The 93,133-nt window shown below is 71.1% G+C and carries 74 protein-coding genes and 2 pseudogenes; 42 read left to right on the top strand and 34 right to left on the bottom strand.

Features of this window, described 5'->3' with window-relative positions:
• Nucleotides 1–129 precede the first annotated feature (129 nt).
• The 6 genes and pseudogenes from ACZ6QQ_RS26970 to ACZ6QQ_RS26995 all read right to left on the bottom strand — a co-directional run.
• Nucleotides 130–336 (bottom strand): annotated as a pseudogene (locus ACZ6QQ_RS26970) (MarR family transcriptional regulator); the annotation flags it as partial.
• A 31-nt stretch (nucleotides 337–367) separates the two neighbouring features.
• Nucleotides 368–1,630 carry a sugar ABC transporter permease gene (locus tag ACZ6QQ_RS26975; protein ID WP_465880061.1) on the bottom strand — a complete coding sequence of 421 codons (1,263 nt, stop codon included), beginning with the start codon at nucleotides 1,628–1,630 and terminating at the stop codon, nucleotides 368–370.
• Nucleotides 1,627–2,445, bottom strand: a complete 819-nt coding sequence (locus ACZ6QQ_RS26980) for an ATP-binding cassette domain-containing protein (RefSeq protein WP_465880062.1) — start codon at nucleotides 2,443–2,445, stop codon at nucleotides 1,627–1,629. The genes ACZ6QQ_RS26975 and ACZ6QQ_RS26980 overlap by 4 nt, the downstream gene beginning before the upstream one ends.
• 181 nt (nucleotides 2,446–2,626) lie before the next feature.
• On the bottom strand, nucleotides 2,627–3,724 hold the full coding sequence (locus ACZ6QQ_RS26985) for a sugar ABC transporter substrate-binding protein (protein ID WP_465880063.1): 1,098 nt from the start codon (nucleotides 3,722–3,724) through the stop codon (nucleotides 2,627–2,629).
• A gap of 451 nt (nucleotides 3,725–4,175) precedes the next feature.
• On the bottom strand, nucleotides 4,176–4,655 hold the full coding sequence (ybaK, locus tag ACZ6QQ_RS26990) for a Cys-tRNA(Pro) deacylase (protein ID WP_465880065.1): 480 nt from the start codon (nucleotides 4,653–4,655) through the stop codon (nucleotides 4,176–4,178).
• A gap of 10 nt (nucleotides 4,656–4,665) precedes the next feature.
• A complete protein-coding gene (locus ACZ6QQ_RS26995; RefSeq protein ID WP_465880066.1) occupies nucleotides 4,666–5,916 on the bottom strand; it encodes a THUMP-like domain-containing protein in 1,251 nt (416 codons plus the stop codon).
• A 352-nt stretch (nucleotides 5,917–6,268) separates the two neighbouring features.
• Here ACZ6QQ_RS26995 and groES point away from each other — a divergent pair, with 352 nt between their 5' ends.
• The 3 genes from groES (at nucleotide 6,269) to ACZ6QQ_RS27010 (ending at nucleotide 10,078) form a co-directional block, all read left to right on the top strand.
• Nucleotides 6,269–6,583 (top strand): co-chaperone GroES, encoded by a 315-nt coding sequence (gene groES / locus ACZ6QQ_RS27000; protein WP_121158486.1) that lies wholly within the window; start codon nucleotides 6,269–6,271, stop codon nucleotides 6,581–6,583.
• Nucleotides 6,584–6,664: 81 nt separating this feature from the next.
• Nucleotides 6,665–8,299 carry a chaperonin GroEL gene (gene groL / locus ACZ6QQ_RS27005; RefSeq protein ID WP_465880068.1) on the top strand — a complete coding sequence of 545 codons (1,635 nt, stop codon included), beginning with the start codon at nucleotides 6,665–6,667 and terminating at the stop codon, nucleotides 8,297–8,299.
• Nucleotides 8,300–8,476: 177 nt separating this feature from the next.
• Nucleotides 8,477–10,078 (top strand): molybdopterin-dependent oxidoreductase, encoded by a 1,602-nt coding sequence (locus tag ACZ6QQ_RS27010; protein ID WP_465880070.1) that lies wholly within the window; start codon nucleotides 8,477–8,479, stop codon nucleotides 10,076–10,078.
• 14 nt (nucleotides 10,079–10,092) lie between these two features.
• On the opposite strand, the gene ACZ6QQ_RS27015 is transcribed toward ACZ6QQ_RS27010, so the two are convergent.
• Nucleotides 10,093–10,488 (bottom strand): WhiB family transcriptional regulator, encoded by a 396-nt coding sequence (locus ACZ6QQ_RS27015; protein WP_465880072.1) that lies wholly within the window; start codon nucleotides 10,486–10,488, stop codon nucleotides 10,093–10,095.
• Between the two features lie 352 nt (nucleotides 10,489–10,840).
• Here ACZ6QQ_RS27015 and ACZ6QQ_RS27020 point away from each other — a divergent pair, with 352 nt between their 5' ends.
• Entirely contained in the window at nucleotides 10,841–11,863 is a 1,023-nt protein-coding gene (locus tag ACZ6QQ_RS27020) for a response regulator transcription factor (RefSeq protein ID WP_465880074.1), read from the top strand.
• 42 nt (nucleotides 11,864–11,905) lie between these two features.
• Here the strand turns inward: ACZ6QQ_RS27020 and ACZ6QQ_RS27025 are convergent, their stop codons facing one another.
• Nucleotides 11,906–12,319: a DUF5319 domain-containing protein gene (locus ACZ6QQ_RS27025; RefSeq protein ID WP_465880076.1), complete on the bottom strand. Its 414-nt coding sequence runs from the start codon at nucleotides 12,317–12,319 to the stop codon at nucleotides 11,906–11,908.
• A gap of 259 nt (nucleotides 12,320–12,578) precedes the next feature.
• Between ACZ6QQ_RS27025 and guaB the strand changes: the two genes are divergently transcribed.
• From guaB to ACZ6QQ_RS27040, 3 genes are all read left to right on the top strand, one after another.
• The gene (gene guaB, locus ACZ6QQ_RS27030; RefSeq protein WP_465880077.1) at nucleotides 12,579–14,144 is read left to right on the top strand and encodes an IMP dehydrogenase; all 1,566 of its coding nucleotides are present in this window, start codon (nucleotides 12,579–12,581) and stop codon (nucleotides 14,142–14,144) included.
• A 48-nt stretch (nucleotides 14,145–14,192) separates the two neighbouring features.
• Nucleotides 14,193–15,317 carry a GuaB3 family IMP dehydrogenase-related protein gene (locus ACZ6QQ_RS27035; protein ID WP_465880079.1) on the top strand — a complete coding sequence of 375 codons (1,125 nt, stop codon included), beginning with the start codon at nucleotides 14,193–14,195 and terminating at the stop codon, nucleotides 15,315–15,317.
• Nucleotides 15,318–15,388: 71 nt separating this feature from the next.
• Nucleotides 15,389–16,864, top strand: coding sequence for a M1 family metallopeptidase (locus ACZ6QQ_RS27040; protein ID WP_465880080.1), 1,476 nt, complete (start codon nucleotides 15,389–15,391; stop codon nucleotides 16,862–16,864).
• A gap of 18 nt (nucleotides 16,865–16,882) precedes the next feature.
• Here ACZ6QQ_RS27040 and ACZ6QQ_RS27045 read toward each other — a convergent pair whose 3' ends face one another.
• Nucleotides 16,883–18,067, bottom strand: a complete 1,185-nt coding sequence (locus ACZ6QQ_RS27045; protein ID WP_465880082.1) for an LCP family protein — start codon at nucleotides 18,065–18,067, stop codon at nucleotides 16,883–16,885.
• Between the two features lie 198 nt (nucleotides 18,068–18,265).
• Between ACZ6QQ_RS27045 and guaA the strand changes: the two genes are divergently transcribed.
• Nucleotides 18,266–19,819 (top strand): glutamine-hydrolyzing GMP synthase, encoded by a 1,554-nt coding sequence (guaA, locus tag ACZ6QQ_RS27050; RefSeq protein ID WP_465880083.1) that lies wholly within the window; start codon nucleotides 18,266–18,268, stop codon nucleotides 19,817–19,819.
• A 15-nt stretch (nucleotides 19,820–19,834) separates the two neighbouring features.
• On the opposite strand, the gene ACZ6QQ_RS27055 is transcribed toward guaA, so the two are convergent.
• Nucleotides 19,835–20,107, bottom strand: a complete 273-nt coding sequence (locus tag ACZ6QQ_RS27055; protein ID WP_465880258.1) for a PspC domain-containing protein — start codon at nucleotides 20,105–20,107, stop codon at nucleotides 19,835–19,837.
• A gap of 409 nt (nucleotides 20,108–20,516) precedes the next feature.
• Here ACZ6QQ_RS27055 and ACZ6QQ_RS27060 point away from each other — a divergent pair, with 409 nt between their 5' ends.
• The 3 genes from ACZ6QQ_RS27060 to ACZ6QQ_RS27070 all read left to right on the top strand — a co-directional run bounded on the left by ACZ6QQ_RS27060 (nucleotide 20,517) and on the right by ACZ6QQ_RS27070 (nucleotide 23,759).
• Entirely contained in the window at nucleotides 20,517–21,464 is a 948-nt protein-coding gene (locus tag ACZ6QQ_RS27060; RefSeq protein WP_465880084.1) for an NUDIX hydrolase, read from the top strand.
• A gap of 102 nt (nucleotides 21,465–21,566) precedes the next feature.
• The gene (locus ACZ6QQ_RS27065; protein WP_465880086.1) at nucleotides 21,567–22,475 is read left to right on the top strand and encodes an NUDIX hydrolase; all 909 of its coding nucleotides are present in this window, start codon (nucleotides 21,567–21,569) and stop codon (nucleotides 22,473–22,475) included.
• A 345-nt stretch (nucleotides 22,476–22,820) separates the two neighbouring features.
• Nucleotides 22,821–23,759 carry a CDP-alcohol phosphatidyltransferase family protein gene (locus ACZ6QQ_RS27070; RefSeq protein WP_465880259.1) on the top strand — a complete coding sequence of 313 codons (939 nt, stop codon included), beginning with the start codon at nucleotides 22,821–22,823 and terminating at the stop codon, nucleotides 23,757–23,759.
• 81 nt (nucleotides 23,760–23,840) lie between these two features.
• Here ACZ6QQ_RS27070 and ACZ6QQ_RS27075 read toward each other — a convergent pair whose 3' ends face one another.
• The 3 genes from ACZ6QQ_RS27075 to ACZ6QQ_RS27085 form a co-directional block, all read right to left on the bottom strand.
• A complete protein-coding gene (locus ACZ6QQ_RS27075; RefSeq protein WP_465880087.1) occupies nucleotides 23,841–25,094 on the bottom strand; it encodes a phosphatidylserine decarboxylase in 1,254 nt (417 codons plus the stop codon).
• Nucleotides 25,095–25,244: 150 nt separating this feature from the next.
• On the bottom strand, nucleotides 25,245–25,685 hold the full coding sequence (locus ACZ6QQ_RS27080; RefSeq protein ID WP_465880088.1) for a hypothetical protein: 441 nt from the start codon (nucleotides 25,683–25,685) through the stop codon (nucleotides 25,245–25,247).
• Complete coding sequence (locus ACZ6QQ_RS27085) at nucleotides 25,682–27,334, bottom strand: PspC domain-containing protein (RefSeq protein WP_465880090.1); 1,653 nt, start codon at nucleotides 27,332–27,334, stop codon at nucleotides 25,682–25,684. The genes ACZ6QQ_RS27080 and ACZ6QQ_RS27085 overlap by 4 nt, the downstream gene beginning before the upstream one ends.
• Before the next feature lie 248 nt (nucleotides 27,335–27,582).
• Here ACZ6QQ_RS27085 and ACZ6QQ_RS27090 point away from each other — a divergent pair, with 248 nt between their 5' ends.
• From ACZ6QQ_RS27090 to ACZ6QQ_RS27120, 7 genes are all read left to right on the top strand, one after another.
• Nucleotides 27,583–28,779: an ATP-binding protein gene (locus tag ACZ6QQ_RS27090; protein WP_465880091.1), complete on the top strand. Its 1,197-nt coding sequence runs from the start codon at nucleotides 27,583–27,585 to the stop codon at nucleotides 28,777–28,779.
• Between the two features lie 50 nt (nucleotides 28,780–28,829).
• A complete protein-coding gene (locus tag ACZ6QQ_RS27095; protein ID WP_465880092.1) occupies nucleotides 28,830–29,507 on the top strand; it encodes a response regulator in 678 nt (225 codons plus the stop codon).
• Nucleotides 29,508–29,807: 300 nt separating this feature from the next.
• Nucleotides 29,808–31,445 (top strand): peptide ABC transporter substrate-binding protein, encoded by a 1,638-nt coding sequence (locus tag ACZ6QQ_RS27100; protein ID WP_465880094.1) that lies wholly within the window; start codon nucleotides 29,808–29,810, stop codon nucleotides 31,443–31,445.
• 210 nt (nucleotides 31,446–31,655) lie between these two features.
• Nucleotides 31,656–32,591, top strand: a complete 936-nt coding sequence (locus tag ACZ6QQ_RS27105) for an ABC transporter permease (RefSeq protein WP_465880096.1) — start codon at nucleotides 31,656–31,658, stop codon at nucleotides 32,589–32,591.
• Complete coding sequence (locus ACZ6QQ_RS27110) at nucleotides 32,584–33,528, top strand: ABC transporter permease (RefSeq protein WP_465880098.1); 945 nt, start codon at nucleotides 32,584–32,586, stop codon at nucleotides 33,526–33,528. The genes ACZ6QQ_RS27105 and ACZ6QQ_RS27110 overlap by 8 nt, the downstream gene beginning before the upstream one ends.
• Nucleotides 33,529–33,537: 9 nt before the next feature.
• Nucleotides 33,538–34,572, top strand: coding sequence for an ABC transporter ATP-binding protein (locus ACZ6QQ_RS27115; protein ID WP_465880100.1), 1,035 nt, complete (start codon nucleotides 33,538–33,540; stop codon nucleotides 34,570–34,572).
• Nucleotides 34,565–35,575, top strand: a complete 1,011-nt coding sequence (locus tag ACZ6QQ_RS27120; protein ID WP_465880102.1) for an ABC transporter ATP-binding protein — start codon at nucleotides 34,565–34,567, stop codon at nucleotides 35,573–35,575. The genes ACZ6QQ_RS27115 and ACZ6QQ_RS27120 overlap by 8 nt, the downstream gene beginning before the upstream one ends.
• Nucleotides 35,576–35,758: 183 nt before the next feature.
• Here the strand turns inward: ACZ6QQ_RS27120 and ACZ6QQ_RS27125 are convergent, their stop codons facing one another.
• Together ACZ6QQ_RS27125 and ACZ6QQ_RS27130 are read right to left on the bottom strand one after the other, a co-directional pair.
• Entirely contained in the window at nucleotides 35,759–36,073 is a 315-nt protein-coding gene (locus tag ACZ6QQ_RS27125; protein WP_465880104.1) for a chorismate mutase, read from the bottom strand.
• Nucleotides 36,074–36,344: 271 nt separating this feature from the next.
• Entirely contained in the window at nucleotides 36,345–38,189 is a 1,845-nt protein-coding gene (locus tag ACZ6QQ_RS27130) for a bifunctional metallophosphatase/5'-nucleotidase (RefSeq protein ID WP_465880106.1), read from the bottom strand.
• Between the two features lie 161 nt (nucleotides 38,190–38,350).
• On the opposite strand from ACZ6QQ_RS27130, the gene pcrA reads away from it, so the two are divergent.
• Nucleotides 38,351–40,789, top strand: a complete 2,439-nt coding sequence (pcrA, locus tag ACZ6QQ_RS27135; protein WP_465880108.1) for a DNA helicase PcrA — start codon at nucleotides 38,351–38,353, stop codon at nucleotides 40,787–40,789.
• Nucleotides 40,790–40,802: 13 nt separating this feature from the next.
• On the opposite strand, the gene ACZ6QQ_RS27140 is transcribed toward pcrA, so the two are convergent.
• Complete coding sequence (locus tag ACZ6QQ_RS27140; protein WP_465880260.1) at nucleotides 40,803–41,588, bottom strand: M23 family metallopeptidase; 786 nt, start codon at nucleotides 41,586–41,588, stop codon at nucleotides 40,803–40,805.
• A gap of 338 nt (nucleotides 41,589–41,926) precedes the next feature.
• Nucleotides 41,927–42,649 carry a M23 family metallopeptidase gene (locus tag ACZ6QQ_RS27145; RefSeq protein WP_465880110.1) on the bottom strand — a complete coding sequence of 241 codons (723 nt, stop codon included), beginning with the start codon at nucleotides 42,647–42,649 and terminating at the stop codon, nucleotides 41,927–41,929.
• 460 nt (nucleotides 42,650–43,109) lie between these two features.
• Here ACZ6QQ_RS27145 and ACZ6QQ_RS27150 point away from each other — a divergent pair, with 460 nt between their 5' ends.
• The 3 genes from ACZ6QQ_RS27150 to sucD all read left to right on the top strand — a co-directional run bounded on the left by ACZ6QQ_RS27150 (nucleotide 43,110) and on the right by sucD (nucleotide 46,113).
• A complete protein-coding gene (locus ACZ6QQ_RS27150; RefSeq protein WP_465880112.1) occupies nucleotides 43,110–43,514 on the top strand; it encodes a cobalamin B12-binding domain-containing protein in 405 nt (134 codons plus the stop codon).
• 530 nt (nucleotides 43,515–44,044) lie between these two features.
• Complete coding sequence (gene sucC / locus ACZ6QQ_RS27155; protein ID WP_465880114.1) at nucleotides 44,045–45,223, top strand: ADP-forming succinate--CoA ligase subunit beta; 1,179 nt, start codon at nucleotides 44,045–44,047, stop codon at nucleotides 45,221–45,223.
• A gap of 2 nt (nucleotides 45,224–45,225) precedes the next feature.
• The gene (gene sucD / locus ACZ6QQ_RS27160; protein ID WP_465880116.1) at nucleotides 45,226–46,113 is read left to right on the top strand and encodes a succinate--CoA ligase subunit alpha; all 888 of its coding nucleotides are present in this window, start codon (nucleotides 45,226–45,228) and stop codon (nucleotides 46,111–46,113) included.
• Between the two features lie 88 nt (nucleotides 46,114–46,201).
• On the opposite strand, the gene ACZ6QQ_RS27165 is transcribed toward sucD, so the two are convergent.
• Complete coding sequence (locus ACZ6QQ_RS27165; RefSeq protein ID WP_465880118.1) at nucleotides 46,202–46,465, bottom strand: DUF4190 domain-containing protein; 264 nt, start codon at nucleotides 46,463–46,465, stop codon at nucleotides 46,202–46,204.
• A 154-nt stretch (nucleotides 46,466–46,619) separates the two neighbouring features.
• Here ACZ6QQ_RS27165 and ACZ6QQ_RS27170 point away from each other — a divergent pair, with 154 nt between their 5' ends.
• The 3 genes from ACZ6QQ_RS27170 to purH all read left to right on the top strand — a co-directional run bounded on the left by ACZ6QQ_RS27170 (nucleotide 46,620) and on the right by purH (nucleotide 50,500).
• Nucleotides 46,620–48,137, top strand: coding sequence for a cell division protein PerM (locus tag ACZ6QQ_RS27170; protein ID WP_465880120.1), 1,518 nt, complete (start codon nucleotides 46,620–46,622; stop codon nucleotides 48,135–48,137).
• Nucleotides 48,138–48,311: 174 nt separating this feature from the next.
• On the top strand, nucleotides 48,312–48,932 hold the full coding sequence (purN, locus tag ACZ6QQ_RS27175; protein ID WP_465880122.1) for a phosphoribosylglycinamide formyltransferase: 621 nt from the start codon (nucleotides 48,312–48,314) through the stop codon (nucleotides 48,930–48,932).
• Nucleotides 48,929–50,500 carry a bifunctional phosphoribosylaminoimidazolecarboxamide formyltransferase/IMP cyclohydrolase gene (purH, locus tag ACZ6QQ_RS27180; protein ID WP_465880123.1) on the top strand — a complete coding sequence of 524 codons (1,572 nt, stop codon included), beginning with the start codon at nucleotides 48,929–48,931 and terminating at the stop codon, nucleotides 50,498–50,500. Before purN ends, purH begins: the two co-directional genes overlap by 4 nt.
• A gap of 118 nt (nucleotides 50,501–50,618) precedes the next feature.
• Here purH and ACZ6QQ_RS27185 read toward each other — a convergent pair whose 3' ends face one another.
• The 6 genes from ACZ6QQ_RS27185 to ACZ6QQ_RS27210 form a co-directional block, all read right to left on the bottom strand.
• Nucleotides 50,619–51,197 carry a hypothetical protein gene (locus tag ACZ6QQ_RS27185; protein ID WP_465880124.1) on the bottom strand — a complete coding sequence of 193 codons (579 nt, stop codon included), beginning with the start codon at nucleotides 51,195–51,197 and terminating at the stop codon, nucleotides 50,619–50,621.
• 134 nt (nucleotides 51,198–51,331) lie between these two features.
• Nucleotides 51,332–52,360, bottom strand: coding sequence for an ABC transporter ATP-binding protein (locus tag ACZ6QQ_RS27190; protein WP_465880126.1), 1,029 nt, complete (start codon nucleotides 52,358–52,360; stop codon nucleotides 51,332–51,334).
• Nucleotides 52,347–53,384, bottom strand: a complete 1,038-nt coding sequence (locus ACZ6QQ_RS27195) for an ABC transporter ATP-binding protein (RefSeq protein ID WP_465880128.1) — start codon at nucleotides 53,382–53,384, stop codon at nucleotides 52,347–52,349. Before ACZ6QQ_RS27195 ends, ACZ6QQ_RS27190 begins: the two co-directional genes overlap by 14 nt.
• A gap of 7 nt (nucleotides 53,385–53,391) precedes the next feature.
• Nucleotides 53,392–54,345, bottom strand: a complete 954-nt coding sequence (locus tag ACZ6QQ_RS27200; protein WP_465880130.1) for an ABC transporter permease — start codon at nucleotides 54,343–54,345, stop codon at nucleotides 53,392–53,394.
• Nucleotides 54,346–54,420: 75 nt separating this feature from the next.
• Nucleotides 54,421–55,359 carry an ABC transporter permease gene (locus ACZ6QQ_RS27205; RefSeq protein ID WP_465880132.1) on the bottom strand — a complete coding sequence of 313 codons (939 nt, stop codon included), beginning with the start codon at nucleotides 55,357–55,359 and terminating at the stop codon, nucleotides 54,421–54,423.
• A gap of 227 nt (nucleotides 55,360–55,586) precedes the next feature.
• Nucleotides 55,587–57,227 (bottom strand): peptide ABC transporter substrate-binding protein, encoded by a 1,641-nt coding sequence (locus ACZ6QQ_RS27210; RefSeq protein WP_465880134.1) that lies wholly within the window; start codon nucleotides 57,225–57,227, stop codon nucleotides 55,587–55,589.
• Nucleotides 57,228–57,691: 464 nt separating this feature from the next.
• Between ACZ6QQ_RS27210 and ACZ6QQ_RS27215 the strand changes: the two genes are divergently transcribed.
• The 3 genes from ACZ6QQ_RS27215 (at nucleotide 57,692) to ACZ6QQ_RS27225 (ending at nucleotide 61,059) form a co-directional block, all read left to right on the top strand.
• Nucleotides 57,692–58,552 carry a bifunctional methylenetetrahydrofolate dehydrogenase/methenyltetrahydrofolate cyclohydrolase gene (locus ACZ6QQ_RS27215; RefSeq protein ID WP_465880136.1) on the top strand — a complete coding sequence of 287 codons (861 nt, stop codon included), beginning with the start codon at nucleotides 57,692–57,694 and terminating at the stop codon, nucleotides 58,550–58,552.
• Nucleotides 58,553–58,702: 150 nt separating this feature from the next.
• Entirely contained in the window at nucleotides 58,703–59,653 is a 951-nt protein-coding gene (gene mdh / locus ACZ6QQ_RS27220; RefSeq protein ID WP_465880138.1) for a malate dehydrogenase, read from the top strand.
• A gap of 188 nt (nucleotides 59,654–59,841) precedes the next feature.
• The gene (locus ACZ6QQ_RS27225; RefSeq protein ID WP_465880139.1) at nucleotides 59,842–61,059 is read left to right on the top strand and encodes an NADP-dependent isocitrate dehydrogenase; all 1,218 of its coding nucleotides are present in this window, start codon (nucleotides 59,842–59,844) and stop codon (nucleotides 61,057–61,059) included.
• A 395-nt stretch (nucleotides 61,060–61,454) separates the two neighbouring features.
• Here ACZ6QQ_RS27225 and galT read toward each other — a convergent pair whose 3' ends face one another.
• Nucleotides 61,455–62,543, bottom strand: a complete 1,089-nt coding sequence (gene galT, locus ACZ6QQ_RS27230; protein WP_465880140.1) for a galactose-1-phosphate uridylyltransferase — start codon at nucleotides 62,541–62,543, stop codon at nucleotides 61,455–61,457.
• A 143-nt stretch (nucleotides 62,544–62,686) separates the two neighbouring features.
• Nucleotides 62,687–63,460 (bottom strand): DeoR/GlpR family DNA-binding transcription regulator, encoded by a 774-nt coding sequence (locus tag ACZ6QQ_RS27235; RefSeq protein ID WP_465880141.1) that lies wholly within the window; start codon nucleotides 63,458–63,460, stop codon nucleotides 62,687–62,689.
• A 154-nt stretch (nucleotides 63,461–63,614) separates the two neighbouring features.
• Between ACZ6QQ_RS27235 and ACZ6QQ_RS27240 the strand changes: the two are divergent.
• Nucleotides 63,615–63,770 (top strand): annotated as a pseudogene (locus ACZ6QQ_RS27240) (DUF397 domain-containing protein); the annotation flags it as partial.
• 56 nt (nucleotides 63,771–63,826) lie between these two features.
• On the opposite strand, the gene cysC reads toward ACZ6QQ_RS27240, so the two are convergent.
• Complete coding sequence (cysC, locus tag ACZ6QQ_RS27245) at nucleotides 63,827–65,356, bottom strand: adenylyl-sulfate kinase (protein WP_465880143.1); 1,530 nt, start codon at nucleotides 65,354–65,356, stop codon at nucleotides 63,827–63,829.
• A gap of 183 nt (nucleotides 65,357–65,539) precedes the next feature.
• On the opposite strand from cysC, the gene ACZ6QQ_RS27250 reads away from it, so the two are divergent.
• Genes ACZ6QQ_RS27250 through ACZ6QQ_RS27265 form a run of 4 tightly spaced genes read left to right on the top strand, consistent with a single transcriptional unit; the run spans nucleotide 65,540 to nucleotide 68,945 of the window.
• The gene (locus tag ACZ6QQ_RS27250) at nucleotides 65,540–66,460 is read left to right on the top strand and encodes an ABC transporter ATP-binding protein (protein ID WP_465880145.1); all 921 of its coding nucleotides are present in this window, start codon (nucleotides 65,540–65,542) and stop codon (nucleotides 66,458–66,460) included.
• A complete protein-coding gene (locus ACZ6QQ_RS27255) occupies nucleotides 66,447–67,325 on the top strand; it encodes an ABC transporter permease (protein ID WP_465880147.1) in 879 nt (292 codons plus the stop codon). Before ACZ6QQ_RS27250 ends, ACZ6QQ_RS27255 begins: the two co-directional genes overlap by 14 nt.
• Entirely contained in the window at nucleotides 67,322–68,233 is a 912-nt protein-coding gene (locus ACZ6QQ_RS27260) for an ABC transporter ATP-binding protein (protein ID WP_465880149.1), read from the top strand. The genes ACZ6QQ_RS27255 and ACZ6QQ_RS27260 overlap by 4 nt, the downstream gene beginning before the upstream one ends.
• Before the next feature lies 1 nt (nucleotide 68,234).
• Nucleotides 68,235–68,945: an ABC transporter permease subunit gene (locus tag ACZ6QQ_RS27265; RefSeq protein ID WP_465880151.1), complete on the top strand. Its 711-nt coding sequence runs from the start codon at nucleotides 68,235–68,237 to the stop codon at nucleotides 68,943–68,945.
• A gap of 95 nt (nucleotides 68,946–69,040) precedes the next feature.
• Here the strand turns inward: ACZ6QQ_RS27265 and ACZ6QQ_RS27270 are convergent, their stop codons facing one another.
• The 4 genes from ACZ6QQ_RS27270 to ACZ6QQ_RS27285 form a co-directional block, all read right to left on the bottom strand.
• Nucleotides 69,041–70,147, bottom strand: coding sequence for a YhgE/Pip domain-containing protein (locus ACZ6QQ_RS27270; protein ID WP_465880152.1), 1,107 nt, complete (start codon nucleotides 70,145–70,147; stop codon nucleotides 69,041–69,043).
• 122 nt (nucleotides 70,148–70,269) lie between these two features.
• Nucleotides 70,270–73,056, bottom strand: coding sequence for a phosphoenolpyruvate carboxylase (gene ppc, locus ACZ6QQ_RS27275; RefSeq protein WP_465880153.1), 2,787 nt, complete (start codon nucleotides 73,054–73,056; stop codon nucleotides 70,270–70,272).
• A 130-nt stretch (nucleotides 73,057–73,186) separates the two neighbouring features.
• Nucleotides 73,187–74,170 carry an asparaginase gene (locus ACZ6QQ_RS27280; RefSeq protein ID WP_465880155.1) on the bottom strand — a complete coding sequence of 328 codons (984 nt, stop codon included), beginning with the start codon at nucleotides 74,168–74,170 and terminating at the stop codon, nucleotides 73,187–73,189.
• Nucleotides 74,167–75,063, bottom strand: a complete 897-nt coding sequence (locus tag ACZ6QQ_RS27285; protein WP_465880156.1) for a Clp protease N-terminal domain-containing protein — start codon at nucleotides 75,061–75,063, stop codon at nucleotides 74,167–74,169. The genes ACZ6QQ_RS27280 and ACZ6QQ_RS27285 overlap by 4 nt, the downstream gene beginning before the upstream one ends.
• Before the next feature lie 113 nt (nucleotides 75,064–75,176).
• Here ACZ6QQ_RS27285 and ACZ6QQ_RS27290 point away from each other — a divergent pair, with 113 nt between their 5' ends.
• The 4 genes from ACZ6QQ_RS27290 to ACZ6QQ_RS27305 all read left to right on the top strand — a co-directional run bounded on the left by ACZ6QQ_RS27290 (nucleotide 75,177) and on the right by ACZ6QQ_RS27305 (nucleotide 81,856).
• Nucleotides 75,177–76,238 (top strand): S66 family peptidase, encoded by a 1,062-nt coding sequence (locus ACZ6QQ_RS27290; RefSeq protein ID WP_465880158.1) that lies wholly within the window; start codon nucleotides 75,177–75,179, stop codon nucleotides 76,236–76,238.
• Nucleotides 76,239–76,434: 196 nt separating this feature from the next.
• A complete protein-coding gene (mfd, locus tag ACZ6QQ_RS27295) occupies nucleotides 76,435–80,061 on the top strand; it encodes a transcription-repair coupling factor (RefSeq protein ID WP_465880261.1) in 3,627 nt (1,208 codons plus the stop codon).
• Between the two features lie 110 nt (nucleotides 80,062–80,171).
• The gene (locus ACZ6QQ_RS27300; protein WP_465880159.1) at nucleotides 80,172–80,870 is read left to right on the top strand and encodes a hypothetical protein; all 699 of its coding nucleotides are present in this window, start codon (nucleotides 80,172–80,174) and stop codon (nucleotides 80,868–80,870) included.
• Between the two features lie 14 nt (nucleotides 80,871–80,884).
• Nucleotides 80,885–81,856: a nucleoside triphosphate pyrophosphohydrolase gene (locus ACZ6QQ_RS27305; protein ID WP_465880160.1), complete on the top strand. Its 972-nt coding sequence runs from the start codon at nucleotides 80,885–80,887 to the stop codon at nucleotides 81,854–81,856.
• Nucleotides 81,857–81,858: 2 nt separating this feature from the next.
• Here the strand turns inward: ACZ6QQ_RS27305 and ACZ6QQ_RS27310 are convergent, their stop codons facing one another.
• Entirely contained in the window at nucleotides 81,859–83,061 is a 1,203-nt protein-coding gene (locus tag ACZ6QQ_RS27310; RefSeq protein WP_465880162.1) for an acyl-CoA dehydrogenase family protein, read from the bottom strand.
• A 257-nt stretch (nucleotides 83,062–83,318) separates the two neighbouring features.
• Here ACZ6QQ_RS27310 and ACZ6QQ_RS27315 point away from each other — a divergent pair, with 257 nt between their 5' ends.
• Nucleotides 83,319–84,935 (top strand): GMC family oxidoreductase, encoded by a 1,617-nt coding sequence (locus tag ACZ6QQ_RS27315; RefSeq protein ID WP_465880163.1) that lies wholly within the window; start codon nucleotides 83,319–83,321, stop codon nucleotides 84,933–84,935.
• A 98-nt stretch (nucleotides 84,936–85,033) separates the two neighbouring features.
• Here ACZ6QQ_RS27315 and ACZ6QQ_RS27320 read toward each other — a convergent pair whose 3' ends face one another.
• The gene (locus ACZ6QQ_RS27320; RefSeq protein ID WP_465880164.1) at nucleotides 85,034–85,984 is read right to left on the bottom strand and encodes a DMT family transporter; all 951 of its coding nucleotides are present in this window, start codon (nucleotides 85,982–85,984) and stop codon (nucleotides 85,034–85,036) included.
• Nucleotides 85,985–86,039: 55 nt separating this feature from the next.
• Between ACZ6QQ_RS27320 and pdxR the strand changes: the two genes are divergently transcribed.
• The 3 genes from pdxR to ACZ6QQ_RS27335 all read left to right on the top strand — a co-directional run bounded on the left by pdxR (nucleotide 86,040) and on the right by ACZ6QQ_RS27335 (nucleotide 90,376).
• Entirely contained in the window at nucleotides 86,040–87,584 is a 1,545-nt protein-coding gene (gene pdxR / locus ACZ6QQ_RS27325; RefSeq protein ID WP_465880166.1) for a MocR-like pyridoxine biosynthesis transcription factor PdxR, read from the top strand.
• Between the two features lie 9 nt (nucleotides 87,585–87,593).
• Nucleotides 87,594–89,225, top strand: coding sequence for a DUF885 domain-containing protein (locus tag ACZ6QQ_RS27330; RefSeq protein WP_465880167.1), 1,632 nt, complete (start codon nucleotides 87,594–87,596; stop codon nucleotides 89,223–89,225).
• Between the two features lie 152 nt (nucleotides 89,226–89,377).
• Nucleotides 89,378–90,376: a hypothetical protein gene (locus ACZ6QQ_RS27335; RefSeq protein ID WP_465880168.1), complete on the top strand. Its 999-nt coding sequence runs from the start codon at nucleotides 89,378–89,380 to the stop codon at nucleotides 90,374–90,376.
• 46 nt (nucleotides 90,377–90,422) lie between these two features.
• Here the strand turns inward: ACZ6QQ_RS27335 and nudC are convergent, their stop codons facing one another.
• A complete protein-coding gene (nudC, locus tag ACZ6QQ_RS27340) occupies nucleotides 90,423–91,277 on the bottom strand; it encodes an NAD(+) diphosphatase (protein ID WP_465880169.1) in 855 nt (284 codons plus the stop codon).
• 239 nt (nucleotides 91,278–91,516) lie between these two features.
• On the opposite strand from nudC, the gene eno reads away from it, so the two are divergent.
• Nucleotides 91,517–92,800: a phosphopyruvate hydratase gene (gene eno, locus ACZ6QQ_RS27345; protein ID WP_465880171.1), complete on the top strand. Its 1,284-nt coding sequence runs from the start codon at nucleotides 91,517–91,519 to the stop codon at nucleotides 92,798–92,800.
• Nucleotides 92,801–93,133 lie beyond the last annotated feature (333 nt).

Here is a 93,133-nt window from a genome sequence, read left to right on the forward strand (position 1 = left end):
AGGACCCACGCCACCCCGTCCCCGTACAGCCCCCACGACCACACAACCCCCCCCCCCCCCCCCCCCCCCCCCCTCCTCCCCCCCCCCACCCCCCCCCCAACCCCCCCCCCCCCCCCCCCCCCCCCCCCCCCCCCCCCGGCCGGTTTCCCGGGGTGCCCGTTCGCTGACCAGGCCCGCGGCGGTCAGCTCGGCGGTCAGCGCGCCGATCGTGCTGCGGTTGAGCCCCAGCGCCGTGGTGAGTTCCGCCCGTGACGTCGCGCCGTGCACGTGCACGTAGCGGAGCAGCGCGCCCAGATTCTGGCGGCGGACTTCCTCCTGGCTCGGCCCGGCGCGCATCGGTTGTTCACATCACTTTCGGGAGACAGCGTCATCTATGTCCGGTGGCGGCGGCACGTCTTCTGGAGAGTGCGTCGACCCCGGCCGCGGCCAGCAGTACCAGGCCGGTGACCACGAACTTGACGCCGGAGCTGTAGCCCAGCAGGCCCATTCCGTTGTCGATCACCGCGACCACAGCACCACCGAGGACCGCGTCGAACACCCGGCCCTTGCCGCCGAAGAGGCTGGTACCGCCGATGACCGCCGCGCCGACCGCGTAGAGCAGCACGTTACTGCCGCCGGTGTTCGGGTCGACCGACCGGCCACGGCTGGCCGCCACGATGCCGCCGATCGCGGCCAGCAGCGAGCAGATCACGAAGACCGAGATCCGGATCCGGTCCACGTTGATACCGGCCCGCCGGGCGGCCTCGGCGTTGCCGCCGACCGCGTAGACGTGCCGGCCGTAGACCGTGCGCTGGAGCACGAAGGTGAGCACGACCAGCAGGATCGCGATCACCGGTACGACGATCGGCATGCCCTTGTTCGACGTGATCAGCGTGTTGATGCTGCGTTCCTGGTTCAGGATGTACGTCGCGACGCCGACGAGCAGGGCGACGGCGGCGATCCGGGCCAGCACCACCAGGAACGGGTCGACGATCAGGCCCCGCGCGACCCGCCCGCGATAACGGATGAGCTGTACGGCGGCGTAGCCGGCCACCGCGATCGCGGCGAGCAGCCAGCCGATCAACGGCTTCACGTTGCTGTTCTCGATCGAGACGATGACCTTGTCCTGGACCGAGATGTTGGTGCCGCCCTTGATCAGCAGCAGCACCACGCCCTGGAAGGCGAGGAACGCGGCCAGGGTGACCACGAAGGACGGGATCCCGACCTTCGCCACCAGCACGCCGAGCACCAGCCCGATCACCACACCGGTGACCAGGGACGCGGCGAGCGCGCCGTACCAGGGCCAGCCGTGCAGGGTGAGCAGCACCGCGAGTACGGAGGCACAGACACCGCTGGCGAACCCGGCGGAGAGGTCGATCTCGCCCAGCAGCAGGACGAAGACGAGTCCCATCGCGATCAGGATGACCGCGGCGCCCTGGGTGAAGAGGTTGGCGAAGTTGATGGCGGAGAAGAACTCCGGGCGGGCGATCGAGAAGCCGATGCAGAGCACCACCAGGCCCAGTACGGCCGGCAGCGCGCCGATGTCGCCGCCACGTACGCGGCCGATGTAGTCGCGCACGTGGTCGTTGACCGTGCGCGTCGGTACGGGCACCGGCTCCTCGCGTACCGCGGTAGGGGTGGAGGTGCTCATTGCTCGGCTCCAGGGGTGATGAGTTCCGCGTGACCGGCGCCGTTGGTGTCGCCGTTCTCGGACCGCAGACCGAGATCACCGCTGCGTCCCGCGGTGATCAGCTCGACGATCTGGGAGTGGGTGATGTCGGTGGTCTTGACCTGGGCCACCGACCGCCCGAGGTAGAGCGCGGCGATCCGGTCCGACACGGCGAAGACGTCGTTCATGTTGTGCGAGATGAGGACGACCGAGAGGCCGTTGTCGGCCAGCCGGCGGACCAGTTCCAGCACCTGGGCGGTCTGCGCGACGCCGAGCGCGGCGGTCGGCTCGTCGAGGATGACCAGCTTGCTGTTCCAGAGCACGGCCTTGGCGATCGCGACCGTCTGCCGCTGCCCGCCGGAGAGGCTGGCGACGAGCTGACGCAGCGACTTGACCGTACGGACGGAGAGGCCGGCGAGGGTTTCGGCGGCCATCCGCTCCATCGTGACCTCGTCCAGGACCAGCCCGCTGGTCTTCTCCCGGCCGAGGAACATGTTCTGCACGATGTCGAGGTTGTCGCAGAGGGCGAGGTCCTGGTAGACGACCTCGATGCCGAGCGCGGCGGCGTCGCGCGGGTTGTTCACGGTCACCGGCTTGCCATCGAAGATGAACTCGCCACCGTCGATGGGGTAGATGCCGCTGATGCACTTGACCAGCGTCGATTTGCCGGCGCCGTTGTCGCCGACGAGCGCGGTCACCTCGCCCGGGTAGGCGGCGAAGGCGACGTCGCGCAGGACCTGTACGGGACCGAAGTTCTTGTCGATCCCGCGCAGCTCCAGCAAGGGTGTCGCGGACACGGTGGGTCTCCTTTACACGGGTGTCCGATCGCGGGGGGTGTTCCGGTCGCGGGGTGTCCGTTCGCGGGGCTCCGGTCGCGAAGGTCCGAACAGGCATCCGGTCGGGTCAACCCGGTGTGCCCGTCCGCCGACCTACGGTCGACGGACGGGCACGGTGACTCCGAACGGGGTCAGAGCAGGGTCAGCTGATGCCGGCAGCGGCGCAGGCCGCGGCGTACGCCGGGGTGCACAGCTCTTCCTTGGTCACGAAGCCGTCGTCGACGACGTCCTTGACGTTGGTCTTGTCGATCGCCTTCGGGGTGAGCAGGACCGACGGGACCTCGCGCCCGCCCTCCGGGTCCTTGACCGTCTGGCCGACGTCCTTCTTCTCGCCCTTGGCCAGGGCGATGGCCAGCTCGGCACCCGCCTGGGCCTCCTGCTTGATCGCCTTGTAGACGGTCATGCACTGGTCACCGGCGAGGATGTTCTGCAGGCCCTGGACGGTCGCGTCCTGGCCGGTCACCGGGACCTTGCCGTTGAGGCTGTTCTTCTTCAGCACGGAGATGACCGCGTTGCCGAGGCCGTCGTTCGCGGCCAGCACGCCGTCGATCTTGCCGCCCTGCGAGGTCAGGTTCTGCTCGAAGATGGTGCCCGCCTGGGCGTTGTCCCAACCCGGAACGGAGGTGTCGGGGCCCTTGACGTACTCCTTGGAGTCGTACTTGGGCTGGAGCACCGAGTCGTAGCCGTTCTTGAACAGGGTGGCGTTGTTGTCGGTCGGCGAGCCGTTCAGCTCGGCCACGACCGGGTTCTTGACGCCCTTCTCGGTCAGGCACTTGACCAGGCCCTCGCCCTGGAGCTTGCCAACCGCGACGTTGTCGAAGCTGACGTAGTACTGGGCCGAGCCGCCGAGGGTGAGGCGGTCGTAGTCGATGGTGGCGACGCCCTGGGACTTCGCCTTGTCGAGCACGGCCTTACCGGTGCCGGAGTCCAGGTTCACGATCATCAGGGCGGTCGCGCCACCGGTGATCATCTGGTCGGCGATGGTCTGGAACTGCGACTTGTCACCCTGGGCGTTCTGGATGACGTACTCGACGCCCGCGGTCTTGAAGGCCTCTTCGAGGTACTTCCGGTCCGCGGTCTCCCAGCGGTCGGAAGAGGCGCTGTCCGGCAGGATCACGCCGATCTTCGGGGTCTTGGCGCCGCTGCCACCGGCGGCGTCGTCGGAGTTGTCGCCGCAGGCCGTCAGGGCACCGGTGGCCAGCAGGCCCACGGCGGCGAGGGTGAGGATCCCTTTGCGCATTGCTCGGGTCCTTTCGAGGGGGTGGGGTTCGGTCCGCTGAGTCGTTGCGTGGGGCGGCCTGGTCGGTGCGGTAGCCGCCACTGCAGGGGTGGTCAGAGTGGGCCGTACTTACTTTTGTTGTGTCCGGCAACGTATTGCGCTCACGGGGTGGGACACAAGAGTGCCGAGGCCACGAGTTTTGTTGCCTGCGATAACAATTCAGCAACGCGGGTGACACCCGCCCGTCATCGGGCCGGGCAGGCTGGGCGGATCATGCCCATTTGCCGCCTGGTTCAACCCTCGCCGAGCCAAATGACCGAACCGTCGCCCCGACGGGCGCTCTGTCGGCTCACGCCGCCCGCCCGAGTGCCATCAATTCTGTGTGGGAAAAAGCACAGAGCGCAACGACGGTGATCGGCCGACCGGGCGGCGGCGAGCGGTCGCGATTGGTCGACAGTGGGCGGTTCGCCGCTCAGCCGGTGGCGATCTCCGCGGTGACCGCGCTGGTCAGCCGGATCAGGTCGGCCGGTGCGAGCTGGAGTTGGAGGCCCCGCCGGCCGGCGGAGACGTACACAGTAGAGAAACTCTCCGCTGAAGAATCAACTACGGTGGGTAACCGTTTTCGTTGGCCGAGCGGGCTGATCCCGCCCCGGACGTACCCGGTGGTCCGCTCGGCCACGACCCGATCGGCCAACGCCGCCCGTTTGCCGCCCACCGCCGCCGCCAACGCCTTCAGGTCCAGCTCACCGGTGACCGGCACGACCGCCACCGTCAACACCCCGTCGACCTCGGTGACCAGCGACTTGAACACCCGCGCCGGATCCACCCCGAGGGCGGCGGCCACCTCGGCGCCGTACCGGGGCGAGTCCGCCGGCACGTCGTACGGGTGGGTGGTGTGCGCGACCTTCTGCCTCACCAGCAGCGCCGTTGCCGGGGTCCCCTGACCTGCCACGGCCGGGACCCTACCGGGTCGGGGTCACCGGCCGGCAGACCAGCACCGTGGGAGCGCCGGCCACCCGGGTCAGCACCAGACTCGCCGGCTCGTCACCGGCAAGCCGCAGGTCGCGCCGGAACCGCTCCGGCTCCACCGCCGAACCCCGCTTCAGGATCTCCACCCGGCCGACCCGACGCTCGCGCAGCAGGCCGCGCAGCCGCTTCAGCGAGAACGGCAGCACGTCGGTGACCTCCAGACAGCGGGCGAACGGGGTCGGCGCCGCCGTGTCCGCGTACACGTAGGCGATGTCCGGGTCGGCCAGCGTGCCGGCCACCCCGGCGGCGAACTCGGCGACCAGGTGGGCCCGGACCACCGCGCCGTCCGGGTCGTAGACGTAGCGCCGGACCGGGCCGACCGGCGCCTGCACGGCACCGGTCCCGGTGAGCTGGGCCACGGCGACCCCGGCGGTGTCCGTACCGCCGGCCGGCTGGACCGGGATCGGGCCCGCGCCCTCCCGCGCGGTCCGCAGCACGGTGGCGCGGCGGGCCGACCCGGCGAACGGGCCGCACCAGAGGGTGGCCTCGACCAGCTCCCGGTCGACGCTGACCCACTCCGCCTCCGCACCGGGCGGGATCAGCGCGTGGTCCAGGCCGGGCGCGACCTTCACCACCGTGTACGGCACCCGCCGGGCCAGACCGAGCACGAAGTCCCACGGCGGGGAGTAGGCGGCCGGGTCGAAGATCCGCCGGCCGCCGGTCGCCCGCCGGGCCGGATCGCAGAAGACCGCGTCCAGGCCGGTCGGATCGAATCCGGTCGCGTCGGCGCACTCGACGGTGAAGCGGGCGGCCAGCCCGGTGGCCTGCGCGTTCGCGGCGGCCAGCGCGGCGGTGGTCGGATCCGCCTCCACCCCGTACACCCGGATGCCGGCACGGGCGGCGGCGAGCGCGTCCGCGCCGAGGCCGCAACCGAGGTCGGCCAGGGTGCGCACCCCGGCGTCGTGCAACCGGCGGGCCCGCCGGTCGGCCACCACCGACCTGGTGGCCTGCTCCAGCCCGGACCGGGTGAAGAACATCCCGGCGGCGGCTGGGCCGAACTTGCCGACCGCGCGGCGGCGCAGCTCGGCCTGGGTGAGTGCGGCGGCGGCGAGCGGCCCCGGTAGGCCCGCCGAGCGCAGCGCGGTGGCCGCGGCCAGCGAGTCGCCGCCGGCCACCTCGGCCGCCGCGGCGAGCGCGGTCACCCCGGAGGGAGTACGCAACGCGGCGAGCTGGTCGAGATCCATCGAGACATTGTGAGGCAGCACACCCCTGATCCGGGGCTGTACGCGTCGATCGCTGGTGGGGTGGGCGAGGCGCCGGTGAGAGCGCGGCGCGGCCGGTCCGCCGGTGGCCTGGTAAGGGGTTTCACCGAACACGTCGGCCGACATGTTGGCACTCTCCTTGACGGAGTGCTAGCCACCGGCATAACCTGCCGTTAGCACTCTCAGTCCGAGGGTGCCAGCTTCCGGGCTCCGGTCCGGTGGCTGAAACGCCAGGCGGACCGGCACCCGCGACGACGGACCCGCCCGGTGGCATGTGGCAGATTGACGCTGGCCGGCTCGCTGGTCAGCACAGAAACCAGTACCCCAGGAGGGTATGCCCGTGACTACCGCGACCAAGGTTGCGATCAAGCCGCTCGAGGACCGGATCCTGGTCCAGGCGAATGAGGCTGAGACGACCACGGCGTCGGGCATCGTGATCCCCGACACCGCCAAGGAAAAGCCGCAGGAGGGCACCGTCCTCTCTGTCGGCCCGGGCCGCATCGACGACAAGGGCAACCGGATCCCGGTTGACGTCAAGGTCGGCGACACGGTCCTCTACTCGAAGTACGGCGGCACCGAGGTTAAGTACGCCGGCGAGGAGTACCTCGTACTCTCCGCCCGCGACGTCCTCGCGGTCATCGAGAAGTAGTGATCTGACCGATCAGTGATCACTGCCCCGGACCGGCATGCCGGGCCGGGGCAGTGCTGTGTGAAGGGACCCGAGTAAAACATGGCGAAGATTCTGAGCTTCTCGGATGACGCCCGGCACCTGCTGGAGCACGGTGTCAACACGCTCGCCGACACGGTCAAGGTCACCCTCGGCCCGCGCGGGCGCAACGTCGTCCTGGACAAGAAGTTCGGTGCACCGACGATCACCAACGATGGCGTGACCATCGCCAAGGAGATCGAGCTCACCAACCCCTACGAGAACCTCGGCGCGCAGCTGGTCAAGGAGGTGGCGACCAAGACCAACGACGTCGCCGGCGACGGGACCACCACCGCGACCGTGCTGGCCCAGGCGCTGGTCCGCGAGGGCCTGCGCAACGTGACCGCCGGGGCGAACCCGACCGGTCTCAAGCGGGGCATCGACGCGGCCGCCACCAAGGTGTCCGAGGCGCTGCTCGCCAAGGCCGTCGAGGTCGGCAGCCGGGAGTCGGTCGCGCACGTGGCGACCATCTCCGCGCAGGACGCGACCATCGGCGACCTGATCGCCGAGGCGATGGAGCGGGTCGGCCGCGACGGTGTCATCACCGTCGAGGAAGGCTCCACCCTCGCCACCGAGCTTGAGGTCACCGAGGGCCTCCAGTTCGACAAGGGCTTCATCTCGCCCAACTTCGTCACCGACGCCGAGTCGCAGGAAGCGGTCCTCGACGACCCGTACATCCTGATCACGACTCAGAAGATCTCGGCGATCGAAGAGCTGCTGCCGCTGCTGGAGAAGGTTCTCCAGACCAGCAAGCCGCTGCTGATCGTGGCCGAGGACGTCGAGGGCCAGGCCCTGTCCACGCTCGTGGTCAACTCGATCCGCAAGACCGTCAAGGTCTGCGCGGTCAAGGCCCCCGGCTTCGGCGACCGCCGCAAGGCGCTGTTGCAGGACATGGCGGTCATCACCGGCGCCGAGCTGGTCGCGCCCGAGCTGGGCTACAAGCTCGACGCGGTCGGCCTGGAGGTGCTCGGCAGCGCCCGTCGGGTCGTGGTCGACAAGGACAACACCACGGTGATCGACGGCAAGGGCCGCGACACCGAGGTGGCCGACCGGGTCTCCCAGATCCGCAAGGAGATCGAGGCCTCGGACTCCGAGTGGGACCGGGAGAAGCTGGCCGAGCGGCTGGCGAAGCTCTCCGGTGGCATCGCGGTGATCAAGGCCGGCGCGGCGACCGAGGTCGAGATGAAGGAGCGCAAGCACCGCATCGAAGACGCGATCGCCGCCACCAAGGCCGCCGTCGAGGAGGGCACCGTCCCGGGTGGCGGCGCCGCCCTGGTGCAGATCGCCTCGGTGCTCGACGACGACCTGGGCTTCACCGGTGACGAGAAGGTCGGTGTCTCGATCGTCCGCAAGGCGCTGGTCGAGCCGCTGCGCTGGATCGCCCAGAACGCCGGTCACGACGGCTACGTCGTCGTGCAGAAGGTCGCCGCCAGCGACTGGGGCTTCGGCCTCAACGCCGCCACCGACGAGTACGTCGACCTGGCCAAGGCCGGCATCGTCGACCCGGTGAAGGTGACCCGCAACGCGGTCATCAACGCCGCGTCGATCGCCGGTCTGCTGCTCACCACGGAGAGCCTGATCGTGGAAAAGCCGGCCAAGTCGGAAGCCCCCGCCGGCGGGGGCCACGGCCACGGCCACCAGCACGGACCGGGCTTCTGATCCACCGGTGACACCGCACCAACCGTAATACCGCACCACCTGCGATAACCGTCGAACCAGGGTAGATCCGCGTCAATGGCGTACCAAGCGCCGAACCGCGCGAATCTACCCTGGTTTGCGTCCGCCGGGAGGCACGCGTCACTACCGGTCGGACCCGTGATCGTCAACACTGGCCGAGTGAGCACGCAACGCAGGTACGGCGCACTCGCCGGGATCGCCGCCGCCACGGTCGCGATCGGCTCGGCCGAACTGGTGGCCGTACTGACCGGGGCCCGGTCCGCTCCGCTGGTCGCCGTCGGTGGGGTGGTGGTCGACCTCGTACCGGAACCGTTGAAGCAGTTCGCGATCGACGTGTTCGGCATACACGACAAGACCGCCCTGCTGATCGGCACCGGTGTGCTGCTGGCCGGCTTCGCCGCACTGATCGGCATCGGCTCGCTGCGCACCCCGGTCCTCGGGTACGCCGGCATCGCCGGGTTCGGCCTCGTCGGCGCGGTCGCGGCCCTGACCCGACCCGGTGCCGGCGCCGCCGCCGTGCTGCCCTCACTGGTCGGCGCCGCCCTGGCCGCCGGAGTGCTGCGCCGACTGCGCGCCGTCCTGGTCCCCGCCCCGTGGCCGGACGCACCCCTGATCACCCCGCCCACGGGCAGCCGCGAAACGATCGCCCCGGCGACCGGCAGCCGCGAGACGGTCGAGGAGGAACACGACGCGGTGCAGGGGAGGCGGCGGTTCCTGACCGCGGCCGCGGTCACCGTCGGCGCCGCCGCCGTGAGCGGCTTCGGCGGGCGCTGGATCGCCACCCGACGCGGGGTCTCCGACGCCCGCGCGGCGCTGACCCTGCCCGCCCCGGCCAGCCCGGCACCACCGATCCCGGCCGGTGCCGACCTGTCACTGCCGCAACTCGCCCCGTACACGACACCGAACTCGCGGTTCTACCGGATCGACACCGCACTGGTCGTGCCGCAGGTCGACCCGGACAACTGGCAACTGCGCATCCACGGCCGGGTCCGCAACCCGATCACCCTCAACTACGCCGACCTGCTGGCCCGGCCGCTGATCGAGCGGGACATCACCCTCGCCTGCGTCTCCAACGAGGTCGGTGGGGACCTGATCGGCAACGCGCGCTGGCTCGGCGTACCGCTGAAGGAACTGCTCGACCAGGCCGGGCCGCTCGACGACGCCGACCAGGTGGTGGGCCGGTCCGCCGACGGCTGGACCTGCGGCACCCCGACCGCGCTGCTGCGCGACGGCCGCGACGCCATGCTGGCGATCGGAATGAACGGCGAACCGCTCCCGATCCAGCACGGCTTCCCGGTCCGGGTCGTCGTGCCCGGCCTGTACGGCTACGTCTCGGCCTGCAAGTGGGTGGTGGAACTGGAACTGACCCGGTTCTCCGACTTCGACGCCTACTGGGTGCCGCGCGGCTGGTCACCGGAGGGGCCGATCAAGACCCAGTCCCGGATCGACACGCCCCGGCCACGCAACCGGCTCACCCCCGGCCCGGTCACCATCGCCGGGGTGGCCTGGGCGCAGCACCGGGGAATCGAAAAGGTCGAGGTGCAGGTCGACGACGGCCCGTGGGAGCCGGCCACCCTGGCCCCGTCCGCCTCCGTCGACACCTGGGTCCAGTGGTCCCGGCAGTGGCAGGCGACCGCCGGTGACCACACCCTGCGGGTACGGGCCACCGACGCCACCGGCGCCACCCAGACCGGCGAACCACGACCGGTGGCACCCGACGGCGCCACCGGTTGGCACAGCGTGCAGGTGACGGTGAACTGAGCCGGGCGGGCCGGTCAGCTCGCGGCGCGTTGCGCCGGGATCGTGCCGGACCCCGTCGAATGGAACGGCCGGCCGAGCCGGGCCTCCAGTCGGGAGATGTCGACCCTGGTCCGGCGCCGGTCGGCGAGGTCCTCCCAGCCGACGGCGAGCAGCCGCAACCGTTCCGACTCGCTGAAGCCGCCCCAGACGCCGTACGGCTCGCGCACGGTCAGCGCGTGGGCGGCGCACTCGGGGCGTACCGGGCAGGTCCCGCAGACCTTCTTGGCCCCCGCCTCCCGGCGGTTGCGGGACGCTCCGCGTTCCCCGTCGGGATGGAAGAACTGTGCGGTGTCGCGCCCCCGGCAGGCCCCGAACCGTTGCCATTCCCACAGGTCGACGATGGGTCCGGGCAGTCTGCGTACGTTCGACATCTGCAACCCTCCTCCCGCGGCACCGCGACGGACACCCGATCAAGGCCGGTGTCCGGGCGGCGGGCCGCGTTGACACACCCGATTCCGGCCTCCGTTCCGCCATACCCAGCCCGTGAACGCGTCACACGTCCCCGACCACCTGAACCTGATCATTTCCGTCACCGGCTCCGGGTCGGTTCGACCGGGCCCGACCGTGGCGGGACCCCCGACAGAACCCCCAGCCGGCACCAGCAGGGCGGTAAGTCGGCGCAACCAGCCGGAAGAGGCAAAAACTTTCCCCTCCATCAGCCGGAAACTCGTCATGATCAGGGGCGGTCGTGGTCTGCTCTCGTCAGGGGGAAAGGAGACCACCGTGCGTACTGTCCTCGTCTGTGTCCGGACACCGCTCGCGGCGCAGGGCGTCGCGTCCGCCGCGGCCCGGCTAGGGCTGGCGGCCGTGGTGCGTACGGCGATCTCCGACCCCGAGGTGATGCTGCGCCTGGCCGAACGCCCGGCCGACGTGTTGCTGGTCGACACCGCGCTCACCCGCCCGGACAGTGTCGGGTTCACCCGGCGGGTGCTGGCCCGCGCCCCCGGGGCGGCGATCCTGCTGCTCGGCGCGGAGGAGCCCGGCGTGGCGGCGGCGGTCATCGCGGCCGGCGGCCGGGGGCTGCTGCCCGGCGGCGACCAGGACCTGGTCAGCGTGGTGGCGAAGGCGATGCTCCTGCTCAGTACGCCCGGCCGGGGTGGCCGGGGCACCGGGCTGACCGGTGGTGCCGGCGGGTCGACCGGTGCCCCACTGCCGGCCGAGGTCTCCGGCCGGGCCGCCGCCGAACGGCTCTCCACCGCCGCCTCCCGGCTGCCGGCGCGTCCCGGCGCCGTTCCCGGCGGGACCGGGCCGGTGGTGACCGGCCCGGCGCTCGGCTCGGACCTCGGCGGACGGGCCGACGCGGCCGACGACAACGGTGGGGCGAACCCGCCGACGATGGTGCCGGTGCAGCGCGGCGACGACGTACCCGGCGACCACCGGGCGCCCGGCGAGGGTGACGGGTCGGCGGCCGACGGCTCCGACCCCCGGACCAACACACCAGCGGAGAACCGGTTCAGCGGACCCCGACGCGGCGACCCGGCGAACACCGGCGGCTACGGCCGACCGGCCCCGGCCGCCGCCGGTCCCGGCGCGGTCGGACCGCTGCGGCGGGCGGCGCTGACCGAACGGGAGTTGCAGGTGCTGCTCGGCATGGCCGACGGGAAGAGCAACGCGGAGATCGGCCGGGAGCTGTTCGTCTCCGAGGACACCGTCAAGACCCACGCCCGTCGGCTGTTCCGCAAGCTCGGCGCCCGGGACCGGGCACACGCCGTCGCGGCCGGCTTCCGGGCCGGCCTGGTGGCCTGAGTCGTCCGCCCACCGGTCCGGCGCGGGCCCGACCCGAGCGGATCAGCTCGCCGGCTCCGGCTCGTCGTCGTCGGTCCCCTCGGCCAGGGTGTCGTGCACCCCGTCGGCGTAACCCCGGGCGTACTCCCAGGTCACATAGTGATCGGGATCGGGGTCGAAGGCCGGCTCGTGCACCCGGGGCCGGCCGGAACTGAGCAGGTGCCGGAGGTTGCCCCGAAGCAGGTCCCAGTCGAAGTAGTGCGGCTCGTGACAGTCCTCGCACTCGATGACCAGACCCCGGACGCCGGTCGGACCCAGCAACGCCTGGTAGATCTCCAGGTCGGCGAGGTCCTCCAGGACATCCTGCCGCTCGACCTCGGAGAGCGGGTCGTGCTGGGCGTCCTCGGCGGGGTCGTCGAGCCCTGCCGACGGATCGGCGGGGTCGCCGTTGAACGGGTCGATCGGCTCGTCGTGCACCCCCCCACCGTAGTCGTATCCGCACCCGTCGCGCCCACCCTCGTCGCCCGGCCCGCCGGGCGTGCCCGCGTACGGCCGCCGCACGCGCCGGGCGCCGTCACCCGGCGTACGGCCGGCCACTGCCGGCGTACGGGCTGCTCCTGCCGGGCCGGCGCAGCTCACTGGGTACGATGAACCATCGCGCCGCACGTACGGGCACGCCGATGAGTGCGCCCTCGTCACCCGGCCAAGCCCGACCAACCAGCTCAGGGGAGAACTCGTGGACAATTCACCCACCAACGATCTTCCGTCGGGCAGCGGCGACGCCGACCAGTTCGGCGGGCTCATGCCCGAGCTGCCCTCCGGTTCCGCCCGTGCGGTGCCGCTCGGTCTGACCTTCGACGACGTGCTGTTGCAGCCCGCCGAGTCGGACATCGTGCCCAGCAAGGTGAACACGCTCACCCGGATGACGCGCAACGTCTCCATCGCCATCCCGCTGCTCTCCAGCCCGATGGACACCGTCACCGAGGGCCGGATGGCGATCGCCATGGCCCGGCAGGGCGGCATCGGCGTACTGCACCGCAACCTCTCGATCGAGGACCAGGCGCTCCAGGTCGACCTGGTCAAGCGCTCCGAGGCCGGCATGGTGACCAACCCGATCACCTGTAGCCCGGAACACACCCTGCGGGACGTCGACGCGCTCTGCGGCCGGTACCGGATCTCCGGCGTCCCGGTCACCGACGCCGACGGCCTGCTGGTCGGCATCGTCACCAACCGGGACATGCGCTTCGTCACCGACGGCGACACCCCGGTCCGCGACATCATGACCCGGATGCCGCTGGTCACCGCGACCGTCGGGGTATCCAAGGACGAGGCGCTGGAGCTGCTGCGCCAGCACAAGGTGGAGAAGCTGCCGATCGTCGACGGCAACGGCCGGCTGCGCGGGCTGATCACCGTCAAGGACTTCGCCAAGAGCGAGCAGTTCCCGAACGCCAGCAAGGACGACGCCGGCCGGCTGCGGGTCGCGGCGGCGGTCGGGGTCGGCGAGGACTCGTACAAGCGGGCCCGGACCCTGGTCGACGCGGGCGTCGACGTACTGATCGTGGACACCGCGCACGGCCACCAGCGGGCCGTGCTGGACATGGTGACCCGGCTGAAGAAGGACACCACGGTCGACGTGATCGGCGGCAACGTGGCCACCTTCTCCGGGGCGAAGGCCCTGGTCGAGGCGGGCGCCGACGCGGTCAAGGTCGGCGTCGGGCCGGGCGCCATCTGCACCACCCGGGTGGTGGCCGGGGTCGGCGTGCCGCAGATCACCGCGATCATGGAAGCCGTCCGGGCCTGCCGCCCGGCCGGGGTCCCGGTCATCGCCGACGGCGGCATCCAGTACTCGGGCGACATCGCCAAGGCGATGGTGGCCGGCGCCGACACGGTGATGCTCGGCAGCCTGCTCGCCGGCTGCGAGGAGAGCCCCGGCGACCTGCTCATCATCAACGGCAAGCAGTACAAGGCCTACCGGGGGATGGGGTCGCTGGGTGCGATGCAGTCCCGTGGCCAGGCCCGGTCGTACTCCAAGGACCGCTACTTCCAGCAGGACGTGACCAGCGAGGAGAAGCTGGTGCCGGAGGGCGTCGAGGGGCAGGTGCCGTACCGGGGCCCGCTGGTCTCGGTCGCCCACCAGCTCATCGGTGGGCTGCGGCTCGCGATGGGGTACGTCGGCGCGGAGAGCATCCCCGAGCTGCACCGCCGTGGCCAGCTCATCCGGATCACCGCGGCCGGGCTCAAGGAGAGCCACCCGCACGACATCCAGATGACCGTCGAGGCACCGAACTACCACACCCGCTGACCCGCGCCACCGACTCGCCGCCAACCTTCTCATCCGCTGGAGTGCCCCATGCGTGACGTGGTCGAAATCGGGCTGGGTAAAACCGCTCAACGCGGCTACCACCTGGACGACATCGCGATCGTGCCGAGCCGTCGTACCCGGGACGTGGACGACGTGTCCACGGCCTGGCAGCTCGACGCCTACCCGTTCCGGATTCCCTGCGTGGGGCACCCCTCGGACGCCACCATGAGCCCGAGTTCGGCCGCCGCGCTCGGCCGGCTCGGCGGTCTCGGCGTGCTCAACGTCGAGGGTCTCTGGACCCGGTACGAGGACCCCACCAAGATCCTGGAGGAGCTGAGCGGGCTCGGTGAGGACTCGAACGCCACCCGCCGCCTCCAGGAGGTCTACGCCGAGCCGATCCGGCCGGAGCTGATCACCGAGCGGGTACGCCAGATGCGCGAGGGCGGCGGCACGGTGGCCGTCCGGGTCTCCCCGCAGCACACCCTGGCCCTCGCCCCGGTGATCCTCGACGCGGGCGTCGACATCCTGGTCATCCAGGGCACGCTCGTCTCGGCGGAGCACGTCTCCACCACCGACGAGCCGCTCAACCTCAAGGAGTTCATCGCCGACCTCGACCTGCCGGTGGTCGTCGGCGGCTGCACCGACTACAAGACCGCGCTGCACCTGATGCGCACCGGCGCGGCCGGCGTCATCGTCGGGCTCGGCGGCGACGAGTGGTCGACCACCGAATCGGTGCTCGGCATCCGGGTGCCGATGGCGACCGCGATCGCCGACGCCGCCGCCGCCCGCCGGGACTACCTCGACGAGACCGGTGGCCGGTACGTCCACCTGATCGCCGACGGTGACCTGCGTACCTCCGGCGACATCGCGAAGGCACTCGGCTGCGGGGCCGACGCGGTGATGCTCGGCGAACCGCTGTCGCTCTGTGACGAGGCCCCGGCCGGCGGTTCGTGGTGGCACCCGGCGGCCAGCCACCCGGAGCTGCCCCGGGGTGCGTTCGGGGTGGCCGAGGAGTCGCTCGGTTCGATGGAGCGGCTGCTCTACGGCCCGGCCGACGAGCCGGACGGGCAGCAGAACCTCTTCGGTGGGCTGCGCCGGGCGATGGCCAAGTGCGGTTACCGCGACCTGAAGGAGTTCCAGAAGGTCGGCCTCGTGCTCGACCTGGAGCGGTAGTCGCGCCCCTGTTCGGGCGACCCGCGGCGGTTGCCGGCCGGGCCGGCACCGCCGCACCCTAAGCTCGTCCGGTGACTCACGGTCGGTGGTTCCGGGGCGGTTCTGGACGTACGGCGGTCGGCGCGCGCCCGACCGCCGCCCTCGCCACGGTGGTGGCGGTCGGGCTGGTGCTGACCGCCGGCTGCACCGGGTCGGACGACTCGGGGTCGTCGCGGGCCGGGCGGGACTTCCAGCCGGGCGCCGACGGTATCGGTGACCCGTACTTCCCGAACTACGGCAACGGCGGCTACGACGTGGCCAACTACGCGCTGAAGGTCCGGTACGAGCCGGCCGACGACCGGTTGTCCGGCACCGCCACCATCACCGCGACCGCCACCGCCGACCTGTCCCGGTTCAACCTGGACCTGGTCGGGCTGACGGTCAACCGGGTGGTGGTCGACGGTGCCCGCTCCGACTACCGCCACGACGACGGCGAACTCGTCGTCACCCCCAAGCGGGGGCTGGCCCGCGACGACCGGTTCACCGTCGAGGTGGACTACGACGGCCGGCCGGCACCGATCAACAGCCCCGACCTCGGCGAGGGCGGGTTCATGTCCACCGAGGACGGTGCGATCGCGCTCGGTCAGCCCGAGTCGGCGAGCACCTGGTTCCCGGTCAACGACCACCCGGCGGACAAGGCCAGCTACGACATCGCGGTCACCGTCCCGGCCGGGCTGAGCGCGCTGAGCAACGGCGTACCGGGGGAGCGGTCCACCGCCGACGGCTGGACCACCTGGCGCTGGTCGGAGCGGACGCCGATGGCGAGTTACCTGGCCACGCTCGTGATCGGGGACTACCGGGTGAGCACCGGCACGCACGACGGCAAGCCGCTGGTGACGGCGGTGGCGGCGAGCCTGCCCGAGGGTGGACCGGCGCAGCGGTCGCTGGAGCGTACGGGTGAGATCGCCGACTTCCTCGCCACCCGGTTCGGCCCCTACCCGTTCGAGTCGTACGGCGGCATCGCGGTCAGCGACCGTCGGATCGGGTACGCGCTGGAGACCCAGTCCCGGCCGGTCTACGGTCCGGCGTTCTTCACCTCCGGCCCGAACGACACCGTGGTCGCGCACGAGTTGGCGCACCAGTGGTTCGGTGACAGTGTCTCGGTGCGCCGGTGGAGCGACCTGTGGCTGAACGAGGGCTTCGCCACGTACGCGGAGTGGCTCTGGACCGAGCACGACGGTGGCATCACCGCGCAGGAGTCGTTCGACCGGGCGTACGCGGGCACGGACTGGGCGAAGCCGGCCCTTGATCCGGGCCGGTCGGCGCTGTTCGGGCGGCCGGTCTACCAGCGGGGGGCGCTGGTGGTGCACGCGCTGCGGTTGACCGTCGGCGACGAGGCGTTCTTCCGGCTGCTGAAGACCTGGACGGCGGAGAAGCGCAACGGCAACGTGGTCACCGCCGACCTGGTGACCGTCGCCGAGCGGGTCGCCGGCCGGACGTTGCGCCCGCTCTTCGACGCCTGGCTCTCCGGCACCACCGCCCCGCCGCCACCGCCGCCGGTCTCCTGAGCGGGGGTGGCCCGGTCGCTACTGGGTGACCACGAGTTTCGGATTGGCCGCCAGGTACGCGTCCGCCCGCCCGGCCCGCAGTTCGGTGAGGAACCGGGTACCGGCCTCGGTGAGCTGCTCACCCCGGTACGACCCGCCCTTGCCGACCGACGCGCCGGGGAGCCCGACCAGGGTGATCGCCTCCGGTCGCAGCCCGCTGAGCGCGAAGGCGAAGTCGACCACCCGTTGGTCGCGCCCGCTGAAGACGAGCGTCTCGCCGAGCGCCCGGATCACCTGCCCGAGCCGGTCCGGGTCGCGGGCGAGTTCTTCGCTGACCACCCGTCCGACGATTGCCTTGATCAGCTGCTGCTGGTGGCGCTGGCGGGCGTAGTCGCCGCCGGTGATGTACCGCTGCCGGGAGTAGTCGAGCGCCTGCCAGCCGGTGAGGTGCCGTCGACCCTGCTCGTAGATCATCTGTGGGCCGGCGTACCCGTCGCCGTTGCCGCTGCCGGGCCGGTGCGTGCCGTCGGGCTGGCGGTGCTGGGAGGCGACCCGCTGGTCGACGTAGAGGTCGACCCCGCCGAGCGCGTCGACCAGGTTGTCGAACCCGTCGAAGGTGAGTACGGCGCTCGCCGCCCACGCGCCGATCCCGGTGTAGCGGCTGACGGTCGCCTCGACCAGTTCGAGTCCCTGTTTCGCGCTCGGTTTCGTCCTGCCGTCGGCGGACCGGCTGCCGTAGCTCATCGCGTGGGTCAGCTTGGTCCGCTGGCCGCCGAACTTCGCCTTGGCGAACGGCGGGATGTCGACCACCAGGTCGCGGGGGAGCGAGAAGAGGTACGCCCGGTCCAGGTCCTTCGTCACGTGCATGATCAGTACGGCGTCCGCGTGCGGCTCCCAGTCCGGGTCGCTGATCCGGGTGTCGACGCCGACGAGCAGCAGGTTGAGCGGTCCGGTCAGCCCGGCTCCCGGTTCGGGGGTGGGGCTGGGCGTGGCCACCGGGGCCGGAGCCGACGCGTTCGGCTGGGCCCGTTCGGCGGCCGGGTCGGCCGTACCGGAGCCGCGCAGCGCGTCGGTCATCACGGCGGCGCCGGCCACCAGGAGTACGGCGACCACGATCCCGGCCGCCCAACTGATCCGGCGACGGCTGCGCCAGCCGCTCGGCGTACTTTCTGGGCCGGTGTCGGGTTCGTCCTCGACCGCCCGGTGCTGTCCGCCGTCCGCCATGGTGTCGGCTCCTTCCGGCCGGGCTGACCAGCCGATTGTTGACCTTGTGGATGGCCGGCCACATTCATGCCGGACACCCTATTGACAAAACGTTGAAATGCCAGTTCAGGTTGCGTGCCCCGATGGTTGAACATGATCGCGTGCCGGCGGGCGCCGCGATTCGCTCCCGCGCCGGGTCAGTAGGTAGGCTTCCTGCACATGAGCACGCCGCGCCCCGTCCTTGTGGTTGACTTCGGAGCCCAGTACGCCCAGCTCATCGCCCGTCGGGTGCGGGAGGCGAGGGTCTACTCCGAGATCGTTCCGCACTCCATGCCGGTGGCCGAGATGCTGGCCCGGGATCCTGCGGCGATCATCCTCTCCGGTGGGCCTTCGAGTGTCTACGCGCCCGGTGCGCCGCAGGTCGATCCGAAGCTGTTCGACGCCGGGGTGCCGATCTTCGGCATCTGCTACGGCTTCCAGGCGATGGCCCAGGCGCTCGGTGGCACGGTGGCGCAGACCGGTGGCCGGGAGTTCGGTGGCACCGCGTTGAGCCCGTCGGCCGAGTCCTCGGTCCTGCTCCGCGAGCTGCCGACCGAGCTGTCGGTCTGGATGAGCCACGGTGACTGTGTGACCGAGGCGCCGGCCGGCTTCGTGGTGACCGCCGCGTCGAGCGGTGCGCCGGTGGCCGCGTTCGAGGACCTGGCGGGCCGCCGGGCCGGGGTGCAGTTCCACCCGGAGGTCGGGCACACCGCGCACGGTCAGACCATGCTGACCCGGTTCCTCTACGACGTCGCCGGGATCGAGCCGACCTGGACGCCGGCCAACATCATCGACGAGCAGGTGGCCGACATCCGGGCCCGGGTGGGTGACCGGGAGGTCATCTGCGGGCTCTCCGGCGGGGTCGACTCGGCGGTTGCCGCGGCGCTCGTCCACCGGGCCGTCGGTGACCAGCTCACCTGCGTCTTCGTCGACCACGGTCTGCTGCGGGCCGGCGAGGCCGAGCAGGTGGAGAAGGACTACGTGGCGGCGACCGGGATCAAGCTGAAGGTGGTGGACGCCGCCGACCGGTTCCTCGACGCGCTGGCCGGCGTCACCGACCCGGAGCAGAAGCGCAAGATCATTGGCCGGGAGTTCATCCGGGTCTTCGAGGCCGCCGCCCGCGAGGTGGCCGCCAGCGGCGACGTGGAGTTCCTGGTCCAGGGGACGCTCTACCCGGACGTGGTGGAGTCCGGCGGCGGCACCGGGACGGCCAACATCAAGTCCCACCACAACGTCGGCGGGCTGCCCGACGACCTGAAGTTCGCGCTGGTGGAGCCGCTGCGCACGCTGTTCAAGGACGAGGTACGCGCGCTCGGGGTGGCGCTCGGGCTGCCCGAGGAGATGGTCTGGCGGCACCCGTTCCCCGGACCGGGGCTGGCCATCCGGATCATCGGCGCGGTCGACCGGGAACGGCTCGACCTGCTGCGCGCCGCAGACCTGATCGCCCGCGAGGAGCTGACCGCGTCCGGCCTCGACCGCGACGTCTGGCAGTTCCCGGTGGTGCTGCTCGCCGACGTACGCAGCGTCGGGGTGCAGGGCGACGGGCGCAGCTACGGTCACCCGGTGGTGCTGCGCCCGGTATCCAGCGAGGACGCGATGACCGCCGACTGGTCCCGCCTGCCCTACGACCTGATCGGCCGGATCTCCACCCGGATCACGAACGAGGTGCCCGAGGTGAACCGGGTGGTGCTCGACGTCACCAGCAAGCCGCCGGGCACCATCGAGTGGGAGTAGCCCCGACCGGCCAGGTCACGCCGACGGCGTGACCGGACCGGTGCCCGGAGTCGGCGGCTGCCAACCGGGCGCGGGGTGCGGCCAGGCGGGCGCGCCCGCCGGCTCGGCCGGCATCAGGAACCACATGATCGGGTACGCCAGCAGCGCGACGCCGCCGGTCAGCAGCACGACCACGGCGAAGATGACCCGGACCAGGGTCGGGTCGACGGCGAAGTAACGCCCGAGCCCGCTGGCGACACCGGCGAGCATCCGGTCGGTCACCGGCCGCCGCAACTGCCGGTACGGCACCTGGAACTGCGGTCCGTCGAACTGCCCGCCCTGCGGCGGGCCGTAGAACGGCGCCCCCTGCGGCGCGCCCTGGAACGGTGCTTCCTGGTACGGCGCCCCCTGCGGCGCGCCCTGGAACTGCGCCCCCTGGAACTGCGCCCCCTGGAACGGCGCCCCCTGGAACTGCGCCCCCTGGAACGGCGCCCCCTGCGGCGGGCCCTGCAACGGCGGGGCCTGCGGGGACTGGTCGGGGGTCGGTGGGGTCTGCTGCGGCATCTCGGTCATGTCTCCACGGTCCGCGTCCGCCGACCCGCTGACCTCGGTGACCGCCCCGATCCTTACCCTGACTGTCCCCCGAAAGCGTGGCCGACTGTCAGGAATCCGACTCTGTTCATCGACCCGGAACATGATCCGGGGAGAATTTCGCCCTGTGACCCCTGCGCTAGAGCCGATTCGTAGGATCGCGGCTTACGCCGTTTGTACAGATTCCGAGGACCGGGTGCTGCTCGTACGCGCCTCGTCCGGGTCCGGCACGCCCGGAGTGTGGTCGTTGCCGGGCGGTGCGGTCGACCATGGCGAAGACCCCAACCACACGGTGGTCCGGGAAACCGCCGCCGAGACCGGGTTGTCGGTCTCGGTCTCCGGGCTGATCGACGTGCTGGCCGACATGCGTTCCCTGCCGCAGCGCGGCGTCACCATCCACACCGACCGGCTGCTCTACCGGGTCTCGGTCCGGGGCGGCACCCTCTGCGACCGGATCGGCCAGCCGACCGACCTGGCCCGCTGGCACAGCCTGGACGAGGCGAAGTCGCTGCCGCTGCGCCCGTTCACCGCGCAGGCGTTGGAACTGCCGCCGGGACCGATCGACCTCTGTCCGGAGGAGGCACCCGACTTCCCGTCCTTCAACGCCGTACCGGGGCCGGACGGGCTGCACCGCGCGCAGCGCTTCGCCGCGTACGCGGTGGCCACCGACCCCGCCGGCCGGGTGCTGCTGACCCGGGTGGCGGACGGGTATCCGGGGGCTGGTTGCTGGCACCTGCCCGGCGGCGGCACCGACTACGGCGAGCAGCCGGGTGCGGCGCTCATCCGCGAGCTGGTCGAGGAGACCGGCCAGCGTGGGCGCCTGATCGAGCTGCTGGGGGTGGCGAGCCACCGAGACGCCGCCTCGCTGGGCCCGGAGGGCTACCCGATCGACTGGCACGGCGTACGCGCCTTCTACCGGGTCGCGGTCGACGCGCCGGCGCCGCCGACCGTCGGCGACGTCGGCGGATCCACCTCCGAGGCCCGCTGGTTCGGCCCGGACGAGTTGGATGCCCTGCCCGCCGAGCGGCTCACCGAGGTGACCGCCGAGGCCGTCCAGGCCGCCCGCCGGGGCTGACACCCGCCCGACGGGCCCCGCGCACTGTTCGGGCGGGTCGGTCGGGCGGCCGACGGAGCTAACCTCGTGATCAACGGATGGTCGACACGGGGGACGGGTGCGATGCGGCGGCGACGGATCGGGGCGTACGGGCTGTGCCGGGACGATGACGGCCGGGTGCTGCTGACCCGGTCGTCGAAGACCGCCGACATCGCCGGGATCTGGCAGGTGCCCGGCGGCGGGGTGGAACACGGCGAGCACCCGGCGGACGCGCTGGTACGGGAGTTCGCCGAGGAGACCGGACTGCGGATCGAGGTCGTCGGGGTGCAGGCGGTGCTGGCCGACGTGAGCCGGCTGGGCGGCCCGGACGAGGACGTGCACACCGACCGGGTCGTCTACCGGGTGAAACCGACCGGCGGCACGCTGCGGGCCGAGTCGGACGGCGGCACCGACCTGGCGGCCTGGGTGTCGCCCGGGGAGTTGCCCGAGTTGCCGCTGATGCCGTTCACCGCCGAGTTGCTCGGCCGGCCGGTCACCGCGCTGCCGGAGCCGCCACCCGGTGCCGTACGCCGGCCGCTGCCGCCGCTGCCACCCGACTCCGGCCAACGGTTCGCCGCGTACGGGTTGGTGACCGATCCGGCCGGCCGGGTGCTGCTGTCGCTGATCGCGGACGGCTATCCGGGGGCCGGACGGTGGCACCTGCCCGGCGGCGGGACCGACCACGGCGAGCAGCCGGCCACCGGGCTGCTCCGGGAGTTGGTGGAGGAGGCGGGGCAGCTCGGCCGGGTGACGGATCTGATCGATGTCACACACCTGCACAATCCCGCCGCCCTCGGCCCGGAGGGTCGGCCGATGAACTGGCACAGCGTACGGGCGATCTATCGGGTGGAGGTGGACGTACCGACCGAGGCACGGGTGACCGAGGCACCGGGCGGATCGACGGCCGCAGCTGCCTGGTTCCCGGTGACCGAGGCGGCGGCGCTTCCGCTGACCGACGTCGCGGTGCTCGCACTGGGGTGGCTGGGCAGGTGAAACGTCGCCGAAATGACCGTTGTGGATGATTCCGATACACTGGCGGCGTGAGTTCCGGTGGGCATCCGCCGGAAAAATGCCCCGGATAGGGTTTCCGCACGGATCGAGCGGTTTGCGGGAAATGCTCCGCCGGCAACTATCGCCAAGGCGCCCCGTCTGTGCGATGGTGTAGGCCGCAAAAGCTTGCCGGCCAACGAACCCAGGAACCCCGGCATCAGTCAGCCGGGTCGCCACCGGGGGTGGCGAACAGGTCAATCGGGTAATGGAGGAAACGTGCCGAGAGCCCCTTGGCGCCGGCGTACGACGGACAACCCGCGCCCCGCCGGGCGCCGCTGGGCCGGGCAGTTGCGCCGGGGTGGTGCGTTTGCCAGGCAGGTGCTGCTCGTCCGGGTCGCACGTCGGGACGACGAGCGGGGTGGCACGACCGCCACCGTGATCCGGCCCGAACCCCACTATCCCGGTGACCGCCGTACCCCGTTCCACCGGCGCTACGGCATCTCCCGGCTGACCGAGGCGGAGATCGAGTCGGTCGTACCGGTCAGTCCGGCGATCGGGCCGATGACCCCGGTCGACGACGTGGCCCCCTCGATGGCCATCCCGCTGCTGCCCGGCGAGCGCACGCTCGCCCGGCGGGCCAAGTTCGCGCTGGTCAACGGCTGCACCCTGGCCAGCCTGACGCTCGGGATGCTGGCGATCTTCCTGGCCATGCGCGGGGACGAGCGCACCGCCGCGTTCTGCCTGATCGCCTGCGTGGTCTTCGACGGGCTCGACGGGGCACTGGCCCGCCGGCTCGGGGTGGCCAGCCCGTTCGGCGCCCAGATGGACTCGCTCGCCGACATGTGCTCGTTCGGCCTGGCCGCGCCCGTGGTGGTCTACGCCTCGCTGTCCGGGTCGGTCTCGACCCCGGCCGCCGCGGTCGCCTGCGCCCTGGTCGCCGCCTGCGCGGCGGTCCGGCTGGCCCGGTTCAACGTCTCGCCCAAGGACGGGCGGTTCTTCTGCGGGGTGCCGACCACGATGGCGGCGGCGGTGCTCGCCCTGGTGGTCCTGATCGGGTTGCCGGTTCCCGGCACGGTCCAGGTCGCCGGGGTCGGGCTGCTGGCCTTCGCGATGGTCTCCAGCTTCCCGTACGCCAAGCTCGCCCGGCTGGTCAAGCTGCCGCCGTGGGTGTGGCTGGCCCCGGTGATCGGCGCGCTCGTCGACGTCCGGCTCACCTTCGCGCTGCTGGTCGTCGCCTACCTGGCCAGCGGACCGCTGCTCTGGTGGCGCCAGCGCGGCACCGCCTGAACCACGCTCGACCGTTCCCGCCCCGGTGATCGAAGGGCGCCCCGGGAGATCCCGGAGCGCCCTCGACCCGTTACCGCGCGCTCAGCGCCAGCGGGCGATCACCGACGCCCCGCCGATCACCTTGTCGCCCGGCCCCACCAGTGGGTCGGCCGCCTCGGCGGGCAGGTAGACGTCGGTACGCGAGCCGAACCGGATCAGGCCGATCCGCTCACCCCGCGCCAGCAGTGCCCCCACCGGGGCCCGCTGGACGATCCGGCGTGCGATCAACCCGGTCCGTTGCGCCACCACGACCGTGCCCCGCTCGGTGTCCAGCACGGTGTACGCGGCCACGTTGTGCTCGGCGGCCGGCTTCATGGCGGCGGCGAAGCCACCGTCGGCGACGAAGTAGTCGACCACCTTGCCGGCCACCGGTGACCGGTTGACGTGCACGTCGAGTACGGAGAGGAAGACCGCGATCCGGAGGAACTCGCCGTCGCCGAAGCGTTCGTCGGTGAGCCGCTCCACCGACAGCACCCGGCCGTCGGCGGCGGCGACCACGGCCGACTCGTCGTCGGGCAGATCCCGCTCCGGGTCCCGGAAGAACGCGGCCACCGGGGCGGCGGCCAGCGCGGGCACCAGCCAGAGCCGGGACCTCGGTCGAGTGATCTTGGCCAGTGCCGCCAGGCCGAGGGCGATTCCGGCGGCGGCGACACCGTTCGAGTCGATGTGCATGGTGCGGGTGATCGGCACACTCGACGGCCGGTACACCGGTGCCAGCCGGCCAGCGGTCGCGACGTCCGCCGGAGTGAACCGGAGCCGGTGGATCCGCAGCGGTGGCTGGTTCAGCACGACCAGGTCGGTGCCGACACCGAAGAGCGCGGCCTGCCGGTCCAGTTCGGCGCCGGCACCCTCGGTCTTGCCGGGCATCGCCGGCGCCGCCACGGTCAGCACCCCGCCCTTGGCGAGTTGTGCGCCCAGGTCGGCCAGGAGGGCCCGGGTCTCGTCGACGGTGCCGGTCAGCGGGACGGCGACCAGCACGATCTCCGCCGGCTGGGCCTCGGCGAGTTCGTCGACGATCTGGATCCGGTCGGCCACCCAGGGGCCGTAGGCGGCGACGTGCGCGCGTAGCTGCGCCGCGTCGCCGGGCTGCGCCGGTACGAGGGTGAGCAGGTCGCCGGGGAGCAGGGCGCTGAGCGCGGCGTCGAGCACCGCGGTGTCCGCCTGCGCCCCGACCAGCAGTGCGGTCTTCGACCCGTGGTGTCGGGCCAGTTCGGCGGTGAGCGTACGGGCGGCCCGCTCGCCGAGGCGGACCTCACCCTGTGTAGCGGGGGTGGGCACGGCGGGGGACTGGGTCATCTGGGGCGGGCTCCTCGGTGGGTGAGGGCGGGCGAGTGGGACTCGTCCCGGCGGGGCCGTAACCGGTCTCCTGAGACGAACCGGCCGGCGGAGTGGAAAGCTCCGCCGGCCAGTTTATGCGCGACCCGCGCCGGACCACAGCGATCGGTATCAGTCCCGGTGATCGTCCGGCCGGGGCCGGTCGACGACGCCGGCCGGTGGGGCGGGCGGCGGATCCGTAACGTCCGGGTCGATCCGGGCGAATTCGGCCGTGCCGTAGCCGTACTCGGCGGTGCCGGACCCGGTGGTGGTGAATCCGAGCGTGGCCGGGTCCGCCGGGTCGGCACCGGCTGCCGTCGCCGGCATCGGGCCGGCGTCGGTCACCGGGGCGGCGTCCGACACGTCGGCGGCGGGCGGGGTCGTCACCGACCGGCCCGAGCGCAGCGCGCCGAGCAGACCCAGGACGCCGACCAGGATCAGCCCACCGGCCAGGAGCCAGCCGGCCTCGGGTACGGCCACGTCGACGAACTGGGCGACCAGCCACCAGCCGGCGACCCCCAGGAAGATCAGCGCGAACACGAGCGAGACGCCGTCGGTCCGGTGCGCCTTCATCGGTAGACCTCCGCATCACCGGCGTTGACGTGCAGGAACAGTCGCAGTTTTCCGCCGCCGGGGCCGTCCGCGCCCAGGTCGGTGACCTGCCGGGAGGGGCTGTTCACACCGCTCCACCGGTCACCGAAGATGCGCGCGTCACCGGCGTTCACGTCCGCGTTCGCGGTGACGTCCACGTCGGCCGGCACCACCACCCGGAGTTTGCCGAAGTTGACCTGCACCGTCACCTGGACGTCGCGGTCGGTGAAGTCGACGTGCGACAGGTCGAGCGTGCCGTCACCGAATGTCGTCTCGTACCGGCTGGCGAGCTCGTCGACGCTGGCCGGCACCCAGACCGCGGTGCCGTCGGTGTGTTCCGACGGGTCGATCGACTGGGCGACGCTGGAGATGCCGAGGGCGGCGGTCGCCACCAGGCCGAGGGCGATCAGCCAGCGGGCCCGGCCGAACCAGGCACCGACCAGGAGCCCGAGCGCGATGGTGATCAGCGCGGCGGCGAAGTAGGTGGCCGGCGTGACCTCGATCCGGTTGCCGATGTCCAGGATGACCACCACGCCCAGCGCCACGAAGATCAGCGAGAAGGTGGCGGCGCCGAGCGGGGAACGCTCACGCGGTGGCTTCGGCGGCTTGCCGCGCCGGACCGTGGGAGCCGCACCGGGCCGGTAGCCCGGCGGTTGGCCGACGCCGCCGGCGTACGGGCCGTGCGGTGCGAAGGGCGGTCGGTAGCCGCCCGGAACCGGGCTGCCGAGCGGACCGCCGGCTGCCGGGTACGGGGCACCCGGCCAACCGGGCGCCGGTGCGGTCGGCGGCACCAGCGGCGGCGTGATCGTCGGTCCGGCAGCACCGGGGTACGCCGGAGCGGCGCCGCCGTACGCGGGTGCCTGCTGGGCCGGTGCGGCCGGGCGGTACCAGTCCGGGTACGGCCCCGCCGGTGCGCCCGCCGGTGCCCCGCTGGACGGGCCGTAGGGTGCCGGTCCGGCCGCCGCCCCGTACGCCGGGCCGGGTGGTGCCGACGGCGGTGCGCCGACCGGGCCGCCCGTGCCGCGGGCGTTCCGGTTGAGCAGCAGCGCACCACCGATCAGGATCGCCGCGCCGAGCATGATGGCCCGGAACGAGTCGGTCACGATCAGGCCGAACATGATCGCCACCAGTACCCCGAGGACGATCACGGTCACCGGTGACATGCTCGACCGGCCCCGGCCCAGCATCGACTCCACCGGCGAGGCGCTGTCCCCCTCGGCCGGGATGATCAGCCAGGCGGCGATGTAGACCAGCACCCCGATCCCGCCGAAGAAACCCAGCACGGCGAGGAGCACCCGCCACAGGATCGGGTCGGTGTTGGTGGCCCGGCCGATGGCCGCGCAGACCCCGGCCAGGTAGCGCCCCTCGCGCGGGCGGACCAGCCCGTACCGGGAGGTGAAGCCGGCCGGGCCGGAGGGGGGCGGGCCGGGCGGTGGTCCGTACCCCCAGGGGGGTGGTGGGTCGGCGCCCGGCGGTGGCCCACCGGGTCCGGTCGGCTCGTGTGGGCCGGGCGGGTCGTCGGACCCGGCGGCCGTGGCCGGCGAAGGTGCCGGACCGGGCAGCGGAGGCTGCGGCGGGTCGGCGCCCTCCGTCGGGGCCGGTCGTCGTGACGCGGCAGCTTCTTCGGTCATGGTGACGAGTTTCGTCTTCGTTCGGTCCGAGTGGCCTCCGGCGCGAACCCTGAAGCCACCCTGAGATCTCCGACCGCAATGTTCCGGGGCCTCCCCGTGGTCAGGGTGCCCGCCCACGTGTGACGATCGAATCCGCAGGCCGACGACCGGGCCGCCCGAACCACCGGGGTGCTCCGACCGGCACGACCAGGGAGTCACCGATCAGTACCGTCACCGAGCCCCGCCTCTACCGTGCCCGTGACCACCGCATGGTGGCCGGCGTGGCGGCCGGCATCGCCGAGCACCTGGGCATCTCGGTGATCCGGGTACGGGTGGCCTTCGTCGTGCTGCTCGGGCTCAGCGGCCTGGGGCTCCTGCTCTACGCGGCGTTCTGGGCGGTGGTGCCGGTACGCCCCGGCGCACTGGACGCCCCGCCCCGCCGCAACGTCCTGGAACTGCTGCCGTTCGTGGCCATCGGGCTCGGCGTACTGGTGATACAGATCATGGTGTTCGGCTCGACCGGCGTCGCCGGCACCGCCGGCTGGCTGGTCGCCATCATCGCGGTGGGTGCCGGCGTGATCTGGCACCAGTCGACCCCCGAGCGGCGCCGGCAGTGGAGCGAGACCATGCCGGTGCCCTGGCTCGGCGCGGTGCTGGAGGAGAGCGACCGGCGGGCCTTCGTACTGCGGTTCATCGGTGGTGGGCTGCTGGTCGCGGTCGGGGTGGTCGGGGTGGCGGCGGTCTACTCGCCGCAGGCGAACTTCGACGCGGTCGCGAACGGCGTGATCTTCGCCTGCGTCGGGCTGGCCGGTGTCGGGGTGGTCGCCGCGCCGGTGCTCTGGCGGATGTTCAACCAGTTGCGCACCGAGCGGGAGGGGCGGATCCGGGAGCGGGAGCGGGCCGAACTGGCGGCGATGGTGCACGACCAAGTCCTGCACACCCTCGCCCTGATCCAGCGCAACGCCGCCGACGTCAAGACCGTCCAGCGGCTGGCCCGGGGTCAGGAGCGGTCGTTGCGCAACTGGCTGTACAAGCCCACCGGTTCACCGACGGAGCGGTTCGCCGCCGCCCTGGAACACGCCGCCGCGGAGGTCGAGGACACCTTCGCGATCAGCGTGGAGACCGTGGTGGTCGGCGACCGGGAGACCGACGAGCGGATCGCGGCGCTGGTCGCCGCGGCCCGGGAGGCGCTGGTCAACGCGGCCCGGCACGCGAAGGTCGAGACCGTCTCGCTCTACGCGGAGGTCGAGCCGGAGCAGGTGAGCGTCTTCGTCCGTGATCGTGGGGCCGGCTTCGACCCGGCTACCGTTGGGGACCACCGGCACGGCGTACGGGGTTCGATCATCGGGCGGATGGACCGGCACGGTGGCCGGGCGGAGATCCGCAGTGAGCCGGGCGACGGCACCGAGGTACGGCTGACCATGCCGACCACCCCGGCCGGCGCCGGCTCGGCAGGCACCTGGTGACACCGTGGCCGGGCTGGTGACGCCGTGTACGGCCGGAGCGAGGAGAGGTCATGACTGAGGAGAGCGGGACGACGCAGGACGCTGCGGAGCGGCGGTTGCGGGTCTTCCTGGTCGATGACCACGCGATGTTCCGGGCCGGGGTGCGGGCCGAGTTGGGTGTGCACGTCGAGGTGGTCGGTGAGGCGAGCACGGTGGCCGAGGCGGTCACCCGGATCGCGCTGACCGTACCGGACGTGGTGCTGCTCGACGTACACATGCCCGACGGCGGGGGCCGCGCGGTGCTCGACGCGATGCGTCGCACCCATCCCGGGATCCGGTTCCTCGCCCTGAGCGTGTCCGACGCGGCCGAGGACGTGATCGGTCTGATCCGGGCCGGTGCCCGGGGGTACGTCACCAAGACGATCTCGCCGGACGAGTTGACCTCGGCGATCCGCCGGGTGGCCGACGGCGACGCGGTGTTCAGCCCCCGGCTGGCCGGTTTCGTGCTGGACGCCTTCGCCGCCCGGCCGGACGCGCCGGTGGCCGATCCGGAGCTGGACCAGCTCACCAACCGGGAGCGCGAGGTGCTCCGGCTGCTCGCCCGTGGCTACGCGTACAAGGAGATCGCCAAGGAGCTGTTCATCTCGATCAAGACGGTCGAGACCCACGTTTCCAACGTGTTGCGCAAGCTCCAGATGTCCAATCGCTACGAGCTCTCCCGTTGGGCGGCGGACCGCCGGCTGGTCTGAGCCGCCTCCGTTCACATTGGACCCACACGTACGGTGTGCGTCCGACATCCGACAGTGTCCAAGTCGGTGGTCGTGTGATCATCGACTTCTCCGGATGCGCGCCAACCCGTCCCCTGGTGTTTGCGCTCCCGTGGGGGCCAGTTCAGGTCGATCTAGCAGGGCAAATGGTGATCTTGGTCAGTATTCACCGAAGGCTCTCGGTCTAACGGCTTGATAACGGCACCTTCACGGAACGGGCGTTCGGTGTCACAGTGTCAGTCACCTCACACCCCCTCGTGAGCGCCCTGAGGAGGCACTCCCATGCGCGGGAAAACCCTGAAGATGGCGGTCGCTACGACCGCCATCACGCTGATTGCTACAGGTTGCAGCAGCGGCGACCCGGAAGAGTCCGGATCGTCGAACAGCAACGCGGTCGTCTCGATCGAGATCGCCGAGCCGCAGCACCTGATCCCATCCAACACCACCGAGACGAGTGGGGCGCAGGTCCTGTCCGCGCTCTTCGCGCCGCTGGTGGACTTCGACAAGGACAACAAGCCGTTCGAGGTCGCCGCAGAGTCGATCTCGTCGACGGACAACACCCTGTGGACGATCAAGCTGAAGGACGGCTACACCTTCCACAACGGTGAGAAGGTCAACGCCGACAGCTACATCAACGCCTGGAACCACGGCGCGTACGGCCCGAACGGCAACGGCGGCTCCTACTTCTGGGAGAAGGTGGAAGGCTACGCCGACCTCCAGTCGACCGACCCGGACGGCGCGGACGGCCCGCAGAAGGCCCCCGAGCCCAAGGCCAAGAAGCTGACCGGTCTGGCGAAGGTCGACGACCTCACCTTCACGGTGAAGCTGTCCGCCCCGTTCAGCGAGTTCAAGGCCGTCCTGGGCTACACCTCGTTCTACCCGCTGCCGGCGGCGGCGTGGCAGTCCGAGGGCGTGCTCAAGGAGGGCTTCGAGGAAGCGATCATCGGTAACGGCGCGTTCAAGATCAAGGGCACCTGGCAGCACGACCAGGGCATCGAGGTCGAGCGGTACGACGCCTTCCCCGGCGACAAGCCGAAGGTCGGCGGCGTCAACTTCAAGATCTACCAGCAGCTCACCTCGGCCTACGCCGACCTGCAGGCGGACAACCTCGACGTGCTCAAGCAGATCCCGACCGAGAACCTGTCCACCGCGCAGACCGAGCTGGGCGACCGGTTCAAGCAGTCGCCGGCGTCGACCTTCCAGTTCGTCGCCTTCCCGACGTTCCAGCCCGAGTTCGCCAAGCCCGAGGTCCGGCGGGCGATCTCGCAGGCGATCGACCGGGACGAGATCATCAAGGCGGTCTTCAAGAACTCGCAGAAGTCGGCCCGCTCGTTCGTCTCGCCGGTGGTCGCCGGATACCGGGACAACACCTGCGGCGAGGCGTGCGTGTTCGACGCGGCCAAGGCGAAGGCGGCGTACACCGCGGCCGGTGGCCCGGCCAAGCTGCAGATCTCGTACAACGGTGACGGTGGGCACAAGGAGTGGGTGGACGCCACCTGCAACCAGCTCAAGACCAACCTGGGTGTGGAGTGCGTCGGCACCGCCGAGCCGAAGTTCGCCGACCTGCTGACCAAGGTCGAGTCGAAGACTCCGGTCGGCATGTTCCGCCTGGGCTGGGTCATGGACTACCCGTCCATGGAGAACTACCTCGGCCCGCTGTTCGGCACCAACGGTTCGTCGAACTACTACGGGTACAGCAACCCGGCCTTCGACGCCCTCGTCAAGGAGGGTGCCGCCGCGCCGAGCCCGGAAGAGGCGATCAAGAAGTACCAGCAGGCCGAGGACATCCTCGTCCAGGACATGCCGGTGATCCCGCTGCGCTTCGGGCAGAACACGTTCGGCCACTCAAGCAAGGTCAAGAACGTGGAGATCGACCTGTTCAACCGGGTCGACCTGTCGAAGATCGAAGCCGTCAGCTGATCTGACCGCTGAGCGGCGGATGGTCCGAGTCACCAGTACGGGTCAGGTGGCTCGGACCATCCGGCGTGGTCCGGCGGTCGGGCGGTGCCCGCCGCGGACCACCTCCGTGGCGTCACCGGTGACCGTGCGGTGGCGCCATCGCCGCGTACCCCTCTGCGGTCCGCTGTCCACAAGGCAGCCATCGACGCCTGTCCCACTAAGGACGAAGACATGTTCCGTTTCATTGTCCGGCGCCTGCTGCAGATGGTCCTCACGTTCGTCGGGGCCACCCTGCTCGTCTACGCGCTCATGTTCAGCAACCAGGGCAGCCCGGCGCAGGTCATCCAGTCGCTGGTCGGCGAACGCCCGGTCACCCCGGCCCAGGTTCAGGCACTCACCGAGCGCTACCACCTGGACGAGAGTTTCTGGGCCCAGTACGGCTACTACATGAAGGGCCTGCTGCAACTCGACTTCGGCACCTCACTCACCGGTCGGCCGATCGGTGACATGATCGCCCAGGCCTGGCCGGTGACCATCCGGCTCGCCGTGATCGCCGTCCTGTTCGCCGTCCTGTTCGGCGTGACCGCCGGCGTCATCGCCGGCATCCGCCGCGGCGGTGTGTTCGACAATGCCACGCTGATCCTCACCCTGCTACTCATTTCCATCCCGACGATCGTGCTCGCCCCCACGGCGCAGTTCCTCTTCGGCATCGAGCTCAGCTGGTTCCCGCCCACCGCCGGCGGTGATCCGACCTGGTGGGCGTTGGTCCTACCCGGACTGGTGCTGGGATCACTCTCGCTGGCGACCTACTCCCGGTTGACCCGTACCTCGGTGGCGGAGAACCTGCGCGCCGACTACGTCCGTACGGCGAAGGCCAAGGGCCTGTCTCCGCGTCGGGTGATCGGGGTGCACGTGCTGCGCAACTCCCTGATCCCGGTTGTCACCTACATCGGCATCGATATCGGTGGCCTGATGGCCGGCGCGATCATCACCGAAGGCGTGTTCAACATTCCCGGCGTCGGCTTCAACCTCTTCCGCGGTATCCGTACCGAGGATGGACCTCTCGTGGTCGGCTTCGTCAGCTTGCTGGTCATCGTCTTCCTGGTCGCGAACCTGATCGTCGACATCATGTACGCCGTGCTCGACCCGAGGATCCGCTATGAGTAATCTCGAATCGATCGCCGCGGCGGAGACCCCCGCCGCGAACCCCGCGCCGACCGCCCCCACCGGCGGCGCCAAGGCGGACAAGCCCCGCAGCCTCGCCGGTGACGCCTGGCGGGACCTGCGCCGTAATCCGATCTTCTGGGTTGCTGCCACACTCGTCCTGCTGTTCGTCGTCATGGCGATCGTGCCGCAGCTGTTCACCCCGGCCGACCCGGCCAGTTGTGCGCTGTCCCGCCAGTACGCCCCGGCGAGCGGACGGGCCTGGTTCGGTTACGACTTCCAGGGCTGCGACCTGTTCGCGCGGACCATCTACGGCGCCCGGGCGTCGATCCAGGTCGGCGTCTTCGCGATGCTGATGGCCGGGACGATCGCGCTGGTCATCGGCTTGTCGTCGGGTTACTTCGGCGGCTGGGTGGACACCCTGCTGTCGCGGTTCACCGACATCGTCCTCGGCATTCCGCTGCTGCTGGCCGCGATCGTGCTCGGCAAGCGCCTGGCCGGTGACCGGCAGGGCACCGGCATCTGGACCGTGGTGATCGTGCTCGGCGTGCTCGGCTGGACCACCGCGTCGCGGGTGATGCGGTCCTCGGTGATCAGTGCGAAGAACCAGGACTACGTCGCCGCCGCCCGGATGCTCGGCGCCGGGCACGGCCGGATCATGTTCCGGCACATCCTGCCCAACGCGCTCGCGCCGTTCGTGGTGGTCATGACCATCGCGCTCGGCGGGTTCATCGCGGTCGAGGCGACCCTGTCGTTCCTCGGCATCGGGTTGAAGGCACCAGCGATCTCCTGGGGGATCGACATCTCCAGTTCCACCGTGCGGGTACGGGAGAACGCGATTCCGTTGGTCGCGCCGTCCGCGTTCCTGGCGTTGACCGTGCTGGCCTTCATCATGCTCGGCGACGCGATCCGCGACGCTTTCGACCCGAAGCTGCGGTAGGAGATTCCGGTGACCGATATCAAGGCACAGATCGACGTCCTGCCCGGATTGGACCCGACCGCCCCACTGCTGAGGGTCGAGGACCTGCACGTGGAGTTCCGGACCCTGAACGGGGTGGCGCACGCGGTCAACGGCGCCAACTTCACCCTGCAACCGGGGGAGACCCTGGCCATTCTCGGTGAGTCCGGCTGCGGCAAGTCGGTGACCGCTCAGGCGATCATGGGCATCCTGGACACCCCGCCCGGTTACGTGACCAGGGGGGAGGTCCGCTACCGGGGCCTCGACCTGCTCAAGCTCCCCGAGGAGCAGCGGCGCAAGGTACGCGCCAACCGGATCGCGATGATCTTCCAGGATGCGCTCTCCGCGCTCAACCCGGTCTTCTCGGTCGGCTTCCAGCTCGACGAGTTGACTCGGGTGCACCGGGGCATGTCCAAGAAGGACGCGCGCAAGCGGTCGATCGAACTGCTCGACCTGGTCAAGATCCCGGCTGCGAAGCAGCGGGTGAACGACTACCCGCACCAGTTCTCCGGCGGCATGCGCCAGCGCGTGATGATCGCGATGGCGCTCGCGCTCGACCCCGAGGTGCTGATCGCGGACGAGCCGACCACCGCCCTGGACGTCACGGTCCAGGCCCAGATCATGACCCTGCTCGCCGAGCTGCGGCGGGAACGCAACATGGGCCTGATCCTGATCACCCACGACATGGGGGTGGTCGCCGACGTCGCCGACCGGATCTCGGTCATGTACGCCGGCAAGGTGGTCGAGGAGGCGGGGGTGTTCGACGTCTACGCGCGCCCGGCACACCCGTACACCAAGGCCCTGCTCGAATCGATCCCCCGGCTGGACCTGCGGGGCCAGCAGCTCAACGTGATCAAGGGCCTGCCGCCGAACCTGACCAACATCCCGCCGGGCTGCGCCTTCAACCCCAGGTGCGGGTACGCCCAGGACGTCTGCCGGGCCGATCCGCCGCCGCCCGCGTACCAGGTGGCCGAGGACCGGACCGCGCGTTGCCACTTCTGGAAGGACGTGTTGGGCGATGAGTGAGGTCGTGCTGCGTACCCAGCAGCTGGTCAAGCACTTCCCGATCACCCGCGGCATCGTGTTCCAGAGCCAGGTCGGCGCGGTCCGCGCGGTGGACGGGGTCGACCTGGAACTGCGCCGAGGGGAAACCCTCGGTGTGGTCGGCGAGTCCGGCTGCGGCAAGTCGACCCTGGCGCGGCTGCTGGTCGGGCTGGAGAAGCCCACCTCGGGCGCGATCGAGGTCCGGGGCGAGGAGATGAGCCGGCTGAAAGGGTCGGCGATGCGGCGGGCCCGACGCAACATCCAGATGGTGCTGCAGGACCCGTACACGTCGCTGAACCCCCGGATGACGGTCGGCGACATCATCGGCGAGCCGTTCGACATCCACACCGACGTCCTGCCCCGGGGCAACCGGCAGGAGCGGGTGCGGCAGCTGATCGATCTGGTCGGGCTCAACCCGGACCACATCAACCGGTACCCGCACCAGTTCTCGGGTGGGCAGCGGCAGCGGATCGGGATCGCCCGGGCGCTGGCCCTGAACCCCGAGATCATCATCTGTGACGAGCCGGTGTCGGCACTGGACGTGTCGATCCAGGCTCAGGTGATCAACCTGCTGGAGAAGCTCCAGGACGAGCTGGGCCTGTCGTACGTCTTCATCGCCCACGACCTGTCGGTGGTACGGCACATCGCCGACCGGGTCGCGGTGATGTACCTCGGCAAGATCGTCGAAATCGGCGACAACGTGGAGATCTACGAGCGGCCGACCCACCCGTACACCCAGGCGCTGCTGTCGGCGGTGCCGGTGCCGGACCCGACGCTGCGCGGGCACCGGGACCAGATCGTGCTGGAGGGCGACGTGCCGTCGCCGGCCAACCCGCCGTCCGGTTGCCGGTTCCGCACCCGGTGCTGGAAGGCACAGGAGATCTGCGCGCAGGAGGACCCACCGTTGGTGGAACGGGAGCGTTCCGGCCACCCGAGCGCCTGCCACTTCGCCGAGGAGCGGGACGTGGTGCACGCGGTCGAGTAGGCCGGGTCAGACGCCGGCGGCCGGGCCCCACCCGGCTCGTTCCGCCGGTGAAGGTAGTGCCTCCTCAGTCCGGGGCGTCGGTCGTCATCCATGCGACCGGCGCCCCGGGCCTCGTCCGGCACTCGGCGTACGACGACGGGGTGCGCCCGGAAGGTGGGCGGGCTCCGGGCAGCCGGGCCGGTGTCAGAGCGGTCCCCGGCCGGCGCGCAGCACCAGCAGGGCCAGCTGCGTCCCGTCCGCACCCAGGGCGGTGCGGAACTTGTCCAGGATCTCCCGTTCGCGGGAGAGAACCAGACGGGTGCCGCCGGAGGCGACCCGGGTCGCCCCGACCTGTTGGGACAGGCTCGCCCGTTCCTCCCAGAGGGCGATCAGGGCGCTGTCGATCTCGTTGATCCGGTCGCGCATGGCGAGGATGCGGGCGGCGGCCTCCGGCGAGTCGGTGCCGGTCTGCGTGCCCGTGGACGAGTTGGCTGGCTGCTCAAGCATGTGTGCGGTCATTTCTGGGCTCCCGAGCGGGTTGGCCCCTGGCAATCCAGACCCCGAAGCAAAACGCCCCGGGCTCCAGGAGCCCGGGGCGTTCGTAGGTTTTTGATCAGGCGCTACCTACGGCTGCCGGACTCCCGGAGCCATAGTAAAAGTAGAAGCGCACCTGCTGGATCACGAACCGAGTATGCCCACGTGTTGGCTTCTGGCGCAAGCGCCTCCGAGAGGAAGGGCCTCTTCCTATCATTTTTTCGTCCGGGAAGGGGCCCCTCCCTTCAGCTCCGGTTCACCCGAGGCGGGTGATCCGGTTGGCCGGGCCGGGGGCGACGGGGGCGCCCGCACCCAGGTGGCCGACCAGGGCGTCGACGTCGAAACCGGGCGCGGTGGTCCGGTTCGTGCCCCCGGTGAGCAGGGTGAAGCCGTCGCCGCCGTTGGCCAGGAAGTCGTTGGTGGTGACCCGGTAGCTGGCGGCCGGGTCGATCGGCACGCCGTGCAGGGCCAGGCCGCTGACCCGCCCGCCGGCCGGCAGGCTGGTGTCGTAGCCGTACGTGAGTCCGGCGGAGATCTGCAGCACCCGCTGGGAGGTCTGCCCGGCGAAGCCGACGAACTGCTGTTCCAGCACGTCCTTGAGCTGTGCCCCGGTGAAGGTCTGGGTGACCACCAGGTTGTTGAACGGTTGGACGGTGAACGCCTCGCCGTAGGTGATCTCGCCGGGCGCCTCGCCGCCGGTCGAGGTGCCGTACGGCAGTGAGGCGCGGATGCCGCCCGGGTTCATCAGCGCGAGCTGGGCCCCGTCGGCGGCGGTCCAGGCAAGCTGCGCGTCGGCGATCACGTCGCCGAGCGGGCTCTCCTGGTTGGTTCCGTTGTCCCGGGTGATGTCCGAGGTGATCCGGCCGACGACCCGGTTCGCGATCGGGGCGACCGCGGTGCGGTACTTGTCGGCCAGCGTCTTGGCCCGGGGCTCCACCAGCGCCGGGTTGCGGACGAAGTTGCCGGGGCTGGTCTGCTGCCAGGTGCCGTCGGCGTTGCGTACGCCGTTCTCGACGATCACGTTGCGCGCGGTGATCTCGGTGAACCGGCCGGTCCGCCGGTCCAGCGAGTAGTCGATGTCGCTGATCAGCTGGCCGTTGGTGCCGGCGCTGGTGACCACGCTGTTCGCGCCCGAGGAGTTCGGCAGCGAGCAGGAGTAGGCGCGGTGGGTGTGTCCGCTGACCACCAGCCCGAACTCGGGGCGCAGCCCGGCCACGATCGTCTTGAGCGGGCCGCCGAAGTTGGTGCAGTCGGACGGTCCGCCGGACTGGGAGCCGCCCTCGTGCAGGAGCAGCACCTGGGCCTTGACCCCGGCGAGCTTCAGCAGGCTGCTCCACAGGTTGGCGGTCTCGACCTCGTCGGTGAACCGGACCGAGCCGATCCCGGCCGGGTTGACGATGCCCGGGGTGCCCTCCAGGGTCAGCCCGACGAAACCGACCGGTACGCCGTCGACGAGCCGGATGTCCACCGGCGGCAGGATCGGCAGCCCGGTACGCCGGCTCACCGTGTTCGCGGCGAGGTACGTGAACCGGGCACCGGCGAAGCCGTCGCCGTCCTGGCACCCGTCGACCGGGTGACAACCACCCCGGTTGAGTCGGATCAGCTCGTCGACGCCCTCGTCGAACTCGTGGTTGCCGACCGAGCTGATGTCCAGCCCGATCAGGTCCATCAGCTCGATCGTCGGCTCGTCGTGGAAGGCGGCGCTGACCAGCGGGGTGGCGCCGATCAGGTCGCCGGCACCGACGGTGGTGCTCTTGCGACCCTCGGCGGCGGCCTCGGCGCGGAGCTTCTTCAGCCAGGTGGCCAGGTATTCGACGCCACCGGCCGGGGTGCCGTTGACCGCCGCGCCACTGCCGGTCGGCGGGTCGATGGCGCCGTGGAAGTCGTTGTAGCTGAGGAAGTTGCCCTTGGCCGGGCGGCCGGTGGGCTTGGCGTACGAGACCGTGACCGGGTCGAGCGCGGTCCACTGCTCGGTGCCGGGGGTCGTCGCCGACGGATTCGTCGCGGGGGCGAAGGGCAGGGTGGTGATGACGGCGAGGGCGAGGGCGGGCACCGCGAGGTGCCGGAACATCGCCCAGCCGCGCGGGCGTGGGTGGCTCATCAGAATTTTCCCATCGAGTGCGGTAACACGGTCCCGGGTTGGTACCCGGTCATCGTTCTCGATCGGGCCGGAACCCACCAGTCGAGTCAGATGACGAGTTGGTTGCCGGACGGCAGGGGAAAGGGCGTGTTGTCGGACCGGCGGCCTAGACTTGCGCTGCGATGCATGCCCTCTTCGAAACCCCGCCGGTCCAGTCCCCGCCGCCGCGTCCGCCATCCGGCGCGGCCCTCGATCCACAGGCCCTGCTCACCGGGCTGAACGGCCCGCAGCGCGACGCCGTGACGCACGCCGGCTCGCCGTTGCTGATCGTGGCCGGCGCGGGATCGGGCAAGACCCGGGTGCTGACCCACCGGATCGCCTACCTGCTCGGGGCCAGGCAGGTGCATCCCGGTGAGATCATCGCGATCACCTTCACCAACAAGGCCGCCGGTGAGATGAAGGAGCGGGTGGCCGCCCTGGTCGGGCCCCGGGCCCGGATGATGTGGGTCTCCACGTTCCACTCCGCCTGCGTGCGCATCCTGCGGGCCGAGCACGAGCACGCCGGGATGAAGTCGACCTTCTCGATCTACGATGCCGACGACTCCCGTCGGTTGATGCAGATGGTCGCCCGTGAGCTGGACCTCGACCCGAAGCGCTATCCGGCGCGCGGGCTGGCGGCCCAGGTCTCCAACCTGAAGAACGAACTGGTCGACCCGGAGGAGTTCGCGGGTCGGGCGAAGGGGCCGAACGAGCGCGCGCTGGCCGAGGCGTACACCCGCTACCAGCAGCGGCTCAGGGAGGCGCACGCGCTCGACTTCGACGACCTGATCATGACCACGGTGCACCTGTTGCAGTCCCACCCGCACGTGGCCGAGCGCTACCGGCGCCGGTTCCGGCACGTGCTGGTCGACGAGTACCAGGACACCAACCACGCGCAGTACACCCTGATCAAGGAACTGGTCGGCAGCGAGCCGATCGGCGAGGGCCCGGACGCGCTGCCCCCCGGTGAGCTCTGCGTGGTCGGCGACGCGGACCAGTCGATCTACGCGTTCCGGGGTGCCACGATCCGGAACATCCTGGAGTTCGAGCGGGACTTCACCGACGCCCGGACGATCCTGCTGGAGCAGAACTACCGCTCCACCCAGACCATCCTGAACGCGGCCAACGCGGTGATCGACCGGAACACCTCCCGCAAGCCGAAGCGGCTGTGGAGCGAGGCCGGGGCCGGCGAGCAGATCGTCGGCTACGTCGCCGACACCGAGCACGCCGAGGCCGACTGGGTGGCCCGCGAGATCGACCGGCTCACCGACGAGGGACTGACCCGGCCGGGTGAGGTGGCGGTCTTCTACCGCACCAACGCCCAGTCGCGGGTGTTCGAGGAGGTGTTCATCCGGGTCGGCCTGCCGTACAAGGTGGTCGGCGGGGTGCGCTTCTACGAGCGCAAGGAGGTGCGCGACGCGCTCGCGTACCTGCGGGCGGTGGTCAACGACGACGACACGGTGAGCCTGCGCCGGGTGCTCAACACTCCCCGCCGGGGGATCGGTGACCGGGCCGAGGCGTGCGTCGAGGCGCTCGCCGCGCGGGACCGGATCTCGTTCGGGGCCGCGCTGCGCCGGGCCGGTGACGCACCGGGGATCTCCACCCGTGCCGCGAACTCGATCGCCGACTTCGTCGCCCTGCTCGACGGCGCCCGCGAACTGGCCGAGACCGCCGCGCCGGAGGAGGTGCTGGAGTCGCTGCTGACCCGCTCCGGCTACCTGAGCGAGTTGGAGGAGAGCCTCGATCCGCAGGACGCCGGGCGGGTGGAGAACCTCCAGGAGTTGGTCAGCGTCGCACGGGAGTACACCGAGCGGGTCGAGGCGCAGTCCGAGGACGGGACCGGGGCCACCCTCGCCGGCTTCCTGGAGCAGGTCGCGCTGGTCGCCGACGCGGACCAGATCCCCGACCAGGTCGCTCCGGCGGCCGACGGCGAGGAGCCCGAGGTGCCCCAGGGCGTGGTCACCCTGATGACCCTGCACACGGCGAAGGGGCTGGAGTTCCCGGTCGTCTTCCTCACCGGCCTCGAAGACGGCGTCTTCCCGCACCTGCGGGCGCTCGGCGACACCCGCGAGCTGGAGGAGGAGCGCCGGCTGGCATACGTCGGCATCACCCGGGCCCGGCAGCGGCTCTACCTGTCCCGGGCGGTCACCCGCTCGGCGTGGGGGCAGCCGTCGTACAACCCGGCGTCACGGTTCATGGCCGAGCTGCCGACCGATCTGGTGCGCTGGGAGCGCACCGAGGGGTCGTACACCTCGTGGTCCGGCACCGGCGGCGGTGTGGGTGGGCGGTCCGGCGCCGGTGGGCCCGGCTCGGCCGGTCGCGGCGGCGGCTTCACCGGGGGTACGCCGAAGGCAGCACAGCTCGCCAGCCGGCTCGGTGTCGACGCCAGTCGACTCACCACCGCCAGCGAACTGCGCCAGACCCCGAAGGTCGAGGCCGGGGACCGGGTCAACCACCAGCGGTACGGCCTCGGCCGGGTGCTCGCGGTGGAGGGACACGGGCCGGGTGCGCGGGCTCAGATCGACTTCGGTGACCAGACCATGTGGCTGGTGCTGCGGCACGCGCCGGTCGAGAAGCTCTGACTTTTCGGGGCGCTCAGCAGCCGAGGTCGACGCCGTGCGACCGCATGAACGGGGCCGGGTCGATCTGGTTCCAGAGCCCGCCCTGGTGCACCTCGAAGTGCAGGTGGGGGCCGGTGGCATCGCCGGTGGCGCCCTCGTACCCGATGGTCTGACCGGCGGTGACCTTGTCGCCGACCTGCACCGCGGTCCGGTTCTGGTGGGCGTAGTGGGTCAGGATGCCGTTGCCGTGGTCGATGACCACGGAGATGCCGTACCCGTCGTAGGCCGCCCCGGCGGTGATGACGGTGCCGGCGGCGACGGCGTGGATCGGGGTGTTGTCCGCCCCGGCCAGGTCGATGCCGGCGTGCAGGACGCCGTTGCGCATGCCGTAGCAGGAGCTGACCGGGGCACCGGGCATCGGGCTGACCCAGGACGGGGCGGCCTTTGTCGGCTTCGCGGTGGTCCGGGCGGGGGTCGGCTTGGGGTTGGCCTTCCGAACCGTCGGCGCGGTGCTGGTCGGCGCGACCGGGGTGGTCGGGACGGCGGTCGGGGTGGCGGACGCGGTCGGGGTCGGCAGGCCGGTGGGGATCGCGGTCGGTGAACCGGCCGGCTCCTCGCGCAACGAGCGGTCGGCCCGGTTGGCGGCGTTCGCGCGGGCGAGGGCATCCTGGGCGACCAGTGCCGTGTCGTCCGGCCGGTCGTGGTCGCCCTCGCCGCCGACGGTGACCGCGGCGACCCCGAAACCGATCAGTACGGCCAGCCCGGTTGCGACGTACGCGCCGCGGCTGACCCGGCTCCGCGTGGCCCGGTGTCGGGCCACCTCGGTGCCCGGCCGGCGGTCGTGCCCGTCTTCCTCACGGTCGCGGTCGTCGAGCGGCTGGATTTCGGGCACGGGTGCAACCTCCGGGTACGGGGACGGACCCGGAAATCGTGGTCGGTCGGGCTTCTGACCAGCGGCATCGGGTCGGCGGTGGCCGATCCGGAGGGTGCGTACGGCGCTGGATTTTGTCGGAATTGCGGCCGGGTTACCGGATGCCCGCCGGACGTCGACGTGTCCCCGGTCACACCGGCTGCTGTGGTGCAGGAAACTTTGGCGACCGGGAACACGAAAAACCGCCCGGACTCGGGTCCGGGCGGTGATCGATGAGTTACGTCGGGCTACGAGGCGCCCACGCCGCCGTAGATCGCCTCGACCTCGGTCTGGATGTCCACGCCCTTGTCCCGCAGGTAGGGGATCGGGTCACGCGGCACCCCGTCCACGTGCACCTCCAGGTGCAGGTGGGAGCCGTAGGAGTGGCCGGTCATGCCGACCAGGCCGAGTTCGTCGCCGGCCTTGACCTCCTGGCCCACCTTCACCAGCACCTTGGAGGCGTGGCCGTAGATGGCCTCGGTGCCGTCCGGGTGCTGCACGATCACGCAGAGGCCGTAGCCGCCGTACCAGCCGGCACGGGTGACCTTGCCGGAGTGGATCGCCTGGTAGGGAGTGCCCTCGGCGGCGGCCAGGTCGACGCCGGTGTGCAGCTTGCCCCAGCGCATGCCGTAGGGCGAGGTGAAGTTGTAGCCCTTCAGCGGCAGCAGCCAGACGTCCGGTGCCTCGGCCATCGTGCTGGCGAGACCGGACCGGTCGTCGGCACGGGTGGCCCGCTCGGCGCTGTCGGCGCGGGAGGCGAGGTCGTCGCTGGTGGCGGCGGCGTTCTCCAGATCGGCCAGGGTGGAGGCGCTGACCGCCTTCGCGTCCGGCATGGCGGCCGCGCCCAGGGCGACGATCCCGGCACCGACGAACGCGGTGGTGACAACTGCGGCGTAACGGCTGCGTGGGGGGGTGGGTACGCGGCGACGCCCGCGATATCGATCGGGCTCAGACGACAGGCGCTGGCGCACGCACACCCTCCGTTGTCGGGTATTTGAACCGGTCGTGCCCGTGTGGATGAAGCGAGAACCACACCGGCGGACCGTGTTGTCACCCGATCGTGGACCTGATGCCAACCGTCGTCACGGTAACCGCCGCCTAGTCGGCCCACAAGTCACCTCACGGCTTTGTCGTCGTCCGGTGCGGCTGTCCGTCACGAAACGCCCAATTTCGTCACCATTAGCAGGTCTTATCGTTAGTAGCTCTCAGTTACCGAAGGTGGTACGGCGGGTCAGTCGAGCCGACTCATCGCGACACGCAGTGACGGCCCGTCGATGTCCGGGCCCGGCTGGCGGGGCGGCGCTCGGCGCCCCGTCGAACGGTCGGCGACGGGCGTGTCCGGCGCGGCGTGCCGCCCAGATTCCGTACCGTACGGACCTCGGGTTACCGTTCGTTAAGGTGATTGCCGAGGTGCCCTCGAAAGGTGTGCTGATGAGCTCTCGAACGCGGGTCGTCGTCGCCAAGCCCGGCCTGGACGGGCACGACCGTGGCGTCAAGGTGGTCGCCCGGGCGCTGCGGGACGCCGGCATGGAGGTCATCTACACCGGGCTGCACCAGACCCCGGAGCAGATCGTCGAGACCGCCATCCAGGAGGACGCCGACGCGGTCGGCCTGTCGGTCCTCTCCGGCGCGCACATGACCCTGTTCCGCCGGGTGGTGGAACTGCTGGCCGAGCGGGACGCGCAGGACATGGTCGTGTTCGGCGGCGGCATCATTCCGGAGGCCGACATTCCCGAACTGGAGCGGATCGGGGTCGCCAAGATCTTCACCCCCGGCGCGACCACCCAGGCGATCGTGGAGTGGGTACGGGCGAACGTGGCCCAACCGGTCGGCTGAGCCCGTACGGCGCCTCCGGGCTGTCACACGCTGCGTGATCGAGGTCGGTTACCGGTGTGATGCTGGGCACGGAACCGTCGTCAAAGGTCGATCGAGCCCCCCGGGACACGGGATCGATGACCCCCGTCAGGCGTACTGACGGGGGGAGAGGCCGGACGCACCCCTCACACGTCCGGCCTCTCTATGCGCGATGCCCCGCCGCCACCCCTCGACCGACAGGGCATCGGCCGTCTCCCGTCATCGCGCGGCTCAGCGCTCCGACACCTGACTCAACGACGGCTCCCCGTGGGGGTTACGCGGTTGCCGCGAGATCGCCGGAGAAAGCTTTCCGGGGTGCCCGGCCGGGCCGTCGCCGAGCGCGGGCGGGCCTGTGTGGTACCGCACACCGTGCACCCGCTCGGTTGCCCCCGGTGCCCATCTCGCTAGGCTGCGGCCGGAGGCCTGTTTCTTTTGGTACGACAGGCGTCAACTCATTTCACGCTGGCGGCGGCGCGACGGCGCGCCGCGGAGACTGGACGGGACGCGCAATCGTGGACCTGTACGAATACCAGGGGCGCGAGCTGTTCGAGCGGCACGGTTTGCCCGTGCTCGCCGGCGGCGTCGCCACCACCCCGGAGGAGGCCCGCGCGATCGCCGATCGCCTCGGTGGCCGAGTGGTCGTCAAGGCCCAGGTGAAGGTCGGCGGCCGGGGCAAGGCCGGCGGGGTCAAACTCGCCGACAACCCCGAGGATGCGGTGGCCCGCGCCACCGACATCCTGGGCATGGACATCAAGGGTCACACCGTCCACAAGGTCATGATCACCGTGACCGCGGAGATCGCCGAGGAGTACTACCTCTCCTACCTGCTCGACCGGGCGAACCGCACCTTCCTCTGCATCGCCAGCGTGGCCGGCGGCATGGACATCGAGCAGGTCGCCGCCGAGATCCCGGAGCGGGTCGCCAAGATCGCGATCGACGCCAACGTCGGCGTCGACCTGGCCAAGGCGAACGAGATCGTCGCGGCGGCCCAGTTCCCGGCCGTGGTGGCCGACCAGATCGCCGCGATCGCGGTCGGGCTCTGGCAGGCGTTCGTCGCCGAGGACGCCACCCTGGTCGAGGTCAACCCGCTGGCCCGTACGGCCAACGGCGACGTGCTGCTGCTCGACGCCAAGGTCACCCTCGACGAGAACGCCGGCTTCCGGCACCCGGACCACGAGGCCCTGGTCGACCAGGCCGCCGTGGATCCGCTGGAGCAGCGGGCCAAGGAGAAGGACCTCAACTACGTCAAGCTCGACGGTGCCGTGGGCATCATCGGCAACGGCGCCGGCCTGGTCATGTCCACGCTCGACGTGGTCGCGTACGCCGGGGAGCGGCACGGCGGCGTCAAGCCGGCGAACTTCCTCGACATCGGCGGCGGCGCGAGCGCCGCGGTGATGGCGAACGGCCTGGAGATCGTGCTCTCCGACCCGGCGGTCAAGAGCGTGTTCGTCAACGTCTTCGGCGGCATCACCGCCTGTGACGAGGTCGCCAACGGTATCGTCCAGGCGCTGGCCCTGCTCGCCGAGCGCGGCGAGCAGGTCGACAAGCCCCTGGTCGTACGGCTCGACGGAAACAACGCCGAGGCGGGTCGGGCAATCCTCGACGCCGCGGCGAACCCGCTGGTCCAGCGGGTGGACACGATGGATGGAGCGGCCGAGCGGGCCGCCGAGCTCGCGGCTGCGGGGGTCTGATCATGGCAATCTGGCTGACCAAGGACTCGAAGGTCATCGTCCAGGGGATGACCGGCTCCGAGGGCTCCAAGCACACCCGACGGATGCTCGCCGCCGGCACCAACGTGGTCGGCGGGGTGAACCCGCGCAAGGCCGGTCAGACCGTCGACTTCGACGGCACCGAGCTGCCGGTCTTCGCCAGCGTCGCGGACGCGATGGCGAGCACCGGTACCAACGCCACGGTCATCTTCGTACCGCCGCAGTTCACCAAGGGCGCGGTCGTCGAGGCGATCGACGCGGGCATCGAGCTGGCCGTGGTGATCACCGAGGGCGTACCGGTGCACGACACCGCGGCGTTCTGGGCGTACAACGTGAGCAAGGGTGAGCAGACCCGGATCATCGGGCCGAACTGCCCCGGCATCGCGTCGCCGGGTGCCTCCAACGCCGGCATCATCCCGGCCGACATCACCGGCTCCGGCCGGATCGGTCTGGTCAGCAAGAGCGGCACGCTGACCTACCAGATGATGTACGAGTTGCGTGACATCGGCTTCTCCACCTGCGTCGGCATCGGCGGTGACCCGATCATCGGCACCACCCACATCGACGCGCTCGCGGCGTTCCAGGCCGACCCGGACACCGACGCGATCGTGATGATCGGCGAGATCGGCGGCGACGCCGAGGAGCGGGCCGCCGAGTTCATCAAGGCGAACGTGACCAAGCCGGTGGTCGGCTACATCGCCGGCTTCACCGCGCCGGTCGGCAAGACGATGGGACACGCCGGGGCGATCATCTCCGGTTCGGCCGGCACCGCCGACGCCAAGAAGGCGGCGCTGGAGGCGGTCGGAGTCAAGGTCGGCAAGACGCCGACCGAGACCGCCCAGCTCATGCGGGAGATCATGTCGGGTAGCTGAGGCTGCCGGTGCCGGCGCGTACCGGCACGCACGACAGACACGCCGAAGGGGCCGGCCGCCGAGCGGTCGGCCCCTTCGCCGTACCCGGTCAGCGCCAGCCGGGGTAGTTGCCGGTGCCGCGCAGGATCGCCGTACCGAGGATGTTCAGGACGCTCAGCACGATGGCGACCCAGCCCAGTACGGGTGAACCGCCGAACCGTCGGGCGTCGCGGATGGACAGGTAACCGAGGATGACCCCGAGTACGCCGCAGCAGACCAGCCCGATCACGATGCCGAGTACGCCCCACAGCGTGGTCCGGTCCCTCCCGGAGGGCACCGGCCGGGGCGGCGGGTACGGGTACTGACCCGCCATGCTCACCTCCACGGTGGCAGACCGCCCGGATCGGGATGCTGGGCCGACGCTAACCCTGTGAACGGGGTGATTGCCGCGAAATTGAGGAATCCGCGCCGCCGCGCCGGTGGTGTCGCCCCCCAGCCCACGCGTCGGCGTGCCAGAGTAGGTCACGATGCCACCCGTCACCCCTGATCAGCCTGGGCGTCCGGTTCGGCCCGACCCGGCGGAGCCCACCCCGACCACCGGCCACCCGTCACCGGCCCCGGCGGTTCCGGCCGCCCGCCGGGGCGAACCCGACCGGCTTCCCGCCGACCGGGGACCGGACCGGCTTCCCGCCGACCGAGGTCCGGACCGGGACCGGTCGCCCGTCGACCGCCCGTCGGACCGGTTGCCGGGCGATCGAGGATCGGACCGGGACCGGTTGCCCGCCGGTGGCGCGGCGAGTCGACTCGGCCGGCCGGACAGTCCGTCGGGTGCGCCCGCGCGCCGGGCCGGGCGGGCGCCGCTGCCGGTGGCCGCCGCCGTGGCGACCGGCTGGGCGGCCTCCCTGTCCTACCTGCCGGTCGCCGTGATCCTGGGCTTCGCGCGGTTCACCGAGGACGCCGGTGCGGTCGGCGGGGCGGCCCGGGTCGGGCTGGCCGGCTGGCTGCTCGGCCACGGGGTTCCGCTCGACACCGACGCCGGGACCCTGCACCTGCCCCCGCTCGGGCTCGCCGTACTGGCCGCGTGGCGGGTCGCGCGGGCGGGCGTACACACCAGCCGGGCGATCGGGGCCCGCCAGCACGGCACCCCGCGCCAGGCGTTCTCCGTCGCGGGCGCGGTCGGCGTCGCGTACGGGCTGCTCGGTGTCATCGCCGCACTGATCGTCAACGCCGGTGGGCAGCAGGTGTCGCCACTGCGGGCGGGGCTCACCCTCACCTGCTTCGGTGCGCTCGCGGCACTCGCCGGGGCGCTGCCGATCACCGGAACCCTCGGCGCGCTGGCCCGGCGTACCCCGTCGGTGCTCCGCGACGGGCTGCGTACCGGCTTCGTGGCCGCCCTGCTGCTGCTCGGTGCCGGGGCCGGGGCGGCCGGCCTGGCGGTGGCCACCGGGGGCGGTGCGGCCAGCGACATGCTCGCCGCGTACCGGACCGGTGTGGTGGGACAGGCCGGTATCACCGTGGTCAGCGTGGCGTACGCGCCGAACGCCTCGATCTGGGCGGCGTCGTACCTGCTCGGACCGGGGTTCGCCATCGGCACCGACACCAGCGTGAGCACCACCGAGGTCACCGTGGGGGCGCTGCCGGCCGTACCGTTGCTCGCCGGCCTGCCGTCCGGACCGATCGGTGGTCTCCGCGCGGCGCTGCTCGCGGTGCCGGCGATGGCCGGCATGGCCGCCGGTTGGCTGCTCACCCGGCGGTCGCTGCGCCGGGCCGGGCTGCCGCCGTCGCCCGCCCCGCTGCCCCGGATGTCCGGCCGGGAACTGGCGGCGATGCGCTGGCCACCGTTGCTCGCCGCCGCCGCGATCGCCGGACCGGTCGCCGGTGCGGTGCTCGGCCTGGCCGCCCGGGCCTCCGGCGGCTCGCTCGGCGGCGGCCGGATGGCCGAGGTCGGTCCGGTGAGCTGGCAGGTGGCGGCGATCGCCACCGTGGTGGTGGCCGTCGGCGCGGTGGTCGGTGCCGCCGTCACCCGCGCCTTCGCCCGCCCCTGACGGCAGCCCGCCCCTGACGGCAGCCCGCCCCTGACGGCAGCCCGCCCCTGACGGAACGTCGCCCCTGACGGCAGCCCGCGCGTCCGTCCGCCCGCGACGGGCACAGCGGCCACGGGCGGGGGATTAGCGTGAGCCGCCGCAGAGCCGGGCTGAGCTGCCCGATAGGGTGCTCGGGTGACTGAGCCCGTGTCGGCCGCCCGTATCGTCGTCCTCATCTCCGGGTCCGGTAGCAACCTTCAGGCGTTGCTCGACGCGGCCACCGACCCGGCGTACGGCGCCCGGGTGGTCGCCGTCGGCGCGGACCGGGACGGCATCGCCGGACTCGACCGGGCCACCGCCGCCGGGGTGCCGGTCTTCGTCGACCCGCTCAAGGCGTACGCCGACCGGGACGAGTGGGACCGGGCGCTCGCCGAGCACGTCGCCGAGCACAAGCCCGACCTGGTGGTCTCGGCCGGCTTCCTGAAGCTCGTCGGCCCGCACTTCCTCGCCGCCTTCGGCGACCGTTACCTGAACACGCACAACGCGCTGCTGCCCTCCTTCCCGGGCATCCACGGCCCACGCGACGCGCTCGCCTACGGGGTGAAGGTCGCCGGGGCCACGCTCTTCTTCGTCGATGCCGGCGTCGACACCGGACCGATCGTCGCCCAGGTGACGGTGCCGGTGCTCGACGACGACACCGAGGAAACCCTCACCGAACGCATCAAGGTTGCCGAGCGCGCCCAGCTCGTCGAGCAGGTCGGTCGGCTGGTCCGCGAGGGCTGGACCATCACCGGAAGAAAGGTCACGATCCCATGAGCACCACTTCGGACGGCCGGCGGGCGCTGCGCCGCGCGCTGGTCAGCGTCTACGACAAGACCGGGCTGACCGAGTTGGCCCAGGCGCTGCACGCCGCCGGGGTTGAGATCGTGTCGACCGGCAGCACCGCCGCGACCATCGCCGCCGCCGGTGTCCCGGTGACCCAGGTCGAGGAGCTGACCGGCTTCCCGGAGACCCTGGACGGGCGGGTCAAGACGCTGCACCCGAAGGTGCACGCCGGTCTCCTCGCCGACCTGCGGCTGGACACCCACACCGCCCAGCTCGACGAACTGGGCATCGCCCCGTTCGACCTGCTGGTGTCGAACCTCTACCCGTTCACCGAGACGGTCGCCTCCGGCGCCGACTTCGACGCCTGCGTGGAGCAGATCGACATCGGTGGGCCGGCGATGGTCCGGGCCGCGGCCAAGAACCACGCGTCGGTGGCGGTGGTGACGTCGGTGCAGGCGTACCCGTCGATCCTGTCGGCCCTGGCCGACGGCGGTTTCACCCTCGGCGAGCGGCGCGCACTCGCGGCGCGGGCCTTCGCCGACATCGCCGAGTACGACGTGGCGGTGGCGCAGTGGTTCGCCGAGGGCCTGACGTCGGAGCGGGAGTGGCCGGACTTCTCCGGGCTCGCCCTGCGTCGGGGCGCGACCCTGCGCTACGGCGAGAACCCGCACCAGCGGGCCGCGATCTACCTGGACCCGGCCGCGCCGGCCGGGCTGGCGCAGGCGCGGCAGTTGCACGGCAAGGAGATGTCGTACAACAACTACGTCGACGCGGACGCGGCCTGGCGGGCGGCGAACGACTTCGGTCCGGACGCGCCGGTCGTCGCGATCATCAAGCACGCCAACCCGTGCGGCATCGCCACCGGCGTCGACGTGGCCGACGCGCACCGCAAGGCGCACGCCTGCGACCCGGTGTCGGCGTTCGGCGGGGTGATCGCGGTCAACCAGCCGGTCTCGGTCGAGCTGGCCAAGCAGATCGCGGACATCTTCACCGAGGTGGTGGTCGCCCCGGCGTTCGCCGAGGGTGCGGTCGAGGTGCTCGCGGGCAAGAAGAACATCCGGCTGCTGCGGGTGCCGGCCTGGCAGCCGGCGCCGGTGGAGTGGCGGGCGGTCAGCGGCGGGGTGCTGACCCAGTCGGCCGACCGGATCGACGCCCCCGGCGACGACCCGGCCACCTGGCGCCTGGCCGCCGGTGACGCGGCGGCGCCGGACCTCATGCGGGACCTGGTCTTCGCCTGGCGGGCGATCCGTTCGGTGAAGAGCAACGCGATCCTGCTCGCCGCCGACGGGGCCGCCGTCGGGGTGGGCATGGGGCAGGTCAACCGGGTCGACTCGGCCCGGCTGGCGGTCGCCCGAGCGGGTGCCGACCGGGCCCGTGGCGCCGCCGCCGCCTCGGACGCCTTCTTCCCGTTCGCGGACGGGTTGCAGGTGCTGCTCGACGCCGGGGTGCGCGGGGTGGTCCAGCCCGGCGGTTCGCTCCGCGACGACGAGGTGATCGCCGCCGCCCAGCAGGCCGGCCTGACCATGTACTTCACCGGCACCCGGCACTTCTTCCACTGACCGTCTCCGCGACGGGGCGTGAACGGGCCTTTCCCGGCCGTCCACGCCCCGTCGTCCGGGAGTCGCCCCAGGCGGCAGCCGTCCGGGAGTCGCCTCAGGCCGCCGTCCGGGAGTCGCCTCAGGCGGCCACGCGCAGGACGAGCTGGGCGGTGGCACCGCCCGCCCGGCTGGCGTGCACGGTCCAGCAGCCGGGTACGGGGAAGAGCCAGCCGGTGCCCCACTCCTCGCCGGGACGTTTCCACGTGCTGCCGCCGTGGCCGGTCGGTCCCCAGACCGGTGTGATCTCGCTGCCGGTCGGGCCGACGGCCCGTATGGTCAGCGCGCCGTCGCCGGTCATCCGCCAGACGATCTTCGTCTCCCTCCCGGCGGTCAACTCGTCGGAGCTGAGGAAGAGCAACGCCCAGAGCGATACTCCGGGCCCGCCGCCGGCCACCTCGTTCGCCTCGTTGCCGGGTCCGGCCGGGTACTCGGCAACGGTGGGGCAGGCACCTCCCGCTGTTGGCGTACCGACCGGCTGGAGGGCGCCGACGGGATCGCCGGCCGTACTGCCGCTGGTCACACCGGCGTTGCCCGCCGAGACGGTCACGCTCACCACGGGTCCGGCCGGGGTGACGGGTTCGCCAGCCCCACAGCCACTGAGCAGGGTGGCCACCATGGCGGTCGCAGCCAGCGCCGCCGTACGTCGTCTCACGCTCATGCGGGAGAGAGTCGGAGCGGGCCGGTCAGGTTCCCGGACGTACGGAAGGGCCCCTTTCCCGTCTCGGCGATCGACAGGAGAGGGGCCCTTGCGTATCCGTCAGGCGACGACGTTCTTGATCCCTCGCGTACCCGTCAGGCGACGACGTTCTTGAGCTCGGCGAAGTGGCAGGCGGACGGGTGCGGGTCGACCGCGCGGAGCACCAGCTGCGGGTCCTGGGTGGCGCAGATCTCCTGGGCCTTCCAGCACCGGGTGCGGAACCGGCAACCGGACGGCGGGTCGGCCGGCGACGGCACGTCCCCGGTCAGCCGGATGATCTCCCGGTGGGCGCGGGCGGCCGGGTCCGGCACCGGCACCGCCGACAGCAGCGCCTGGGTGTACGGGTGGGTCGGCCGCTCGTAGATCTCCTCGTTCGTACCGATCTCCACGATCTTGCCGAGGTACATCACCGCGACCCGGTCGGCGATGTGCCGTACCACCGACAGGTCGTGGGCGATGAAGACGTACGACAGGCCCAGCTCGTCCTGGAGCTTCTCCAGCAGGTTGATCACCTGAGCCTGGATCGACACGTCCAGTGCCGACACCGGCTCGTCACAGACGATCACCTCGGGGTTCAGGGCCAGCGCCCGGGCGATCCCGATCCGCTGCCGCTGCCCACCCGAGAACTGGTGCGGGTACCGGTTGATGTGCTCGGGGTTCAGGCCGACGATGTCGAGCAGTTCGCGTACCCGCCGGCTGCGGTCGCCGCGCGGCGCCACCTCCGGGTGGATCTCGTACGGCTCGCCGATGATGTCGCCGACCGTCATCCTCGGGTTCAGCGAGGTGTACGGGTCCTGCATGACCATCTGCACGTTGCGGCGCAGCCGGCGCAGCCCGCTGCCGGACATCTTGAAGATGTCCTGCCCCTCCAGCAACGCCCTGCCGCCGGTCGGCGTCTCCAGCCGCATCAGCAGCCGGGCGAGCGTCGACTTGCCGCAGCCGGACTCGCCGACCACGCCGAGCGTCTCGCCTCGGCGCAGTTCGAAGCTGACCCCGTCGACCGCCTTGACGGCGCCGATCTGCTTCTTGAAGACCACGCCCCGGGTGATCGGGAAGTGCTTGACGACGTTGTCGACCTGCAAAATCGTTTCGCCACGCACCTTGGTTGCGCTAGAGCCGGCCATCGAGGACCTCCTGGGCAAAGTGACATGCGCTGGTCCGGCCGTTGCCGAGGTCCCGGTTGGCGGGCACGACGTCGACGCAGACCTGCTGGGCGTACGGGCAGCGCGGGTGGAAGGGGCAGCCCGACGGGATGCGCATCAGGTTCGGGGGCAGACCCTTGATCGTGGACAGCTCCTGGCCGCGCTGGTCCAGCCGGGGGATCGACTCCAGCAGACCCTTCGTGTACGGGTGCCCCGGAGTCGAGTACAGCGAGTGGACGTCGGCGTGTTCGACGATCCGGCCGGCGTACATGACGGCGATCCGGTCCGCGACGTCGGCGACCACACCGAGGTCGTGGGTGATCAGGATCATCGCCATGTTGAGTTCCCGGCGCAGGTCGCCGAGGAGGTCCATGATCTGGGCCTGCACGGTGACGTCGAGCGCGGTGGTGGGCTCGTCGGCGATCAGGATCCTCGGGTTCAGGGCCAGTGCCATCGCGATCATCACGCGCTGGCGCATGCCGCCGGAGAACTGGTGCGGGTAGTCACCCACCCGCTGCTTCGCGGCCGGGATCTTGACCAGTTCCATCAGCTCGATCGCGCGCTTGCGGGCGTCGGCCCGGGACAGTCCCTCGCGCTTGCGCAGCGTCTCGCCGATCTGCCAGCCGACCGGGAAGACCGGGTTCAGGGCGGAGAGCGCGTCCTGGAAGATCATTGCGATCTGCTTGCCCCGGACCTGCCGGCGCTGCTCCTCGGGCATCTTGAGCAGGTCGCTGCCGTCGTAGAGGATCTGGCCGGACGGGATGACGGCCGGCGGCATGTCCAGGATGCCCATGATCGCCTGCGCGGTGACCGACTTGCCGGAGCCGGACTCGCCGAGCACGGCCAGGGTCTCCCCGGCGTCCAGGTGGTACGAGACGCCGTTGATCACCTTCGCCACGCCGTCCCGGGTACGGAACTCGACGTGCAGGTCCCGTACCTCTAGCAGGTGCGGGCGCTCGCCTCGGGGGGACGGCGACGCGACGGGCTGGGCGGAAAGGTAGCTCATGATTTGATCACCGCAGCTTCGGGTCGAAGGCGTCGCGGATGGCGTCGCCGAGCATGATGAACGCGAGCACCGTCAGGGCGAGGAAGGTGGACGGGACGATCAGCGGGGTGGCGGCCTCCCGCATGTGCACCCGACCGGCGTCGATGTCCATACCCCACGAGATGGTCGGTTCCTTGAGGCCGATCCCGAGGAAGGAGAGGGTGGCCTCGGCGGCGATGAACGCACCGAGCGCGATGGTGAGCACCACGACCACCGGGGCGAGCGAGTTCGGCAGGATGTGTCGCCACATGATCCGGCCGTTGCCGGCGCCGAGCATCCGGGCCGCCGCCACGTAGTCCTGCTGCTTGGCGCTGATCACCGAGGACCGGATCACCCGGGCGGCGGTGGTCCAGCCGAGGATGGCGAGGACGAAGATCAGGGCGGCGATCCGGGCCCACTGGTTGTCGCTGTTGATCCGCTTGAGCAGCACGATCGCGGCGAGCAGCAGCGGCAGGCCCAGGACGATGTCGATGACCCGGGAGAGCACCGCGTCGACCCAGCCGCCGAAGTAGCCGGCGAGCATCCCGACCACCACGGCGATGATGCCGGTGAGCAGGGCGGAGAGCGCGCCGACCAGGAGCGACGCGCGGGCGCCGTAGACCGAGCGGGCGTAGATGTCGCAGCCCTGGAAGTTGTAGCCGAAGATGGCGCCGCCGGTCGGACCCTGGTGCTGCCGGGACAGCGTGCAGTCGGTCGGGTCGTTCGCGGTGAGCAGGCTCGGGAAGGCCGCCATCAGGGTGACGATGACAACGAGGGTGAGCGAGACCCAGAAGATCGGGTTGCGGCGCAGGTCGCGCCAGGCGTCACCGGCGAGGCTGCGCGGCTTGTGCACCTCCACCTTGCCGGGTGCGCCCGGTTCGCCGCTCGGGCCGGGCCGCGCGCTCGGGTTCTCGGTCGCGGCGACCGTGTTGAAGTCACTCATGCCTGCACCTCGTTGCGCTCGTACGTGTCGCGCTCACCGCGCTGTTCGAACCGGTACTCGGATCTCCGTGGCCGCTCAGACATAACGGATCCTCGGGTCGAGCACGGCGTAGAGGACGTCGACCACGAGGTTGCAGACCAGGTAGACCACGACCAGGATGCTGACGATCCCGACCACCAGCGGCCCGTCCTCGGTACGGATGCCGCGGAAGAGGTTGAACCCGATGCCGGGGATGTTGAACACGCCCTCGGTGATGATCGCGCCGCTCATCAGGTTGCCCAGCTCGACGCCGAGGAAGGTGACCACCGGGATCAGCGAGTTGCGCAGTACGTGCACGCCGACGATGCGGCGGTGGGCCAGCCCCTTGGACTTCGCGGTCCGTACGTAGTCGGAGCGCATGTTCTCGGCGACCGACGTACGGGTCAGTCGCAGCGCCGTGGCCAGGGACAGTGAGCCGAGCACGATGCCGGGCAGCAGCAGGGCGTAGAAGCTGGGCTGCGCACCGGCGGTCGGCGGGAACCAGCCGAGCTTGACGCCGAAGAAGTACTGCGCGAGCGGGGCCAGCACGATGGTCGGGATGCCGAGCACCAGCAGCGTCAGCAGCAGCGTCGCGTTGTCGAAGATGCCGCCCCGGCGGATGCCGGCGACGACCCCGGCGCTGACGCCGAAGATGATCGCGACGGCGATGCCGATCAGGGCGAGCTTCAGCGTGACCGGCCAGGCGGTGGAGATCATGTCGCCGATCTTGCGTTGGGTCAGCGACATGCCCAGGTCACCCTTGAGCAGGTTTCCGATGTAGTCGAAGTAGCGGTAGAAGAAGCCGCCGACACCGGTCTTGTCGAGGTGGAAGGTCTCGGTCAGGTATGCCCGCTGGGCGGGGGTGACCGGCCGCTCGCCGGCTAGTGCCTGGATGGGGTCGCCCTGGCCGGCGAACATCAGCGCGTAGACGATCAGAGTGGTCCCGAAGAAGGCCAGGACCATCTGCAACAGGCGCCGCACAATGTAGCGGAACATACCTTAGCTTTCTCTCCGAATATGGATGAAAGTCGTACGAACGATCGTTTCGGCGTACGAAAGTATCCGGGCACACAAGGCCCGGACGATTCGGCGGGGGACATCACGCGGATGTGCCCGGCGGAACAGTCCGGCGTCGGCGTTCTTGGGCGACGCCGGACTGTTCCATCCATGGCCCGAGCCACCGGGGATTACCAGATGGCTGGAACCAGATTCGGGGGGTCAGCTCAGCTGACGGCCTCGATCTTGGTCAGATTGACCCGCTGGAACAGGTCGATCTCGACGTTCTTGACCTTGTTCGAGTAACCGAAGTTGTTCTGACCGAAGCGGAGAGGGATAACCGGCAGGTCGTTCGCCAGGATGTCCTCGGCCGCCTGGTACTTCTTGATGGCCTCCTCCGGGGTGGCGGCCGAGACGCCTTCCTTCACCAGCGCGTCGAACTGCGGGTTGCTGTAGCCGTAGTAGTTCGACGAACCGTTGGTGGTGTAGAGCGGGCCGAGGTAGTTCTCCATGGACGGGTAGTCCATGATCCAGCCGAGCCGGAACATGCCGACCGGCTGCTTCTTCTCGACCTTGTCCAGCAGGTCGGCGAACTTCGGCTCGGCGGTGCCGACGCAGTCCACGCCCAGGTTGGTCTTGAGCTGGTTGCAGGTCGCGTCGACCCAGTCCTTGTGCCCACCGTCGCCGTTGTACGAGATGGTGATCTTCGCCGGACCGCCGGCGGCCGCGTACTCGGACTTGGCCTTGGTCGGGTTGAACTCGCAGGCCGCGCCGCAGGTGTTGTCCCGGTACCCGGCGACAACCGGCGAGACGAACGAGCGGGCGGACTGCTGGGAGTCCTTGAAGACCGACTTGATGATCTCGTCGCGGTCGATCGCCTCGGAGATCGCCTTGCGGACCTCGGGCTTGCTGTACGCCGGGTCGAACGTCGGGAAGGCCAGGAACTGGAACGACGACGCCGGGCTCTGCTGGTACCGGTCGCCGAGGTCGCTCGCCGCGCTGGTCAGGTTCTCGGTCGGGATCGTCGGGACGACGTCCAGGTTGTCCGAGATGACGTCCGCGTACGCGGCGGTCAGCTGCTGGTAGATCCGGAACTCGACGCCGGCCACCTTCGGCTTCTCACCGGGGAAGGCGTCGTACTTCTCGACCTCGACCTTGGCGTCGTGCTGCCAGGTGCCCTTCATCTTGAAGGGGCCATCGCCGATGATGGCGTCCTCGAAGCCGTCCTTGATCACGCCGGGGGCGGAGAAGGCGGCGTTCGGCAGCGGGTAGAACGCGTTGTAGCCGAGCATCGTCTTGAACTCGCTGTACGGCGCGGAGAGGGTCACCGTGAAGGTCAGGTCGTCGACCTTCTTCAGCCCGCTCATCGTCTTCGCCTTGGGCTCCGGCGCCTTCAGCGGGCCGTCCTCGCCGTCCGGGTCGGTCGCCTGAAGGTCGTTGTAGCCGGCGATCTTCTCGAAGAAGTAGCTGGCGCCCTGGCCGTTCGGGGCATAAGCGCCGTAGTTCCAGGCGTTGATGTAGCTGTCGGACGTGACCTTCTCACCGTTGTGGAAGGTGTAGCCGTCCTTCAGCTTGATCGTCCAGGTGGTGTTGTCGGTGCTCTGGATCGACTCCGCCTGAACCTCGTACGGCTTGTTCTGGGCGTCGTAGTCCACCAGCGGCGTGAACAGGGCGCTGAGCACCTGGTTCCCGCTCGTCTCGGTGGTGTTGGTCGGGATCAGGTGCTGCGGTTCACCGATCTGGATCGACACCGTAGCGTTGGGGTTACTGTCCCCGGAACCGCCGTCGTCGCCGCTGCCACAGGCCGCGAGGCCCAGGGTTGCGACGAGCGGTACGGCGGCCCAGGCTGCGAGCCTACGGACCTGCATTGAGCCTCCTCATCTCCTCACGCTGGGCAGCCAGGTCCCGGGTACGGGTCACTCTGCGCAACGCTCGGCAAAGGTAGGCCGCGCCGGCACCCTAGTCCAAACCGGCAGATTACGACTGAATAACGGGGTCCTGAGAGTCTGCTTGCGGCACAGGTTGGCCTCTGGTAATGGAGATCCGGCGCGATCGGGGCAATCCCTCGTGATATTTCGCCATTTGCCAGCGCAAACCATGCAATCGGCGTTGATCTCCATGTGGCCCACGCCACCAGGGGTTTGTCCGTCTTATGCCTCGGTGTGCGCTGAGACTGTGCACAACTCCACAGCCCGCTACCAGCAGTGACGAACAACACGGTTACGGAAAGTTACGCCATCTTTCGGTCTCCGATGGTTGACACCGGGGCCCCGAGCGTCGGGCAACCGGGTGTCCCCGAAGCCGGACCGCCCGCCGTGAGACGATCAGGGACGTGACGGCGACCCTTCTGGACGGCAAAGCGACTGCGGCGGAGATCAAGGACGAGCTACGGGTACGGGTGAAAGCCCTCGCCGAGCGGGGCCTGGTCCCCGGGCTCGGCACCGTACTCGTCGGTGCGGATCCCGGCTCGCAGGCGTACGTCAACGGCAAGCACCGCGACTGCGCGGAGGTGGGCATCGCCTCGATCCGCCGCGAACTCCCCGCCGACGCCACCCAGGCGCAGGTGGACGAGGTCATCGCCGAACTCAACGCTGACCCCGCCTGCCACGGCTACATCGTGCAGCTGCCGCTGCCCCGCCACCTCGACACCCAGCGGGTGCTCGAACTGATCGACCCGGAGAAGGACGCCGACGGGCTGCACCCGGTCAACCTGGGCCGGCTGGTGCTGGGCTACGACGGACCGCTGCCCTGCACCCCGCGCGGCATCGTCGAGCTGCTCCGCCGGCACGACGTACCGCTGCGCGGGGCCGAGGTCGCGGTGGTCGGCCGGGGCAACACCGTCGGCCGCCCGCTCGGGCTGCTGCTGACCCGGCGCAGCGAGAACGCGACCGTCACCCTCTGCCACACCGGCACGCTCGACCTCGCCAAGCACACCCGCGACGCCGACATCGTGATCGTGGCGGCCGGCGTACCGGGGCTGCTCACCGCCGACATGGTCCGACCCGGCGCCACCGTGGTCGACGTCGGCATCACCCGGGTGATCGGCCCGGACGGCAAGGGCCGCTACACCGGCGACATCGCGGCCGAGGTGGCCGAGGTGGCCGGCGCGATGGTGCCCATGCCCGGCGGAGTCGGGCCGATGACCCGCGCCATGCTGCTCACGAACGTGGTCGAGCGGGCTGAACGGGGCTGACCGGGGTACCCGGTGACGGACCCGGGCACGGGCGTCGGCCGGATCGGTCAACGGGGGGCGATCAGGGAAATCAGCCCCTGGCCGGACCGGTGGTCCGTTGGCTGATACGGTCCGGAAAAGAACCCGTCGGTAACAGAGAGTGGGACGACCATGGGCAAAAAGGTCACCGTCGTCGGCGCCGGTTTCTACGGCTCGACGACCGCGCAGCGCCTGGCGGAGTACGACGTCTTCGACACGGTCGTGATCACCGACATCATCGAAGGTAAGCCCGAGGGGCTGGCACTGGACATCAACCAGTCGCGGCCGATCGAGGGCTTCGAGACCAAGGTGGTCGGCCAGACCACCGGACCGAACGGCGAGGGCTACGAGGTCATCGAGGGCTCGGACGTCGTCGTCATCACCGCCGGCCTGCCGCGCAAGCCGGGCATGAGCCGGATGGACCTGCTCGCCACCAACGCCAAGATCGTACGGGTGGTGTCCGAGAGCGTCGCGAAGTTCGCCCCGAACGCGGTGGTCATCGTCGTCTCCAACCCGCTGGACGAGATGACCGCGATGGCGCAGCTCGCCACCCAGTTCCCGAAGTCTCGGGTGCTCGGCCAGGCCGGCATGCTGGACACCGCCCGGTTCACCACCTTCGTGGCCGAGGAGCTCGGCGTACCGGTGGCCTCGGTGAAGACCCTCACGCTCGGCTCGCACGGCGACACCATGGTGCCGGTCCCGTCGCGCAGCACGGTGGACGGCAAGCCGCTGCGCGAGGTGCTCTCCGACGCCAAGATCGAAGAGATTGTGGTCCGGACCCGCAACGGCGGCGCCGAGGTGGTCGCGCTGCTCAAGACCGGTTCGGCGTACTACGCCCCGTCCGCCGCGGCGGCCAAGATGGCCAAGGCCGTGGCGACCGACTCCGGCGAGGTCATGCCGGTCTGCGCCTGGGTCGACGGCGAGTACGGCATCTCCGGCGTCTACCTCGGCGTCGAGGCCGAACTGGGCCGCGAGGGCGTCCGCCGGATCGTCACCACCGACCTGGACGCCGACGAGCTGGCCAGCCTCAAGGAGGCGGCCGAGGCGGTCCGCGCCAAGCAGGGCGACATCGCGAGCCTCTGATCGAGCCCGACCCGCCACCGGGCGGCGGTGATCACCGGAAAGAGTGGCTGTCCGACCCCGGACTGCCACTCTTTCCGTATATCTGCGGAAATGGTCGGTGGTCGAGGTAGGCCGGGCGTGCGGCATCAGGCAGAGCCAGTACGCTCGTACTGCTTGAGCATGAGTCCCCCGAGAGGAGCGCCCGGCCGATGGCGAAGATCAAGGTAACCAACCCGGTCGTAGAGCTCGACGGCGACGAGATGACCCGGATCATCTGGAAGCAGATCCGGGAGCAGCTGATCCTGCCCTACCTCGACGTCGACCTGCACTACTACGACCTGTCGATCCAGTACCGCGACGAGACCGACGACCAGGTCACCGTTGACGCGGCCAACGCCATCAAGACCCACGGCGTCGGCGTGAAGTGCGCGACCATCACCCCGGACGAGGCCCGGGTCGAGGAGTTCGGCCTCAAGAAGATGTGGCGCTCGCCGAACGGCACCATCCGCAACATCCTCGGCGGCGTCGTCTTCCGTGAGCCGATCATCATGTCCAACGTGCCGCGCCTGGTGCCGGGCTGGACCAAGCCGATCATCATCGGCCGGCACGCGCACGGCGACCAGTACAAGGCGACCGACTTCGTGGTCCCCGGACCGGGCACGGTCACCATCACCTACACCCCGGCCGACGGCAGCGCCCCGGTCGAGATGGAGGTCGCCAACTTCCCCGGCGGCGGCATCGCGATGGGCATGTACAACTTCGACGAATCGATCCGCGACTTCGCCCGCGCCTCCCTGCGGTACGGCCTGGACCGCAACTACCCGGTCTACCTGTCGACCAAGAACACGATTCTCAAGGCGTACGACGGCCGGTTCAAGGACATCTTCGCCGAGGTCTTCGAGGCCGAGTTCAAGGCCGACTTCGACGCCGCCGGGATCACCTACGAGCACCGGCTGATCGACGACATGGTCGCCGCCGCGCTCAAGTGGGAGGGCGGCTTCGTCTGGGCCGCCAAGAACTACGACGGTGACGTGCAGTCCGACACCGTCGCGCAGGGCTTCGGCTCGCTGGGCCTGATGACCTCGGTGCTGATGACCCCGGACGGCCGTACGGTCGAGGCCGAGGCGGCGCACGGCACGGTCACCCGGCACTACCGGCAGTGGCAGAAGGGCGAGAAGACGTCGACCAACCCGATCGCGTCGATCTTCGCCTGGACCCGTGGCCTCGCCCACCGGGGCAAGCTCGACGGCACCCCGGCGGTCACCGAGTTCGCCGAGAAGCTGGAGCAGGTCTGCGTGGAGACGGTCGAGGGCGGTCAGATGACCAAGGACCTCGCCCTGCTCATCTCGCGGGACGCCCCGTGGCTGAGCACCGACGAGTTCATGGCCGCCCTGGACGAGAACCTGGCGAAGAAGCTCGGCGCCTGACCCAACCCGCCCACAGAAAGCCCGCCGGCACCCCACCGGCGGGCTTTCCTCGCCCCCACCCCATCCCCCCCATGCGCCTCTTGTAGAGAAAGAGTGGCAATCCGCGTCGGAATAACCACTCATTCTCTGTAAGTGCGTGCACCTCGGGTTCGGCGGTGGCGCTCATCGACGTACGGCAAGATCGAAGTGGTGGGCCCGTTACCGGGGTCGGGCCGCGCTCGTTGACCAGGGTGGACGTGATGCCAGTCGCGTCCAGGAGGACCAGCCAGTCGATGTCGCCGGAAACGGCGCCGGTCGGGCAGCCCTCCCGGCTGTTGCGCACAGCCAGCCGTCCCTTCCCTGCGGGGGGCCCTGTCCCGGGCCCCCCGCACCCTCTTTCTCCGCTTCCGTCCCGGTCAGCCGGTCAGTTGCCGCAGCCGCTCCGCCGCCTGCTCCGGCCGGATGTCGTTGATGAACACACCCATCGCCGACTCCGAACCGGCCAGGTACTTCAACTTGTCCACCGCCCGCCGGATGCTGAACAACCGCAGGTGCAGGTGGCTCAACTCCCGACCCTGGTGCACCGGCGCCTGGTGCCAGGCCGAGATGTACGGCATCGGGGCGTCGAACAGCCGGTCGAACCGGCCCAGCAGATCCAGGTAGAGCGGCCCGAAGGCGGCCCGTTCCGCCTCGGTCAGCGCCGGAATGTCGGGCACCACCCGGTGCGGCGCCAGATGCACCTCGAACGGCCACCGCGCCGCCGCCGGCACGTACGCGGTCCAGTGCTCGTTCGCCGCCACCACCCGATCCCCGGCGGCCCGCTCGGCGGCGAGCACGTCCGCGTACAGGTTGCGTCCCCCGGTCCGCTCGGCGTGCCGACCGGCGGCGGCCAGCAGCGCCCGGGTGTGCGGCGGCAGGAACGGGTACGCGTAGATCTGCCCGTGCGGGTGCTGCAACGTCACCCCGATCTCCACCCCCCGGTTCTCGAACGGGAACACCTGCTCGACCCCGGGAAGCTGGGACAGCGCGGTGGTCCGGTCGGCGAGCGCGTCGAGCACCGTACGCACCCGCTGCGGCGACAGGGTGGCGAACGAGGCGTTGTGGTCGGAGGTGAAACAGACGACCTCGCATCGTCCGGCCCCCGGTCGGGTGGCGGTGAACGGGGTCAGCTCGCCGGGCGGCTCACCCTCCCGGTAACTCAGCGACGGGAACCGGTTCTCGAACACCGCCACGTCATAGTCGTACGCCGGGACCTCGGTGGAGTGCGTCGGCGTGGACGGGCAGAGCGGGCACTCGGCCGTGCTGGGCAGGAAGATCCGGGTCTGCCGGTGCGCCGCGACCGCCACCCACTCGTCCACCAGCGGGTCGTACCGCAGCTGCGACGCTGCTGGTGGTGGCGGCAACTCCCGCCGGTCCGGCACGTCCCGATCCCCGCCCTCGTGCCCCCGCTCGTCGAAGTAGACCAGCTCACGCCCGTCGGCCAGCTCGATCTCGGTCCGCCTCATCCCACTCCCACTCCCACCCGTGCCATCTCCCACCTCGCTCGATCCGGCGCGTTTTCCATGATCGCGGAGAGTTTGGCCGGCCATAGCGAGCCAAACCTTCCGTGATCACGGGAACGCCTACCGCAGGTTCCGCGAGACACTGCCTAGATCGGCGTTACCAGCAGTTGCGTCACGTGCTCCTGGAGGGTTTGGTGGGCGGGGGTGGGCAAGCCGTCGTCGGTGACGACGGTGTGGGCGGCGGCCAGGTCGGCCATGGAGGAGATGCCGACCATGCCCCACTTGGTGTGGTCGGCCAGGACCACCAGGCGTTCCGCCGAGGCGACCAGGGCCCGGTTCGTCTCCGCCTCGGTCAGGTTCGGGGTGGTGTAACCGGCCCGGACGCTCATCCCGTGCACACCGAGGAAGACCAGATCCAGGTGCAGGGTACGGATCGCGGCCACCGCCACCGGCCCGACCAGCGCGTCCGACGGGGTACGGATCCCGCCGGTCAGCACCACCGTCTGGTCCGGTCGCCCGGCCCGGTGGAAGACCTCCGCGACCGGGATCGAGTTGGTCACCACGGTCAGCCCGGCGACGTCCACCAGCCGGTGGGCGAGTGCGGCGGTGGTGGTGCCGGCCGACAGCGCCACCGCCATGCCCGGCAGCACCAGGTGTGCGGCCTGCGCGGCGATGGCCGCCTTCTCGGAGAGTTGGCGGGCGGACTTGGCGGCGAAGCCCGGCTCGTCGGTCGAGCCGGACTCGGTGACCGTCGCGCCGCCGTGCACCTTGGCCAGCAGACCCCGTTCGGCGAGCAGGTCAAGGTCGCGGCGGATGGTCATGTCCGACACCCCGAACTCGCCGGCCAGGTCGGTCACCCGTACCCCGCCGGTGATCCGTACCCGGTCCACGATCGCCGCCTGCCGCTGTTGGGCGAGCACGTTCTCACCTCACCTCGCCTCACGAAGTAGCACATGGTCGTTCGGCAGTCGCACGTAATTCAACAGAAGTGAACATTACCGCGCAGGTCGGATGGAGATTTCCAGGGGCGGCCGACGGGTCGCGCCGTCGTTTCCGGCTGGCCTTCCGGAACGTCTGGGCCATTCGGAGGCGTCCTGCGGGACGGCGGTCGGCGGCGCGTGCGTGGAGGTCGCCGACAACCTGCCCGGACGGGTGCTGGTCCGGGACACCAAGGACCGCGACGGCGGCACGCTCAGCTTCGGTCCGGACGCCTGGCACGCCTTCGTGGAGACAACGGTCGCAGGAGAAGCGGTCAGGTTGTGTCCGCCTCTCCGCCGGATGTCGGATCAGGCCGGTTGCAGGCGGGGCTCCACCCAGCCGGTCTCGGTCAGGTGCACCAGCACCGCCGCCACCGCCTCGTCGATAGTCACCTGACTGGTGTCGAGGACCAGATCGGCGTCGGTCGGCTCCTCGTACGGGTCGTCGATGCCGGTCATGCCGGTGATCAGTCCGGCGCGGGCGCGGGCGTACAGGCCCTTGCGGTCGCGTTGCTCGCACACCTCCAGCGGGGTGGCGACGTGGACCAGCACGAAACCCGCCCCGGCCGCGTGGGCCATCTGCCGGGCGGTCGCGCGTGCGGCGGCGTACGGCGCGATCGGGCAGCAGACCGCCAGTCCCCGATGCCGGGCCACCTCCGCCGCGACCCAACCGATCCGGCGTACGTTCAGGTCCCGGTCGGCCTTGCCGAAGCCGAGCCCGGCGGAGAGCTCCCGACGTACGACATCGCCGTCGAGCAGGGTGACGGTCCGGTCGCCGCTCTCGCGCAGCGCGTCGGTGAGGCCGCGCGCGACGGTCGACTTGCCCGAGCCGGACAGGCCGGTGAAGAAGACGACCAGCCCCCGGTGCCGGCGCGGCGGCCGGGCTCGGGACAGCTCGCGGGCGACCGCCGGTGGGGTGTGCCACTCGGGCAGCGGGAAGCCCCGGTCCAGCAGGTCGTCGATCTCGTCCGGGCGCAGGGCCAGCCGCCGGTTGCGCGGCGGGATGTCGTCGCGCCACCGCCACTGCCCGTCCCGGTTGTCGTAGGCCAGTTCGCGGGGGACCAGCACCCGCAGGCCGGGACCGGAGAGCATCTCACCGGTGGAGAGCAGGTGGGTCACCCCGTAGGCGGCGGCCACCCGGGCCCGGAGCAGCGCGTCGCGGATCTCGTCGCCCCGGCCCGCCATCGGGATGGCGACCAGGGTGGCCGGGGGCATCCGGTCCCGGGCGGCGAAGACGCTGCGGACCAGCACCTCCGGCGGCAGCCCGTCCGGATTGGTGTCGGTGACCGGGATCAGCACCAGCAGGTGGGCGGCGAGCGTCCGGGCGGCGTGGGCGATCTGCGCCAGCTGGGGGCGGTGCAACGGCCGGTCGGTGATCACCCCGAGCACCCGGCCGGGCGGCAGCAGCTCGCGCACCTCGGCGGGGCTGCGGCGTAGCCGCTGGAACGGGCCGTGTCCGCCGTCGCCGAGCGGGCGCACGGCGCCACCGACGCCGTAGAACCCGTCGCGGGTCGGCCAGAGGTCGGTGGCCTCCAGCAACGCCACCGGGGCGTCCTCCAGGTCGGTCAGCACCAGGGCCCGCCGCAACGGGTTGTCGAGGTCCAGACCCTCCGCCACGGCCGCCGACACCTGGAGGGTGACCGGCACCGGCCACGGGGTGCCGTCGGCGAGCCGGCCGCGCCGGGTCAGGGCGGCCAGGTCGGCCCGCCCCAGGAACCCGTTCAGCGGCGCGTACGCCCCGCTGAGCAGCAGTTCCAGGTCGGCGAGTTCGTGCGGACGCGGCGTGTACGTCGGCGCGTCCCGCAGCACCTCGTTGGGTAGCACCCACCCGTTGCTCATCGAACCCCCCACTACCCGGCCGGCACACAGTTTCTCAGCCAGCCGCCGATCGGTCGAGAGCGCCACCCAACTCCGCTCCGACCGAAGATCGTCCACCCCTAGTGGCCCGACTGGCGCAATCAAGGGAAGGCCCAGGGTGACGCGGGGGCTCCGAGGTGGTCGATCGGGCCTACGCTGGGCCGCGTGACACTGATCGCGACCCAGTCGCTCACCAAAACGTACGGCAACCGGGTGACCGCGCTCGCCGATCTCACGGTCGCGGTCGAGCCGGGCGTCATCGGGCTGGTCGGTGCCAACGGCGCCGGAAAGTCCACCTTCATCAAGATCATGCTTGGTCTGCTCGCCCCAACCTCCGGTGAGGTACGGGTGCTCGGCCTCGATCCGACCACGGAGAGCCAGGCGGTCCGGGCCCGGGTCGGATACATGCCGGAACACGACTCGTTGCCGCCGGACCTGTCGGCCGCCGAGTTCGTCACCCACCTGGGCCGGATCAGTGGCCTGCCGCGTACGGTCGCCCGCGAGCGGGCCTCGGAGGCGCTGCGCCACGTCGGCCTCTACGAAGAGCGCTACCGGCAGATCGGCGGCTACTCCACCGGCATGAAGCAGCGGGTGAAGCTGGCCCAGGCCCTGGTGCACGACCCCGACCTGCTGCTGCTCGACGAGCCGACGAACGGGCTCGACCCGGCCGGGCGGGACGCCATGCTCGGCCTGATCCACCGGATCGGCACCGAGTTCGGCATCTCGGTGCTGGTCTGTTCGCACCTGCTCGGCGAGGTCGAGCGGATCTGCGACACCCTGGTCGCGATCGACGGCGGGCGGCTGCTGCGCTCGGACCACATCACCGCGATGACCACCGCGATCGACGTACTCGCGGTGGAGGTCAGCGAGGGCACCGAGCAACTCGCCGCCCGGCTCGCCGCACTCGACCTGCCGGTCCACCGCGAGGACCGGATGCTGCTGGTCCGGCTCGACGACGACCGCACGTACGACCTGATCCTGACCGCCGTCGCCGAACTGGACCTGCCGCTGCACCGGCTGGACCAGCGCCGGCACCGCGTCGCCGAGCTCTTCGCCACCCGGGAGACGACCAATGCCCACGCCTGAACCGAGAAGCGCCCCCGGCGGGGTCATTCACGATATCGGCTACCAGCGCTACGACGGGCCGAGGTTGGGCCGGCGGTTCATCCTCGGCGCGCTCTACCTGCACAGTCTGCGTACCGCCTTCGGTCTCGGTCGCAGCGCCAAGGCGAAGATCTTCCCGTGGCTGATCATGGGCGTGGTCGGGGTGGTCGCCGTGGTGCTCACCGCGATCCAGGTGCAGACCGGGGTGGCGGCACTGAGCTACAACGAGTTCCCCGAGGTCCTCAGCATCCTGATCATCTTCTTCTGCGCGGCGGTCGCGCCCGAACTGGTCAGCCGTGACCTCCAGACCGGGGTGCTGCCGCTCTACTTCGCCCGCCCGCTGGAGCGCGCCGACTACGCGATCGCGAAGCTGGCGGCCCTGATCACGGCGACGTTCCTGCTGCTGGCCGTACCGCTGACGGTGATGTTCGCCGGTGCCGCCTTCTCCGCCGACAACCTGAGCGCGGTGTGGCGGGAACTCGGCGACTACCTGCCCGGCGTCCTCTACGCCGCGCTGCACGCGGTGGTCTTCTCCTCGGTGGCCGTCCTCGTCGCCGCGCTGGTGAAGCGGCGGGCGGTCGCGGCCGCCGCGGTGGTGGCGGCCTTCCTGGTGACCCTCCCCGTCGCCGGGGTGCTGCTGGTCCTGCCGTACGAGACCAGCACGCAACTCTCCGGCCTGGTCAACCCGGCCAGCCTGGTCGGCGGCATCGGCGACTGGCTCTTCGAATCAACCGGCGAGATGAGCATCGGCGGGTGGGGCCCGCTCTACGGGGTGGTCACCATCGGTCTGGTCGCCGGCTGTGTCGCCCTGCTCTTCGCCCGCTACCGGAAGGTTGCCCGCTCATGACCGACGTGGAACTGAGCGGGGTCTCCCGCTGGTACGGCAACGTCGTCGCCGTCAACGACGTGACCATGAGCCTCGGTGCCGGGGTGACCGGTCTGCTCGGCCCGAACGGCGCCGGCAAGACCACCCTGCTGCACATGATGGCCGGCTTCCTCGCCCCGTCCCGTGGTGCGGTGACCCTCGGCGGCGAGCCGACCTGGCGCAACCCGGCCGTCTACCGCCGGCTGGGCCTGGTCAGCGAGCGGGAGGCGGTGCACGGTTTCCTGACCGCGTACGAGTTCGTGCTGGCCAGTGCGCGCCTGCACCGGCTGCCGGACGCGGAGGCGGCGGCCCGCCGGGCGATCGAGCTGGTCGAGATGACCGACGCGCAGGACCGGCGGATCGACACGTACTCCAAGGGCATGCGGCAACGTACGCGGGTCGCGGCGGCGCTGGTGCACTCGCCGGAGGTGCTGCTGCTGGACGAGCCGTTCAACGGCATGGACCCGCGCCAGCGGCTGCACATGATGCAGCTGCTGCACTCGCTCGGTGCGGCCGGGCACACCATCCTGTTCAGCTCGCACATCCTGGAGGAGGTCGAGGAGGTCTCCGGCACGGTCCAGGTGATCGTCTCCGGCCGGTTGGCCGCCTCCGGTGACTTCCGGTCGATCCGGCGGCTGATGACCCACCGCCCGCACGTCTTCACGGTGCAGTCCAGCGACGACCGCAAGCTCGCGGTGGCGCTGATCGGCGAGCCCTCGGTGACCGGCGTCGAGCTGGACAAGGAGGGGCTGACCGTACGCGCCGGTGACTACGGCAGCTTCACCCGCGCCCTGCCCAAGATCGCGCTCGGGTCGGGTATCCGGGTCCGCCGGCTGCTGCCCTCGGACGAATCCCTGGAGAGCGTCTTCTCCTACCTGGTGGAGGCCTGACATGTCGACTATCTCCTGGATCACCGCGCGTGGCCTCTTCGGCCGCCGCCGGTTCCTGCTGCTGATCCCGCTGCCGCTGCTGCTGGTGACGCTGGCAGCCATTCCCCGCGCGGCCGGCGCCGACGTGCGCCAGTGGGCGCCGGTGGTGCTGGTCGGCCTCGGGCTGGCGGTGGTCCTGCCGGTGATCGCGCTGATCGTCGGTACCGGGGTGCTCGGCTCCGAGATCGACGACGGCACGATCGTGCACATCCTCACCAAGCCACTGCCGCGCTGGCAGATCGTGCTGCCGAAGCTGGCCGTGGCGGCCGGGGTGAGCGCGGTGACCGTGGCCGTCCCGCTGTACGTGGTCGGGGTGCTGGCCGACTCCGTACGCCTGGGTTTGGCGCTGGTGGTGGCGAGCGCGATCGGCGCGTTGGCCTATTCGGCGGTGTTCCTGGCGCTGAGTCTGCTCACCCGGCGGCCGGTGCTGCTCGGTCTGGTCTACGTGCTGATCTGGGAGGGGCTGCTCGGCAACTTCGTCAGCGGCACCCGGAACCTCTCGATCCAGCAGTACGTGATCACGATCGCCGACAAGATCGCCCCCACCGAACTGCTCACCAGCCAGGTCAACCTCCCCGTCTCCATCATCCTGGCCGCCGTCCTCACCGTAGGCTTCACCCTCCTCGCCATAGACCGCCTCCGCTCCTTCTCCGTAGCCGGCGAAACAAGCTGACCCTCCCACCCCTCCCACCCCCGTCGTCAACGAACGGGCCGCACCTGTAGAGAAAGAGTGCCTATCCGCGCTGGGATAGGCACTCTTTCTCGGTATCAGTGCGGATCATGAGGGGTGGGGTGGTGGGGGCGGCGGGTCCAGGGGTGAATGCCTCGGCCTCGGATGGCGGCGGCGGCGAGGAGGAGGAGCAGGCCGGCGGCCGCCCAGATCGCCAGGGTGGTGGCGGGGCGGGCGGTCGCGTCGGGGCCGAAGTAGATCACCGCTCGGACCAGGTCGGTGGCGAGTCCGGGAATGTTCCACAGGTGCATGTCCCGGAAGAAGTCGGGCAGGAACTCCGGGGCGTAGATGCCACCCGAGCCCGGATTGCCGAGTACCACCAGCAGCAGGATGACCAGCCCGGTGCCGAGCAGCCCGAGCCAGCCCTGCACCGCGGCGGCGGCCATCGCGGCGGCGAACGCCGCCAGTGCTCCGGCGCCGACCAGGCTGGCGAAGTGGGTGTGCCACACGTCCAGGCCGGGACCGGTGACCAGCGCCCCGGCGAGACCGAGCAGGGCGGAGTAGACGGCCAGGCCGCCGATCCGGCCGGCGGCCCGGCTGACCGTACGGGGAGTCGTGCCGATCGTGATGCCGAGCACGGTCGAGCCGAGGTAGCCGCCGAGCACCAGACCGATGGCCAGGTAGAACGGCACCAGCCCGCGTGGGTCGTTGGCGGCGATCCGCACCGAGTCGGTGATCATCAGCGGGACCTGTGCCCGCTGGGCTGCCACCTGCACTGTCTCGCCGATCACCTGGGCGGCGATCGGTGAGGCGGCGCTGGCGGTGACCAGGGTCAGTGCCGGGGTGCCACCGGTGGTGGTCGAGACGAGTACGGCGTACACGTCGCGTCCGGCGAGCGCGTTGTCGGCGGCGGCGCGGCTGCCGTACTCGATGGCCTTGAGCGCCCTGTCCTGTTGGCGTACGGCCGAAAGCAGTGTCCGGGCCGGCTGATCGGTACGGACCACCCCGACGGGTACGTCCTTCGGTGTGGGCTGGTGCAGCGCACCCGCGTACGCGGCGATGAAGGCGGTGGAGAGCACCAGCGTGCCGAACAGCATCACCGCGCCCCGGATCAGCGAGCGTCGCCACGACTCCCGCCCCACCGGCTCCGCCCGGTGCCCGACACCGCTCCCCGGATCCGCCCCCGCCCCAACCCCATCCGCCACCACCCCAGCGTATGAACGAACGATCCACCCGGGACGCACTTTCACTGTTTGAGTGGGTATTCCGGCGCGGATTACCACTAAGACAGTGAAAGTGCGTGGATCCTGAGGGTGGGGGTGGCGGGTCAGCCGGTGTTGCGCATGCCGGCGGCGATGCCGTTCACCGTGGTCAGGAGGGCTCGTTCCAGGGCGGTGCCGTCGCCGGGGGCGCGTCGGGCGCCGGGGGCGGTGGCGACCGCCCTGCCGGCGGCACCGGAGTCGCGGTACTGGCGCAGCAGGGCGACCTGGAGGTGGTGCAGCGGCTCCAGGTAGGTATCCCGGACCGCGAGGGTGCGCTGCAACACCGGCGAGTTCTCCAGCAGCGCGGGCGAGGCGGTGATCGCCAGCACCTCGCGCTTGGTCAGCTCGTACTCCTCGCGGATCACCTCGAAGATCGGCTGCAACGGCTCCGGGACCAGGGTCTCGACGTACCGGCGGGCGATGTTCAGATCCGTCTTGGAGAGCATCATCTCCACGTTGGACAGGAACGTCCGGAAGAAGTGCCAGTTGCGGTGCATCTCGGCCAGGATCTCCGCCCGGCCCGCCTCGCGGGCGGCGGCCAGGCCGGAGCCGACCCCGAACCAGCCCGGCACGATCTGCCGGGTCTGGGTCCAGCCGAAGACCCACGGGATCGCCCGCAGGCCGCTGAGCCCGGCACCGGTGTTCGGGCGCTTCGCCGGCCGGGAGCCGATGTTGAGCGCGCCGAGCAGCTCGGTCGGGGTCGAGGCCCAGAAGTACGCCGGCAGGTCCGGGTTCTCCACCAGCGACCGGTACGACCGGTACGCCGAGTCGGAGACCAGCTCCATCGTCGCGTCCCAGCGTTCCAGCATCTCGGCGGGCTGCCGGGGATAGGTGTGCAGCAGGGCGCTCTGGAGCACCGCGGCGAGGGTCAGTTCCAGGTTCTCCCGGGCCAGCGACGGCAGCGTGTACTTGTCGGAGATGACCTCACCCTGCTCGGTGACCTTGATCGCCCCGTCGAGGGTGCCGTACGGCTGGGCCAGGATCGCCTCGTGCGTCGGACCGCCACCCCGGCCGACGGTGCCGCCGCGACCGTGGAACAGCCGCAGCCGTACGCCGTGCCGGGCGGCCACGTCGCGCAGCGAGCGCTGGGCCCGGTGGATCGACCACTGGGAGGTGGTGATGCCCGCCTCCTTGTTCGAGTCGGAGTAACCGAGCATCACCTCCTGCACGTCGCCGCGGGCGGTGACGATCGCCCGGTACGCCGGCAGGGAGAGCAGTTCGTCGAGGAGTTCGCCGCCCGCGTTCAGCTCGTCCGGGGTTTCCAGCAGCGGCACGAAGCCGATCCGGGCCCGGCCACTGTGTACGTCGACCAGCCCCGCCTCGCGGGCCAGCACCACCGCGGCGAGCACGTCGTCGACGCCCATCGTCATCGAGATGATGTACGACTCGATCACCTCGGTGCCGAACCGTTCCTGGGCCTCGCGGATGGTGCCGAAGACGTCGAACGTCTTGCGGGTCGCCTCGGTCAGCGGGCTGTCCATGTTGGACAGGGGGCGACGGCCAGTGAGTTCCTCGCTGAGCAGCTTGGTCCGTTCGACCCGGCTCAACGATCCGTAGTCGGTGACCTCGCCGACCTGCTCGTAGAGCTGGCGCAGCACCGCGTGGTGCGCCTCGGCGTGCTCGCGTACGTCCAGGGTGGCCAGGTGCAGGCCGAACGAGGCGACGGTCCGGATGGCCGAGGCGAGCCGGCCGACGGCGGTGAGCTGACCGGAGTTGCGGGCCAGCGAGGCCCGCATCAGCTCCAGGTCGGAGAGGAGTTCGGCGGAGCCACGGTAGTCCCGGCCGGGTACGTGGGCGGTGCCCCGGGTCAGCCGCAGCCGGGTGTTGGCCAGCTTCGCCTTGATGCACCGCGCCTTGAGCCGGTACGGCTCCTCCGCGTTGACCCGGCGGAACCGGGCCGCCACCTCGGGCAGCGCGTCGAGGTCGGAGGCGAGGCTGGCGGAGAGGTCGAGGGAGACCCCGCGCAGCCGGCGGGAGACGGAGATCTCGTTGATCAGCGACTCCATCGCCGCCTCGGTCGCCTGGATCCCGTGGTGGTACTGGATGACCAGGACCTCGCGGGTGACGTGCGGGGTGACGAACGGGTTGCCGTCCCGGTCGCCGCCGATCCAGGTGCCGAAGGTGAGCGGCCGGGCCGTCGGCGAGGTCTCCACGCCGAGGGAGCGCAGCGTGTCGGCGAGGTCGTCGAGGACCTGCGGGGCGGCGGCGGCGTAGAGGTCGCGCAGGTAGTAGATCGCGTTGCGGGCCTCGTCGGTCGGGTCCGGCCGGTCGAGGCGCAGCTCGTCGGTCTGCCACATCAGGTCGAGCAGTTCGGCCAGCCGGCGGTTGGTCGGCGCCTCGTCGCTGGCACCGTAGAGCACGGCGGCGGCGGTCTCGGCGTCCAACTCGTCGGCGACCGCGCGCAGCTTGGTCAGGATGGAGCGGCGGGCGGCCTCGGTCGGGTGGGCGGTGAACACCGGTCGTACGGCCAGCCGCCGGGCGGCGGCGGCGATCTCCTCGGCCGGCACCCCGCGTTCGGCGATCAGCTTGGCCGCCTGGTCCAGCCAGCCGCCCTGGGTGGCCCGCTGCCGGCGCAGGTCGCGGGAGCGGTGCACCTGCTCGGTGATGTTGGCCAGGTGGAAGTAGGTGGAGAAGGCGCGGGCCAGTTTGGTCCCGGTGGTCACGTCCATCGCACCGAGCCGCTGCGCGGCGGCCTCCGGGTCCGAGCGGACCAGGGCGCGGATCTCCTCGACCAGGTCGAGCAGCGGGGGGCCTTCCTGGCGGGCCAGGGTCTGCCCGAGCAGGGTCCCGAGCCGGCGGATGTCCGCCCGGAGGGCGGCGTCCGGGCCGTCGTGATCATGCTGGTCGGTCACCGTGCGCTCCTTACGTGGTGTGCTAAGGACAGCGCTGTCCGACAAGGCTGATCGTATCCGCGCGGGGGTGGTTCTTAGGAGGGGGCCACCATATCCGAGTTTTAATCACACCCCGCGCGCCGATTGTCGATCACCATCCGGTTCCCAGCCGGTCGAACCAGTCCCGGGCGGAGCGGACCCCGCCGTCACCGACGGCGACCATCAGCGCGGCGCGGGCCTTCACCGGGGCCAGGCCCCGAGCGCTGATCGCCCCGACCCGGGCGGCGAGGACGGCGCCCCCGTGGAACTCGTCCGGCGACACCGTGCGGGTCCGGCAGCGGGAGCTGACTACCACCGGGATGTCCCATCCGGTCAGCTCGTCGATCGCGGTGAGCAGGCCGATCGGGACGTTCGCCATCCCGGTGCCCTCCAGCACCACACCCCGGGCCCCGCCGTCGGCCACCGCGTGCAGCAGCGTCGGCCCGATTCCGGGGTACGTCTTGATCAGCGCGACCGCCGACTCCGGCTCACCGGTCGGGGCCGGCGGCCGGGGCGGCGGCGGGGCCAGCAGCTCCACCGCGTCGCCCACCACCCGACCGAGCGGCGGGTACGGCGCCGACGAGAACGCGGCCACCCCGGTGGCGTCGACCATGCTGACCCAGCGCGCGGCGTGCAGTTCGTCGTTGAGGCAGGCGACCACGCCGAGCCCGCGCAGCGCCGGGTCGCCGGCCGCCACCAGTGCGGAGCGCAGGTTGCGGGGCCCGTCGGCGGACAACTCGGTCGGTGGGCGCATCGCACCGGTGAAGACGATCCCGGCCCGTTGCGCGGCAGGGCCGGCGAGTAGGTCGGTGAGGAACGCGGTCTCCTCCAGGGTGTCGGTGCCGTGGGTGATCACGACCCCGTCGTACCCGTCGTCGAGCACGGCCGTACGGGCCCGGCGGGCCAGTCGCAGCATCGTCTCCGGGTCCAGGTCCCAGCCCGGCTCGGTGAGCAGGTCCTCGACCGTCACGTCGGCCGGGACGGAGCCTGCGGGCAGGGCGGCGAGCAGCTCGGCGCCGGTTGCGAAGGCCCCTCGACCGGGGCGTGGATCGAACGCCATCGTGTCGCCGGTGTGGAGCAGGAGCAGCCGGGTCAATGTGCCGCTCCGGCGCCGGTGTCCGTGTCGGTGTCGGAGTAGTCCGTGCCCTGGTCGGTGGTGTGCGTGCCCTGGTCGGTGTCGTCCGTGCCCTTGTCGATCGTGTGCGTGCCCGGATTCGCGGTGTCGGGGCGGGTGTCGATCCGCTGCTCCAGGCGGTCGAGCCGGGTCAGGATCGGCTGCAACTGCCGGGCCAGGGCGGCCTGGAGCGCGGCGACCTGGTCGGTGCCACCGGCGGCCGGGCCGCCGCCCTGGGCCTGTGCGCGCAGGTGGACGTAGCCGGCCAGGGCGGCGGTGACGGCGCGGCGGGTCAGCCGGTAGTCGGCGCCGAGGGCGCGCAGCACGTGACCGGCGGTTCCCTCCGGCTCGGCGATCAGCCCGAGCAGCAGGTGTTCGCAGCCGACGTAGTTGTGGCCGAGGCTGGTCGCCTCCGTCACGGTCAGCTCCAGCGCGTTGGCGGCCGTCCGGCCGAACCGGCGTACGCCGCCCTCGGCGCCGGATCCCGTCGCGGCGGCGTCCTTCGGTGCCTGACGGTCCAGTTCGCGGCGGACCGCCTCGGGGTCGATCTCCATCGCCCGGAGCACCTGGATGGCCAGGTTCTGTCCCTCGGCCAGCATGCCGGCGAGCAGGTGTGCGGTGCCGAGGCTGGCCGTGCCCTGTTCGCGGGCGCGGGTCAGGCCGAGGGTGATGGCGGTCCGGGCGCGGTCGGTGAACTGGGTCAGCGCGGCGGTCGGGTCGTCCCGGTCGGTTTCGCCGAGGGTGGTCTCCCGGATCGCCGTCACCCGGCGCACGGCCTGTTCCAGGGCGCGCTGGCAGATCGCGGAGACCGGCACGCCGGACTCCCTGACCGCCTCGGCCAACTCGTCGGGGAGGTACACGTTGACTTTCGGCATCCTCGGCTCCCGTCTGGGGTTAGTATGGGGTTATAACCCTCCCATGACCCCACCATACTCCGACACAGGAAATTGGGAAGCCCTTCCTCGTGGTCGATCGCTACGGTGGGTCGATGTCCGACCTGATCGGCTCCAGTGAGCCTCGGCGTTATCCGGCAAAACCGCGTCCGGGGGACCGGGTCGCCGTACTCTCGCCCTCCGCCGGGCTGCCGGCCGTCTTCCCACATGTGTACGAACTGGGCCTGCGCCGGCTGCGCGACGAGTTCGGCCTGATCCCGGTGGAGTACCCGACCACCCGGGCGGCCGCGGCCCACCCCCGCGAACGTGCCCGCGACCTGACCGCCGCCTTCGCCGACCCGTCGATCAAGGCGGTCCTCGCCACCGTCGGCGGGGACGACCTGATCACGGTGTTGCCGTACCTGGATCCGGAGGTGATCGCGGCGAACCCGAAGCCGTACTTCGGCTACTCGGACAACACCAACGTGCTGTCGTACCTGTTCGAACTCGGGCTGGTCAGCTATCACGGCGGCTCGGTGCTGGTGCACCTCGGCCGCCCCGGCGCGCTGCACCCGGCGACCGCGCAGTCGCTGCGGGCCGCACTCTTCGGCGACGACTGGTACGAGCTGACCCCGTCGGCCGAGTACAGCGACGAGCCGAGCGACTGGCAGGACCCGTCCACCCTGGCCGCCGAGCCGGTGATGTTCCCGAGCGACGGTTGGCACTGGCACGGCCCGCAGACCGTTGTGCAGGGGCCCGTCTGGGGTGGCAACCTGGAGATCCTCGGCTGGCTGCTCCAGGCCGGCCGGGTCGGCCCGAACGCCGCGTACGCCGGTTGCGTGCTGCTGCTGGAGACCTCCGAGGAACTGCCCTCCGACGTCGAGGTGTTCCGGATCCTGCGCAACATGGGGGAGCGGGGCCTGCTCGCCGGCTTCCCGGCGGTGCTGGTCGGGCGCCCGAAGGCGTGGGACTTCGACCGGCGCAACGACGCCGAGCAGAAGCGGGCGCACACCGAGGCCCAGCGCGCCGCCGTGCTGCGGGTGCTGGCCGAGTACAACCCGGACGCCGTTGCCGTCTTCGGCCTCGACGTCGGCCACACCGACCCACAACTCATCGTCCCGTACGGCGGCCTAGCCCGAGTAAACCCGACCACCCGCCAAATCACCGTCCGCTACTGACCCCACCCCCACCCCCACCCCCGACAGCCCCGTTGATCATGAAGTTGGCGCAGGGTCGACCGGCTCGGAACCGCGCTAACTTCATGATCAACGGGGTGGGGGTGGGTGGCGGGATAAACTCGGGGTGGTGGGACCCCCGGCTGGTTGCGAAGCGGGGGTCGTTTCGCGTGTTGACGCAGAGGTAGTGATCGTGACGATGCTCGCCGGTCTGTTGGCTGCCGCCCTCGGGGACCCGGCTCTGAGGCGTACCCGTGATCTTGCTCGGGGTGGGTTCGCGCAGGCGGACGGGCTCGACCTGACCGCCCCGGCGGCGCTGCGACCGTTCGTGGTCGCCGCCGTCGCCGCCGAGGCCGACCAGGGCGGCGCCGGCCGGCCGGTGCTCGCCGTCACCGCCACCACCCGCGAGGCCGACGACCTCGCCGCCGCCCTCGGCAGCTTGCTCCCGGCCGAACAGGTGGCCGTCTTCCCCGCCTGGGAGACGCTGCCACACGAACGGCTCTCCCCCCGATCCGACACCGTCGGGCGCCGGCTCGCCGTGCTGCGCAGGCTGGCCCACCCGGACGGCACCGACGGCACCGGCCCGCTGCGGGTCGTCGTCGCCCCGGTCCGCTCGGTGCTGCAACCACAGCTCAAGGGGCTCGGCGACCTGGAACCGGTCCGGCTGACCAGTCACGCCGAGGCCGACCTCGACGCGGTCGCGCACCGGCTGACCGACCTGGCCTACTCGCGGGTCGACCTGGTCACCAAGCGCGGCGAGTTCGCCGTCCGGGGCGGCATCCTGGACGTCTTCCCACCCACCGACGAGCACCCTTCCCGGGTCGAGTTCTGGGGCGACGAGGTGGAGGAGATCCGCACCTTCGCCGTCGCCGACCAGCGCACCATCGAGCAGGTCGACCAGCTCTGGGCGCCGCCGTGCCGGGAACTCCTGCTCACCCCGGAGATCCGGGCGCGGGCCGCCGCCTTGGCCGACGCCCACCCCGAGCTGGCCGAGATCCTGGAGAAGCTGGCCGAGGGGATCCCGGTCGAGGGGATGGAATCGCTCGCCCCGGCGCTCCTGGACGGGACCGGGAGCATGGAGACGCTGCTCGACTGCCTGCCGGCGGGAGCGCACGTGCTGCTCTTCGACCCGGAACGGATCCGTACCCGGGCACATGACCTGGTCCGTACCTCGGAGGAGTTCCTCCAGGCCAGCTGGGCCGCGGCCGCCGTCGGCGGCCAGGCCCCGATCGACGTCGGCGCCGCGGCCTTCAAGACCCTGGGCGAGGTACGGGCAACAGCCACCGCCCTGCACCAGCCCTGGTGGTCGGTCTCCCCGTTCGGGCTGGTCGAGTCCGCCCCGGCCGTCGACGACCAGCCGTGGCTCGACCCGGTACGGACCGAGGTCACCCCCGACGAGGGGGTGTCGATCACCCTCGCGGCCCAACCGACCGCGCTCTACCACGGTGAGACCGACCGGGTGGTCGACGACCTGCGGCGGTGGACCGCCGAGGGCTGGGCGGTGGCCCTGGTCTTCGAGGGCCACGGACCGGCCCAACGGGCGGTCGAGGTGCTCCGCGACGGCGGGCTCGGCGCCAGCGCGGTCGAGACCATCCTCGGCCCGCCCGCCCCCGGTGAACTGCTCGTCACCTGCGGCTCGCTCAACCACGGCTTCCTGCTCGACGGCGCCGGCGCCACCAAGCTCGCCGTCCTCACCGGCAACGACATCACCGGCGGACGGGGCACCTCCACCCGCGACATGCGCAAGATGCCGAGCCGGCGGCGCAACACCATCGACCCGCTGGAGCTGAAGACCGGCGACTACGTGGTGCACGAGCAGCACGGCATCGGCCGCTACGTCGAGCTGGTGCAACGTACGGTCAACGGCGCCGAACGCGAGTACCTGGTCCTGGAGTACGCCTCGACCAAGCGGGGGCAGCCAGGTGACCGGCTCTTCGTCCCCACCGACCAGCTCGACCAGCTCTCCCGTTACGTCGGCGGGGAGACCCCCACGCTGCACAAGATGGGCGGCAGCGAGTGGCAGAAGGCCAAGGCCCGCGCCCGCAAGGCGGTACGCGAGATCGCCGCCCAGCTCATCCAGCTCTACGCCGCCCGCAAGGCCTCCAAGGGACACGCCTTCGCCCCGGACACCCCGTGGCAGCGGGAGCTGGAGGACGCCTTCCCGTACACCGAGACGCCGGACCAGCTCTCGGCGATCGAGGAGGTCAAGCGGGACATGGAACAGTCCGCCCCGATGGACCGGCTGATCTGCGGTGACGTCGGCTACGGCAAGACCGAGATCGCGGTCCGGGCGGCGTTCAAGGCGGTCCAGGACGGCAAGCAGGTGGCGGTGCTGGTGCCGACCACGCTCCTGGCCCAGCAGCACTACAACACCTTCGCCGAGCGGATGGGGCAGTTCCCGGTCCAGATCCGGCAGCTGTCCCGGTTCCAGACGCCGAAGGAGGCCGAACTGACCCTGGAGGCCGCCGCCAACGGCAGCGCCGACATCGTCATCGGCACCCACCGGCTGCTCGCCGCCGCCACCCGGTTCAAGGCGCTCGGCATGGTCATCGTCGACGAGGAGCAGCGCTTCGGGGTCGAGCACAAGGAGCACCTGAAGACCCTGCGGACCGCGGTCGACGTACTGACCATGTCGGCTACGCCGATCCCGCGGACCCTGGAGATGGCGATCACCGGCATCCGGGAGATGTCCACCATCGCCACCCCGCCGGAGGAGCGGCACCCGGTGCTGACCTTCGTCGGCGCGTACGACGACCGGCAGGTGGCCGCCTCCATCCACCGTGAGCTGCTCCGCGACGGGCAGGTCTTCTACCTGCACAACCGGGTCGAGTCGATCGACCGGGCGGCGCGGCGCATCCGGGAGCTGGTGCCGGAGGCGCGGGTCGCCGTGGCGCACGGGCAGATGGGCGAAGAGGCGCTGGAGAAGGTCATGGTCGGCTTCTGGGAGAAGGAGTACGACGTCCTGGTCTGCACCACGATCGTGGAGTCCGGGATCGACATCCCGAACGCCAACACGCTGATCGTGGAACGGGCCGACCTGCTCGGCCTGGCCCAGTTGCACCAGATCCGGGGCCGGGTCGGCCGGGGCCGGGAACGGGCGTACGCGTACTTCCTCTACCCGCCGGAGAAGCCGCTGACCGAGCACGCGCACGAGCGGTTGGCGACCATCGCGCAACACACCGAGCTGGGCGCCGGCATGTACGTGGCAATGAAGGACCTGGAAATCCGGGGCGCCGGCAACCTGCTCGGCGGTGAGCAGTCCGGCCACATCGAGGGCGTTGGTTTCGACCTCTACGTCCGGATGGTCGGCGAGGCGGTGCAGACGTTCAAGGGTGAGCGGCCGGAGGAGGAGACCGACGTCAAGATCGACCTGCCGATCGACGCCCACCTGCCGCACGACTACGTCAGCGTGGAGCGACTCCGCCTGGAGATGTACCGCAAGCTCGCCGAGGCCCGCGACGCCGACCGCCTCACCGAGGTCGTCGCCGAGATGACCGACCGGTACGGCGAGCCGCCGGAGCCGGTGCAGAACCTGGTCGCGGTGGCCCGGTTCCGCCTGCTCGCCCGCGCGTACGGCCTCACCGACGTGTCGGTCCAGGGCAAGTACGTCCGGTTCGGCCCGCTGCCGCTGCCCGACTCGAAGCAGATGCGGCTCAAGCGGTACCACCCGGACGCGGTCTACAAGCAGGTCACCGACCAGGTCAGCGTGCCCCGCCCGAGCACCCGCCGGATCGGCGGCGAGCCGCTGCGCGACCAGGCACTGCTGGACTGGTGCGGGCAGCTGCTGTCCGACGTGCTCGGCGCGCCGGTGCCGGCCGGCCGGTGACGGACAGCGGCGCGCCCGAGCTTCCCGGAAATCGTGACGGACGGTGGTGCGCCGGGCGCTGGGTGACCCCGTACCGGTCGCGCCGGGCGGCGCGTGAGAGAGTGTCGGCCATGCAGCGTGCTCGCCGTCTGGCGCCGATCGCCGTGGTTGCCGCGGTCGGCATCATCGCCCTCACCGGTTGCCGTGCGCAGCCCGGTGCCGCCGCCTACATCGGTGACCGGCAGATCACCGAGAACCAGGTGACCGACCTCCTCGACGAGGTGCGGGCGAAGCCCGCCCCGGCCGCCGCCGCCGGAGCCCCCGAGGCGAAGCCGCCGACCCGCAACTTCGTGGTCAGTGTGCTGGTGCTGGGCGACGTCTGCGACCGGTTCATCAAGGCCGAGAACCTCCAGGCCAAGGAGCAGGCCCCGGTCGACCAGGTGGCCCAGCAGTTCGGCGTGGCGCCGGAGACCGAGTTCGCCAAGCGGGCCGCCGGGCTGTTCACCTGCCTGTCGGCCGTACCGACCGGGGAACCGGTCAAGCCGACCCCGGCCGAGCTGCTCGCGCTCGGCAAGGTGGCCAAGGCCGCCGGTGCGATCGAGGCGACCGTCTCCGACGAGGCCGCCGGGCAGCAGCTCGACGGCGAGCAGTTGCAGGCCGCGCTCGGCAACCGCAAGGTGCTCGCCGACGCCGTCAACCGTTTCGACGTCACGGTCAACCCGCGTTACCGGCCGCTGGAGTTCCCGATCCTCTCCTTCCAGGGTGGGCCGGCCGCGGTGAGCGTGCCGCTGGGCGAGGGCGACACGGGCACGGTGGCCGACCGCACCTGAGCGGGACGCACCCGATGACCGCCCGAGTCGTACTCCTGGTCACCTCACCCCGCCTGCCGGCCGGTCTGCTCACGGCGGCGGCCTGGGACCTGGTCCGCCAGCACTCGGTGCTGGCCGGCGCCGAGAGCGAGCTGACCAACGCCGTACGGATGGCCGGCGCCACCGTCACGCTGACCGACACGCCGGTGCCGGACCTGCTCGCCACCGCCGGGGCGGAGGGCACCGTGGTCTGGTTGGCCGGTCCGGCCGGTGACGACCGGATGGCCCGTGAGCTGGGGCTGCGACTGGCACGTGAGCCCGGTCTGGCCGAGCTGGAGCTGATGTACGGCTCCTGGGACCCGCCCGGCGCCCGGCTGCTCGACGCGGTCGCCGTGATGGACCGCCTGGCCTCGCCCGGCGGTGACCCGTGGAAACGGGCCCAGACCCACGCCACGCTCGCCCAGTTCCTGCTGGAGGAGTGTTACGAGGCGTACGACGCGATCTCGGCCGGCGACCTGGACGCGCTCCGTGAGGAGTTGGGCGACGTGCTGTTGCAGATAGTGCTGCACGCCCGGCTGGCCGAGGAGTTGCCCGAGGGTGAGCGCTGGAACGTCGACGACGTGGCCGGCGGCCTGGTCGAGAAGATGATCCGGCGCAACCCGCACGTCTTCGCGGACACCGAGGTCGGCTCGATCGACGAGATCGTCGACAACTGGGAGCAGATCAAGAAGGCGGAGAAGGCCCGCGACTCGGCCCTGGACGGGATCGCCCTGGCCCAGCCGGCCCTCTCGCTCGCCGCGAAGATCCTGCACCGGGCCGCCCGCGCCGGGCTGGACGTACCGCCGCCGGTGCCGACGCCGCTGGACGACGAGGCTCGTCTCGGCGCGCGGCTGCTGGACGTGGTGGTCCAGGCGCGTGCAGCCGGGCTGGATGCCGAGGCCGCGTTGCGTCGGGCCGCGCTCGCCTACGCCGACGCCGTACGCGCGGTCGAGGCTGCCGCCAGATAGGTTCAGAGGTTGAGGGTGGGGGGCAGCCCGAGGGCGGACTGACCGAGGAACTGCCGGGCCGGCAGTCGGGTCGGCGGGTGGAAGCGGATCGCCTGGGCGTCGCGCCACAGCCGTTCGAAGTCCCGACCCCGGCTGTACGTCATGCTCCCGCAGGACTCGATCAGGTTCGAGATCGCCTGCGGTACGACGTCGATGCTCTGCTGCTTGAGCGCCACGGCCAGCGGGAGGAGTTCGGCGGCGGTGGTACCCCGGTCCAGTCGTTCGGCGAGCGCGGCACACGCCACCTCCAGGGGCAGGATGGCGGCGGCCGCGTCGCCGACCATCGCCTGGAAGCTCGGCAGTTCGGCCCGGGTGGATTTCAGGTACGAGATCCGCTGCTGGTGCAGTGCCTCGGTGGCCAGGCCGAACACCCCCTGTGCCACCCCGAGGTACGTCGCCACGGTGCTCAAACAGAACCAGATCAGCCCGACGCCGAAGATGTCGTCGTCCTCGGCGCCGGCGGGCCCGCGGTGGAACACCGCCTCGTCGGGGACCAGGCACCGGTCGAACCGGACCGTGCGTGAGGCGGAACCGCGCATTCCGAGGGTGTCCCAGGACCGCTCGACGCGGACCCCTTCGGTCGTCGTCGGCAGCATCGCGATCAGTAACTCCGACGCGCCCTCGCCGGGGTCCGTTTCCGCCTGTAGACACATCAGGTCCGACTCGGCTGCGAGGGAGCAGGGTGATTTCACCCCGGAAACCTCCCAGCCGTTCGCCACCCGCCTGGCGCGCAGGGTGGAGCGGCTGATCGATCCGGCGAGATGCGGCTCGGCGAACGCGGAGGCCACCAGGTGCCGCTGGGTGGCGATCGTTTCCAGCAGCATCCAGGAATCGTCCCGCGACCGGCGCCAGTTCTCCGTCATGAGACCGACCGTGAACAGATGCATATTGACGGCGACGGCCAGTCCGGGGTCCGCCGCGCCAAGTAATCGCTGTACGGCGCAGCACTCCGCGAGTGTGGCGCCCGCACCGCCGAATTCCACCGGCACGGGCAGACCGGCCCACGAGATCGTACGAAGGGCGGCCAGGGACTCGCGGGAGACGTTTCCCGTCCGGTCGGCTTCCGGTGCGCGGCCCCTGATTTCCGTGAAGACGTCATCGGGTACCAGCCGGTCGACCGGCGGCCACACCGCTGTTGCGAGGTCCCGCATGCCTGGGATGCCCATGGTGCTCCTTTCAATGCGCGAGTGGGTGCGTAGTCGCGGCGCCCTTTTCTCGGGCAGCTGCGTGGCGTGAGGATGACATTACGAATAGTTATTCGGGCCCGACTGTGCTGCACCTTTTGAATTGCGGAGCAGTAGAGCACAACCGGAGAAGACGGGCAGATCACAACCAGCCATCCTGAATGAGTAGTCAGTCGAGGTGTGCCACCCGATCGCCCGGGTGACGCCGCCGTTCGGACCCGAGGGCTTGAGGAGAATGGATGTACGACTATGTGATCGTCGGCGCCGGCTCGGCGGGTTGCGTGCTCGCAGCCCGGCTGAGCGAAGACCCCGAGGTACGGGTCTGCCTGATCGAGGCAGGACCGGCGGACACGAACGAGAACATCCACGTCCCGTCCCGGTTCAGCCGGCTGTTCCGGACCCGGCTCGACTGGGACTACGACACCCATGAGGAGTCCTCCCTCGACGGTCGCCGGGTCTACCTGCCGCGCGGACGCGTGCTCGGCGGCTCGGGCTCGATGAACGCGGGGCTCTATCTGCGGGACAGCCGGGTCGACTACGACGGGTGGAACCAACCGGGCTGGAGCTACGCGGAACTGCTGCCCTACTTCAAGCGCTCGGAGGACAACGAGCGGGGCGAATCCGAGTACCACGGTGCCGGCGGCCCGCTCTCGGTCTCCGACGGCCGGTCGAAGAACCCGATGTCGGCGGCCCTGGTGGAGGCCGGCCAGCAGGCGGGCTTCGCGTACAACGACGATTTCAACGGGGCGACGCACGACGGGTTCGGCTTCTTCCAGGTAACCCAGCGCAACGGCAGGCGGTGCAGCGCGGCGGTCGGGTACCTGCACCCGGTGATGGATCGGCCGAACCTGACCGTGGAGACCAACCTCCAGGTGCACCGCGTGATGATCGAGGATGGTCGGGCCGTCGGGGTGGTCGGCCAGCGCCTGGAGGAGGAGGTCACGATCCGGGCCGAACGCGAGGTGATCGTCAGCGCGGGCTCGTACAACTCGCCGCAGCTGCTGATGCTCTCCGGGATCGGACCCGCGCGCCTGCTGACGGGCCTCGGCATCCCGGTTGTCCTGGACCAGCCACTGGTCGGGCAGAACCTCCAGGACCACGTGATGGTGCCCTTGATCTTCACCCACTCGGAGCCGGTCAGCCTGCTGATCGGGGCGGACCCCCGGTTCGTCCGCGAGTTCCGGGAGGACGGCCGCGGGCCGGTCAGTTCGAACGGGCCGGAGTCCGGCGGGTTCGTGCACACCCGGTCGGGCCTACCCGCGCCCGACGTGGGCTTCTTCGCCGCGCCGGTCATGTTCCCCGACAGCGGCCTGGACATCCCGACCAGCCACGCCATCACGTATGGGCCGGGTCTGCTCGTCCCGGAGAGCCGGGGAAGCGTCACGCTGGTGTCGCCCGACCCCACCGCCAAGCCGAAGATCGAACACAACTACCTGGCGGAACGGGTGGACGTGGAGGCGGCCGTGGCCGGGCTGCGGATCGCCCTGGACATCGCCCGGCAGCAGCCGCTGTCGCGCTACACCGGCAACCTGTACCGGCCGCCCGCGTCGGAATCCGACGCCGACCTGCGCGCCTACGCCCGTCGCCGGACACACTCGATCTTCGATGCGGTGGGTACCTGTTCGATCGGTGACGTCGTCGACCCCGACCTGCGGGTGCTGGGCGTCGACGCGCTGCGGGTGGTCGATGCCTCGGTGATGCCCCGGTCCGGGCGCGGCGCCCCGAACGCCTCGGTGATCGGGCTCGCCGAGAAGGCCGCCGACCTTATCCGTGGTGTCGATCCGCTGACCCCGCTGGAGACCGCCGGCCAGGCCCCGTCGAACGCCGCTCGGGCGAATGCCGGCTCGCGCTGGTGAGCCTGCTCGACATCCCGCCGAGCCGGCCGGCACCCAACTAGCCGCGCCCGATGGTCGCGGAGGGTTCGGCTCGCTCCGACCGGCCGAACTCTCCGCGATCACGGAAGGCGTACGGCGGGGCTGGGTCGGTGGCGCCGGTCGCCGGCCAGGCCCACGGCGAGGCCGAGCGCGACCACCAGCACCCCGCCGCTCGGGCCGGCGGTCGGCGGGCGACCGGCCTGCACCGCGGCGGTGAGCAGGGTGGCCACCGGCATCAGGCCGACCAGGATCCCGGCCCGCTCGATCCCCAGCCGGCGCAGCCCGGTGAACCAGGCGATGAACGCGACCACGGTCATCAGCGCGGCGAGGTAGCCGTACGTCGCCGCCTCCACCCCGGTCGGCGCCCGCCACCGGGCCGGCTCGCCCGCCACCAGCGCCCCGACCAGCAGCAGCGGTACGGCCAACGCGCAGCTGTACGCCGCCACCCGTACCGGGCCCAGTCGGGGTAGCACGGCGGCGGCGAGCAACGAGAAGGCGATCTCCCCGCCGAGCGCACCGAGCGAGGCGAGCACGCCGATCGGGTCCGCCCGACCGGTCCCCTGGACCAGGGCGGTGCCGGCCACGACGAGGCCGGCCGCACCGAGCAGGCGTACGGTCGGGCGCCGGCCGCGCAGCAGTGGACCGAGCAGGGCCAGACCGAGCGGCGCGGCGCCGATGAACGTGCCGACCAGGGCCGGCTCGGCGTGCGGCAGCGCGATCAGGATGAAGGCGTTGAACGCGGCCAGTCCGGTCGCCGCGAGCGCGGTGAGGATGCCCCACTCGCGTCGGGTCGGCCAACCAGTCGCCGCCCCGGTGTCGGCACCGGTTCGGGGCACGGTGTCGAGGCCGAAGCCGAGGGCGGGCCAGCGGTGGGCGATGGCGAACAGGGCGACGGCGGCGAGCGCGTACCGGGCGGCCTGGCCGGTCAACGCGGGATAGTCGAGCACCAGTTGGCTGATTGAGACGGAGCTGCCGACGATCGTCATCCCGGTGGCGCAGAGCACGACCGCGCCGGTGTTGGAGATCTTCACCGGTCCGACGCTAGGGTGCCAATGGTCCCCTGTTGAGGACCAGTACGGACGGGCTGTGGAGGACCAATTGACCACCCTGGAGACGCTCGTCGAACTCGACCGGGGTCGACCCGGCCTCGCCGTCCAGCTCACCGTCGCGCTGCGGGACGCGATCGTGCAGGGGCGACTCGCCCCGGGCACCCGGCTCCCGTCCAGCCGGGGCCTCGCCGCCGACCTGCGCCTGTCCCGGGGCGTGGTGGTCGAGGCGTACGAGCAGCTGGTGGCCGAGGGACGGCTGGTGGCCCGGCCCGGTGCCGGCACCCGGGTCGCCGCCGACAGTGCTTCGCCACGGAGCCGCCGGGCGGCGGCGGAGGTCCCGCCGAGCGCCACGGTCGGACCGGACCGGCCCAGCCAGCCGCCGGTGACCGGGAACGGGCTCCGGTCGGGCGTACCGGACCTGGCGATGTTCCCGCGCGCCCAGTGGCGGCGGGCGTACGAGCGGGCGCTGGGCCGGGCCCGCGACGCCGACCTCGACTACGGTGACCCGGCCGGGGCGCTCCGGCTGCGTACGGAGCTCGCGAACTATCTCGGCCGGGTCCGGGCCGCCCGGGTGCAACCGGCCGACCTGGTTGTCACCACCGGGGCGGCGCAGGCGTTCTCGCTGGTCGCCGGGGTGCTGCGCGGTCGGGGAGCGACCGAGGTCGGGATCGAGGATCCGGGCAGCGCCAGCATCCGGGGGCACCTCGAAGCGCAGGGGCTGCGCCTGGTGCCGGTGCCGGTCGACGGCGAAGGGTTGGACGTCGGGGCGCTGGAGCGCAGCGGTCTGCCGGCGGTGCTGACCACGCCGGCACACCAGTACCCGACCGGCGTGGTGCTCGCCCCGCGCCGCCGGGCCGCCCTGCTCGCCTGGGCGCGCCGGACCGGCGGCCTGGTGATCGAGGACGACTACGACGCCGAGTTCCGGTACGACCGGGATCCGGTCGGCTGCCTCCAGGGGCTCGCCCCGGACCTGGTGGCCCACATCGGCTCGGCCAGCAAGGCGCTCGCCCCCGCGATGCGGCTCGGCTGGCTCGCCGTACCGCCGGGGTTGCGGGCGGCGGTGCTCGCGGCCAAGGCGGCGGCCGACATCGGCGGGCCGGTCCTGGAACAGCTCGCCTTCGCCGAGCTGCTGGCCGACGGTGGCTACGACCGGCACCTGCGCCGCTGTCGGCAGGCGCACCGGCAGCGCCGGGACGCGCTGACCGCCGCCCTGCGCCGCTACCTGCCGGCGGCCCGGATCTCCGGTATCGCGGCCGGGCTGCACCTGGTGGTGGAGTTGCCCGACGGGATCGACGACGAGCGGTTGGCCGCCGCCGCCCACCGGGCCGGGCTGGTGCCGGTGCCACTGTCCCGGCTGCGGCTGGCTCCCGGCGGCCCGCCGGGACTGGTGCTCGGTTACGCCGCGAACTCGCCCGCCGAGCTGACCCGTGCGGTACGCACCCTGGCCGACCTCGTCGCCGCCGCGCCCGGGCCTCGTCGGACCGGCCACGTCACCCCGCCGCCCGGTCACGTCCCGCCACCGCCCGAGCCTCGTCGGACCGGCGACGTTCCCCGGCTGCCCGAGCCCGGTCGGACTCGCTAGATTCTTTTCATGTCGTCTTTCGTTCCACTCGCCGAGCGCATCGTCGACGCGTTGCTGGAGAGCAGCCCCGTGCTGGCGTCCTCGGCCGGTGACCACCGTTTCGACGACCGGTTGCCGGACCTCTCCGACGACGGGGTGCAGGCCCGGTCGGCGATGCTGCGCGACGCTGCCGGTGCTCTCTCCCAGGTGGACGACCTGGCCCTCGACCCGGCGGAGCAGGTCGACCACAGCCTGCTCGCCGCCCTGGTCGACCGGGAACTGTTCGAGCTGTCCGAGCTGCGTACGCACGAGTGGGACCCGCTGCGGCACAATCCGGGCCCGCTGCTGCACGCGCTGACCGCACGCCCGTACGCCCCGGTGGAGGTCCGGCTGGCGAGCCTCGCCGGGCGGCTGGCCGACGTACCGGACGCGTTGGCGACCGCGCGGGTCACGCTGCGCGACATGCCCCGGATCCATGCCGAGACGGCCGCCGGGCAGTTCGACGGTACGGCTGCGCTGGTCCGCGACGAGCTACCCGCCCTGCTCGCCGAGGCACCGGGCCTGCGGGACGAGGTCGAACCGGTGGCCCGGGAGGCGATCCGCGCGCTGGCCGGTTTCGCCGACTGGCTCCGGGCGGGCCTGCGCGACGACGCCGGTCCGGGGCGCGACCCCCGGCTCGGCCGGCGCCGCTTCGAGGCGCGGCTCTGGCACACGCTGGACACCGAGCTGTCCGCCGCCCAGGTCTTCGCCCGTGCCGAGGCGAACCTGGAGCGGGTCACCGACGAGATCCGGGAGGCGGCCGCCGAGCTCGTCGGTGGCCCGGCCACCGACGAGACCGTACGGCGGGCGCTGGACCGGCTCGCCGCCGAGCACCCGGACGACACCTCGATCGTGGAACTGGCCCGCACGACGCTCACCGAGTCGACCGACTTCGTCCGCGCCCACGACCTGGTGACGCTCGTCGACGACCCGTGCGTGATCCAGGAGATGCCCGAGTTCGCGCGTGGGGTGGCGGTGGCCTACTGCGATCCGCCGGGCCCGTTGGAGACCGCCGACGTGCCGACGTTCTACTGCATCGCGCCGACCCCGGCGGACTGGTCGGCGGACCAGGTGACCTCGTTCTACCGCGAATACAACAATCACATGGTGCGCAACCTGACCGTGCACGAGGCGATGCCCGGCCACTTCCTCCAGTTGGCGCACTCGCGCCGCTACCGGGGCAGTACGCGGGTCCGCGCGCTCGGTCGCTCCGGCCCGTTCGTCGAGGGCTGGGCGGTGTACGCCGAGCAGGTGATGGCCGACCTCGGCTTCGGTGGTCTGCCGATCCGGTTGCAGCAGCTCAAGATGCAGCTCCGGATGACGATCAACGCGTTGCTGGACCAGTTGGTGCACTGCGACGAGTTGCCCGAGTCCGAGGGCATGGCGTTGATGACCGGGCGGGGCTTCCAGGAGGAGGGGGAGGCGGCCGGCAAGTGGCGCCGGGCGCTGCTCACCTCGACCCAGCTCTCCACGTACTTCGTCGGTTACAGCGAGGTCGCCGAGATCGGCGCCGCCCGTCCGGTCGGGCCGTCGGTCCGCCAGTGGCACGACGCGATGCTCTCGCACGGCTCACCGCCGCCCCGCCACCTGCGTACGCTGCTCGGCGTCGAGCCGGCGTACTAGGCCGCGTTGCGACAAACGCCTCTCGACAAATAGCAGTAATTACGTTCATCAATGTATTTGCTTGATGAACGAATAGTGATCAATCGTGGTTTCGTTGTCCTTTCGAAAGATGGAAACTTGCGTCGGTCGATGTCTGACCGAGGAGGTGACCGATGCGGAGGGAGACGGGTGTGCGGGATGCGAACGAGCACCGGCCGGTGAGTCGGCGCGACGTCATGTGGGGTGCCGCCGCCGTGGGCGGTGCCGTGGCGGCGGCGGCCATCGGGGGACCGTTGATCACCTCGTCCGACGCGGCGGCGAAGCCGGAAGCGGTCCCGGGGGGATACAACGCCCCCGATGCCGCCCACGCCGCCGCCGTCGCGAAGGCGCCGCCGAGGGTCACCGGTATCGGCGACTGGTTGGGCTCACTGGTCCAGGTGGCCACGGTCGCGGCCAACGTGCTGCCGCTCATGATCGCGGCGAGGGACGGCGACGACTCGGTCGGACCGTACGACGCCGGAGGTGTCCAGTTCGAGGTGATCACCATGAACGGGAGCACCGACCTGTACGCCCACAACGCCTCCGACACGGACGCCGGGCTGCTGTACACGACCACCCGGTCCGCCCCGGACACGAACCTGAGCGTGTACCAGCCGCTGCCGTCGAACAACGCCTACAAGTGCGAGCCGGACCTGCTGGAGTTCGCCGACGGTGACCTGTCGCTGGCGCCCACCCCGCTCTCCACCCAGCTCGGTCCGCTCACCCGGGCCATCTCCTTCGCCGTGCGGGGGCTGACCATCGCCACCGGCGTCACCGTGGTCGGCGGGGTCTCGGTGTCGATCCAGAAGGGGCCGAACCCCGGCTCGTTCAACGCGGTCGTCACCACCACCGGGTCCGCGAGGCCGCTGAGCGTACGGGTCGAGGCGACCGGGGTGGACGGCAACGTCGTACGGGCCGAATGGAACTCGGGCGGCCCGAGCCCGACCTCGTCGCCGACCCCGTCGGCGTCGCCGAGCCGGGTGGCGGCACCGGCGGACACGATCACCATCCCGCTGTCGCCCGGGGTGAACCTCGACCCGGTGATCCAGCTGCTCCAGCTCACCCTCGACATCGACGCGGCCGGACTGGACGCGGTGACGGCCGACCGCCGCGCCCGCACCGTCCGGCTCTGAGGCCGGAAGGCGGCCGGAAGTCCGACCGGCGTCCGGTCCGGCCGGCTCAGTCGGCGGGCTGCCCGATGCCGACGTGCTCGATCAACCAGCGGGAGATCGAGTACGTCGGCGGCAGCGCCTCCGGCAGCGCGTCGAGCGGGAACCAGCGCGCCTCGGTCAGCTCGTGGCCGTCGACCAGCGGCTCGGCCGCCGGATCCGCCGCGTACGCGACGAAGCCGGTGAGCACCACGCCCGGACCGGACATCGCCCACGGCTGGCTGCCGAAGTAGGTCAGCCCGTCGACCCGTAGCCCGACCTCCTCGGCCACCTCCCGGTGCACCGCCTGCTCCAACGTCTCGCCCGCCTCGACGAAACCGGCGACCAGTGCCCACACCTCGGTCGCCCCGTACGAGTGCCGGACCAGCAGCAGTTGGCCCGGTTCACCGGCCGGACCGGGTCTGCGGATGGCGACCAGGACGGCGGGGGAGAGCTGCATCGGGACGTACAGCTTGCAGTTGGGGCAGCGGCGGGCGGTCTCGCCGGGCACGTCGGCCAACTCCGTCGTGCACGCGCCGCAGTAACGGTGCGTACGCCGCCAGGTGACCACCTGGAGGGCCCGACCGGCGAGCGAGGCGAGCGGCTCGGTCAGCCCGGCGGCCAGTTCCCGCCAGCCGAGCCAGGCGCCGAGGGCCTCGTCGGCGTTCTCCCGGGTGGTGGCCCAGACCCGCAGCCCGTCCAGGGTGCCGAGCGGGATCGGATCGGAACCGGCGGGCAGGTCGGCGAACCGGGGAAAGCCGCCGTCGGCGGCGACCAGCAGCTTCCCGTCGGCCACCACCAGGCACAGGTCGGTCGGGTCGGCCGGTACGTCGGCCGCCGCGCCGGGCAGGAACACCTGCCGGGCCGACGACGGGTCGCTGTTCACTGTGCGTACGCCTGACGGTCGACGAGCATGTGCGCCAGCCTTGTCGATCAGGGCAACCCCCGCAAACCCCGGTCCACATGACGGGTGCAGAACCAGCGGATATCCGGCAGATCGCCGCCCGGTTGGTGGAGGCCATCCCCGTCCGGCGACCACGGCCCGTTACGCTGCCTTCGGAACGCTTCCGCCGCACCGTCGCGGCCCGAGAGCACCAGTTGACACTCATCACGAGGAGCGACACAGTGGCCACCATCGAGGGAATCGTCGCCCGAGAGATTCTCGACTCGCGCGGCAACCCGACCGTCGAGGTCGAGATCGGGCTGGACGACGGTACGACCGCCCGCGCGGCGGTGCCGTCCGGCGCCTCCACCGGCGCGTTCGAGGCGATCGAGCTGCGCGACGGCGACGCAGACCGTTACCAGGGCAAGGGCGTCGAGACCGCGGTCGCCAACATCGAGGACCGGATCGTCGACCAGCTCGTCGGCTACGAGGCCAGCGAGCAGCGGCTGATCGACCAGAAGATGCTCGACATCGACGGCACCGCCGACAAGTCCGGCCTCGGCGCGAACGCGATCCTGGGCGTGTCGCTGGCGGTGGCGAAGGCTGCCGCGTCCAGCGCCGAGCTGAGCCTGTTCCGTTACCTCGGCGGCCCGAACGCGCACCTGCTGCCGGTGCCGATGATGAACATCCTCAACGGGGGCGCGCACGCCGACTCCAACGTCGACGTGCAGGAATTCATGATCGCCCCGATCGGCGCACCGACCTTCCGCGAGGCGCTGCGCTCGGGTGCCGAGGTCTACCACGCGCTCAAGTCCGTACTGAAGAAGCGGGGCCTGTCGACCGGCCTCGGCGACGAGGGCGGCTTCGCCCCCGACCTGCCGACCAACGCCGCCGCCCTGGACCTGATCGCCGAGGCGGTCGAGAAGGCCGGTTACCGGCTCGGCCGCGACATCGTGTTCGCGCTCGACGTGGCCGCGACGGAGTTCTTCTCCGACGGGATCTACACCTTCGAGCAGACCAGCAAGACCGCCGACGAGATGTCGGCGTACTACACCAAGCTGGCCGACGAGTACCCGATCGTGTCGATCGAGGACCCGCTCGCCGAGGACGACTGGTCCGGCTGGGCCAGCCTCACCGCGGCGATCGGTGACCGGGTGCAGATCGTCGGGGACGACCTGTTCGTCACCAACCCGCAGCGGATCGCCCGTGGCATCGCCGAGAGCTCGGCCAACGCCGTACTGGTCAAGGTGAACCAGATCGGGTCGCTGACCGAGACCCTGGACGCGGTCGACCTGGCCCACCGGGCCGGTTTCCGCTGCATGATGAGCCACCGGTCCGGCGAGACCGAGGACACCACCATCGCCGATCTCGCGGTGGCCACCGGCTGCGGCCAGATCAAGACCGGTGCCCCGGCCCGCTCCGACCGGGTGGCGAAGTACAACCAACTCCTGCGGATCGAGGAGGAGCTGGCCGACGCGGCGCGCTACGCCGGTGCCGGTGCGTTCCCGCGTTACCGTTCTGCCTAATTTCCGAATCGGCCTCGGGGAGGGGGTACGTCCACGTGACGGCTCGTCGCATACCGAGCGGCCAGCGGCCCGCCCGGCGGCCGGGGCAACCCGGTCGTGGCGGCGGCACCCGTGCCACGGGCCGGGAGTCCTCGGCCCGGCTGCCCGCACGCGGGATCTCCACCCGTACCCCTCGGGGAACGGACTCCCCACGGTCGGCCACCCGTCCGGGGGGGGGGGGGGGGGGCGGCGCGGCGGGGGGGGGCAAAAACAAATCTTCCCCCCCACCGCGACGGGTTGCCGGAGTGGAGACCGGCCCCTTTTCTGGTTTTTTTTCGGTTATCCCCCTACCCC

This window comes from Micromonospora sp. NPDC049529, from assembly GCF_055586685.1.

What these genes read in the sequence shown, in the direction of transcription:
- ACZ6QQ_RS26975 (WP_465880061.1), bottom strand. Translation starts at nt 1,630, where the DNA reads ATGAGCACCTCCACCCCTACCGCGGTACGCGAGGAGCCGGTGCCCGTA.
- ACZ6QQ_RS26985 (WP_465880063.1), bottom strand. Translation starts at nt 3,724, where the DNA reads ATGCGCAAAGGGATCCTCACCCTCGCCGCCGTGGGCCTGCTGGCCACC.
- ACZ6QQ_RS26995 (WP_465880066.1), bottom strand. Translation starts at nt 5,916, where the DNA reads ATGGATCTCGACCAGCTCGCCGCGTTGCGTACTCCCTCCGGGGTGACC.
- groES (WP_121158486.1), top strand. Translation starts at nt 6,269, where the DNA reads ATGCCCGTGACTACCGCGACCAAGGTTGCGATCAAGCCGCTCGAGGAC.
- groL (WP_465880068.1), top strand. Translation starts at nt 6,665, where the DNA reads ATGGCGAAGATTCTGAGCTTCTCGGATGACGCCCGGCACCTGCTGGAG.
- ACZ6QQ_RS27015 (WP_465880072.1), bottom strand. Translation starts at nt 10,488, where the DNA reads ATGTCGAACGTACGCAGACTGCCCGGACCCATCGTCGACCTGTGGGAA.
- ACZ6QQ_RS27035 (WP_465880079.1), top strand. Translation starts at nt 14,193, where the DNA reads ATGCGTGACGTGGTCGAAATCGGGCTGGGTAAAACCGCTCAACGCGGC.
- ACZ6QQ_RS27045 (WP_465880082.1), bottom strand. Translation starts at nt 18,067, where the DNA reads ATGGCGGACGGCGGACAGCACCGGGCGGTCGAGGACGAACCCGACACC.
- guaA (WP_465880083.1), top strand. Translation starts at nt 18,266, where the DNA reads ATGAGCACGCCGCGCCCCGTCCTTGTGGTTGACTTCGGAGCCCAGTAC.
- ACZ6QQ_RS27065 (WP_465880086.1), top strand. Translation starts at nt 21,567, where the DNA reads ATGCGGCGGCGACGGATCGGGGCGTACGGGCTGTGCCGGGACGATGAC.
- ACZ6QQ_RS27075 (WP_465880087.1), bottom strand. Translation starts at nt 25,094, where the DNA reads ATGACCCAGTCCCCCGCCGTGCCCACCCCCGCTACACAGGGTGAGGTC.
- ACZ6QQ_RS27080 (WP_465880088.1), bottom strand. Translation starts at nt 25,685, where the DNA reads ATGAAGGCGCACCGGACCGACGGCGTCTCGCTCGTGTTCGCGCTGATC.
- ACZ6QQ_RS27085 (WP_465880090.1), bottom strand. Translation starts at nt 27,334, where the DNA reads ATGACCGAAGAAGCTGCCGCGTCACGACGACCGGCCCCGACGGAGGGC.
- ACZ6QQ_RS27090 (WP_465880091.1), top strand. Translation starts at nt 27,583, where the DNA reads ATGGTGGCCGGCGTGGCGGCCGGCATCGCCGAGCACCTGGGCATCTCG.
- ACZ6QQ_RS27095 (WP_465880092.1), top strand. Translation starts at nt 28,830, where the DNA reads ATGACTGAGGAGAGCGGGACGACGCAGGACGCTGCGGAGCGGCGGTTG.
- ACZ6QQ_RS27100 (WP_465880094.1), top strand. Translation starts at nt 29,808, where the DNA reads ATGCGCGGGAAAACCCTGAAGATGGCGGTCGCTACGACCGCCATCACG.
- ACZ6QQ_RS27105 (WP_465880096.1), top strand. Translation starts at nt 31,656, where the DNA reads ATGTTCCGTTTCATTGTCCGGCGCCTGCTGCAGATGGTCCTCACGTTC.
- ACZ6QQ_RS27110 (WP_465880098.1), top strand. Translation starts at nt 32,584, where the DNA reads ATGAGTAATCTCGAATCGATCGCCGCGGCGGAGACCCCCGCCGCGAAC.
- ACZ6QQ_RS27120 (WP_465880102.1), top strand. Translation starts at nt 34,565, where the DNA reads ATGAGTGAGGTCGTGCTGCGTACCCAGCAGCTGGTCAAGCACTTCCCG.
- ACZ6QQ_RS27125 (WP_465880104.1), bottom strand. Translation starts at nt 36,073, where the DNA reads ATGACCGCACACATGCTTGAGCAGCCAGCCAACTCGTCCACGGGCACG.
- ACZ6QQ_RS27130 (WP_465880106.1), bottom strand. Translation starts at nt 38,189, where the DNA reads ATGAGCCACCCACGCCCGCGCGGCTGGGCGATGTTCCGGCACCTCGCG.
- pcrA (WP_465880108.1), top strand. Translation starts at nt 38,351, where the DNA reads ATGCATGCCCTCTTCGAAACCCCGCCGGTCCAGTCCCCGCCGCCGCGT.
- ACZ6QQ_RS27150 (WP_465880112.1), top strand. Translation starts at nt 43,110, where the DNA reads ATGAGCTCTCGAACGCGGGTCGTCGTCGCCAAGCCCGGCCTGGACGGG.
- sucD (WP_465880116.1), top strand. Translation starts at nt 45,226, where the DNA reads ATGGCAATCTGGCTGACCAAGGACTCGAAGGTCATCGTCCAGGGGATG.
- ACZ6QQ_RS27165 (WP_465880118.1), bottom strand. Translation starts at nt 46,465, where the DNA reads ATGGCGGGTCAGTACCCGTACCCGCCGCCCCGGCCGGTGCCCTCCGGG.
- ACZ6QQ_RS27170 (WP_465880120.1), top strand. Translation starts at nt 46,620, where the DNA reads ATGCCACCCGTCACCCCTGATCAGCCTGGGCGTCCGGTTCGGCCCGAC.
- purH (WP_465880123.1), top strand. Translation starts at nt 48,929, where the DNA reads ATGAGCACCACTTCGGACGGCCGGCGGGCGCTGCGCCGCGCGCTGGTC.
- ACZ6QQ_RS27185 (WP_465880124.1), bottom strand. Translation starts at nt 51,197, where the DNA reads ATGAGCGTGAGACGACGTACGGCGGCGCTGGCTGCGACCGCCATGGTG.
- ACZ6QQ_RS27190 (WP_465880126.1), bottom strand. Translation starts at nt 52,360, where the DNA reads ATGGCCGGCTCTAGCGCAACCAAGGTGCGTGGCGAAACGATTTTGCAG.
- ACZ6QQ_RS27195 (WP_465880128.1), bottom strand. Translation starts at nt 53,384, where the DNA reads ATGAGCTACCTTTCCGCCCAGCCCGTCGCGTCGCCGTCCCCCCGAGGC.
- ACZ6QQ_RS27200 (WP_465880130.1), bottom strand. Translation starts at nt 54,345, where the DNA reads ATGAGTGACTTCAACACGGTCGCCGCGACCGAGAACCCGAGCGCGCGG.
- ACZ6QQ_RS27205 (WP_465880132.1), bottom strand. Translation starts at nt 55,359, where the DNA reads ATGTTCCGCTACATTGTGCGGCGCCTGTTGCAGATGGTCCTGGCCTTC.
- ACZ6QQ_RS27210 (WP_465880134.1), bottom strand. Translation starts at nt 57,227, where the DNA reads ATGCAGGTCCGTAGGCTCGCAGCCTGGGCCGCCGTACCGCTCGTCGCA.
- mdh (WP_465880138.1), top strand. Translation starts at nt 58,703, where the DNA reads ATGGGCAAAAAGGTCACCGTCGTCGGCGCCGGTTTCTACGGCTCGACG.
- ACZ6QQ_RS27225 (WP_465880139.1), top strand. Translation starts at nt 59,842, where the DNA reads ATGGCGAAGATCAAGGTAACCAACCCGGTCGTAGAGCTCGACGGCGAC.
- galT (WP_465880140.1), bottom strand. Translation starts at nt 62,543, where the DNA reads ATGAGGCGGACCGAGATCGAGCTGGCCGACGGGCGTGAGCTGGTCTAC.
- cysC (WP_465880143.1), bottom strand. Translation starts at nt 65,356, where the DNA reads ATGAGCAACGGGTGGGTGCTACCCAACGAGGTGCTGCGGGACGCGCCG.
- ACZ6QQ_RS27255 (WP_465880147.1), top strand. Translation starts at nt 66,447, where the DNA reads ATGCCCACGCCTGAACCGAGAAGCGCCCCCGGCGGGGTCATTCACGAT.
- ACZ6QQ_RS27260 (WP_465880149.1), top strand. Translation starts at nt 67,322, where the DNA reads ATGACCGACGTGGAACTGAGCGGGGTCTCCCGCTGGTACGGCAACGTC.
- ACZ6QQ_RS27265 (WP_465880151.1), top strand. Translation starts at nt 68,235, where the DNA reads ATGTCGACTATCTCCTGGATCACCGCGCGTGGCCTCTTCGGCCGCCGC.
- ACZ6QQ_RS27285 (WP_465880156.1), bottom strand. Translation starts at nt 75,063, where the DNA reads ATGCCGAAAGTCAACGTGTACCTCCCCGACGAGTTGGCCGAGGCGGTC.
- ACZ6QQ_RS27290 (WP_465880158.1), top strand. Translation starts at nt 75,177, where the DNA reads ATGTCCGACCTGATCGGCTCCAGTGAGCCTCGGCGTTATCCGGCAAAA.
- mfd (WP_465880261.1), top strand. Translation starts at nt 76,435, where the DNA reads ATGCTCGCCGGTCTGTTGGCTGCCGCCCTCGGGGACCCGGCTCTGAGG.
- ACZ6QQ_RS27300 (WP_465880159.1), top strand. Translation starts at nt 80,172, where the DNA reads ATGCAGCGTGCTCGCCGTCTGGCGCCGATCGCCGTGGTTGCCGCGGTC.
- ACZ6QQ_RS27305 (WP_465880160.1), top strand. Translation starts at nt 80,885, where the DNA reads ATGACCGCCCGAGTCGTACTCCTGGTCACCTCACCCCGCCTGCCGGCC.
- ACZ6QQ_RS27310 (WP_465880162.1), bottom strand. Translation starts at nt 83,061, where the DNA reads ATGGGCATCCCAGGCATGCGGGACCTCGCAACAGCGGTGTGGCCGCCG.
- ACZ6QQ_RS27315 (WP_465880163.1), top strand. Translation starts at nt 83,319, where the DNA reads ATGTACGACTATGTGATCGTCGGCGCCGGCTCGGCGGGTTGCGTGCTC.
- ACZ6QQ_RS27330 (WP_465880167.1), top strand. Translation starts at nt 87,594, where the DNA reads ATGTCGTCTTTCGTTCCACTCGCCGAGCGCATCGTCGACGCGTTGCTG.
- ACZ6QQ_RS27335 (WP_465880168.1), top strand. Translation starts at nt 89,378, where the DNA reads ATGCGGAGGGAGACGGGTGTGCGGGATGCGAACGAGCACCGGCCGGTG.